Genomic DNA, 113,526 nt, shown 5'->3' with positions numbered 1-113,526 from the left:
TGGAAGCAAAGCCCGACGAGGCGGTCGGGTTCTACACCATCATCGCCGCCGCGACCGCGATCGGCTTCGGCCTTGGCTTCACCGGGATCGATTCCATCCACATGCTGGTCTGGAGCGCGGTGCTCAACGGCGTCGTCGCGGTGCCGATCATGGTGATGATGATGCTGATCGTCTCGAGCCGCGCGGTCATGGGCCGCTTCCGGGCGCGGTCATGGCTGATCGCGCTGGGCTGGCTCGGCACAGGGCTGATGGCATTGGCCGTGCTCGCGCTGCTCGGGTCGTCCTTGATCGGCTGACCACGGCGCGATGAGATCGGGATGAATCGAGATCGCGCTTTAGGTTGATGTTCGGGCATGATCTTTTTGGAGAATCGCTTCGCACTTTTCCGGATCACGCTTCAAAGCGGCGACAATGCCGCCGAGATCTGCGAGGCGATGATGAAGGCCGCGAACACGGCCGGCACGGCGATGAACCGCAGGAGCTGATCAATCGAAAGCATTGCCGTCGTCCCCCAAAGACAAAGCGCCCTCGCCCGCCGCGTCCCCTCGGGCGTCACGGCGATCCGTGGTTAGAGTAACAATCGCGGCTGGGGTGGGGCTTGCGACCGGGCCTGGAGCGAATTCGACGAAGGCTTTGGCTCGACGACGCCGCGGCCCCAAGTCCGCCCGCGCGAGCTACGGCGCCACGGGATTGACGGTCGGCGATGTCTTCGGCCCCGGCCGCGCCGGTTCGAGCGGCGATTTCGGTTCGGTCGGAAGCACCGAGGCGCCCGCGGCACGCGCAGCCTCGCCCGTGGTTGCGTACATCGCGACATGGGCCGGCTGAGTCTTGGCGCGGCTCCAGGGACCGTGGTCGACGATCAACATTGCAGCGATCGTCAAGCCGGCCACGATCAGCGCAATCACACCAGGATGGCGAAGCGCCGAGGACATGGAGTTTGCGAAACGATCCGTTGCCATCGGAACACCCGCTGGTTTCCTCTCGCAGGTTAATTCAAATTGGTCAGGTGAGTTCCCCCTCGCATTGGCAGTTCCGAGCTGCTGCGCGGAACTTGATCGGTCCCACGGGTTCACTTCTTCACATCCGGGCGTGCATCGCCGACGAACTTGTCCCGGTTCGGCATTCTGATGGCCGCCGGCGATTTGGCGTCAAGGATCGCGTCGCCTGAACAAGCGCGTTGAGGTTCAGGACATAGGCCGAAAGCGCATAGACATCATCGTCGCTCAGCGATTGCGGCGCATTCTGCGGCATCGCGGGGCGGATGTAGTCGAACAGCGTCGGCGCAGAGGGCCAGTAGCTGCCAACGGTTCGGACCGGCTTTGCAGTTCCGATCGTGCCCGTCGGCCGGCGAGCCGGTCACCAAGGCGCCCTCGCCTTTGTCGCAGTGACACGACGCACATTGCTGGGCGTACACCTACGCCCATGCGCGACCGAGCCGCTTCCCTTCGGCAGATTGCTGCCGTCGCGGCCGATGTCGATGTTCCAGCCTGCGATCGCGGTGGTCGTTGCCGGCCCCGTAGCCGGGGTTGCCGGAGCATTCGAGGAACTGGATGCGCCACTCCGATGGAAATCGTCTGAGATCGTCCATCGTGAACATCAGCGGCCGTTCGACGAGCCCGCGCAGGATCAGCCTGTGCGGCGCCGGATCGATGGTGGGGACGCCGCCGTGATGCCGCTCGTAGAACAGCCCGTTCGGCGTGATGATGCCGTCGAGCTCCTGCAGGGGCGTACGACTGGACGCAGAGATGTACTGCTCGAGAGTCTTCGAGATGTTTTTGACCACGCCTTTCTCGAACGGCGAGGGCGCGCCGTAAGGCTGGCTTCCCGTGGGGTCGCCCGGCGCCTTCATCCACTCAGGAAGGTTTGGCGGAAGATTGTCCGTCTCTGCGGCAGCAGCAGCGCCCGCGCCGAGAACGCCACCTCCGATCGCTGCCGAGCCGGCGGTCAGGAGACGGCGACGCGTGATGGCACGGGATCGTCGTCGGAATGCGTCGTACTGGTCATTGCGGGCCCTCGGCTGGCGCTGAGCCCGCATCAAACAGTCCGACTGCGGCATTTGCAATTCGCAGCCGTTTGAAGAGCAGGCGATTTCGATCGGAGCTGATCTAAATCCACCGGCCGCAGGAGCAGTTCCTTTCCTTGCGGCGCACAAGCACGAGTGGCGCCGGGTCACTCCCCCGGTGCAATCGCATTGCTCGGCGTCGGCCGATCGGTGATCTGCTGGCCGAACAAGCTGCCAATCAGCTCGACCGCGGTGCGCGCGGTCCGGCCACGCTCGTCGAGGAATGGGTTGAGCTCGACGATGTCGACCGATCCGACCGCTCCGGAATCGTGCAACAGCTCCATGATCAGATGCGCTTCGCGATAGGTCGCACCGCCCGGCACGGTGGTGCCGACACCCGGCGCTACGCAGGGGTCGAGGAAATCGACGTCGAAGCTGACATGGAGCACGCCATTGCTCGTCTTGACCCGCTCGATGACGCGTCGGATCAGCACGGCGACGCCGAACTCGTCGATTTGGCGCATGTCGACGATCCTGATGCGTCGCGCGCGCATCAATTCCTTTTCGAGCTTGTCGATCGAGCGCGCGCCGAACAGATCGAGCCTGTCGGGATCGATCGAGGCGCGCGGATCGTCGCCCAAGAGGCGGTCAAGGCCCGGCTCGCCGCAGAGGAATGCCGCCGACATGCCGTGCATGTTGGCAGTGATCGTCGTCTCCGGCGTGTTGTAGTCGGCATGCGCATCGAGCCAGAGCACGAACAGCTCGCGCCCGCGCTCCTGCCAGTGACGCGCCATCGCGTTGACCGAGCCCATCGACAAGGTGTGATCGCCGCCAAGGAAGATCGGCAACGCACCGGTTCGCGCGATCTCGTAGCCTCTGCGGCTCAGCACGCGCGTCCAGCGCTGGATCTCGCGGTAGTGATTCGCCTTCTCGGGCGGCCTGTCGGCGAGGTCGGAGATCTCGGCGACCGAGAGATCGCCGTAGTCGACGACGTCGAAGTCGAGACTTTCGAGCAGCGTCGCAAGGCCGGCCGTGCGCAACGCCGCCGGGCCCATCAAGGTGCCGCGCTGCGAGGCTCCCATGTCGATGGGCGCGCCGAGCAAGGCGATGCGCCGGGCTCGATCCATGGTCCGGTCGGTCACGGCAATCTCCCGGGTTCAGCGAGGCTGCACCAACCTAACAGAGATTCGCACCCGGCGTTTCCCGGGGATTTCGCAACGAGATATGCCTCCGGCCGGAACTAATTCCCGTGCGGCGCATTTCCACTGCAGGCCGGCACCCGCCGTTTAAAACCGGCGCCTGTCGCGGATAGCCAAAGGTCTTCGGGCCCGCTGTTCCAAAACGAGCGCTCGCGCGGATAGCCAAAGGTGCCGGCCTCAATCTTTCGATCAGGTTCGGAGATCGCGCGCTTGAGCACGGAAATACCGCAGCCCAGTCCTCAGCCCGGCATGGCCGAACGCGCCATCGACGTCGCAACCGACGTCTCGCAAACCATCGGCGAGGTCGCAGGTGGCCTGCACGCCGCCGTCGATCGTCTCACCCATGCAATCGATGAGGCGCGAAAGCCCGGCCGACCGCTCGCAACCATCGCGGCGATTACCCGCGAAGCGCCGTTGGCCAGCCTGTTCGTCGCCTTCCTGTTTGGCGTGGCGGTCGCCCGCCGGCGCTAGCGGCCGAGGCGTTTCAGGCGGCACTGACGACGTCGAGTTCAGCCGAGAGAAATTGTGTCTCGAACGCCGCGGCCGGCATCGACCGCCGAAGAAATAGCCCTGCCCTTCCTCGCATCCCATGCTGACCAGGAAGTCGGCCGCGGCGCGGTTCTCGATGCCTTCAGCGACGACCGTCAATCCGAGCTGCTTGCTAAGACCAATCGTCGATCCGACGATCGCAGCGTCGTCGGAATCGGCGAGCAGGTCGAGCACGAAGTACGGTCTATCTTGAGGCCGTCCAGCGAAACTTCTTCAGATAGCTCAGACTAGCGTAGCCGTACCGAAATCGTCGAACAAGATGCGCACCCCGAGCTGCTGAAGCGCTTGAACATGTCGATCACGCGGGCCTCGTCATGGAGCAGGATGTCTCCGGTGACCTCGAGTTCGAGCAGCGAGGGCGTGAGGCCCGTCGCTTCGAGCAGGTTCGCGACCGAATGTGCAGCGCATTCCGGCTCTGCCCCGAACGCGGCAAGGGCGGCTGCCTCGAGCGGTATGAACCGTCGCCGCCGCATGCCTTGATGCGGCCCTTTTGCGGCGCTTCTCACAGGCTTGCCTAAATTTAATCCCGTAACCTGCTCACGATCGCTCGATCCGGGGGGTCCCAATGACCATGTTCAGCCGAAAGTGATCGGGGACGGGACAATGAAGAGGGTGTTTGCAATCCTGGCGTTTCTTTGCGCCCTCGCCATCGGCCAATATTTCGTGGTCAGCCGGTTCGCGATCCGCCACGAGACTTTGGCCTTGTTCGACGCCTCCCGCCAGCGGCCGATCTCGGTCGAGATCGCTGTGCGGCGCGATTACGAAAACAAGGCCAATCTCGGCCTCTGGAAGCTCCCGCTTGCCATCATCAGCAACGGCAACACCGTCAAGGCCACCGAGTATTCCTTCCTTGCCAACGTGCTCGCCGCGCGCGGCTATCTCGTTGCCAGCATCCAGCAGGACCTGCCGAGCGACCCCCCGCTGATGACCCATGTCGGCCAGCAATATGTCGGGCGGCGCGAGGTCTATATGCGCTGCGAGGCCAACATCCTCTTCATGCTGGGCGAGCTGAAGCGGCGGCAGGAGAACGTCGACTACGACCACATCACCCTCGTCGGGCATTCCAACGGCGGCGACGTCTCCATGTATGTCGCCCACCAGCATCCGGAGCTGGTGTCGAAAGTGATCACACTCGACAATTTGCGGGTGCCCTTCGTGCTCAGCGACAATTTGAAGATATTGTCGTTCCGCTCCAAGGATCCGCACTTCCAGACCGATCCCGGCGTGCTGCCGACGCCGGAAGAGGCGAAGGCGCGCGGCATCGACATCGTCCATACCGGCGCACAGCACACCGAGATGAGCGATCGCGGCCCCGACACGGTCAAGGAGAAGATCCAGGCGACGCTCGACCGCTTCCTGCGCGACAGCGCCAGCAGCGCGCTCGCGCCGGCCGACACAAGAAGCCCGATGATCATGAATCCGGGCGACTATTAGCCGGAAATCCTTTGCGGCAGATCAAGGCCGGCCACGGCCGGCCACGCTAGGAAGGGCCTCATCATCCCGGAGAGGCACGTGTCGCACTCCATCGAAAGCCTTGATACGAAAAGCTTAGGTCTGCCCGCGACACGGACGCCGGTCTTCGCGCGGCATCTCTATCGCTCCGTCCGCAAGCTGCTGCGATCAATCATCGCTCGCATCGATCTCTCGCAATTTCCGGGGTCGTGCTGCGGCTGAGCGCGGCCGCAAGCCATGCATGGGGGTTACTGGGTGCGCCAGCATTTGAGACGAAGCTGCCTGATGCTTGTCATGGCCTCGAGCCTCGGTGCGTGCTCTGCCCTCGCCGCCGACGCCAGTCACGGCGCCGAGCTCGCCAAACGCTGGTGTGCGAGCTGCCACGTCGTGGGGAACGGGCAGGCCCAGGCTAGCGCCGACGTTCCCACCTTTGCGTCGGTTGCGCGCAGGCCGGACTTCAGTCCTGAGAGGCTCGCCTTCTTCCTCCTCGACCCGCATCCCAAGATGCCGAACTTTCCCTTGAGCAGGACCGAGGCCGGCGACATCGCGGCCTATATCGCATCACTGCGCCAGTAGCACACTGCGTAAGCGCGACGCATCCCACGAAATGCAAATCCCTGCCGGAGGACCGACAGGGATCAGCAGAAAGGATGACGGACGGCGAATGAGCCCATTCGGTGGCCCGTCATGGACCTGCATCAGCATCGAAATGCGGATCGCCGCGTCAGGCAAGACCAATTTGTGGGCACGCCCTGCGCGAGCAGGGAATCAGGACTTGCCCTTGTTGCCCGGTTGCATGAAGCTGCCGGTCATCTGGCGCATGTGATCTCCGGCGCTGGTGAACTGGCTGCGCAGGAAGTCGGACTGGATTCGCATGGCTTCCTGAAGGTCGGTGGCATGGACGAGCTTGCGCGCATGCTCGAAGGCCGACTTCATGTTCTGCTCGGTGAAGGCGAGCGCCTGCTTCGAGACTTCGGTGCCCGCGCCGGGAACCGACGTCATTGATTTGGTGGCAGCTTCAAAAAACATGCCGAAGGCCTTTTCGGCCTGGTCAATCGTCTTCTCGGCCAGGTCGCGCAGTTCGGCCGGAACTTCGAGCTTCGGTTCGATCATGGTCGCACTCCTCCCTTTTTCTTAGCTAGTTACCACACTTGCCGGATCGGCTGCCAGCGGCCAGGCCGGGGACAAACGACGCCCGGCGGTCCGGCTCCCGGCAGAAAACGAAGGACAAGGCGTAAGGCCGGCGCGCCGCCAGGCTCAGGACAGGGGGTGTTCGGGCAGGGTTTCTTCGGTGGCGAGGTCTTCGACGAGCTTGATGACCTCGAAGCGCTGTCGAGGCGCGAGCTTCAGAAACGCGCGGAGCAGGCGCAGGCTTTCGACGGTGCCGCTTGCAGGGGCGCCGAGCTTGAGGTGCAGTTCAGCCGCGAAATTGAGGTTTTTCATCTCGCACCTATGACAAGCATCGGCATTCGTGATCCAATATCGAGGCCCCAGTCTAGAACCGAACGCCATGAGCGGATGTCACGGTGACGATCAGTTCGCGGCCGGGTGGCCCCGGCGGGGTAACACGCTGAACGACGTATCCGCACGGTCGAGCTCAACCGAGCAGGTTGCAATTATGTCAAGGAACAACCCATCCGGCAAGTCCAGCCATCGGCAGAGCGATGCTTCGTCCGCATCGGACCACGGCAATTCCGGATAACAGGAATATCGATCCTCGTCACCCACCTGCGTCAAGAAGCAGCATCAATCAGGCACACAGTCTCGATCGGTGTCAATTGGCACAGCGTTTCTGATGTGAACGGGGATGAGCGAGGTCGGACTAAAGTTTCTTCAGAGTGTACACGTAATTGTTGAGTCCGACTTCGGCGGTTGTATCGTCAACGGAATGAACGTCGATCTCACAGAGCTGCATCTCGTCGAATGCAGTCTGGAAGATCATATCGTGGGTGTAGCAGGTTACCTTGTACCGCGGCTTCGCACAGGCAAAGGGACGGGGCCCCGATCTCTCTTTCGCCTTCAAGCCAACCGCCTTGCCCATCAGCCGCGTCCGCTCGGTGTCGTCGGGCTTGCGTTGTGGATCGGACCAAGGGCGAGCGGCGCCGTCGTGATTGTCCAGCTGCTCACCGCCCGTGAACCGCCATTCAGGATCGCGCGACAAAGCGGTTGCGAAACGGCCACGCAGATCACGGGCGCCATGGGCCGATGGACTGAAATCGATTTGGGCGCGCCTCAGCACCAAAGGACGACGGCATGCTTTCTCGCTGCGATCTCATCAAGGGCGCCGCGGTCGCGCTTTTCACCCTCTTGATACAAGGCGCGTGGGCGCAGGAGACCAGGATCAACCTGTTCAAGATCATCACCATCAAGGACGAGATCGTCATCGGATTGTCGGCGGAGGAGCTGCAAGCGCTCGGCGGCAATGATGCGAGCGCGGTTGCGCATGCGCTGGCGCAGAAGCGCGATCTCACCGTCTGGCAATACAACGTGCATCGCGGCCCGAGCGGCGAATTGCAGCAGGCGCCGACCGCCAAGATCGGGCTCCTGGCCAACGCCTCGCTCCGCGTCGAACCCTACACGACGCCTTACCAGATCGTGCCACACCCGTAAGCGACGGACCGGCACGCCTACGGCCGAAGACCGCAGGCGTGGCGTGATCATTTGCGGCGGTCTGCACGCTTCGTCCCCGCTTCCGTCGCAAAGCCGTAGATCAGAGCCAGCCGGTCCAGGCATTCGCGAAAGCGGCGCGCAAAATAGTCGTTCCAGCGCTGCGTACGGACGGCGCGACGCTCTCCGATCTGGTTCATGGTCAGGCCCAGCACCAGCACGTCGTGCACCAGCGCCGCGCCGTCGGTGCCGAGCTCGCGCTCAACCCGGTTCAGCCGCAGCACCGCCTGGCACTGGCTCTCGGTGAGGGGCTCGCGCGTGCTAGTGCCGTCGACATATTCGCGCGTCGTATCCACCGCCTGAGGCCCCCGCTCCGCCCTCTCCCAATCGTTCTGAAAGGCGCGTCCGCCGCGGTATTGCGCCTCGTCGATCTGATGGTGCGAGTGCAGCCGGCCAAGTGGATCGCTGCGGACCGAGCGGATGGCCATGATCTTCTCGCCGGGGTCGAGCGCGAATGGATTGTCGATCTCGACCTCGGCCACGTCGGCATTGAACGGCATGTCGCGCGAGCGCCGGTCATGGATCCCGGTCAATTTGTAGGATTTGTTGCGTCGGGCACGTACCACTCGGATGCTCCTTGCAAGATTGACGATTGGACCGGCGGGTGGCCGCCGCTTCAGGCGGCGAAAACCAGCCTCAGCACGGCGGCACCGGCTGCACGGGCGGGCCCGGCTCCGGACCGGCGCGTCAGGCGCGCATGCGGCGTGCAATAGCTGGAGCCTGGCTGGCGCGGATGTCCGCAGAAGGTGATCTCCTCCCCGTCCTTGTCGCCGCCATAGGGATAGCGGCAATCGCCGGACGCGAGTTCGGCGAAGGAGATCAGGCGCGGCCGGACACCGATGCAGCGCAGCTTGACCGGCGCGGCCGGCTTCATTGCGGATTTCGCCGGCAGAATCAGGTTCGGCAACGGGCGACGTGCCGAAACCAGACAGGTCTCGCCTGGCAAGGACGGCACGATCGGCGGACTGGTCACCCGTGCCGCGCCGGCAAGTCCGAGCCGCTTGACCCGGCCGGCCACGGCGTTGCGCGTGTAAGCCGTTCCAAACCTTGCGTTAATCTGTCTCCCGATCTCCGCATAGGATAGTCCCTTGAGAAAATAGTCGCGAAGCGCGTCGGAGTGCTCCGACGGCCAATGACCCGGTTCCATGCTGCTGTCCTGTGATGCGCCTTGTCCGGTCGAACGACCGGAAGCGGCACACACATTCCGGTATTCCGAAGAGAGAGTCAAGGGACAATTCTGATATTCATAATTGCATTTATTCCGAATTCCGGACTACAACAGGACAGTCGATGGGCAATCGAGGGAATCACCATGTTGGACGTTGCGATGATCGAGCGGGGGCTGGAGAAGACGGGCAAGAGCAAGGGCGGCCTGGCGGCGGCAATGGGCGTGCGGCCTGGCGCTGTGTCGGAGATCCTCGGCGGCGAGCGCCTGGTGAAGGCCTCCGAAATCATTCCGATCATGGAATATCTCGAGCTCAACCTCGCGCCGATCATGGGCCGCGTCGGCGCCGGCGCGGTGATCGAGCCGGACTATGAACAGGTTCCGCCCGAAGGGCTCGGCGACATCACGCTGCCCTTCCCCATCATGGAAGAGACGATCGCGTTCGAGATCGTGGGCGATTCGATGCTGCCCAAATACGAGAACGGTGACGTGATCGTGGTCTACAAGGACCAGCGCCATCCGCTGTCGAGCTTCTACGGCGAAGAAGCCGTGGTCCGGCTCAAGACCGGGGAACGCTATTTGAAGACCATCGAGCGGGGCAAATCGCCTTCGGTCGTCAATCTGACCAGCTTCAATGCCAAACCGATCGTCGGCGTGAAGCTCGACTGGGTGGGAGAAATCTGCCTCTCCATGCCCAAGGGCCAGCTCGAGCGGCTCCGCGCCAAATCGGCCCGCCCCCGCAAGAAAGGCAAGTAGGGCAGCCTATTTCTGATTTTTAGAAATAGCGCTTGACTTTATTCTGTTTTTCCGAAACACTCTGCCGCGCATCCGACAAGGAGCGCGGCAGGATGGCTTTATGCAGTATTTCGTCGTGATGATCGACTACGGAGGGCGCGGCCGCGAGGCGATCGTCGACCCCGAAATCACGCGGCGCGAGATCATCTCGCGCGTCGTCTCGGGTGAATACCAGAACATCTCGTTCATCCACGAGATCGAGGCGAACTCGGTCGAGGACGTCACCGAGGCCATTCTGACCGAGGCCGCCCTCCCCCGATCCCGCCCGAAGATGTCGATGTCCAGGCGAGCCGGCTCGATCGCGCCTGCGACCTGCGCAAGCACGAGCGGACGTGACGCAGGGATAGCGAGCCTGCGCCAGCGCCCGACGGGAGATCGATCACACCGTCAGCACCGTCGATCCGGTGGTCTTGCGCGCGGCGAGGTCGGCATGCGCCTTGGCCGCGTCCTTCAACGGATAGGTCTGGTGCACCTCGATCTTGACCGCGCCGGACTTCACGACGTCGAACAGCTCGTTCGCCATCGCCACGAGGTTCTCGCGTTTGGCGGCGTAGGTGAACAGCGTTGGCCGGGTAACGTAGAGCGAGCCCTTCTGGGCCAAAAGGCCGAGATTGAGCGGCTCGACCGCGCCGGAGGACTGACCGAACAGCGCGACGACACCGAGCGGCGCGAGACAGTCCAGCGACTTCAGGAACGTGTCCTTGCCCACGGAATCGTACACCACCGGCACCTTCTTCCCGCCGGTGATCTCGTCGACGCGCTTCACGAAATCCTCGCGCGTATAGATGATCACATGGTCACAGCCATGCGCCTTGGCGAGCTTCGCCTTCTCGTCATTGCTGACGGTGCCGATCACGCTCGCGCCGAGATGCTTGGCCCACTGGCTCAGGATCAGTCCGACGCCGCCGGCGGCGGCATGGAGCAGGATCGTGTCGCCCGCCTTCACCCGATAGGTCTGCCGGATCAGATATTGCGTCGTCAGCCCTTTCAGCATCATCGCCGCCGCGGTCTTGTCGTCGACGCCGTCAGGCAGCTTCAACAGGCGGTCGGCAGGGATCAGCCGGGCCTCGGAATAGGCGCCGAGCGGCGAGGCGCCATAGGCAACACGATCACCCGGCTTCAAATCGGTGACACCGGGTCCCACTTCCTCGACCACGCCGGCCGCCTCGCTGCCGAGCCCGCTCGGCAATTGCGCGGGATAGAGACCCGAACGGTTGTAGATGTCGACGAAGTTGAGACCGACCGCGGTGTGGCGAATGCGCGCTTCGCCCGGTCCAGGCTTGCCGACGCTGACCTCCTCCCAGACCAGGACTTCCGGACCGCCGGTCTTATGAAAGCGAATGGCATGGGTCATGGGCGTTGCTCCCTTATTGTTGAGGTGAAATCCGAACACCGGATCGGCCTGTGAAATAGGCATTTGGTCCGCCCGTTACAGTACAGAGCCGTAACAAGAATGTCACAGCGAACCACAAACGTCGGCCGTTCCGTCTATGTTCGAAAGAGTTGATGACGGCCTTCAGGCAACCGGCAGTAGCCTTCGCGCGGGGTTTGATGGGTCGCCTGCGAAGGAGAGCCGAGATGCCAGCTTATGTACAGCATCATCAGGATATCGAAATCGCGCCTGTGATTTGCCCGACGTGCATAGGGTTCCTGCCAATGTATGTCCGCGAGGTCGAGCCGCATTGGAGCCTTGCCAAGATCGACTTCGTCTATGAATGCGCCGATTGCGGCGCCGAGGTCAGACAGACCATCCGCAAGCACTGATCACGCGAACGGCGACCTACGTAACTATTTGCGTTTCGCGGAAAAAACGCCGTTCGCGCGGAGCTGATGTCTCCCAAACGAGGCTTGTTCTTTGCCGGGAACGCAGGCAGAACAAGCCTCCAACAGGACCTTTGGGAGCGCTATTTCGTGGCTGATCAGAAGGCCTCGACGTCGATCGAGGCAGTGGAGAGCGGCCTCGCCGCGCAGGGCTATATCGCGAGCCGGCAGATCGCGACCGCTGTCTATTTGTCGCAAAAGATCGAAAAGCCGATCCTGGTCGAGGGCCCCGCGGGCGTCGGCAAGACCGAGCTCGCCAAGGCGATTGCCGCCTGGCGCGGCATGAAGATGATCCGCCTGCAATGCTACGAGGGCCTCGACGAGGCCAAGGCGCTCTACGAGTGGAAATACGCCAAGCAGCTGCTCTACACCCAGATCCTCAAGGACAAGCTTGGCGAAGTGCTCGGCGGCGCGCAGACGCTGCACGCCGCACTCGACCAGTTGCACGATTTCGGTGACGTCTTCTTCTCCAAGGAATTCGTCGAGCCGCGCCCCCTGCTCCAGGCGCTGGAGCAGCCGGGCGGCTGCGTCCTGCTGATCGACGAGATCGACAAGTCGGATGCGGAGTTCGAGTCCTTGCTGCTGGAGATCCTCTCCGACTTCCAGGTCACGATCCCCGAGCTCGGCACGGTCTCCGCGATCACGCCGCCGACGGTGATCCTCACCTCCAACAGCGAGCGCGATCTCGGCGACGCGCTGAAGCGGCGCTGCCTGCATCTGCATATCGGCTTCCCGGAGCAAAGGCTCGAGGAACGCATCGTCGAGAGTCGCGTGCCCGGCATCTCGCAGGCGCTGCGCCGGCAGATGGTCGGCTTCATCCACGAGGTCCGCTCACTCGATCTGAAGAAGCTGCCCTCGGTCAGCGAGACCATCGACTGGGCGCGCGTGCTGGTGCTGCTTCAGGCGACCGAACTCGACAGCGAGATCGTCAAGGACACGCTCAACGTGCTCCTGAAGTATGAGGCCGACATCGAGGCCGCATCGCCGCAGGTGACGACCTTCATTGCCAAGGCGGCGCGGTCCAACGTCTTCGGTTGACGCCGATGCGCGAGAACCTTCATCGTTTCTTTCGGGCGGCGCGCGGCGTCGGCGTCCACGTCTCGCCTGCCGAAAGCATCGATGCGATGCGGGCGGTGTCGCAGGTCGGCTTTTCCGACCGCGCGATCCTGCGCGACGCGCTGCTGCTGACGCTTGCCAAATCGCAAGACGAGAAGCTGGCGCTCGGCGATTGTTTTGATCTGTTCTTCAGCCAGCCCGAGCCGCGGCAGGATCAGCCGGAGGCAGACGATAACGACGGCGCCTCACAGGACGCGGACCAATCTCACTCATCTGCCTCGGCGAGTGAAGCGGGCGAAGCTCAGCCTTCGGAAGGATTGGGCCCGCTGGCGCAGATGTTGCTGGCGCAGGACCGCAACGCGATCCAGGCTGCCATCGCAAGCGCTTCCGGTGCAGCCTCGCTGTCCGACATCCGCTACTCCACCCAGCGCGGCATCTTCTCCAGCCGCATCCTCGACGCCATGGGCCTGCAGCGCCTGCGCGACGATCTCGACGAACTCGCGGCGACCAATCCGTCGCTGGCCGAGCGTCTTCGCGCCGCGCTCGATGGCTTGCGCGAGGCGGTCCGCGACACGGTCTCGCAAGGCCTTGCCCTCTACGCCCGCGAGGAGGCCGAAAACCTGCGCAACGAAATCCTGCGCAACGCGCCGCTCGCCCGCATCGAGCGGCGCCAAGTCGCGGAGATGCGCGCCCTCATCCGCCAGATCGCGCGGCGCCTGCGCGAGCGATATTCGAAGCCGCGCAAGCGCCAGCGCCGCGGCCATCTCGACGTCCGCCGCACGCTGCGCCGCAACGCCGCCTGGGGCGGCGTGCCGTTCCTCACCGCATGGAAGCGCAAGCACCGCGACCGGCCGAAGATCGTTGCGCTCTGCGACGTTTCCGGCTCGGTCGCGCAGGTCTCCGATTTCTTCCTGCTCCTGATCCACTCGCTGCACGAGGTCGTGGACGACGTCCGCTCCTTCGCTTTCTCCTCGCACCTGATCGAGGTCAGCGGCGTCCTGGAACAGAAATCGCCGGAAGAGGCGATGGCGGAGATCATGTCCAATGTCGGCTTCGGCTCGTCCGACTACGGCTCTTCGCTGGTCGATTTCGAGAAAGATTTCATGAGCACGCTGACACCGCAGACCACGGTGATCGTGCTGGGCGACGCCCGTAGCAACAATCTCGATCCGCGCGCCGACATCCTGCGCCGCATATCCGAACGCTCGAAGCGGCTAGTCTGGCTCAATCCCGAGGGAAGGCTCGCCTGGGGCTTTGGCGATTCAGAGATGCCGCGCTACGCGACCTTTTGTACGGTCGTGCGTCAATGCGCCAGCGCGCAGCAACTCGAGCGCGCGGTGTCCGATATCGTGGCGACTTATCAGTAAGCCGAGAGGACGCGGCACAAATCAGCCTCGCGCAAGCTCCGCGTGAGAGGCGTTGCATTCCCGGAAGTGATAGGCGATTTCGTCGAGCGCGCGTTGCTCCCATTCCTGGGCTTGCGCGAGCCAGAAAACGCGGCGTTCCGAATCGAGCGCAGCGCGTTCCCGGCACAAGGATTCCTGACTGCGAATTGCCAGCAGCCTGTTCATGCACTCCACTCCTGCCGTGTGAAGCCATTCCTGCAAATTCAAGCTAACAGAGTCTCGAACCGGTCGTCTCGTAATTTCTGTGCATGCTGCGACGCAGAATGGGACAGCAGCAGTGCAGCGCAGTAGCTTGCGGCGCAACATCAAGCCTGGATCATCAATATGTGATTGCGACGAGGGACGATATTTGCGCCCACGCGATCTTAACCTTTGTGGCGCAACGAAGTGCCGCAATTCGTGAAGAGAAGTTCTAAACACTTCACCGAATTCCCGACTCATTGTCGTCGCATGGTCTTCATGCAGCGCCGCTAACAGGGGCGCGCGAACTGCACTATCGCTCGAGGCAATATGAACGACGATTTCGACTTCGATCTTTCACCGGACCAATGGGAAGCCCTGCGCACGCTTCGCAACCCGCTGTCGAACGGTCGCCTCTCCAAAGCCTATCTCGTCGAAAGCCTTGTCAAGCTCGGCCTCGTTGTCATGAATGAGGGCGTGCCGGCCATGACGCCCATAGGACGCAAGGTGCTGGTGCGCGGATCGTGCCGGCTGCTCGATCTCGTCGCGTGATGAGGTCGCCTGCTGCCGAGCAACCGCGCCATCGCCTGAAAAATAATCTTTAGCTCTGCACCGAAATCGGATTTGCTTCTTGCGACAAGATCCGCCGCGCAGCGACGCGGCGCCAGACAGCTAAGGGAGCTGATCATGAACGGGCTTGGCGGGCTGAACAAATCTCCCAACGGCGTGGTCATCGGGCTGGTGCAGTTGCAACTGCCAAATGTCGTGACCAAGGCCGATCTGGCCAAGCAGACCGAGCGCATCGTCTGGATGGTCGGCAAGGCGCGCCGCAATCTCTCCACGATGGATCTGGTGGTCTTCCCCGAATATTCGCTGCACGGCCTCTCGATGGATACCAATCCCGAGATCATGTGCCGCCTCGACGGGCCCGAGGTCGCGGCCTTCAAGCAGGCTTGCATCGACAACAATATCTGGGGCTGCTTCTCCATCATGGAGTTCAACCCGAATGGCAATCCCTACAATTCAGGTCTGATCATCGACGATCACGGCGAGATCAAGCTCTACTACCGAAAGCTCCATCCCTGGATTCCGGTCGAGCCATGGGAGCCCGGCGACATCGGCATTCCCGTGATCGAGGGGCCGAAAGGCGCCAGAATCGCGCTGATCATCTGCCATGACGGCATGCTCCCGGAGATGGCGAGGGAATGCGCCTACAAGGGCGCGGAGATCATGATCCGCACCGCCGGCTACACCGCGCCGATCCGCGAAGCCTGGCGCTTCACCAACCAGGCCAACTCATTCCAGAACCTGATGGTCACCGCCAATGTCTGTATGTGCGGCTCGGACGGCTCGTTCGATTCCATGGGCGAAGGCATGATCGTCAATTTCGACGGCACCGTGCTGGCGCACGGCACCACCGGGCGCGCCGACGAGATCATCACCGCCGAGGTGCGGCCCGACCTCGTGCGCGAGGCTCGCATCAATTGGGGCGTCGAGAACAACATCTACCAGCTCTGGCACCGCGGCTATGTCGCGGTGAAGGGCGGCGCGATGGACTGCCCCTACACCTTCATGCAGGATATGGTCGCGGGCACCTTCCGGTTGCCTTGGGAAGACCAGGTCAAGGTGACCGATGGCACGTCCTGCGGTTTCCCGGCACCGACGCGGATGTTCGGCAAAACGGCGAAAGCGGCAGAATAAGACCGCTTCCACCAGCGATCCGCGACATTCTGGCACGGTTGTTGCTCCTTTGTGACGTCCAAGTCGCGTCAAACCGGGGAGTTTCGCCCATGTCGACCATCACCGCGGCACCCACCGCCGAACCGAAGCCGCTCTACACCTCGCTGTTCGTCCAGGTCCTGGCCGCGCTGGTGCTCGGCGTCGTCCTGGGCATGGCCGCTCCGGACTTCGCCATCGGGCTTAAAATCCTCAGCGACGCCTTCCTGAAGCTGATCTCGATGATCGTGGCGCCGATCGTGTTCTGCGTCGTGGTGCACGGTATTGCCGGTGCCGGCGACCTCAAGAAGGTCGGTCGGGTCGGCGTCAAGGCGCTGGTCTATTTCGAGGTGATGACGACGGTCGCGCTCGTCGTCGGCCTGCTGCTCGCCTACATCTTCGGCCCCGGCCACGGCATGAACATCGATCCCTCGACGCTCGACGCCAAGGCGCTCAACACCTACGCCGACAACGCCCATAAGCTGTCCGGCGGCGGCATCGGCGCCTTCCTGATGAACGTGATCCCGACCACGTCCTTCGACGCGCTGTCGCGCAACGACGTGCTCCAGGTGCTGTTCTTCGCCGTGCTGTTCGGCGTCGGACTGGCGCTGGTCGGCGGCGAGAAGGGCGGGCTCGTCACCTCAATCATCGATGCCGCCTCCACCGTACTGTTCCGCGTCATGGGCCTGATTGTACGAGTCGCGCCGCTCGGCGTGCTCGGCGCGGTCGCCTACACCGTCGGTAAGTACGGCGTTGGCTCGCTGAAGCAGCTCGTATCACTGGTGATGCTGTTCTACGTCTCGGTGGGCATCTTCGTGCTGGGCGTGCTCGGTGGCGTCATGGCACTCGCCGGACTCAATATTCTCAAATTCCTCGCCTACCTGCGCGAGGAGCTCACCATCGTGCTCGCGACCGCCTCCTCCGACGCGGTGCTGCCGCAGATCATGAAGAAGCTGGAGCGGATGGGCGTGAAGGATTCGGTCGTCGGGCTCGTCATTCCGACCGGCTATTCCTTCAACCTCGACGCCTTCTCGATCTACCTCACACTCGCGGTCGTCTTCATCGCGCAGGCGACCAACACACCGCTGTCGTTCGGCGACCTGCTGCTGGTGCTCGGCGTCTCGTTGATCACGTCAAAGGGCGCGCATGGCGTGCCGGGCTCGGCGATCGTGATCCTGGCCGCGACGCTCAACGCGGTGCCGAGCATTCCCGCGATCGGCCTCGTGCTGGTGCTGTCGGTCGACTGGTTCATCGGCATGGCCCGCGCGCTCGGCAACCTCATCGGCAACTGCGTGGCGACGGTTGTCGTGGCCGCCTGGGAAGGCGACCTCGACCGCGCCAAGGCGGCCAAGGTGCTCGAGGGTGGCGAGGTCGTGGACGTGACCGCGGGATAGCGCCCTCGAGGCTCAGTCGTTCCACTGGAGGAGCGGCGCTCCATACGCCCTCCTCCAGACCGACAGGAAGCGCGGAAACCAGGAATGCGCCACGGCGCCCTTGTAGGCCCAGGTGCTGTACTTCAGTCCCTGCTCCGAGATCAGCTCCTGATAGCCGCCGTGAACCTCGGTCGCGGTGCGGATGTCCTTCAATATCCCTCGCGCGCAGGCGCGGTAGGTATCGCTTCCCGAAAATTCATCGAAGTCCAGCATGCGATCGGCGAACTCGACGTTGAACGTCGGCCAGGAGGAACGCCCCTGGTAGGCCGGCGCGGCGATCTTGTGGATCATCTTGCTGCGCGGATTATCCGCCGACACCAGGAAGTGAAACGTGCTGGGGACGCGGAAGCGCGGCTCGGCGATGATCAGATCCGTCGTCGCCGCGAACAGCGCGCGCTCGCTCGCATCGTTCATGTTCCAGAAGCCCCGATGCACGCCGACGAAATCCAGTGCAACCTGAGACACCGGCGTGCCCGCCGGGCTATCCAGGGAATGCCTGATATAGCCATTCTTGCCGAACAGACGGAGCAGGCCGCTCTTGTACTCTGCAAGATCGCGCCCGAGCAGCCGCTTCAGCTCGTTCTCCTCGACAATGCCGAGCTGCACGCCCCACACGAACGTCGTGTAAACGCAGGCATTGGTGACGAAACGCCGGCGCTCGGCGCGGGTATCTGTCGCCGCAGAGCGCGGCCCGCCGGCGTCGCAGAGCAAATATCTGGTGCCGTCGGCGTCGAGCGGTTCGAGCTCGCTTGCGAGCTTCAGCATCGCGCGCTTCAAATCGCTGCCGTACTCGGCCAACAGCAAGCGGCCGGCATGGGCGCATTGCGACATCGCCAGATAGGCCGAAGCCCGCTCCTCCGCGGAGATCATCTGCCGGAGACCGGCGAGAACGCCAAGCAGCGTATCCGACGGGCGCGAGAAATAGTTCACGCCGAGGTAGCGGCCACGCCCCGCCGGAACGATGGTCGTCGTCACGACGTCGGCGCGAACCGCCTCGAGCAGCAGGCGAATGCTCTTGTCGAGCAGCCGCGTCCGCCGCACCGCGTCCTGCGGATCCATGATGGTTTCAGGGTCGAGAACGTCCGGATAGAACCAGGCGAAATCGCGGGGATAATAAGCCGATGCGTGCGGTGCGCCGGTGACGAGGAAGGCCTCGGTCGCCGAAAAGGCGCTGTCCATCGAGTGTCGGTAAAGGTCTTCAATGGTCGACGACGAATGGGGTGATTGTCTCAGGAATCGATCACCGAGGAAATTGACCGCCTGAAGAGCGTTGGCGACGAAGGTCGCAGCCATGCCCTGGTAAAACCGGTTCTCCCGATGTGACGGAAAGGAAATATCGCTGTTCATCTGTGCAGGTCGGTGATGTCTCGTGACCCCCGTGACGGCGGTCGCCCATTTTACACATGTCCAATTCGTGTCTCTACCCGGTGACTTGCGGGCTTCATGACCGTCAGCTTGCGCCGGCGCGGTTTTGGTGCGGCCTGAAATTCTCGATCACCCTGAGCAGCACCCGCGCGCCGGCATCGGCATCGGCAAGCTCGACATGCTCGTCCGGATGATGGCTGATGCCGCCACGGCAGCGGACGAAGATCATGCCGACATCGGCGATGTCGATCATCGCCATGCCGTCGTGTCCCGCCCCGCTCGGCAGCTCGAACACGGCAAAGCCTTCCGCGGCGATCGCCTGCGCGATCTGGTCCTTGAGCCATGGCGCGCAAGGCGCGGTGCGGTTCTCGTGGGTGACGTCGAGCTGAAGCGTCAATTGCCGGCGCTTTGCAATCGCCTCGATCTGCCTGACGACATCGGCCACCGCGCGCTTGCGGTGCATGTCGGTCGGCGCGCGCATGTCGATGGTGAACGACACCTCGCCCGCAATGACGTTGGTCGCGCCGGGCCTCGCCTGGATGTAGCCGACGGTGCCGACCAGCCCGCCCTCGTCGGTTCGGCAAAACTCTTCGATCGCGCCGATGCATTCGGCGGCGCCCGCCAGCGCATCGCGCCGCAGCGCCATCGGCACCGTGCCGGCGTGTCCGGCCATGCCGGTCAGCCGCGCGGCAAGCCGTGTTGCCCCGGCAATTGCCGTGACCACGCCGACAGGCAGGCCTTGCGCTTCCAGCACCGGCCCCTGCTCGATGTGCAATTCGAGATAGGCCAGCAGCTCGCGCCGCGTCCGCGCCGCCTTGCCGATGTGCTCCGGATCGAGCCCGAACTGAACCAGCGCATCGCGCATCGAGACGCCGTCGCGGTCACGCGTGTTCAGAACGCTCTCGTCAAAGGTGCCTGCGACCGCGCGGCTGCCGAGCAGCGTGGAGGCAAAGCGCACACCTTCTTCATCGGCAAATCCGACCACCTCGATCGCGAACGGCAGCCGCTTGCCGCGGCGGTTGAGGTCGGCGACGCAGGCGATCGCGGTGATGACGCCGAGCGGGCCGTCCCATTTGCCTGCATCGCGCACGGTGTCATAATGCGAGCCGAGCATCAGGCTGGGCGCGCCCGGCCGCTCGCCTTCGTAGCGGCCGCAGACATTGCCGATCGCATCGAGATGCGCGCTCATGCCGGCCTCGCGCATCCAGCTCAAGAGGAGGTCCGCGGCGTTGCGCAGCTCCTTGCTGAGATAGATGCGGGTGAGCTTGTCGCCATCTTCCGAGATCGCGGCGAGCTGGTTGATGCGGCGGACGATCTCATTTCCGAGCGATGCGTCTTGAGCAGCGGTAGCAACCCCCATCTCGGTCGAGCTTTCCATCCTGAAGATCGCGCGCGGCGATCGTGACAACAATCGATACAAGTTCGGTGCCAGCGAAAATCACTCGGCGCGCCGTGGTTAGCATGAATGCGGCCGACCGGCAGACAGTCCAGCTCACATCGGCACATCGTGAGCGGGTTAATGCTGCTTAACTCCCTTGCATACAATGACGTTATGCTGCCTACAAATTAATCTGCCGATTTCCTCACCAGGATTCATCTTGGATGGATAACTAATACCTATCAATGTCTTACCACAAAATGCCCACTTCCTGACCTCTGGCACGAAGCTTGCGACACCCTCTCCCGGGCTTCGCCAGTCCGGCGCAGCCGCGAGATCGAAGGCGGGGCAGCCGCCAAGGGGAGCGAGCAATGGATTCTGGCAAGATTTCACGACGTCATGTGTTGCAGGGCGGCGCGGCCCTCACCCTCGGCGCTGCAGCGGGCCTTCGTCCGGCCTTCGCGGCCGAGACCACCATCGGCTTCATCTATGTCGGCTCGCGCGACGACTACGGCTACAATCAGGCGCACGCGCAGGGCGCCGCGGCGCTGAAGAAAATTCCAGGCCTCAAGGTCATCGAGGAAGAGAAGGTGCCTGAGACCGATGCGGTCGAGAAGACGATCGAATCCATGATCAATCTCGACGGCGCCACCCTGCTCTTTCCGACCTCGTTCGGTTACTACAATCCCCACATGATCAAGATGGCCACCAAGTACCCGAAGCTGCGCTTCGAGCACTGCGGAGGCCTCTGGAGCGACAAGGACCCGAAGAACGCCGGCAGCTATTTCGGCTATATCGACGAAGCGCAGTACATCTCGGGCATCGTCGCCGGCCTGACGTCGAAGAGCGGCAAGCTCGGCTTCGTCGCGGCCAAGCCGATCCCGCAAGTGCTGCGCAACATCAATGCCTTCGCGCTCGGCGCCAAGTCCGTCAATCCGAAGGCGACAACGCAGGTGATCTTCACCGGCGACTGGTCGATGCCGGTTAAGGAGGCCGAAGCCACCAACAGTCTGATCGACCAGGGCGTGGACGTGCTCACCTGTCACGTCGATGGGCCCAAGACCATGGTCGAGAACGCCGCACGCCGCGGCGCCTTCGTCTGCGGTTATCATACCAACCAGTCGGCGCTGGCATCCAAGGCCTATCTCACCGGCGCCGAGTGGAATTGGGAGGCGCTCTATCCGAAGTTCGTCCAGATGATCGCCTCCGGCGAAGGCATTCCGAACTTCTACCGCGGGGGCCTGAAGGAAGAGATCGTGAAGGTCTCGCCCTATGGCGAAGCGGTGTCGGCCGAGGCGCGCAAGGCGGCCGACGAGGCCAAGGCAAAATTCCTGTCTGCGGACGGCTTTGCCATCTTCAAGGGCGGCCTCGTCGACAATAAGGGCAAGACGGTCATCCCGGCAGGCACCGATCGTGGCCAGAAGGATCCTGAACTCGAGAAGATGGACTATCTGATCGAGGGCGTGATCGGAGCGACTTCGTGACCACCGAAGCCGCGGATTCCGCTGAAGCGGTCGGGGCAATCGCCCCGGCCGCCGATCCGGGCTTTCTCCAGCGCTACGGCGCCAGCATCGAATACGTGCTGATCCCGGCAGCGGCGCTGGCCGGCGCGCTCGTGGTGTTCGGCATCTTTGTGGCGATGTTCGGCAAGAACCCGCTCGATCTTTATTTCTACATGTATTACGGCGCGTTCGGCACCTGGTTCTCCTGGCAAAACACGCTGACGCGCGCGGCGCCCCTGATCCTCACCGCGCTCTGCACCGCACTGCCGGCGCAGCTCGGCATGGTCATCATCGGCGGTGAAGGCGCGCTTCTGATCGGCGCACTGTCGGCGACGAGCGCCGCGCTCGCGCTTCAGGGCATGCCGCCGCTCGTCGTGCAGATCGCCATGGTCCTCGCCGGTGTGATTGGCGGTGGTCTGTGGATCACGCTGTCAGGCGCACTGCGCCAGTATCGCGGCGTCAACGAAACCATCTCGAGCCTGTTGCTGGTCTACATCGCGCTCGCGATCCTCAATCATCTCGTTGAAGGCGCGATGCGCGATCCCGCCAGCCTCAACAAGCCGTCGACCCGCGAGATCGGCGCCGTCAACATGATCGGCACAATTCCCGGCACCGACGTGCATTGGGGCCTGGTCTTCGGCCTGATCGCCGCGATCGGCGCCTATGTCCTGATCTATCACACCGTGTTCGGCTTCGCCGCGCGCGTTGCAGGCGGCAACATCCGCGCCGCGAAGATTGTCGGCCTCGGCGTCAGCAAGCTGATCCTGACCATCTGCTTCCTCGCTGGCGGCGCGGCTGGCCTGGCCGGCATGGTCGAGGTCGCCGCCGTGCAGGGCCGCACCAACGCCAACCTCGCGGCCGGCTACGGCTTCACCGGTATTCTCGTCGCCTTTCTGGCGCGCCAGAATCCGCTCGCGATCGTTCCCGTAGCGATCCTGCTCGGCGGCATCAGCGCCAGCGGCGGCCTGCTGCAGCGCCGCCTTGGACTGCCCGACGCGTCCGTTCTGGTGCTCCAGGGCATCATCTTTGTCTTCGTCCTGGCCAGTGATGCGCTCTACGGCCGCATCGGATTCCTGAAAGGCAAGTCCTGATGGCAGACGGCTCGATCGGACTCTGGACCGTTCCGCTCGCCGTGCTCGGCGGCGCCATTCGCGTCTCGACGCCCTTCCTGTTCGTGAGCCTGGGGGAATGCATCACCGAGCGCTCCGGCCGCATCAATCTCGGCCTGGAGGGGACGCTGGTAATGGGCGCAATGAGCGCCTACGGCATCTCCTATCTCACGGGATCGCCGTGGCTCGGTGTGCTTGCCGCCGGCATCAGCGGCGCACTCCTCGGCGCGCTCCACGCCGGCATCTGCTCGTTGCCGCGCGTCAACGACGTTGCTGTCGGCATCGCCTTGATGCTGTTCGGCACCGGCCTTGCCTTCTACCTCGGTAAGCCGCTGATCGAGCCGACCGCGCCACGTCTGCCCGCGATCGATTTCGGCTGGTGGAGCGACATCCCGCAGGTCCGCGCCGCGCTGCGCGTCAACGTGCTGTTCCTGGTCGGCGTCGCGCTCGCATCAATCCTGTACTCGGCCTTCCGCACCACGCGCTGGGGTCTGCTCATCCGCACCGCCGGCGAAAGCTCGGATGCCGCACGCGCCATGGGTCATTCCGTGCTCTTGATCCGCCTGCGCGCCACCATGGTCGGCGGCTTCCTCGCTGGCATCGGCGGCTCCTTCCTGTCGCTGTTCTATCCCGGCAGCTGGAACGAGGGCCTGTCCTCCGGCCAGGGCATCACCGCGGTGGCGCTCGTGATCTTTGCGCGCTGGGACCCCCTGCTCTGCCTGTGGGCTTCGCTCGCCTTCGGCGGCGCCGCGGCGCTGGGACCGGCGCTGCAATCGGTCGGCGTCACCTCCGGCTATCACCTCTTCAACGCCGCGCCCTACGTCCTGACGCTGGCGATCATGATCATCACCTGCTCGCCGAAACGCACGCTGACCGGAGCCCCGGCCGAATTGTCGATCACTCGCTAGGAAGCGAAATCATGCCCGAGCGCTACATCAAGTCCGAGCCCTATGCGTGGCCCTACAACGGCGATCTCCGCCCCCAAAACACCGCGCTCATCATCATCGACATGCAGACCGATTTCTGCGGCGTCGGCGGCTATGTCGACAAGATGGGCTACGACCTATCGCTGACGCGGGCGCCGATCGAGCCCATCAAGAAGCTGCTCAGCGTCATGCGCAAGCAGGCCTTTCACATCATCCATACCCGCGAAGGTCATCGACCCGATCTCTCCGACCTTCCCGCCAACAAGCGCTGGCGCTCGCGCCAGATCGGCGCCGGCATCGGCGATCCCGGCCCCTGCGGCCGGATCCTGGTGCGCGGCGAGCCCGGCTGGGACATCATCGAGGAGCTCAGCCCGCTGCCGGGCGAGCCCATCATCGACAAGCCAGGCAAGGGCTCGTTCTGCGCCACCGATCTCGAATTGATCCTGCGCGTCCGCGGCATCGAGAACATCGTGCTCACAGGCATCACCACCGACGTCTGCGTTCACACCACCATGCGCGAGGCCAATGACCGCGGCTTCGAATGCGTGCTGCTGCACGATTGCTGCGGCGCGACCGACAAGAGCAATCACGACCACGCCCTGAAGATGATCAAGATGCAGGGCGGCGTGTTCGGCGCGGTCTCGACCTCCGACGCCTTCATCGGAGCGATTTCGTGATCATCGGCGAAACACCGTCTCCGGCGGGCGCCTTCGGCGTCGACGCCATCGCCATGACCATGCGCTTCGGCGACTTCCTGGCGCTGGACAATGTCGAATTGAAGGTGCGGCCCGGTTCGTTCCACGCCTTGCTCGGCGAGAACGGCGCCGGCAAGTCCACGCTCGTCAAATGCATCATGGGCTATTACCACGCGACCGAGGGCGACATCCTCGTCGGCGGCCGCGAGCAGGCGATCGCCAATCCGAAGGATGCCCATGCGCTCGGCCTTGGCATGGTCTACCAGCACTTTACGCTGGTGCCGGCGATGACGGTCGCCGAAAACCTCGTGCTGGCGCGCGACGATGTGCCGGCCGTGGTGAACTGGCCTAAGGAGATGAAAGAGCTCGAGACGTTTCTCGCCCGCATGCCCTTCAAAGTGCCGCTCTCAGCAAAGGTCTCCGACATCTCGGCCGGCGAGCGCCAGAAATGCGAGATCCTCAAACAGCTTTATCTGAAACGCCGCTTCCTGATCCTGGACGAGCCGACCTCGGTACTGACGCCGGGCGAGGCCGATGAGGTGCTCGGCATGCTCCGCGACATGGTGGTCAAGGGCGAGCTGACCATTTTGATGATCACGCACAAGTTCCGCGAGGTCATGGCCTTCGCCGACGACGTCACCATTCTCCGCCGCGGCAAGCTCGCCGGCGCCGGCAGGGTCTCGGAGCTGACGCCCGACGCAATGGCGCGCACGATGATTGGCGCCGAGGAGCTGACCGTGCAGCCGCCGCGGACCGGCAAAGCCGGCAAGGCACGGCTGGAGCTGGACAAGCTGCGCGCGCTCGATGATGCCGGCGCCGTCGCGGTACATGACGTCTCGCTCACCATCCGCGCCGGTGAGATCGTTGGCATCGCCGGGGTCTCCGGCAACGGCCAGCGCCAGCTTGTCGAGGTGCTAGCGGGACAGCGCGAAGCCGAGAGCGGCGTGGTCCGCATCGCCGGCGATGCCTACCACGCCAGCCGCGAGGAGATGCGGCGCCACAAGATGTCGCTCCTGCCCGAGGAGCCGCTGAAGAATGCCTGCGTCGGCGGCATGAGCGTTGCCGACAATATCGCCTTCCGCGAGTTCGACCGCGCGCCCTTCGCCAGCGGCGGCTGGTGGCTCAACCGCGGCGCCTTCCGGGACGACGCGAAGAAGAAGATCGGGCAGTACAAGATCAAGACCCGCACGCCGGAAACGCCGATCTCGGCGCTGTCGGGCGGCAACGTCCAACGCGCTGTGCTCGCGCGCGAGCTTGCGGGCGACGTCGAGGTGCTGATTGCGGCCAATCCCTGCTTCGGCCTCGATTTCGCGGCGGTGGCGCAAATCCACGCCGAGATCATGGCCGCGCGCAACCGCGGTGCGGCGGTGCTGCTGGTCAGCGAGGATCTCGACGAACTGCTCGAACTTTCCGATCGGCTGGTGGTGATGTTCCACGGCGAATTCGTGTATGAAGCGCGGACCAGCGAGGCGGATCTCACGGTGGTCGGTCGACACATGGCGGGACACTGACAGCATGAGCGGCGCAGCCGAACGCGACGAACAGTTTTTACGCCTGTCCTTCGCGGTCGCCCGCCGGTCCCTCACCCACGGCAATCATCCGTTCGGCTGCATCGTCGTCGATGCCGACGGCACGGTGCTGATCGAGACCGAAAACGGATACATGCCGGATCACGACGGCACCGCACATGCCGAGCGCCTCGCGGCGACGCAGGCCTGCCGCACGGTCAGCCGCGAGGTGCTGGCCAGGGCTACACTCTATTCCTCTGCTGAGCCCTGCGCGATGTGCGCGGGCGCGATCTACTGGGCCGGCATCGGCCGCGTTGTCTACGGCCTCAGCGAGCACCGTCTGCGCGGCGTCACCGGCAACCATCCGGAGAACCCGACGCTCGATTTGCCCTGCCGCGAGGTCTTTGCCAGAGGCCAGCGGGCGACGGAGGTCGTGGGACCGCTGCTGGAAGACGAGGCCGAAGCGCTGCACGACGGCGTCTGGACGAAGTAGCTATTTCAGCAACCTGTAACGTGGGCAAAGGCGCGCTCGCGCCGGTGCGCGCCATGAGCATGCATGGAAGCAGAAGTGGTGGGCACGCTTCGCTTTGACCACTCTACAGCAGCGGTTCTTTTCGCAACGCGAATGGCGGCGCGCATCGCTGCACGGCGCCATTCGATCTCGAAATCCCTTGATCGATCAGAACTTCACGGTAATGCCGGAGTAGAGCGAGGACTCGGTGCACGAGCCGGTGCTCACCCGCGCGCCACCAACCAGGGTGGTACAGGCAACCGCGTTGTTGTGGTCGAGGCCGAACTTGTTCTGCCAGTAGCGATAGGCGACCCAGACGTCGACGAAGTGCGAGTACTTCTCACCCCAGATCGCCTTCGAGGCATCCATGGTCAGGCGGATCGGCTCCGAGTTGAACTCGATTTTGGTGGGATAGACGCCGTTGGCAACGCTGGCCGGAAGCGGCTCGGTGTCCGTTCCCTTCTTGCCATACCAGCCGGCGCGGCCGCTGATCGAGAAGTACTGCATGTTCGGTGGCAGGAAGCCGAGGTCCATGTAGTAATTGGTCTCGACCGCCCAGGTCGGCTTGAACGAGGTGTTGCCGTCGGTGAGACACGGGGCCATCCAGCCCGCGCCGCACTGCGAGAAGGAGTTGTGGTTGGCGAACTCCCAATACACCAGAGGCGCCACGTTGAAGTAGCCCTTGTAGGGAAGGTCGAAGGCGAACTGCAGACCGGCGACGACGTCCCGCTTGGCGGCGCCGAAATACCGGTTCTCGGTGTTGGCATCCATGCCAACCTCGAACGAGATGTTGTGCAGCGGACCTTGCGTGAAGGCCTTGGTGTTGAAGAGCTCGTTCCAGCCGAAGGTGGAACGGAACAGGCCGTAGATCTCGGTCGCGCCGGCGCAGCTCGCCGGTGTGAATGCGAAGCCCGCCGCCGGCGAAACGATGCCGCCGGTTTGCGTGCAGGGACCGGCCGGATCGTTGTGGTCCGACTTGAACATCGAGATGGTGAAGAAGTTGGTGCCGTAGGCCCAGAGGTCGAAGTGGGTGAAGGAGTAGACCTGCTTGGTGGTCTTGGCGTTGATCACACCGTTGGTGTTGGTGAACGCGCCAGGCTGCGAGGCATTGAAGATGTAGGAGAAGGTGACGCGGTCGTCGATCACCAGGAAGAACGGAAGGTCCGGCGCCTTCTTGGCGGCCTTGACCGGCAGGTCCGCAGCCTGAGCCCAGCCACCGGTGGCGAGCGTAGCAAGTGACAGCACCGTTGCTGCAACTGCCCTAGAACGAAACGACATCCTGAATACCCCCAAGTTTGGACACGTAAAAATGAACGTCCCTCGGGTGCGACACTTGCGCCGATCTCCCGATGTGAGAAGCCTCAACTTTCTCCAGCGCATGCCGCTTGTTTCGGCAGCGGACAGCAATTCTCTGCGGGCTTCGGCGCTTGTCGTGCTTCGCCGCTGATTGCGGGCAGCTACGCACCGTCCAGGTCGCGGCACACATTCCTGCCTGATATTGTTAGGCATTGGCGAATTTCTGAAAATTGGAATACGCTTGGCCGCGACGGCTGCCGAGCCGGGCGGGCATTGCATACGCGTGCTGGCGCGAATTTGCGCATCTTCACATCACCCCTGCACAGCGGGTTCCGATTTGGCGTAGACCGTCACAAATTTGCAACAGGCTGCCTGCGGGCGCGGTCAGGAAGCCGATCGAAGGTGATCGAGGCCCCCGCGAGGCGGGCGACTCGCGAGACCAAACCGCCTGCCGAAGCGTTGAGCAAGGGATGACGCTTTTTCGCATCTTACGCAGCAGCGCAAACTAGCCCACAATTGAGGCACTCACCCATGCAAGCGCATCAGCGAATGTTGGATCCGACACCCACTAACCTGCATTCCAGCGAGACCCCGCTGCTCCAGACGATCGGGCTCACCAAGCGCTATGGCGATTTCCTCGCCAACGATTCCATCGACATCGACATCTGGCCCAAGGAAATCCACGCCCTGCTCGGCGAGAACGGCGCCGGCAAGTCGACGCTGGTCAAGGCGATCTACGGGCTGATCCAGCCCAGCGCCGGCGAAATTCGCTGGCAGGGCGAAAGACTCGTGCTGTCGGGACCCTCGGAAGCCCGCAGCCGCGGCATCGGCATGGTGTTCCAGCACTTCTCGCTGTTCGAGAACCTCACGGTCGCCGAGAACGTCGCGCTCGGCCTCGACGGCAAGGAATCCTTCAAGGACATGTCGGCGCGGCTGGAGCAGGTGTCGAAGACCTATGGGCTTCCACTCGATCCCAAACGCGAGGTCTGGCAACTCTCCGTCGGCGAACGCCAGCGCATCGAGATCGTCCGCGCGCTGATGCAGGATCCGAAATTCCTGATCCTGGACGAGCCCACCGCAGTGCTGACGCCCCAGGAGGCCGATCAGCTCTTTATCGTGCTTGAGCGGCTCAAGGCCGAAGGCCGCGCCATCCTCTACATCAGCCACAAGCTCGAGGAGGTGAAGCGGCTCTGCGATACCGCGACGATCCTGCGCGGCGGCAGGAAGGTCGAGACCTGCAATCCCCGACTCGAGACCGCCGCCTCGCTGGCGCGCATGATGGTCGGCGGCGAGATCAAGCAAGTGAAAGCGCCCCCGGGCCGGAAGACCACCGTGCCGCGGCTCGTCGTCAACGATCTCTCGCTTGCGCCGGGCGAAGCGCACGGCGTGCGGCTCGAACACATCTCGTTCGAGCTGAAGGGCGGTGAGATCCTCGGCATCGCCGGCGTCGCCGGCAACGGCCAGGATGAGCTGTTCGCTGCGCTCTCCGGCGAGCGCCTGTCGAAGGACCCCGGCACGGTCGTGATCGAGGGCATCGCCGCTGGTCACCTCTCGATTACCCAGCGCCGCAAGCTCGGCGCCGCCTTCGTGCCCGAAGAGCGGCTCGGCCATGGCACCGCGCCTCGCATGAAGCTGTCGGAGAACGCGCTCCTCACCGGGCACGCCGCCAGCGGCATGGTCCATCACGGCTTCATCGACACCGCTGCCACGCTGAACACCGTCGACCGCGCAACCGAGACGTTTGACGTCCGCAAAGCCAAGCGCGATCCCGAGGCCGCTTCCCTGTCCGGTGGTAACCTGCAAAAGTTCATCGTCGGACGCGAGATTCTGCGTAACCCGGCGGTGCTGGTGGTGAGTCAGCCGACCTGGGGTGTCGACGCCGGCGCCGCCGCCGTGATCCGCCAGGCGCTGCTCGATCTCGCAACAGCGGGCGCCGCCGTGCTCGTGACCAGCCAGGACCTCGACGAGCTCGCGGAGATCGCCGACCGCATCGCCGTGATGTTCCACGGCCGGCTTTCCGCGCCGCTCGCGACAAGCGAGGCGAGCCGCGAGAAGCTCGGCCTTCTCATGGGCGGCAGCAGCCTCGACCCGAAGGAGGCCGCGCATGCAGTTGGTGCTTGAGAAGCGCGCCGAACGTTCGAACACGATCGCGCTGGTGTCGCCGCTGATCGCGATCGGGCTGACCATCGCCACCATGGTCATCCTGTTCGCGATCCTCGGCAAGAATCCGCTGCTCGCCCTGCATGCCTATTTCATCGCGCCGCTCACCGACGGCTATTCGCTGCAGGAGATCGCGGTGAAGGCGACGCCGCTGGTGATGATCGCGATCGGGCTGTCGCTCTGCTATCTCGCCAATGCCTGGAATATCGGCGCCGAGGGTCAATTCCTGATCGGCGCGGTCGCGGGAAGCTGGATCGCCGTGAAGACGCAAGGCACCGACGCCGGCGCCTGGGTTTTGCCGGCGATGCTGGTGCTCGCGACCGCCGCGGGCGCGCTGTACGCGCTCATCCCGGCGATCTGCAAGGTGAAGTTCGGCGCCAGCGAGATCCTGACCAGCCTGATGCTGGTCTATGTCGCGGACCTCTTCCTCGATTATCTCGTGCGCGGCCCCTGGCGCGATCCGCACGGTTTCAATTTCCCGACCACGGCGGAGTTCGATCCCGTAGCAACCGTCCCGCTGCTGATCGAAGGCGGCCGCCTGCATCTCGGCTCGATCATCGCCCTGCTCGTCGTCGCCGCGGCGGCGGTGCTGCTGGGTCGCACCATCAAGGGCTTCGAGATCCGCGTGGTCGGCGCGGCGCCCCGCGCTGCACGGTTCGGTGGCTTCAATGCCAACCAGCTCGTCATCCTGACCTTCGCGGTCTCGGGCGCACTGGCAGGTCTTGCCGGCATCATCGAGGTTGCGGGGCCGGTCGGCCATCTCCAGCCGGGCATCTCGCCCGGCTACGGCTTTACCGCGATCATCGTCGCCTTCCTCGGCCGGCTGAACCCGCTTGGAATATTAATTGCAGGTCTTTTCCTCGCGCTGACTTTTATCGGCGGCGAGCAGGCACAGATCGCGATGAAGATCCCGTTGGATGTCACCAAGGTTTTCCAGGGTATTTTGCTGTTCTACGTGCTCGCCTGCGATTCCCTGATCCTCTACCGCTTCAAGCTGGTCTTCCCGAACCGACAGGTGGCCCGTGGAGCTGGTTGAAGCCATCATCCTCTCGGTGCTCGCCGCCTCGACACCGCTCCTGATCGCGGCGGCCGGCGAGCTCGTGACCGAGCGCTCCGGCGTGCTCAATCTCGGCGTCGAGGGCATGATGATCGTCGGCGCCGCCTGCGGCTTTGCCGGCGCGTGGTTGACCGGGTCGATTCTGGTCGGCGCGCTGTTCGGCATCATTGCGGGAACGCTGATGTCGCTGATCTTCGCGCTGATGGCGCTCGGGCTCGCAGTCAACCAGGTGGCGACGGGGTTGGCGTTGACCATCCTCGGCATCGGCCTCTCCGGCCTCATCGGCGCCGGCTTCGTCGGCGAGCGCATCACGCCGGCGGCGCACCTCGCTATTCCCGGTCTCACCGACATTCCGCTGATCGGCCGCGTACTGTTCGGCGAGGACGCCTTCGTCTATTTCTCCCTCGCGCTCATCGTCGGCGTCTGGTGGTTCCTGTACCGCACGCGGACGGGATTGATCCTGCGGGCGTGTGGCGACAACCATGTCTCCGCGCATGCGCTCGGCTATCCCGTGCTGCGGATCCGCACCCTCGCCGTGATGTTCGGCGGCGCCTGCGCGGGTCTTGCCGGCGCCTATCTGCCGCTCGCCTACACCCCGTTCTTCATTCCCGGCATGAGCGCGGGCCGCGGCTGGATCGCGCTGGCGCTGGTCGTGTTCTCGTCGTGGCGGCCGGGCCAGCTCGTCGTCGGCGCTTATCTGTTCGGCGCGGTGACGATCCTGCAACTGCACGCGCAAGGCTGGGGCGTCGGCATTCCCTCGCAGTTCATGTCGGCGCTGCCTTACCTTGCGACCGTCGTCGTCCTGGTTCTTCTGTCCCGCGCGCGCACCGGCGGCTCGACCGCGCCGGCTGCGCTCGGCACCGTGTTCGTGCCTGACCGCTGATGTTTTTCCGCGAGATGCGCGATGGGGCGCGCATGTTGCGGATCGTGGCTTTCCCCTGATGTTTGGAGATTGATGATGAGGAAATCACTTCTTGCGCTGGCTGCCGGGCTGTTGCTCGCCGGAAGCGTCAGCGCCGCCTCCGCCGCCGACAAGCTGAAAGTTGGCTTCATCTATCTGGGTCCAATCGGTGACTTGGGGTGGACCTACCAGCACGATCTGGCGCGCCAGGCGCTGGTGAAGGAGCTCGGCGACAAGATCGAGACCACTTATCTCGAAAATGTCCCAGAAGGTCCCGACGCCGAGCGCGCCATCGAGCAGCTCGTCCGCGCCGGCAACAAGCTGATCTTCACGACCTCGTTCGGCTACATGGACCCGACGCTGAAGGTCGCCAAGAAATATCCGAACGTGCATTTCGAGCACTGCTCGGGCTACAAGCGCGACAAGAACATGTCGACCTATTCGGCGCGCTGGTACCAGGGCCGCTACATCCAGGGCCAGGTCGCGGCCAAAATGTCGAAGACGGGCGTGCTCGGCTATATCGGCTCGTTCCCGATCCCGGAGGTCGTCTCGGGCATCAACTCGACGATGATTGGCGCACAGAGCATCAATCCGAATATCAAGGTCAAGATCATCTGGGTGAACTCCTGGTTCGACCCGGGCAAGGAGGCCGACGCGGCCAAGGCGCTGCTGGACCAGGGCGCTGACGTGATCATGCAGCACACGGACTCGCCGGCCCCGATGCAGGTCGCCAGCGAACGCGGCAAGCTCGCCTTCGGCCAGGATTCCGAGATGATCAAGTTCGGTCCCAAGACCCAGCTGACCTCGATCCTCGATACCTGGGGTCCCTACTACATCGAGCGCGTCAAGGCCGAGCTCGCCGGCACCTGGAAATCCGAGGACACCTGGGGCGGCCTCGACAGCCACATGTTCGCGATGGCGCCCTACACCAACATGCCTGACGACGTGAAAAAAATGGCCGAGGATGCCCAGGCCGCGATCACCGCGGGCAAGTTGCATCCCTTCAAGTGCCCGGTCGTTGGGCAGGACGGCAAGCCGATCGAGTGCAAAGGCGGCGATCATCTCGACGACGGCCAGATCCTCGGCATGAATTTCTACGTCAAGGGCATCGACGACAAGCTGCCGGGCAAGTAGCACGCTTCTTGCATTGACCAAATCACCTGCTCCTCCCGGAGGAGGTTCGGAAGGGGGTGGCCAGAAGCACCCGGCACTTGTGGTCGCCCCCTCCGTTTGTTCGGCCTCGATCATCCCGCCTGCATGGCCCGCGCCGCCGCGCTGTGACGGCGGATGAGATCGGCAACATCAAGGCCCGGGATCGCCCCGTCGACCACCGCCCATTTCCCCGCCACCATCACCCGGTCGGCGCGATGCGCTCCGCACAGCACCAGCGCGGCCAATGGATCGCCGTGGCCGGAGAAGCGCAGCTCGTCGAGCTTGAACAACGCGAGATCCGCGGCCTTGCCGATGGCAATCTCGCCGAGTTCCGGCCGGCCGACACAGGCTGCCGAACCCTTCGTGGCCCAGCGCAGCGCATCCTTGTGGCTGACCTTGCTCACGCCATAGCGGGCGCGCTGCAGCAGGAACGCCGCGCGCACCTCCTGCATCAGGTTCGATCCGTCGTTCGAGGCGGAGCCGTCGACGCCGAGTCCGATCTGGACACCGGCCTCCTCCATCTCGCAGACCGGACAACAGCCAGAGGCGAGAAGCTGGTTGCTGCACGCGCAGTGACTGATGGTGGTCTTCGCCTTGCCGAGCCGCTTCATCTCCGCGGCATCGAAAAAGATTCCATGGGCAAGCCAGGTGCGCGCATCGAGCCAGCCGCATTGCTCGAGATAGTCGAGCGGGCGGCAGCCATACATCTCCTGGCAGAACTTGTTCTCGTCCTCGGTCTCGGCGAGATGGGTGTGCAGGCGCACATCGAGCTTGCCCGCGAGATCGGCGGTCGCGCGCATCAGCGACGTCGTCACCGAGAACGGCGAGCATGGCGCCAGCGCGATCTGCACCATCGCATCGGCGCCGCGCTGGTGATGTTTTGCGACCACGCGGGCGCTGTCGGCAAGTATGGTGTCCTCATCCTGCACGACGCTGTCAGGCGGCAGGCCGCCGTCGCGTTGTGACAGGTTCATCGAGCCGCGCGTCAGCAGCACGCGCATACCGAGCCGCTTTGCGACGGCCACCTCGATATCGATGGCGTCTTCGAGTCCTGCCGGGAACACGTAATGATGATCCGTGGTGGTCGTGCAGCCCGACAGCAGCAATTCGGACATCGCCGCGGTGACGCCGAGCTCCAGCGCTTCCGACGTCAGCTTCGCCCACACCGGATAGAGCGCCTGCAGCCAGGGGAACAGCTCGCGGTCCATTGCTGCCGGCAGCGCGCGGGTCAGGGTCTGGTAGAAGTGGTGATGGGTGTTGATCAGGCCCGGCAGCACGACATGCTCGCCCGCATCGAACACCGCGACATCCGCCGTCGCAGGCACGCCGCCGGTCGGCACAAGCTCGGCGATCCGGCCATCCCTCACCACGACACCGCGCTCGGCACCGTCTCCGAGAATGGCGAGCGGATCCTTGATCCAGACCGGATTTGCGTCGCTCATGATCCCGCTTCTCCTCACATTCGCGCGACGGACACCCAATGCGGCCAAGTGCCCGAACGCCCTCCCGCCGTGACTTGTTTGTTGCGACTTGGCTCCGGTCTTGCAAGACTCATCCCACGATTCACCGGGCGAAAGCGCTGGCGCAGCCATGGATTTGAATACCATCACGACGGTCGCCCATCCACAAACGCGCGCGCAGCTGCCTGTCTGGACGGCTGGCGATGCCTGGCTTGCAGGCGGCACCTGGCTGTTCTCGGAGCCGCAGGTCCACCTACGCCGGCTGATCGATCTCACCGACCTGAAATGGCCAGCGCTGACGATCACGGACAGCCATCTCACCATCGCCGCCACATGTACCGTCGCGCAGCTCGATGGCCTCGCCTGCCCGCCCGACTGGCTCGCGGCGCCCCTGATCGGCCAGTGCTGCCGGGCCTTCCTCGCCTCGTTCAAGATCTGGAAAACGGCGACGGTCGGCGGCAATCTCTGCATGTCACTGCCGGCAGGTCCCATGATCTCACTCACCGCCGCGCTCGACGGCGTGTGCACCATCTGGAAGGCCGGCGGCGGCGAGCAGAAGATTGCCGTCGTCGACTTCGTCACCGGCAACCAGCGCAACCGCCTGACTCCGGGCGACCTGATCCGGCAGATCGATGTCCCGATCGCCGCGCTGAGGCGCCGCACGGCGTTTCGCCAGATCTCGCTCGCTCCGGTCGGCCGTTCGGCCGCGCTTCTGGTCGGCAGCCTTGATGTCGACGGCACGCTGACGCTGACGGTCACGGCATCGACGGTGCGGCCGATCCAGCTGTCGTTTCGCAAAGCCCCGGAGGCGAGCGCGCTTCGCGAGGTGATCGCGCAGCAGATCACGGACGATTTGTACCACACCGACATCCACGGCAAGCCGCTCTGGCGCAAGCACATGACGCTACGGCTTGCCGAGGAGATTCGCGCCGAACTCCTCGGGGCAATGCCGTCATGAGTGTCGAGGTCAACGGCAAGTCGTTTTCGGATCAGCCGCGCCCAGGTCAGTGCCTGCGGACGTTCCTGCGCGAGCTCGGCCATTTCGGCGTGAAAAAGGGCTGCGACGCCGGCGATTGCGGCGCCTGCACCGTGCTGCTCGACGGCGAGCCCGTGCATAGCTGCCTGATCCCGGCGTTCCGCGCCGAAGGCCACGCCGTCACCACGATCGAAGGTCTCGGCGGCGATCACGGCGCCCATCCGATGCAGCAAGCCTTCCTCGATGCGCAGGGCTTTCAATGCGGCTTCTGCACCGCCGGCATGATCCTGACCTGCGCCTCGCTGAACCAGGCGCAACGCACCGATCTCGGATCGGCGCTCAAGGGCAATATCTGCCGCTGCACCGGTTATCGGTCGATCGAGGACGCGCTGCTCGGCAAGCTCAATGTCGAGGAGAGCGTCGAGCCCGGCGCCCCGTTCGGCCGCAGCCTGCCGGCGCCCGCAGGCCCCGACGTGGTCCGCGGCAAGGCGCGCTACACGTTCGACACCGCCATCGAGGGCCTGCTGCACATCAAGCTGCTGCGCTCGCCGCATGCGCACGCCAGGATCGTCGCGCTCGACAAGTCGGAGGCGCTGCGCGTCCCCGGCGTGCACGCGGTGCTGACGCATGAGGATGCGCCCTCGGTCCTGATCTCGACCGCGCGGCACGAGAAGGACTGGATGGATCCCGAGGATACCCGCATCCTCGATAACGTCGTCCGCTTCATCGGGCAGAGGGTTGCAGCGGTCGTGGCCGAGAGCGAAGCCGCCGCCGAGGAGGCGTGCCGCCGCATCAACATCGATTACGACATCCTGCCGGCGCTGATCGATCCCGAGCAGGCGATGGTGCCGGGCGCGCCCGTTCTTCATCCCGACCGCACCAGCGCGAACCGCATCGCCGATCCCCAGCGTAACCTGGCAGCAGAGACGCATGGCGAGTTCGGCGATGTCGCCGCAGCACTTGCCACCTCTGCAGTCACCTATGAGGCCACTTTCCACAGTCACCGCGTGCAGCACGCGGCACTGGAGACCCATGGCGGCCTCGCCTGGCTTGATGCCGCAGGCGTGCTCAATGTCCGCACCTCGACGCAGGTGCCGTTCCTGACCCGGCGCGCGCTGTCCGACATCTTCCAGCTTCCCATGGATAAGGTCCGCGTGTTCTGCGAGCGCGTCGGCGGCGGCTTCGGCGGCAAGCAGGAGATGTTCGTCGAGGACATCCTTGCCCTCGCCGCGCTCAGGACGGGACGTCCGGTCAAGCTGGAGCTGACCCGCGAGGAGCAGTTCATCGCGACCTCGACACGGCATCCGATGCGGGTGCACATCAAGGCCGGCGCCGACGCCGACGGCAAGCTGACCGCACTGCAGCTCGAGGTGCTCTCCAATACCGGCGCCTACGGCAATCACGCCGGCCCGGTGATGTTCCACTCGCTGTCCGAGTCGATCGCCGTCTATAACTGCCCGAACAAGCGGGTCGACGGCTACGCCGTCTACACCAACACGGTGCCGGCGGGCGCGTTTCGCGGCTATGGGCTGCCACAGACGCAAATTGCCATCGAAGCCGCGATCGACGAATTGGCCAAGCAGCTCGGCATCAGCCCCTATGACATGCGCCGGCGCAACGTCGTCAAGCCGGGCGACCCCATGCTGTCGCCGCCGCCGTCCGAATTCCACGACGTGCTCTATGGCTCCTACGGGCTCGACCAGTGCCTCGACCTCGTCGAGCGCGCGATGCAGGCCGACGGTCCGCAGCCGGCGCTGTCGCCGGAATGGCTGATCGGTGACGGCGTGGCGCTGACCATGATCGACACGGTGCCGCCGGCCGGTCATATCGCCGATGCCATGATCGCGCTCAATGACGACGGCGGCTTCGATCTCACCGTCGGCACCGCCGAGTTCGGCAACGGCACCAGCACCGTGCACCGGCAGATCGCCGCGACTGTTCTCGCGACCACGGTGGACCGCATCCGTCTGCGCCAGTCCGACACCGCCCATGGTGGCCACGACACCGGCGCCTATGGCAGCGCCGGTACCTTCGTTGCGGGCAAGGCGACGCAGGCGTCCGCAACGCAGCTTGCGACCGAGCTGAAGGCGGCTGCCGCCAGTGCGTGGCTCTGCGACACCGCGGGCTGCACGCTCGCCGACGAGGCGGTCGTCAGTGGCGTGCGGCGGATGCCCTTCGCAGAGCTCGCGGCTTTCGCGCGCGAACGCGGCCGGCCGTTCGCCGCCACCGGCAATTCCGGCGGCACGCCGCGCTCGGTCGGCTTCAACGTGCAGGGCTTTCGCGTCGCCGTGAACAAGGGCACCGGCGAGCTCAAGATTCTCCGCAGCGTGCAGGCCGCGGACGCGGGCGTCGTCGCCAATCCCATGCAGTGCCGCGGGCAGGTCGAAGGCGGCGTCGCACAGGCGCTTGGCGCTGCGCTGTACGAGGAGATGGTGATCGACGCCGAGGGGCGCGTCACCAACCCGAAATTCCGCGACTACCACCTGCCGTCCTTTGCGGACGTACCGCGCACGGAAGTCTTCTTCGCGGAGACCTCGGACACGATCGGACCGCTGGGCGCGAAGTCGATGAGCGAGAGTCCGTATAATCCGGTCGCGGCTGCGCTCGGCAACGCCATTGCCAATGCCACCGGCATCCGCTTCACCGCGCCGCCGTTCAAGCCGGATCGGCTGTTTCCGGCGCTGCTCGATAAGTTTGGGGGCTTCGACCGGATTCGATAGCAGCGACCATGGCGACGCCATGCTGCCTCGCCTCGCCTGCGGGGAGAGGCGAAGAGCGTGCTTGCAATCAGCTCCCGCGATAGGTCGAGTAACTCCACGGCGTCACCAGCAGCGGCACGTGATAGTGGCCTTCGGGCTCGCTGATTGCGAACTGCAGCGGAATCTGATCGAGAAACGGCGGATCGGGCGTCTGCACGCCACGCTCAGCGTAATATTTTCCGACGCTGAATCTCAGCTCGTAGCGACCGATCGGCAGTGGCCGGCCGCCGATCAGCGGCTGGTCAGTGCGGCCATCCGCATTGGTCACCGCCCGCGCGATCACACGGTTGGCGCCGAGATTCGCAAGCTCAACGAGCTCGACTGCAATACCGGGCGCGGGCTTGCCGGCGTGATTGTCCAACACATGGGTCGAGAGCCGGCCGTGTACATTCAACTTGTCGTCGGCAATCACGAGCTGATCGAGCCGCAGCGCGGAGATGCGGCCGATCTCCTCGATCGCGCGCCGCGTCTCGGTTTTGGCAATGTTGCGCAGCCGCGTCTCGAAGTCGCGCAGGACGGAATCCTTGGTGTGACGGCGTACGCAAACGATGTAGGGGAAGCCGAATTTTTCACGGTAGGCGCTGTTGACGCGCTCGAACGCCGCGTATTCGGCATCCGACAGCCGGTCGAGGCCGGCGCTGTTCTGCTCGTCGGTCGATTCCGCCGTCAGGCCCGCAGCGCGCTGGGTCTTGTTGGCGAGATCTGGATGGGCGCGGATCAGCGCGAGCTGCACGTCAGGCTCGGCACTCTGGATCGCCGCCACGAGCGCGATGTGCAACTGGTTGATGCCCGCGAACGGCCGCTGCTCGGCAAGCTTCTCCGCGATCCACGGCGAGTATTCGACAACATTGGCGAGCGCGGCGACGAAGTCGGCCTGGCTGGCGGCATTGAGATCGGCGAGCGAGAGCTGCGGCATCGCGTTACCCGATCTCGAACGCAGCAGACGCGAGATGAGCATGCTTGTCGTGCCAATGCTGCGCGATCTGGAGCCGGGTCGGCACCCAGACGCGCTCGTGCTTGCCGATATAGTCCAGGAAGCGGATCAGGCCCGCGGCGCGGCCGGGACGTCCGGCGAGACGGCAGTGCAGCCCGACGGACATCATCTTTGGCGCAGTCTCGCCTTCGGCGTAGAGCACGTCGAAGGCGTCCTTCAAATAGGTGTAGAACTGCTCGCCTTCGGCAAACCCTTGCGGGTTGATGAAGCGCATGTCGTTGGCGTCCAACGTATAAGGAATGATGAGCTGCTTGCCCTTTGCGCCCTTGACCCAATAGGGCAGATCGTCGGCATAGGAGTCGCAGAGATAGAGGAAGCCGCCCTCCTCCATCAGCAGGCGGTTGGTGTTGATCGAGGAGCGGCCGGTGTACCAGCCGAGCGGCCGCGACCCGGTCACCTCGGTATGGACGCGGATCGACTCGCCGATCTCGGCGCGCTCCTGCGCCTCGGTCATGTCCTTGTGCTCGATCCATTTCAGGCTGTGGCTGGCGATGTCCCAGCGCGCCTCCTTCATCGCCGCGACAATCTCGGGATTGCGCCTCAGCGCGGTGGCGACGCCGAACACGGTGGTCGGCCAGTTCCGCTCATTGAATATCCGCCACAGCCGCCAGAAGCCGGCGCGCGCGCCGTATTCGAACATCGATTCGATGTTGGCGTGGCGCTGACCCGGCCAGGGCTGCGCGCCGAGCACGTCGGACAGGAATGCTTCCGAGGCGCGGTCGCCGTGCAGGATGTTGTTCTCGCCGCCTTCCTCGAAATTGACGACGAACTGCACCGCGACGCGCGCGTTGCCCGGCCATTGCGGGTGTGGCGGGTTGCGACCGTAGCCGCGGAGATCGCGCGGGTAGCGGGCGTCAGTCACTCAGACTTCCTCGAAGCGGATTGGCAGCGCGCCTTTCCACAGCACGCTCTTGCCGAGAGTCGCGAGATTCTCGAGGCCCGAGGTCAGCGTGATGAAATGGTTGCCGGCGAGCTGGCCCATCTTGCTGGCGAAATGCACGCCGCCATAGGCGAGCAGGATCTCAGTCTCGCTGATGCCGCCGGGATAGAGGATGATCTGGCCCGGCGCGGGATAGCTGGTGTGGTTCTCGTAGCCGACACCGAAATCGAGATCGCCGAGCGGCATCCACACGCCCTCGCCGCTCCAGCGCACATGGATGATGTGGCTTTCGAACGGCAGCGCCTTGCGGAATGCGGCGACCGTCTTGGGCGCCAATTGCTCCTCGAAGCGGGCGTCGAAGGTGAAGTCGCCAGCGCGGATAATGAGTTTGCTCATCTCATCTCTCTGGGTCGGGGCGATGGCCCCACGGGAATTTTCAAGCAAAGAGCATTCCATGGGCCGTCGCGCAAGTGGCGCGGACCTTCACCGGCGGTCGTAGGACCAGCCGAAGATGCCGCTCCGCCGCACCTCCGGCTCCGCCTCGGTGGCGGGCGGCGGCGCCTCCTTCGCTTCGGCCTGGGGCGGCGGCGCGGGCGCTGCCGGAAGGTTCTCGCATTTCATCGAGTAGACCAGTTTGCCGTCCGCCGTGCGCCCGATCGGAGCGCAGGGGTCCGGATGCGCAGCCGTGGCCTTCGGGGTCAATTTGACCTGCGCGGCCGCCGGTGAGGCCGTCAACAACAGGACCAGCAGATATCTCGACATCGTTGTCGCCTGGAAAGCCAATTCGGCCCATTGAACCGGATTGCGACGGGCGAGTCCACCGCGTTACGGGTGTGATTGCCGAATATTTAGCCGAGATGAAAGAATTTGCTCGCTCCAACGTGAACGCGACGCCGCTGATATTCGGAAAGGCGCATCGCCATGTCAGCGGCGACGACGAGCACACAAGACACCCCAGCCGGAGCGTCGTCACGGGAGAAACGACATGGAAAAATTCTTCGCCATTCTCGGCGGCGCCCTGATTGCCGCGGCCACCATCCAGGCCGCCGCGGCGAGCGACCGCCGCGACGTCCGCAAGGCGCAACCCGCCCCCGTCACCCATTCAGTGCGCGACTCCAATGCCGCAATGTGGCCGTCGCAGCCGACCACGCCCGACTGGTCGCGCTACGCCAATGGTGCGATGTCCGCACCGGCGGGACGGTGATGACAATATCAATTCCGTCATCCGCTGCGTAACGGCGAAGCCGTTATCGCTGGAGGTGCGTGGCATGGGACGCAACGTGTCCCATGCGGAGCCTAAGGATGTACGGCCGAATTGCAGCCGGGCCATCGCCCTCTAGTCTGCAGCGCTGCGCACGGCAGAGCGCGCGCCTCCAGGGTGACGGTGACAGATTGGCGCTCGTTGCACATGTTCAAACACGCCTTCGCATCCTCGCGGCTGATGTCGCCCGAGCTTTGCTTAACCTCTCCACCCTCGAATCCAAGAGGGCGCAGGGAAGGCCGCATAGGCGTTAAGTTTATTCTTGAGTGTTGGAATCACACGTGATTCCAAGGGGCATGGCAGACGAATCGCTTCTAAATGAGGACTGGACGAGAGTGGTTGCGCAGCTGGGTGGGGCTGAGCAGCTTGAGATAAGCGCGCGCCAGACGAAGGCTTTCGCGCGGCGGCGCCAAATTCCAGACGCGGTGGCGTTGCTTCGGCTGATGCTGGCCTATTGTTTAGGGGAAAGAGGATTGAGATCGACAGCTGCGTGGGCGGCTTCTGTTGGCCTTGCGGACCTCAGCAGCGTGGCGTTGTTCTATCGCCTGCGTCAATGTGGCGATTGGTTTGCAGTGCTGGTGGAGAGCTTGCTCGATGCGGCAGCGCCGAAGGCGAGCCGAGGCCGCCTGATCCGCATCGTCGATGCGACGACAGTACCTCAGGCCGGGCCGACTGCCCGCAGGAGCAGTGAGCTTTGGCGGCTTCATAGTGCATTTGATCTGCCAAGTGAGCGCTTTGGTCACTTCGAGCTAACGGATCAGCAAGAGGGCGAAACGTTTGACCGGATACCAGTAGTCAAGAACGAGATCCGCATTGCTGACCGCGCTTATCTGCAACCTGACCGCATCGCGGCTGTCCGCGCGGCTGGTGCCGACGTTCTGATCCGAGCAGGCTGGAAGAACGCGCGCTGGCTTGATGCCCAAGGCCTTCCATTCGATCTGATGGCCCAATTGCGTGCGGCAAAGGCACGCGGACTGATCGATCGGAGGATTTGGATCAAACGCAAGGACGGGGCGCCTCTGGCTATGCGTCTGGTTGCGGTCAAGAAGCCCACCGGTGCGGCCGCGGCTTCGCGTCGTAAAGCTCGGCGAGACGCACGAGACGAAAACCGCATCATCTCCAAAGGGACTCTGGAAGCCGCGGATTGGGTCATTCTGGTCACGTCGCTCGCACGGGACGAGTTCTCCGCCAAGGATGTGCTTGCACTCTATCGACTGCGATGGCGGATCGAACTTGGCTTCAAGCGACTGAAAAGCCTGATTGGTCTCAAGACACCGCCTGGAACTGATCAGCGTTCGGCGAAGCCCTACCTGCTGGCTCACCTCTTGATTATCCTGCTGCTCGAGCCGCTTGTCCGCGACTTCGAGGACTCTCCCCACTGGAAGCAGGCCGCCTGACGACACCTGGCGGTTGGCGTATCTTGCAACAACTCGTTGCATCCTTGCTGCAAGCAATCATTCCACAACCAACCATCCGCCGCTTGCGCCGCAGTAAGCGAGCGCTCGGGCGGCACCTGCGCGAGCCTCCCCGAAAACGTCAATATCAATCAATGCTTGCGCTACCTTAACGCCTATGGGGAAGGCCGGGTGCCGGCTGGCACCCACGGTCCACTGTGCGAAGAGTAGCGCGAAAGAACCGCACAGCAGCATACAGGTGAACCCCAACACACGGCCTTCCCTGCGCGATGGTTGGACGGCTTATGCCGTGCTCTCCCGGGAGCCGAGTTCGTTCTGGCCTCCCTCACCCTGACAGAAGTCGCCGGCAGCACGCCGGTTGACGCGACTGCCGCATGAGTTCGGCCCCCCGACAAAGACTTTTACTGGTCCTCGAGGACTTCCGCGACGGCGCGGCCTTCCGCGAGACCGACGAAGGCATCGACCATTCCACGCCGATCGATGACCTGCTCAGCGGGCAATATGACCGGGTGCTTCGTTTGGTCGCCTTCAACCCGGCCGAGGGCTGGTCGCGCGACGCGCCCGAAGACATCGCGCGCGAGCTCGAGCACCGCATCGCCTCCGATGGGCTTGAGATCTCTCCCGCGTTGAAGGATTTCGCGGAGAGACAGCTTGGCCGCGCGATCGGCGTTCAGCTGGCACTTCCGCTGCGACACGCAAACGCACACATCCGGCTATGAGCCGCGAGCTCACGCTCCCAAAGCTCGCACACGCGTCCTCCGGTCTCGTCTTCCAGCCCCGTTGAGGCGGAGCAACGCCTGAAGGAAGAAAGCCCCAGCCACGGAGCTCGCTGACAGCGAGACGAACCTGGTGCATCCAACCCGGAACGATGGTCCAAGGCGAGACTTGGCTCTGCATGCGTTTCCGACGCATGAGGCTCTCCGACGGATAGCCCGAGCGGCCCCAGCCCTGGGCCAACGTCCAGGCCTGGGGCCGTTTCATTACACAGGCCGCCAAGATCAGCCGCCTCTTGTTAGGCCTGGGCGTCTGAGAATCCGCAGCAGCCCGAGACGGCCGGGATCAGGCCTGGGAAAAACATGCAAACAATTCATGTTTGTTAATGCCGGAACAGCTAAGCGATGGGAGCGTGCGTTCACCGGGGCTGGCGTCTTTCATGTCGTATCAGTTTTAAAACCCGGTAGGGCCCTGTTCCCGAGCAGGGCCCTTACTTTGTCGACTCCCAACTCGGGCCGAGCAATGCCCAGCTATCCCCAATGACCGAGCCGGCCTCTTTGAAGCGAGCCATGGTGGCTGGTCCTAACAGGATGACCGTTAGATTAAATTTAGTACACTCTATCATTTGAGACTCCGGGAGTGAATCCCGGGCGGGACGCTATAAACCGGCGTGCCGCGTTGAGTATGGTGCGTCGGGCGGTCTCGGTGCGTCTCGGTCCTCCAGCCCCGGAGATGCCCGGGACCGTTCGTACCCGAAGAGGGGAATTCGGACATCGGATGTCGCCGGACCTCGCCCGGCTGCATGTTCAATGAAGCTGTCAGGTCCGCACCCAACTCCAGTTCAACTAGGCTTGCTGTCCAACCTTCGGGAATGGTCGCGAGCACTCGATCCACAGCAGCGCCTCGCTCCGTCGCTGCCAGCCAGCGCTGGTGTTCGCCGCTGTCGGTTCTGACCCGAACCAAATAAACCCGTTGCAGGCCGTATAAGTACCAAAACGGGCTTAGGTTTCTGTGAGGCCGCCTTAGTTCATCTTGCCGCGTAGGTTCCTGATGATCTCCCGCAGCTCCGCACCGTACTGCTCGATTAGCGCCGCGCCTTAATCAGCCAGGACGGCTTGGCTTCCTTATCCTCAATCTGTTTGTCGGGCCGGGCATGGCTCGATGGTCCGGCGCGGACGCATGCACCGCTTAAGATAAATCAAGCCTCCCGATCGTTGTGCATGGGGAACGGCTCGTGCGTCTTGCGACCTAGGAACGTGTCTGGCTTGGGCAACTTGAGCGCTTCAGCCGCTTGCGCCGTCATTTGCCGAATGCGAGCGCACTCTTCTGCGATCTCGGAAGCCAGTCCGTGTATTTGCTCGTGAGTAGCCGTGACGGCGCTCCCTTCGCTTTGCAGGCGGGAGCTCTCTCGGTCTCTCAGCCACCGACGCCTACGGGCAGAGCCTTGGGCGGTGATGAAGGGTAAACTACCTCAGGGCTGTTTGGTTCAAAACTGAGCTTATGGCTCAGGCGATTGCCAACCATCCGCCAAGAGCTTGTATTCGCGAGCCATTTCCAACAGCTCCAGCTTGGCCGCCGGGGTAGTTGTGACGGCTGCCTGATGGCGGCAGAGGGCCTCAAGCGACCGATAGGACTCGGATCGAGGATGCATCAGGAGCACCGTGGCCCTCGATGCGGTTCGCGTCCATCACTTGTGTTACAAAGTATACATTCGACGATGTGCGCCAGACCCAGCGGCCTTAGTCGTTCTCAGTCCTTGCTTGCTCGATCGCTCTTTCGAGCTCTGCGGCGAGGACCTTATAGTGAAAGACCACCCGCTCGAACGCCGCTCGCTTGATCTGCGACTTGGCCGTATCTCACTCACATTTTCGATCTGCTCGCGCAACGTGGCGAGATGTTCGAGCATGTCCTTCATGGCACGTTCCCCCTCGGGAACTAGCTTAGGGGCCAATCAGGACGCGGGCAAGTCAGTTCAACACTCGGAATCAAATAGGGAGGGGAGCGCTTACAGGAATAGCGGCTCCCGGCCACCTGGAGACACTTCTATGGGAGGGTCACAAGGGCCGGAGCCACCTTCCGCCTGAGCGCGGACAGGCATCCTGCACGAAAATCAGTGAGCAGCCGTTAAAACAGATCAAGTGATTCGCAATTGCCAGTCCCCCCTCTATTTCTAGGTAGACGATTGGAGGCGGCCGTGCTGGACATCGAAGGTCAGCTAACCACGTGTCGCGCTCGAATTTCGGAATGCGAAAAAAATTCGCGATCGAGCGATCGACCTTAAACAGCGTGAGCTGTTCGCGAAGCTTGCTGATCAGCACAAAGTGCGAGCTGCTGAGGCAGGAGACGTCACATTGAACGAGCTCCGCACCATCGCACTGCAAGCAATCCCGCAGGCGACGAAGATCATTCGTCAATAACAGGGGACGAGGACAACATGGCTCGTGTGCTGCTGGTGGAGGACGAAGCGCTCATCCGGATGATGGTAGCGGAGATGGTGACGGAGCTAGGTCACACAGTCGCTGCCGAAGCCGATGATGTATCAACAGCCCTTGAGCGCGCCCGGCGCGATGGGTTTGACGTCGCCATTCTGGACATGAAGCTAGGCTCCCGAGCGCGGAGCCCGTGGCCGACGCTCTCGCCCGCCGCAACATCCCCTTCGCGTTTGCAACCGGATACGGCAATGCTGGGCTGCCGGAAGCATTTCGAGACCGTCCGTACCTCACCAAGCCCTTCACGGCGGAAGTGCTCGAACAGTGCATTTCGAAGCTATTGTCGGCGAGATGACCCGGAACAGGGTGAGAGAAGCCGCGTTGCTCGTCCAAGATGCCCCGCTATTTTTTTCACGTCCGACATGGACAAAAGCATATTGATCACGAAGGTGAGGAGTTGCCCGACAAGCAGGCGGCTTGGAAGGAGGCCACGGTGATGGCCGGTCAGACCCTCCAAGGGCTAAACGGCAACTTGCACCCGGGGCGCGAATGGCGGATGGAAGTCACGGACGAATTTCAGAACGTCCTTTTCGTTTTGCATATTTATGCTGAGAAGCCACCGCAGCCATGAACTCCGAGACCGCAGCGAAGATATACCGTCCGAAAGCGGAAGAATGCCAACGAGCAGACATCCACCCTGATTGATGAGCGATCAAGCCAGGTCGACAGAAGTTCAGAGGTACGATCCGAGAATAGACCGGATGGCAAAGAAGGAGCCAGCCGCGGCAATAGCCGTCGCAGTTATGGCGACGGCGATTCTCCCAGTCTCGTCCAATCGCGCCTCGTACAGAAACTGAAGTCGTGGCGGCCCCAGCATCGGGCCGGGGGCATGATGATGCTGGGCCTCCGGACAGGCTCTTGCCTCGTGGGACTGAGGCCGTCACCGGCAACACAAGCGGATGTTGGTCGCTGGGTTCCTTGGATTGCTCCATATTCCCAGAAGTGTGCCCCCATCCACACACGACGAGTGGCGAAGAGAAAGCCTGGGGCTATGGCCAAGGCCGCCAGCGTGAACAACTGCCAGTTACCTGGCGCACAAACAAGTACGGCTCCAGGTTGGGCAACACTGGAGCCGCCATTTCCAATCTTCTGCCCACGGGTTGGGGACGCGGGGAGCAGAAGCGCACGGTAAACGCACCGCCCGAAAGGTTGGTTCCCACACACGTCAGCGTCGGCTCTAGAGGGCGCCAACTCATGCGACATTAATCAGTCGGCGCCGGCGCATCGTTTAGCAATTGAGACACAGCCGTGACGACCTGCGCAGGCGCGAATGGCCTGGTCAGAAGAAGGCTGTTGGGCACGCCACGCGACGCCCACTCGTCTGCAGCTGCGCCGGCCATGTAAACTACAGGAAGGTCGGCGAATAATTCTCTAGCGCGTTTTGCCACCTGCCAGCCCGTGTGTTCGTCCTGCAAATTGATGTCTGTCACAAGCGCGCGGTATTTATGATCGTCATCAAGCAGCGCTAGCGCCTCCTGGCCGGAGGCTACCACCTCCGTCTCGAAGCCCCCTCTGACAACGCCTCCTGGACCATTTTCCGCGGTGAAGTAATCGTCCTCGACGACCAATATCCGCAATGGAGTTTGCACGGCCCGCCCTCCAGCCACATCGTTGTGGCTGCGCGCTAAGTACAAAGTGCAGACAACGTTCCAAGCTGTCTTAGGGCATCCCTAGTCCGGGACGCTGGGAGAGTCAGCCTTTCTTTGTCGATACTGATGCACCTATCGCACATCAGGGCGCCGATCTGCCTCCGGCAGTTGGCGCTCTAGCCAATCGGCAATGACCTTGTACTCTCTTTGCATCTTTTCGAGTTCTTCTCTCGTTTCTTTGTGCTGTGTAAGCGCAGCCTGCTCTCGGCAAGTCCGCTCTAACGCGCGGTACATACGATGAGGCATTGTGACTTCCCCGTCACGAAGGATGCCGCAAGTAACACCTCATTCCGGGCTTGGGAAATTACCCATGTGAATTATCCGGAATTTTCCGGGCGGCCGTTTGGGCCTCTCGTGGAAAAGGCTCTTGTGTTTTCCTGCCGAGGAACGTGTCGGGAACAGGAAATCGAATGAGGATCTGTTCGGCTTCCCTGACGCTTTCACGTAAGAGCTCTAAAAGGCTGATGCAGAAGCCGTCAACTCGACTATCCAGCGAGCGTCATCCAAACCGCGACGGTTTGGCTTCTTTGTCTGGCAAATGTCGGAAGCGTATCCCAGTGAGGAGCTTTCCCTCGTCGACCGCACAAGGTTCGCGGTGATGCAACGAAGAGCTGGGCTAATTACCATGGAGCCACATCCAATAAGGACGAATACCGGAAGCGCCGGGATGCAAATCTGACGTGGCTATGCATTGTGCCGGTCAGTTATCCGATAGTGATGTTTGCTCTCCTATGGGTCATCGACGGATTCCGACGTCGCTAGCAAAATAGTGCCAGTCGGCGAAGCCACACATCAACTCCCGATTCCCGCGCAGTTGGCTATCCACATCCACGATGCGCAGTGTCTCGCTCACGATCCGAGCCACTAGGGATTGATTATTTGACTCTACCCCGCGCCGCGCTTCGATAACGGCATGCCTCGCCCTGTTCGCCGCCACACGCCCACACAAGCCGACGGCCGACCGTGCAAGATCACGTTCGGCGAGATGCGTGAGATGGGCTTGCGCGGCGTCTTGGTCTACTGCCATTGCGGGCACCACGTCGAGCTCAGCGCTGATCGCTGGCTGGACGAAGTGCGGCTATCCGACGTCGAGCCCGCGGTTCGTCTGCGCCCGCTGTGGCAACCGTGGCGCAGTGGTCAGGCCGGATTTGGAAAGCGGCAAGCCGCCGGAATTCGCGAGATCGCGTCCGTAAGGGGTTGCCGCGAGGCGGCCCGCCCGAATGAAACCGAAACCTTGCCCGCTTTCTCTCCCGAGATTCACATTCGTTAATGCAGCTACAAAGATGAATGCGCCTCCCTGCTAGATGCTGGGCAATTCGGGAGCATGCTTCATTGACCGACGAAGTTTCATCAAAGGGCCGATTTTTCATTCGAATGGGAGGCAAAGGTTGGATGGTCTACGATCGAGAACGCAAGGGTCCAGCACTGATCGGAACCGCATGGGCGGCCAATTTGACCAAGGAGCACGCTGAAGAAGTGCTACGTTTGCTTACTTCTTCGCCTCTGGATAAGCCGCTTTCTGCAACCGAAAGGGGCCCGCCAGCCTGATGCCCAGAGGGCCCTGCAAAAGGGCGGCCCCAACTGGGCAGCAGCTGGGGCCGTTGGGGTCTGCTCCGGTTTCAGGGGGCTCTTGGGGAAGCCGGAGCAGGAAAGAAGTTCGCCAGATTGCCACTTGTTCCCGACTCGTAAAGGCAGCGGGAGTCTTATCTTCGGCCCATGCGTATGGCGTACGAGCTGTGCCTAGCGACAGCCGGCAAGCAGGTCCCGAACGGGCCGGACTGGATTCATGAAGTGAAGCACGATGGCTACCGGATGCTAGTCATCCGGGAGAACAAACGCGTGCACCTCCTCTCGCGCAACGGCACTGACTGGACCACGCGCTATCCCTGGATTGCCGAGGCGGCGCTGAAGAACCGGCAGAAGCGCTTTGTGATCGATGGCGAGGTCGTGATCCTTGGAGTGGACGGCACCAGCGACTTTAACGCGCTGCACAGCCGGCAACACGACCACGAGGTGCAGCTCTGCGCCTTCGATGTCCTCGCGATGGGCGGAGACGACTTGCGGCCCGTCCCCCTCCACTTGCGCAAAGCAAATCTGGAGCGGCTACTGGCGCGGCGCCCGGACGGTATAACCGTGGCCCCGTTCGAGCGTGGCGAGATCGGGCCGCGGCCGCAACGCCAGCGATCACTTCATCCGCTGCGCGATCTGGCGAGTTGCTAGATATGCGCGAGCTCGGCGAGGTGATAGCCGGCCATGTGGCCGGCGATATCGCCCACGATAGCTCCCTTGATGCATCCTTTTGGCTTTCATGCGGTTCTCCGAGGTAGAATCCGTCGGATCAATCGTCGCAGGCCCGCCCATTCCCCGTCTTCGCAAGTCCGGAAATTGCTTCAGGAACGAGGCTCGGCCGCGCATCGTTATCGTATCGATCTTAACCGAAGAGGAGGATGACAATGGAAACGGAAAGGCGTGAAACAGGAACGCTGATTGGCAGCGACAAGGTCGAAGGCACCGCGGTGTACGGCGCCGGGGACCAGAAGATTGGCTCAATCGAGCGCGTGATGATCGACAAGGTGAGCGGCCAGGTCTCGTACGCAGTCCTCGGCTTCGGCGGCTTCTTAGGCATCGGCGACGACCACTATCCGCTACCATGGCAGTCCCTGAAGTACGACACGAACCTGGGCGGGTACCGGACCAACCTAAGTGCCGACAGGCTGCAGGGCGCGCCCCACTACGGCAATGATAACGAGTGGAATTGGGACGACCCGGGACGGGCGAGAGTGGTGAACGACTATTACGCTGGGTTCTAGGCGCCGCTGCTCCTTTCGGGCGAGGAGCCGCGGCCTGGGAACACGCAAGCGGAGCGGCCTCGACGTTTCTACGGAACACCGAGGCCGCGGACATTAGCGCGCCCGGAAATCGCCTGCCTCGGGTCGCACTGCCGCTGATAGAGCAGATCGAATGATTGAGCTTGATCCAGCCGCGACTACAGCAAAAGGCCCCGACGTATCGCACGAAAATCATCAAGCACGGTTACATTCACCGTCCCCTTCTCTTCGCGGATGAGTCCCGCGAAGGATGCGGGACCGTAAACGAAGCTTGCGGCCAGGAACTGAGACTATAAAGGGGAACAACACTGTGGCCTCCAAATTAAGCTCCCATGGGAGCTGTAAAGGACATCCGCAAGCAGGCTGAGGTGGCCGAAAAGGCAGCCGCACGCGCTGCTGATGCCTTTGTGGCAAATCAGATGAAGACTTTGGCCGAGGCATTCCGAGCCCAGGCAGATACGATGAAAAAGAACAAAAAGAAGAAGAAGAAATGAGCTTCACCGTCAAAGGCATGTGCAAGCACGGCGGGCTGGCGCACCGGAGGAAGACCGCCGAAGCGGCCCTCACGAAAGCCAAGGAGCTTGCTAAGATAGGCTGCTACGACGTTCATATCATCACCCCGGAAGGCCGGGACTACGCCTCGTCCGAGTTCGGAGACCTTCCACGATCGCCCGTCACGTGGCGACCCATTCAGAAAACCAACCGCCACCCGTGAGCTGGGCCTCGACAGTATTCGGGTCGACGCCAGGCAACGGTCGCGTGCGTCGATGGACTCTTCCTGCAACGTCCGCCGGATGCTTGGTGCACTCCCACTTGTCGGCTGAGCGAACGGCTCCCGCGAGCGGCAGCTCAACGAGCTGCGAGCGAACACGTCGACCGGCCATGCGCGGCCGAATCGCCACGGAGCGCCAGCTCAAGGAAGAGCCAGATGTCTAAAAGTGACCGTATGTCGCCGTCGTTCGTGGCCGCCGCTGCGCGGCGCAACACGGGGCTTGCCGTTTTCGCCGCTCAATAATTCGTTAAGCGGCGTCAAAGATATTCCGCGGCACAATCTGCTTAAGTACGTCAACCCCTCCTATCCACTTGGCCTTGGCGTTGATGACACGGCGCCCTCGCAAGTAGTTCGATGTCCGGCAGTAGACCGTGTTGCCGGTGTAATTCTCGTTGCGAAGATACGACCAATCATCTGAACATTCCACGGAACGCCGCGATGGTTGACAACGCCTCTCACGTTCAGCTCGCGGGCATGGCGGTTTTCGTTCCCGGCGACGAGCTTTCGAATATCCATCGCAGGATCGCGGTTTCATCGGGTGGCACGGCCCGCAGCAAGACCCTGTCAGTCTGCAACCCCTTTTGCTGGTCATATTCGAGAGATCCCCTTGCGTCGGTCAGCTCTCTGCGTAGCGCGAAACCGGGCCGACCCCCCACCCAATAGCCAAGCCCGGCGATCCTGCTCTGCCCCGCAAAAATTTTTGCCGACTGATTCCGGCTGTCCTCCGCTGCCATCAGGCGCTTCATGTTTTTCCAGAGGCCCGATATCGGGCTTCCGTCGTTCTCGAACACCTCGGCGCAATAGAGCACCTTCACACCACCCAGCTTGCAGATGAATTCGTAATATGCGTTCTCGTCTGTGTCCTGAAATCGACCCCAGCGACTGACGTCCCGCACCAACACAGTCCCGAAATCGGCGGCACCCGATTGAACGTCATGGATTAAACCGATCAGCCCCCGTCGGTTGTTGATCCTCATCCGCTGATGCCCTCGTCGATATATGTGCGCACGATCGTGAGCCGATGCTCGGCTGCGTAGCCGGCGATGACAGCCATCTGGCTTGCGATCGAATATTGCTGCCGATCCGTCGACATGCGGACGTACTGCGCAGCCCGGAGCACGCGCTCCCCGACGCCGGGGCAGCCTGCCACGCTGGACAGTGAGCCCTCTGCCGATGGAACGCTCCCGACCTGTGCAGCTGTCAGCCTAATCCAACCCGCCTGAAAACCAAGAGGCGTGAAGCTGCTCATCCCCGCCGAATCTCTCCTCGCCTACAATAGGAACGTCTTCGTTCCGGAGGCTTATCCGGGAATGGACGAGTCGGAGCTGGTTAAGCTGGAGGCGCGGCCATGAAGCACCACGCCATGACCAAATCGTTCGGTAATGGCGCCGGCCACGTTCGGCGCCAGCACAACAGCGCCGTGCTGCTGTTCAGCTGGCGCGGCAAGCCCGACGGATCGGCCCACTACGTCGAGCGCGTCAATCGCTATGCTCGCAATGGAGTGGAGTATCCCAGCCTTGCCGCCCTGCTCCGCGCCGTGGAGGCCGAGCACGCTCACCCCTCAGCCACCTCTTGAGTCTGTACATCGACGCCAACCGCGCACTGGAGCAGGCGATCACGGCGCTCAATGCCGCAGCCGCATGGCCGCGGCAGCGATTCGGTGCCGGCCTCAAGCTTGCGCCGCGCGCCGCTGGCTCAAGCTGCACGAAAGCGGCACCTATGTGAGGCTGCTGACGACGGAGAAGATCTGCTGACAAGATGATTGCGCGGTCAGCGGCTCTTGGGTGCGCCGCCGTTGGTCGTCGCAAAGTCGACGCTGCGGATTTCTGGCGAGCTGGACGCCGGCAGTCCGTAATCCTCCGCGCGCTTGGCGGCCAGTTTCCGATACGAGCCGGCCTATTGCAGTAGTTGCGCTCTCAATGCGGGCTCCGGTTCACTTGCGGCCAGTTCTTCAAACTTGACCGCTCTCTCCAAATATTCGGTCAATCGCTTCACGATACATCTCGCTCTCGTTTGATCGCACCAAGCGCGACCGAGGGGGCGGAGCACAGCCAACCAGTCGCTGATCTTCAAGGCCAATTCGGCTTGCCTGATCCGCTTCATCAAAAGCTCACGGACGTTCCCGGTAACGGCCAGTCCGTCTACCCCGACCTTCCACTCAATCGCACGCCGTACCGTGCGAACTCCTCGACGACGTCCGGCCTTGCGACTTGCACGTGCTGCCAACTCGGCGTCAATCTTGTCAATCTCGGCCTGATTGCCCGCAATGAAGGCAGCAAGCTCGTCGCGAGACATTTCAGAAAGCGATTTATGCTGCGAAGAGGTCTCCTTGCGTGACGAAGCTGGAAGCCGGGGTGACGACGGGAGCTGCGGGCCCGCGCCCTGATCACCACGTGTTCCCGCCGGAACAAGCGCATAGGCGGCCGCGTTCGCAACATCATGCTGACCTCCTGTGACTTCTGCGAGCGCGAAATTCCGTCGGGCGCGACGGTCTGCCCCTATTGCGGTCACGTGCAGAAGACCGGCACGGAATGGAGCAGCCAACACCGCTCGGTGCTGCTGGCGATCGTGCTTTCGGTCGGCGTGATGATCGCCTGGTCGACGCTGCGCGGGCCGCACTAACCCGGCGTGCGATCGCATCTGGCGGTGGCCATGCAGCATGGTCCCGCATCCCTTTATGGCGGGGTGGAGAAGCCCGGTATCTCGTGACCGCTCTACAACACCAGCAACAGTCCCGAAACCAGCAAGATGCTGAGAATAATTCGCCGGAACAGCGCGTCATCGACGCAGCGAAAAATGAGAATCCCGAGCGCTGTTCCGGCGAGGAGTGCGGGGATGCTGACTGCGAAGTCGATCAGGACCTTTGTCGACAGATCTCCTCGGATCAGCATGAGAACAAGTGCGAATATCTGCATGGCGGCGATGAAGGGTTGAACCATTCCGCGCTGCTCGGTTTTTGGCACCCCGTGGATGTCACACCATATGGTCGGTATTGCACCCGGCATTGCCGTCAACCCGCCGACAAACCCTCCGCCGAAGCCGATCAATGCATTACGCGCCGCATTCATCTGCAAGCGATGAGAAAGCACCGGCCTGAACAGCGTGTAGGCCGCATAGCAGGCAACGACAAAACCAAAGCTCTCCCTGAAGATCCGCGCGTCCGCAGCTTGCAGCAGCCACACGGCGATCGGAACGCCAAGCAATCCGCCGACGACCAGTCCCGAACTCTGTTTCCAGCGGATGCTTTTTCTTAGGGCCCAAAGACCGACGGCTTGCACGGTGATGCTGCAGGCCATCATCAGCGGCACCGCCTCCAGCGGTGGGAGGACGTGAAGGAGAATCGCGCCGGCCACAGCCGAGAAGGCAAAGCCCACAAGGCCCGAGACTAAAGCGCCGCAGAACGCAGCGACACTGAGCAGGCAGAACGACGCAACGTCGCCCATGAGCTAACCCTTTTGGCCGGTCGCATCCTGGAATGACGACTTGGAATGATCACTTGGAATGATGATTTGGCGATTAGTCCCCGGACGACAGTCCGGGCAGCTCGGGCACTGTCCCGGCATCGGTCTGGCGGGCCGGCGTCGACATGGTGGCTGCAAGGATGTGCAGAACGAGAAAGCAGATGGCGATCGTTGCCAGCAGCGCCGTCTCGCTCGGTGCCGGAATCCGAAAGTTGCGCTCGGTCGAGTGTTCACTGAGCGACATTGTCGTGTCCTCCAACATCTGGCGGAGAGGCAAACTGGACCAGCTGACGATACTGTCGAAGCGTGCGCTCTGCCTGTAGCCGTCGCGAATGGTGGAGCGCCTGAAGGAGTCGCCTCGACCAGCCATCTTGTCGAGAAGACCTCGAGGAGGCGGCAAAAGGGCTCGCTGAAAATAACGCATCGCTTCGGGTCGAAGCTCTGCCGTTGAATAGGGGTCCGGAGGATGCCGCGATCGACTGGAATATCCTGTGGAGCAGCAGCCCGTAGAACACACGCGTGAGACGCCGAGCCTTTTCTTCCAAGCGCATGACACGAACACCTTCCTGAATACGGCCGGAAGTATCGAGCGGGCGGCCACGCCACGCTTTAACGCGGGCTTAATTTGTTCTTATCGTTTTCTCGATTTTGAACGCCGCGCTTGATTTCGGGCCGGTGTACCGGTTGAATATCCGCCTCGCGCGCACCCCGAAGGCATTGTTTTGCTGTATCTATTTGACGATTTCGTCCTCGACACCGATCAGCGGGAGTTGCGCCGTGACGGACATCCGGTGCCGTTGCAGCCCCAGGTTTTCGACCTCCTCGAATATCTGATCCGCAACCGCGCCCGGGTGGTGACCAAGGACGATTTGATCAGCGCAATTTGGGGCGGACGCATCGTCTCGGAGTCTGCGCTCACCACCCGCATCAACGCAGTCCGTACGGGAATAGGCGATTCCGGCGAGGCGCAACGGCTGATCAAGACCTTACCGCGCAAAGGCGTCCGCTTCATTGGTACGGTGAGGGAAGCACAAAGGGAGGTCGAGAACGCGGTCGTACCTCTGAGGACTGAAACCTCCACCCTGGTGGTCGGCCGGACAGCCGCCTTCGCGATGATCGACCAGGTGACGCGCCACGTCTTGTCCGGCAAACGGCAGATGGTTTTTGTCACGGGAGAAGCCGGGATTGGCAAGACGGCCTTCATAGCCAGAGCGGTCGAGCAGTTGACGGAACAGGGCTTCGATCAGCTCTATGGGCGCTGCACTGAACGATTCGGGACGGACGAAGTCTTTCTTCCGCTGATCGATGCACTGGTGAACCGTTGTCGCGCAAACAGTCCGGAATTGATTTCGGCAATTCGCGTGCACGCCCTTACCTGGATACTGCAATTGCCGGGCGTCATCGACGCAACGGAACGCGCGACTTTCCAGGATGCAGTGTTCGGCGCGACGCGCGAGCGGATGCTGCGCGAATTTTGCGATCTTCTTGAAGCGCTGAGCACCGACCGCCCCTGGGTCCTTGTTCTCGAAGATCTGCATTGGAGCGACTTCGCGACGCTCGACTTGCTGTCCCGCTTCGCGCGCGGGAACGGTAGCGCGCGCGTGCTGGTCCTCTGCTCCTACCGCCCGGCCGACAGTTTCGCCGGCGGGCATCCCATCCCCCGCCTGCACCGGGATCTCGAGATTCACGGATACTGCAGCGAATTGCGCCTCGATCGATTGTCGCGTTCGGAGGTCGAGCATTACTTGGCATTGCGCTTCGGTGACGAGGAACTTGCCTCCAGCCTGTCAAAGCCCGTATTCGAGCGAACGCTGGGGCATCCCCTATTTGTTGCCTCGCTGCTCAAACACTTAATCGACCAGCAGTCGATCGTCGAAATGGACGACGGATGGCGCCTGTCCTCGCAGGCGGCATTTACTCAAGATCGCGTTCCGGACAGCCTCCTGAACATGATCGGCCACGAGCTCGATCGCCTCACCGATAACGAGCGGCGTCTCCTCGATGTCGCCAGCGTTGCCGGCGAGGAGTTTTCCGCGGCCCTCATTGCCACCGGCCTGTCCGAAGATGCGCTCGACGTTGAAAGGAACATCGAAGCAACGATCCGGAAGCATCAAATCCTCGTTCGTTCGGGTGTTTCCGAGTGGCCCGACGGAACATATTCGGGCTCCTACACCTTCCGTCACATTCTCTATCAGAACGTCATTTACCAATCTCTGCCCCCCGGGCCCCGCGCGCAAACGCACAAGCGCCTGGGCAAGAGGCTCGAGGAGGCTTATGCCGGCCGCACCGGCGATATAGCTCCCGCGCTCGCACTTCACTTCGAGCAGGGACGCGACTTTCCGAGCGCGTTGCGCTACCTCCGGGAGGCGGCAAAGAGCTCGACCAAGCGCCTTGGCCACGCAGAGGCCGCGAGCTATCTCAGCCGCGCGCTTGGCATACTCGATCGTTTCGATGCCGCCGACAAATTCTCTATCCGCATCGCGCTTCTGCGCGAGCGCAGCTGGGCTCTTCGCTCGTGCGGAGACCTCGCAGGCTCCATTCGTGATCTCCGCGACATGATCGCGTGCGCCGAACAAGCGAGCGACATCAAGCAGCAGCTCAACGGCCTCACGGCCGTAAGTAGCCTCTGCTTACGGGTGGATCGCCGCGCCTGCCTTGACGCTGCTGAAGATGTCCTGTCGCGAAGCCAGGCGCTCGCGGACGACACCTTCAAAGCCCTCGTTCAGGGCAGCAGCGCGAGCGTCAACCTGTTCCTCAACGGCTGGCGCAAACAGAATGCCGCCCTCTGCGACAGGGCGATCGAGCTGAGCGCGAACGCCACCAATTATGGCATCTTGATCAGGCGTAATGGAATATCCGGTATCGTTGACTGTTGGAGGTCACGGTACCAGGAGTGCCGCCGCGCCGCCACGGAAGGAAAACGGTTGGCGCGGTTGGCTGGCGACGTTTACACTTTCGTTCTGTTCAGCGTTCTTGAATCAATCGCGCTCATCCATCTGGGCGAATGGCGCGAATTGCGACGTGAGATCACGGCCGGCCTCGAACTGGCCGTCAGAAACGCGAACGGCCCCAGCAGCGCCTTGTGCCGGCTGACGCTTGCTTGGTTGCACGTCGAAGCGATGGACTTTGACGGAGCTCGGGAGCTCTGCGAGAGCGTTGACGACAGTCTGCTGGTCGGTGATCAGTCGACATACTTCCACAAACGGGCGGTCCTCGCGAAAGCCTATGTCGGCCTGAACGATTCGGCGGGAGCTCGCAGGCAATTTGACGATATTGAGCGCCGCCGGCATGAAGAAGGCATCGACATCGAATTTACCGCCGCGACGCAGGTGTATCATTGCCTCGGCGAATATTACTTGCAGGTTGAGGACTTTACGCAGGCTCAGAGCTGTGCACGGCAGCTCCACGACTATGTGGCTACCGCTCCAGATCTTAATCACCTGGCCCAGGCCCACGCACTGCTCGCACGTACTGCGCTTGCCCTCGGCGATTCAGCGGATGCTCAGTTGCACCTGTCCCGCGCACTCGAGATCGTCGACAGTGCCGACTTCCCGATTGCTTCCTGGCGGGTGTACCGCACGGCCGCCGAGATCTTTGCCAGGTGCGGAGACGTCGACAAGGCGGCGACACATCGCATGCGATTTGCCGAAACCATCCGAAGGCTCGCGCAAAATTTCGAACCCGAGGATCGGCTGCACAAGAGCTTGTTCGCTATGCTAGCAACGCGAACGGCGCACCTCGAAACGATGACCTCGCTGCCTTCACGGCCCGCTTAGCCGACTGGCTCGCCGAACGCGTTTGAGAATGACGTACTCAAGGTCGGCCAGCGGGTTGTGCGTGGCATTGGAAGTACCGCTAAATCGAACGTCGGCTCCGCATCCAAGGTGCACCATCCGCGACTGATGTCTCCCACGCCTGTGGCTCAATAGTTGCAGCCGGCCGCTCATAACGGTCTCGGTATCGGTTCGAATCCGGTGGCGCCCACCACCAGCTGGTGGTGGTGGTGGTGGTGTGCGGACACTTTGAGAACGACTCGGTTTCCGCTTTTAGAACGACTCGATTTCGCTTTGAGAACGACTCGATCCCAGATCATCCTGAAAGTATAGCGCGACAATCTGGGTGGGAAGCACTGTCACCCTGATTGCCGCGCGGCACTGAAAGAACTTGCGAATTTCGTCTCGGTTTTTTCCCCGGTTCTGGAGCTCGAAAAAAGCGAGGGTGGTCTATTCAGCCTTTTCCCGCGGCTTGCACATCCCGGCTCGCACTCAAAGACCTCCTGAGGAACAAGGCACCGCCGTGCGCGCCACCCTGCTGGGCTTGGTGTCGTGTCGCCTTGGGGTGGCTTTGGTTAGCGATGCAACACGTTGGCAATACCCGAAGGAAATAGTCCTACGTCAAGTCGCCGACTTGAACTTCTCGCTGATGTCTTATCTTGGAAGAAAAGCAATCCGTCGCCCTTGCTCCGCGAGTTTGTCGCTCAGGGCCGGACAGACGGCCAAACGGCTGATACCACCCTTTGAGGTGTGTAGGCGCCTGCTTAGTGCCGGGTGATCCAAAAGCACCTAGCATCTTTCAGGATCCGCCACGTAGATGGAGACCAGCAATTGACCAATTAGGGAAGCAGCGAAAAGGTCGGGTACTATGCACGTGCATTGTTGATAGGCTTTCACATGCGCCGCAATAAAACAAGGCAGGTCGTCACTGTTGCGCTGCAGCCCGTAGGAGTTGATGATGAGGTCGTTGTCGATCGTCTCTTGGAGGGGCTGAAAGATTATTCAATGAAAGTTGGATGCTGTACCTAAAATGATAGGCGGAGCTCATCACTTTCTCACCGCCACTTCCAGCGGATACGGCCGAGAGTCGAAATATACTTTCGTGGTTCGGCTGAAAGCTGAAGATGTGGGCCTTGTCGACGTGATCCGCGGTCCCGAAGCGTCGACATCATTCATTTGGCTCCTCCCATCATAGAGACGCATCAACGCCGAGACATCGGACGGGCTGCGTTGCGAGCCCTCGAACGGTTCGCTCGCAACCGCCTTGGTGCCTCTAAACTGAGGCTGGCAATCGTTGCGACCAATCCGGTTATGGGTTTCTGGCGTACCATGGGATTTCACGAAACGGGTGAGGTGCGTCCGTACAACGGCGAGCGCATATCCAGCACCGTGCACCTGATGGAGAAGCGAATCGGGCTCTGAAATGAGTTCCGCATCTGGCTTTGCTGCAACGGCTGCTAGTGCATGTGAGGAAACTCCCGACCGATCGCAGCCCCAAGCTGGGCCAGCTCGCTCGGTAAAATTTCGCTATGTACCAGTTGACAAAGCGCACCTGCGCCGTCCGCTTGCCCTCGACGCGCGGGTTTTGCAAATCACTGCCAACGACGATTTGCCAGGGAGCTTCAATGAACCGACTAGCTATCTGGAAGAAGCGGTGAGCAATTCCTTGCGTTCCATTTGCCAAACAGCCAAACACTCGCGCAAGGCCAGCGATTCCAGACAGGCCACCGTCATTCCTTGGCCATAGGCCTGGAGGCGATCGGCCCGCCGTCACGCGTTTTGAGCTTTTCTTCGTCAGTCTAAATGGGGAAATCGTCCGCCCTTAGCGGTCCTTGGTCATCTGTTGATCCCCACGATGCATTTGCCATCTCCGGAAAAAGCCGGCCGGCGAACCTGCGCCGACGGGCTGTTCTTACTTCTTAGTGTCACGCCCCTTCGACTTGGTGTCGTTCATCGTCGCCGAGGGGTTCGCGGACGTTGGGCTGCTCGAGGCGCCCTGGCCGGTGGTAGCCGCCGGAGAATCGCCGCCACCTCCGCCGGAGCCGGAACCTCCGCCCGCCCCACCTCCCGCACCCGCTCCGCCGCCAGCGCCAGCGCCACCACCCGCACCGCCTCCGCCTGCGCCTTGAGCGGACGCTGCCGCGATCGAGCCGAAGACCAGTGCCGCAGCCAAGGCAATCTTTGCAATCTTCATTGTTGCAGTCTCCTGTTGAACTTCGCTTGAAACTCGGTCTCCAGGTGAACGTTCCTCGCTCGATGAAGCCGGATCATCGCCCATGGCTATGGCCTAAGCGCCAATGTTATGAGGAAATGAGCGCCCATAGCAGAAAGATGCGCCATCGCTGTCGTGGCCATGAGGCTATTTGCCCCACCGTCGAGAGTGGGCCGGGCGCGGCCAAGAGTAGCGCGATGTCCGCAATCAGATCGGTCGGCCGATCTTAAAGCGGACGATGAATACGGCGCATTTCGGAGCGGTGTCCATTCGACCCGGTAGAAAGTCGCCCAGATTCCGGGATTGAGATGATGCTGCAAAAGGACCAGCACATTCGCAATCAAACCGGCAACGACTTCTCTCGATGCTTCAATCCTGACCCGTTGGACACCCAGACGTAAGGCTCGCTTGCTGACGCAAGGCAGAGGCTAGCCTCCAACGTGTTGAGCAACAACGGGCGGCGTTGAAGATTTTCCTGCTCGTTTGGCCCCTCACACGGGCTGGCTTAAATGCCTGCCGGGAGGCCCCGGGGCTGACCGGCGCCGTCTCCGTTTGAGCCGGTGTTCGAACTTAATCTGCGCTATTTGTCATTTCGTCCGTACGAAGAAAAATCTCAGCCCGACTGCGAGCGCGTGCGTCGAGTAGCGTGCGTGGCAGCCCCGGCTCGTCTCCTACCAGCCCCGGAGATGGGCTTGGGGTCCGTTCCGAGGCTCGGCGGGTCCAAGAAGCAGCGATTTCGCTCTGCCACACGGCTCTTCTATTTTGAATCGCCGCAATGATCGCTAATACGCTCTCGAAGCTAAACGTTGCCGGACATCAGCTCGGCTCGGCTCTTGACCTTTTCATCAAGGATCGCGATCCCGTTGCCGTTTGATGTCTCGCCTGCTGATCGATGCAACCGGTGCGGAGTTTCCCAGCCGCCAGACCAGCTGGGTAACTGATCGCGACAGGGCCGCTTGGCTGGGGCGCGCTGCCGACGGGACGAGCTGGTGAATCCGACCATAGGAACGATGGTCCAAGGCGAGACCTGGCTCTGCATGCGTTTCCGACGCATGAGGCTCTCCAACGGATAGCCCGAGCGGCCCCAGCCCTGGGCCAACGTCCAGGCCTGGGGTCGTTTCATTGCATAAACAGGTCCGCCAAGATCAGCCGCCTCTTGTTGCGCCTAGGCATCTGCGAACGGTCCAGGCTTTTGGGAGCGTTGGCTCGTACGTCCGCAAGCTCGTTCGAGCAGGCTTGGGCCGACTTTCAAGCCGACCGAGGTCAATCCTGGTCGCCGCAGACGTACTGGGTCGCACCAGTTGGACGCCCCCTGAACAACGCGTCTACGGCAGCGTCTTTCGGGCCGCCGCCACTTCTGCTTGTTAGGCCGCGAGCATCAGGCGCATCTCGTTGCGGCCGTGACGCATTACTCCGGGTGATCATGCTTCGCTGCATGCTTCATGCGAAGCGGCACATTGATCACCGTCAGCTCTTCATCCCCGAGTCGGAGCAGTCGTGAGCGCAGACGGGCCGCCCGATGCGTATGCAGAAGGTGCTGGTACCATCGATCCTTCACCACGTCTGGTATCAAGACTGCAATGCGCTTGCCCGGATGTTGGGTTTTGGTCTCGTTGATCAACTTGACCATGGGGATCTGCAGGTTTCGATACTCGGATTGCAGTATGACGAGTCGGGGCCGCGACATCCCCGCTCGGCTCAAAGGCTCTTCCAGTTGAGTCCGCCAGCGCTCCTCCAGTCTCCGCCGCTCTTCTTCCTGATCCGGTCCAGACAGCTTCAGAAGATGGATCGCTGTTACGTCCGGCGAGATGCTCATGGCGAACATGAGGGCGTTTTCGCTGAGCTTGGTCCAGCTCTCGAACGCGACCATGGCGATCGGTGCGCTCAACTTGCTTAGCTCAATGGGCGCTGCAGCACGAAGCTCGTCGAAAAGCTTATCGTAATAGCTTCGTATACCCTTGAGCAGAACGATGACGATCGGAAGCACCAGAATTGTAATCCAGGCCCCCTCCAGAAATTTAGCAGCCACGATGACGATCAAAGCTAGGCTGGTCGTGAGCGCGCCCGCCATGTTCAGGGCAAGATGGGCCTTGTTTTCGCTGTTTGAATGTCCGGCCGCTACGGTCCTGCGCCAGTGCCAAACCATTCCGACTTGGGAGATCGTGAACGTCAGGAAAGCGCCGATGGCGAAGAGCGGGATCAACCTGTCCGTAATCCCTCCGAATGCAATCAACAGAATTCCGGACGTCACGGCCAGGTAGAGGATCCCGACATCGAAGACCAGACGGCGGCCTGCGATGGCGAATGATTTCGGCAGAAAACCGTCTTCAGCGACAACCCGGCACAGGCGAGGGAAATCCACGAAGCTGGTGTTGGCCGAAAAGGCCAGCACGCAGAGCAGCGACCCGATCGTCGTGTAATAGAGAACGCCTTCCCCCACGACCGCGGCTGAGATCTGGGACAGGACGCTGCGATATCCATCATGTTCCTGAGACATCGCACCGATCCCGTAGGTGCGGGCGAGAAACGCGATCCCAAGCAGCAGCACACCCAGAATAACGACGACAGCAGTCAAGGTTCGATGCCCGTATTTCACCGCAGGCTCTCGAAAGGCCGTCATGCCGTTAGAGACGGCTTCGACGCCAGTCATGGCGGTGCAGCCGCTGGCGAATGCACGCAAGAGCAACCACAGCGTCGCCGCCTCGGTGGCCTCCCCCATTGCTGGCGGCGGCACGAGCGCTTGTGGATGACCGCCGGATGCGAATCCGCGATAGACACCTAGAATAAGAACGAAGCCGAAGCTCACAACGAAGAGGTAGGTTGGGAGCGCGAACACGCGGCCGGCATCCAAGGTGCCGCGCAGGTTGACCAAGGTGACTATGGCGAGGATCGACAAACAAAGAGGAAGGATGTACGGATGCAGCGCTGGCGCGGCGGATACCAAGGCGCCCACGCCCGCGGCAATCCCAACCGAGACGTTAAGGACATAATCCACCATCAGCGCAGCGGCGGCCAGGAGACTGGCGTTCGTACCGAGATTGTCTCTCGCGACGATGTACGCGCCCCCGTTACTGGGATAGGCGCGGATGGTCTGCCAGTATGACGCAAAAAGAATGGCCAAAAGGGCCACTATCGGCAACATGACCCAGCCAAGGTAGGATGTCGCACCTGCTCCCAGTGGAATCAGGATCGAGAGCGCGGCTTCGGGTCCGTATGCGGACGAGCCGAGCCCGTCCAGTCCCATCGCTGGCAGCCCTTCGAACGCCCCGATTTTCCGCTCGTTGAACTCGCGATTGGCTAACCGTCTGCCGAGAATAAAGTCGAGTACGCTCACAGAAGTATCCAGAAGTAAGAGACGAATCGACGGTCTCTCAAAAACGGCTGTCTTTGTTCTTTCGCCAGCCCCCGCCACATCGTCCTCCGGATCAGCTTCCTTCGATCGAAGCCCCCTACCCTGCTCGCCCGGTCGCAGGGATGTGGGGTCGCTCCTGGGCGGATGGTCTGCGAACCAATCTGATGCAGCGGTGAACGTTCCTCGTGTTGGCGAGGCTTGCGGACGGGGCCCAGGTGGCGGCCGCTTCGGAGCAGGGAGCTATCGCGATGGCTAGCTGATGAGCCCAGGCCCGCTTCTTGTACGCGCCCTGGCCTGCCACGGCTGGCTGCCGCTATGACGCGAGGACGTTCGCGCAAGGACTTAACGGGCAGCAAATCATTTCCGCCGTCGACGCCGGGTACGCCTGCGGTTGGCGAGCGCCTCGAAGGCAAGGTGCCAGCCAGCTACCAGACGCTGCTGCAGGACCTCATCAGTTCCTCCGCCAGGAACGATCCTAATAGAGTCGCTTTATTCGGGGACATCTCGGACCAGCCGTTTTCCGATACCCGGAGATGAACGAAGGACCAGTCTATGCGCATCCTTCTCATCGGGGGTACGGGACTGATCGGGTTGGCATTCCAGGCCAGGTTGTCGGCCGAAGGGCATGGATGCGTACTGGTGTCGCGTCATCCGGCAGTGGCATCCGATACGCACCACATTGCCCTCGATGTTGCCCGGACCACCGACGCTTCGAAACGCGGCGAATTGTTTTTTCCCATCAGGCGCCTCCAATGAGGTGATAAGCACAGGCCGTTGCCGTGGTTCCTCTTGCTGGAGCCCAGTGATCAGAACTTCCGCTCGACCATCTTGAGCCGCAGGGCTGAAATCGCTCCGGGATTGAGCCCTTTCGGGCACGCCCTCGCACAATTGAGAATGGTGTGGCATGAAAGATCGTCGAGCATCGCGAACACGCGCCAGGAGCTCCCTATTCGGTTTCTGGTCCTTTGGGACCGGCCCTCCGACAGGCCGGTTCGCGGGCGAGACATTCGCCCAGCTCATGCGCTTTATTGCCGCTATCCCTGCCTAGGAAGTGCAGATGTGACATTCGAAACGAGCGTGCGGGATTTGCGCCTGAGATCGAAACGGTGTCACCTCTTCCGCGAGGACAGCTAACGTCCTGGCCTGATTGAGGAGTGTTCCGATGCGCCTTCCAGTCCTTGCGATTCTCGTGAGCGGCGCAGTCTCCACCGCCACATCCGCGCAAGCGCAGACCTACGATCCCGCCTACCCGATCTGCCTCCAAATCTATACGGGCGGCTTCATGGATTACTATTTCGAGTGCGCCTACACCAATATGGCCCAGTGTCAGGCCTCCGCATCGGGCCGCGCGGCATCCTGCGTGGTCAATCCGTACTATGCCGGAAAAGGCGGAAAGCCCGCAGTGCGTCACAAGCGAACGCATCGTCAGTGACGACGCAATGCCGTCAGATCCCGGTGCGCGCCGCCTGCCGCCATGTGACGCAGATCCAAATCATTCGCTGTGACGGATTTGCCCAAGATCGTGACGCGGGTCGATGACGATGCCGCGCTCGATGCGCGATGACGCGACGCGCGCCAGCGTGGGCGGAGCACGATCGCGCTCCAAAGAGAACGGAGCTGGACCGTCGAAAGTGCCCCCCCTCCGCGCGGCCGAGTCCCCAAAAGGATCGCTCCCTTTGCGGGGTACGCGCGACCGCGCCGTGGGAGGATTTTTGCAGTTTTTGATGTCGCGCTTTCGTTTTGTACCAACTCGCACAGAACTTCGGCGCGGAGTGGCTTACGCAAGCCGTGATCTTCAGGGTTGGAACGCGGAGACCGACATAAGGTTTACTTTTTGCGTATCATCGCGCTGCGCTAACGGACGCGCGCTGCATTGGAGGCGCCGCATGAAAGTCATCGTTGATGAAACTAGCGAGGTCATCGCCATAGCAACGGATGATCATATTCTGCTCGGAGGCCACCATCGCCTGGCGGTGGCAGGAAGCATGGCCAAAAAATTATTCTGGCGAGATACCGGTGAACCTGTGAAGCTTGATCTCTTCTTCAAGCACCATCCGCATGGAAATTCCCGCCGTTCAGCCTGAGCCGTTCGCCTAGTACCCTTTGAGTGGGTGAAGAACGCGAAGCATCCGGCATATCGGCGCTTGCAGGTTCAGTTCTGAACCCGCATCCGGTTTGGCGGCCTATGGGAACCGCCAAAAGGCCACTAGACGCCTCAGATGCTTCCGGACTGGCCGGGATGCAGACGCGTCCCCGCCGTTAGAAGCGATTGAGGGCTCGCCGCCGTCCAACTCGGCAAGCCGCTCGACCAAGCCTTCCAGTCGCAACGGTAGCGGCTCTGCATCTTCCGCGAGGGCGCCACGAAGCCGCTCGCCAATCTCCTTGCGGATCGCTCGGCATTGCTCTGGGTCTGGGGAATGGTCAGAGGCGAAGTGGGTTGCAGGGACCTCGACCATGGCGGCCACCCTTGGCTTCGTGGGCTTCGTTGCCCGGCACTTCCGCGCTGCTGCGCTCACAACGCGCATCGGACTTGCTCAGGTCCTGCAAGACCAAATTTGTTGTCATAGGTAAATCCGCGTGGGCGTTGCGAGGCACAATCCCCGTCCGCACAATTCGGTAAAACAGACTGATCTTTCTTCTAGGAACCTACTCGGTTCGGTCCTATTGTTATTCGCCTCACCGGCCGAGGCACCGCCCGTAGGCGTCGGTGGTTGAGAGACCGATTGCGCTCCCGCCTGCACAATGAGGGGGATCGGATGCTGGCACACAGCGATATCAGCACTATCAGAGCTGGCTCTTCCGAGATCATGGAAATCTGCGCGCGTACGCGTGAGACAGTGGCAAACTCTCGGGAAATACTAAAGACGCCAGCGCCCGACACCTTCCTTCGCCAGCATTTACGCGATGCTTTCGCTGCCTGAGCGAGACGAGGATGACATGGCGGCCGTTGCCATCTTGCTCATTGCGAGTCGAGGAGCAGTGACATGGCTATTTACCGGCTACTACAAAACTCTGGCATGAGGCCGGAAGAGATTAGCTCGATCACCGCAGCTTACGAGCAAGCGCTGCATGCGCTCTGCGTGAAGGATCGCGACGACCCGCTAACGGAAATGATCGCCAAGAAGATCACCGCAAACCGATGTCGGTGACCCCGCAGAGATATCGGCTCTGGCGATCAAAGAACTATAGAAATGCGGTAAGCCGATCGCCCCCGCGAGTAAGCCCTGCCGAAGAATCAGCGCGATTTTCGCTTGCGACGTGTTTGTTTGCGGCCGAGCCGTTTGGCGTTGGCTGCCACCTTTCTTCGATACTGCGCAACAATCTTGTCACCGGATGCTCCAGCGATGAGGCTTTTACCGGCCTGCGCCGCCGAAAAGATTTTCTCGCTCACCATCAGTTGGGCTTCACGTTGAGCGGCTTTGCCGCCGCGCATCAGCTTCGCCATGCGCAGGCCGATCACGCGGTTGCTTTCCAGCCCGAGCATCATCCAGTTCCACCTGCGGCGATATCCCTAGCAAGCAATAGCCTCGGATCACATGAACAACCCCGGTGTGCGCGGGTCCAATCAAAGACGCGTGGCTTATCACGACGGCAATCGCCGCGGATCATTCTGGCGGTAACGCGCGCCCCCAGGAGCTAAGGGTTCCTTCACGTTGATCTAGGGAACACCCGAACTGGCAATAGCTCGGCCCTTTCGCGCTGAATATCAGACCGCTGCTGCTGGGAGCCAAACGGAGATGTCCGATGGGTGCGGCAGGTTTGCGCTTCGCGCAACTGAGACGATCGTCCCGTGTTCGAGCGGCCCTTGTCAGCCTGTTGGAAGAGCGGCCGTTTATCTGCCCTGCGGCAATGGCAGTTGTGGGCGCGAAGGCGCTTCATACCTGCGCTCACTCGCCGACGGCAAGCCGCTGAAATGCAAACTTCGCGGATTTGGCCGCGCCCCGTCTCGCCAACTGCCTCATGTTAGGCAGTTCGTTTCCGATCCTTCGCCGCCTCCAGCTCCCCCGTGGCGCGGTTATCATTTGTCCTTCCTGAATGTCCTGTCGGTCTCAAACATGAAAAGACCGTCGTTGCGGTCCTCATCGTAGAACCCGATGCGGTAGTATTCACGGTGATCGTGCTGCATCTTCTCACCGCCGCAGACGAACGTCGCGCGATACTCGACATCGCCCCGCGTCGGTCGCTGCGGCGACAGCCCAATGAGGCGGCACCCAAGCTCGCCCGCCTCATGCTGGAAGCCGCGCGCCGTGACGTGGATGCCGTCCTCGTCCTTCGTGCAGTGCTTCAGCCGGTGCCGCTCGCCGCACCATCGACCGTGAAACATCGAGGGCATTTCGACGGCACTGGCATCGGTCGCCACGAGCAGCAGTCCGCTCATAAGCATGATTTTCAATGAGCCTTTTTCCACGGCCTCTCCGTTCTTGTCCAGCTCCGTTCAGCTCGGCAGCGTGAACTTGGCAGCCAGACCGGCGATCACCGCCGCGATAAAGACCAGTCTCGATCCGGCTCATACGCCATCAGCGCCATCAGCCAATGTACCAACTCGATAGGAAACAAAATCCAAAATGCAAAATGACAAATATACACAAACGTCGCCGTCGCGCGTCCCTCGCGAGGGGGGCGTCGCTCGAAGGACCCGATGGCGCGCGCTCCGTCAGGTAACGCCTCTGTAGCTTATCAAGTACGCCCGTCGCTGGCCGGCATCAGCGATCTCAGGCTGCGTACTTATCCCGACTTTCCGAGTAGTCCGGCTCGCTGCTGTGACACTTGTTCGGCGTCCTCTCCGTGCCGCTGGAGAGCGTGGCCATGGCCGACAAGCGCGGTAGCATCACATCTATTACGCAGAGAAGTGCGGCTCCGAAGCAAACGAGCGCGCACGCGAGGTAGCGAACAAGGCGCCCAGGTGCTCAGGGACAATCCGCCGCCGGACAACTTTTTACGCCGCAAACGCATGAGCCGTTCCCGATGGACCTAGCAGGAGGGTGGCCAGTCGTGCCACCCCATACGTCGATTGCCATATCGCCAGACTGCCCTAGCCGGATGCATGTTGGGAGCTGGGCAGCTTGATGCTGGGGGCTGGGCCAGCATCATGCCCTTCGAACAGCTTTCTCTGCCCCAACTTTGCCCGCCAGCGAGTTGGGGCCGCTTTTTGGGACGAGGCGGTGCGACGTGCTTGGAATTAGTTCCAAGTTCCAATGCAAGCCGCTCGCACCGCCCCCATACATCGGATGCCATATCGCGAGAACGCCCGAGCCCGGTGCACGTTGGGCCATGGGCCAGTTAATCCCCATTGGCTGTCCCGGCGTAGTGACGGCCCCACCTCAGCCCCCCTGAGTGGGGCCGCTTTTTGCGAGACGAAAGCGTAGTGCCTCAACTCCGCCCGGCCGAGACGACATGCCAGATTTTCCCGGTGCAAGGACTGAACTTCTTACCTATTCGCGAAGCCCAGTGACACCAACCAAAGCCAGCCTTGCCAGGTTTTCCCTATGCTGGTTGCATCGACATTAACATGTGTGAAGCGTTTTCTCGGTGTGGTCCGCTTCAAAACATCGCGGCCGCGCCACCGTCATGCAAATGGACGATGACGATGTGCCCCTCGGTGTCCAGCGTCCGGCCAACTCGGCTTACTCAGCGCGAGGATGGTCTACTTTGACTGCGATCAGTTTCGATCGGACGCGAGGACGATCTTGAGCAATCGCTTCTTAGTGAGGAGCTACCGAATGGACAGGTTGCAGGCCAAGCGGCGCGGCAGCTCCCAAGGCTCGGACTTCCGGCCATTCATTTCGGTCGCGATACCAACCTTCCGCCGTCCAGACATGCTGCGCCGCGCGGTCGAAAGCGTGCTGCAGCAGGACTTCTCCGATTGGGAATTGGTTATAAGCGATGACGAAGGGCCGGCGGGCGAGAGTTGGCATATTTCGTGCGAGTATGCCCACAAGGAGCCGCGCATCCGAGTTATCGAAAATCGCAGAGGCCGTGGTCAGGTCGAGAACACGAACAACGCGATGCTTACGTGTCGCGGCCCCTGGATCAAATTGTTGCATGATGACGACTGGCTAGCGCCAGGAGCGCTCACAACTTTCGCGAAGCTTGCGAGGGCTTACCCAGCCGCAGCATTTATGACCTCCACATGCCATCTCGTTCAGGACAACGGCATAAGGTACCGACGAGGAGGCGAGATTTACTGTTATTCAAGTCAGCAGTGCCTAGCGGATCTCTATTTGGCGGGGAAGACCCGGTTGCTGCGGATGGTCCCTTCGACACTGCTGGTCAACGGCAAGGTCGTCAAAGCCGGCTGCCTGATGCGAAACTACCAGTCGATCAGATGGGGAGTGGACCAACTGTTCTTCGTTGATCTGGCCTGTCACGGCGACATGGTGGCGACAGACGATGGTCTTATCTTTTACGACATGACGGATCACGCAAGCATCACGGCTTCCGGATCGTTCACCCAAATTGACCAGGAGACATTTGATCTCAAGCGTCTCACCTGGAGCCTTTTGGAAGATAAGAGAGCGCTTCCCAATCCCGAAACGATCGTGCGTGCACTACGCGTTGCCGACTGCGCGGACGGATGGGCCGCCAACCAATCGTCGCAACTATCCGCGATGCAATTCAAATCCTTCGGCCCTCGGTTCTCAGAGCTGCCAACAGGACCATGCGAGCCTGGGCGCGCGCTCCGGGGATCATACTCGTGCTTTCTTGTGGAAACGCTCTGATCTGATGTGCTCTTCACCGAGACAACTCGGCTCGACCGGTGAAGCAGGTCCGGAAGTTCCCCCGCGAGCAAGGATCGCGCTGCGGTGCCTTTTAGCGTGTAAGCGTTCGCTCTCCCATCTTGAAGAGGCGTGAGACCCAACCAGGCGGCAAAGTCGCGGCCCTTGGCAAAGGTCTCGGCCGGCGGTGCTAGGGCGGCGATCGCAGTGGCGGAGATCGGGCCGATGCCAGGAATGGTCATCAGCTGCGCGATACCTCGTCCTCGCGAGCACGTCGCGCGATCTCCTTGTCAAGATCCACGATCTTGCCATTCAACTCGCCAGAAGGGCTAGCATCACACGAGCCGCTTCGGGAAGGGAGCTGGCCATCGCTTCTCCCTCGATGAGGTCGGCAAGCGTCGCCAAATGCGATGGACCCTTGGGCGCTATCCACCATATTCCGTGAGGTGTCCTCGGATCGCGTTCATGAGCTGAGTTCGCTGCCGCACCAACAGGTCCCGGGTTCGAAACACCAGACCCGCAGCCTGTTGCTCCCTCACTCTTCGCGGCAACGAACCGCATGCTCGGCCGCTGCGCAGCTTCGCAGATCGCCTCGGCATCGATCGCGTCGTTCTTTTGCCGCTTTACAAACGGTTTTACATAAGCGGATGGATCAGCCGAACCTGATGGCCAAGCTGCGTGAGCTGTCGGGCTCTGCCACATCAACTCGGCTGAGCTGCGAAGAAATCCAAGAGCTTTCCTCGGCTGATCCGTTTTGCTGAATACTGCCCGTCCTTTCCCGTCCGCTCCATGAACGTGGAAAACATGTTTGGCGATATCCAGACCGATTGCGCTAACCTGCAACACGGACGCCTCCCTTAAGTGGTGCTAAACACCTCCGCTTTGGCACATCGATGCCGTCGGCGGGGCGTCCACCCCATCATAAGTCCGAGCGTTCGCTTTTGGCGCAAATGAGGGACCAAGCAGGCAAGTCCAGGATACCTGATCGTGACCCTTAGCAGACCGCGCCTTGGCAGGAGCTGGACTGGGCGTGCTGTCGCGGGCCGCAGCTCAGTGTCCTGATTTTCCCGGCGCCATTAAAGTCCAAGACCGCCTGCACTACGTTTTCCCCGCTGACGTACGAGATCATTGCGCCACCGTGCGAGGGCTGAAGATTATCCAGCTCGGCAGCTGGGTTTTCCTGCAGATGGATAACCCAGTAGCCACGCAGGTTTTCTCTGCCGGAGATCGCCAATTGGTTACAATCGCAATAGATCACGGCATCTTCGGCGTACATTTCGAGTAGCGTTTCGATATCGCCCGCGCGGTAGGCATCCAGCCAATCGACGGCAGCGGCCATCGGGTCAAAAGACATAAAGTACCTCTTGCGCCAGAAACAGAGAGGCCGGGGTACCCAGCTGATCTCTTCGCCAATCGATCGCGAATTTTTTGATCTTCACTCGGCCAAGCCCATATGCCGAATGCCATAGGTCGGATACCGGCCCACCTTGGGCATTCTGGCATCGCCATTTTAGCAGGCATCTTGGTGACTGACCTTATGGAGGCTAGCAGTGGCGGGGCGTCCACAAGATGGCGTCGGCAGGCCCGTCACTTCTCCACCAGCTTGATTGTCGAGACGGGCCATTTGCCGGGATGGCCAGCCACGGAAAGACGCAAACCGTGCGCCTCGTCCAAATGTAATCCTCGACGGTCCCCGCCTTGCCGTCCGTGAGCACGACTGCCTTGCCGATCAATTCGGCCTCGGCTTTGTGATATTCCCGCAGGATGGCGGCGGCATGCGCTTTAGCTCGGGGCATTCCTGGGGCCTCGTCCTACAGCGACGGTGCAGATTGCAAACTGGTCAGATTGGGCCGCGTTCCGAACGAACAACTGAGCCACAGGCGCCCCGCGGCAACGCAGCACTTCGGCTACCCCGGGGGATTGCAAGGCAGTCGCGCGCCCGCCATTCAAATAGGGCCTAATAGGGCCCGGCGAGTTTCCGCAGGGCCGGTCTGCCACCTCGAAAAATCAAGAAAAAAATACTTATTTACAAGAGCTTATATCCATTTCCACAATCCCAAAAAACTGCTGGCGGAAAGGGCCACACGACTATCTTTCGGGCCTCGGTGAAATACCGTGAAATTAAGTAAGCACTTTCTGCTTAGGCTTGTTTCGGGCTGTTCCTTGCGTGTTCGCCAAATCGGGGCCGGGACCAAGCTCGAATTTCGGCCCTTTGGTCTCAGGCTTAGGAGCCGAAACCACATGGAGACTACCATTGCCGCCCCGCTGGCAAGCGGGGCAGCAAGAGCAGCGTCATCTTGACTGACCGCATGTGCGAGAAGCGGGTGACCGGGCGCACCAAAATCTACGAGCGTAAATGCGCCGGCCTTTACCTCAGCAACACCGCCGATCGCCACTTCCTCGTTCAAATTCACCGACCGGCAGACCAGCAAGCAAGGCACCGGTTGGCTGGGCGTCTACACCCCGAGACCTTCATCGTCGAGGACGCCCGCGGCAAGGTTTATGGTCTCAAGGGCATGGGAGCCAAGGCACTTGCCGAGACCTTCCGCGGCCAGAAGGCGAAGGCCGCGCAGAACTGCAAGACCGTCTCCGAGATCATCGAGGAGCGGATCGACTGGATGAAGACGCCCGTCCGCAGCCGGACGGCGAGCGGCGGCCCCGGCTGGAGGCGCGGGAGAAAACCGCCAGCCATCTGCGGCGCTTCTCTCGGTGCCCGGCTTGGCAAGAAACTGGCGCGAGAGGTCACCAAGAATGACATCGCGACGCTCTCGAAGGACATTGTCGCGGGCGAGTTTGGTAAGCCCTCGGTCAGCAATGGGCGGAACATGCGGAAGGTGGCCAGTGCTCTGTTCAATTGGGCGGCCGAGGCTGGCCGCGACTACGTCAGCGCGTCGCCTTGCTTGGGAGCCCGATCAATACTTTAATCGAGCTTCGACGGCGCCGTGTACTCTCCACGGGGGCCACCCATTTCGGCCGCGCGTAGGCAAATTCCTACAGCGATGCCCCCAACGTGCATTCCGACTATCGGGCGCTCATCGAGCGCAACACAGGCGCCGGAAGTGGTCGCCGTGATATGCTAAGGCATCCGCCCAACCGCGCGCCGGCTCGCAAAGAAAGATTGTGTCAGTGGAGCACGCCCTGGGGCTGATGGTTCTCTGACTGATCATCCAATTGAGCGCTCATCCGCTCCAATCGTTGCTCTAGCTGCTCATTAACAAGCATCAATGCCCTAAGCGCGCCGCGTACGTCACCGTCACAAGCGGCGACGACCTCGTCAATCTCGAGTTCGTATGCATCAAGAAGAGAACTGGTGTGTGGGCGTGACATGCGAACAACATACAAGCATAAAATCTTACTGGAGAAATAATTACGCAGCATCATCCCCGCTATTCACAGCGGGGCGGGCTTGCATCGGATCGTTTCTGGATTTGAATTTCGGCGGCAATTTTTACCGCGCTGCACATCAATTGGCCGTGCAGCATCCGAGGCATTGAGTAAGTGGCCGGGGGTAAAGATGTTTGAAATCTATTTCAATCGTAAACGTGATTTCCTCGTCTTAAGCAAAGGCTCTCCGATCCCGGCACTTGACCCATCGATCAAATGGCGGAAGAGCAAAAAAAGAGTTTCTAGGGTCAGCGACGAGATTAGATTGGCCGTTGAGAGACAAGGCTACTACGTTCGGCGCTTGCGGGACAGCAAGGTACGGACGAACTCAGTTTGAACACAAACCGCACTCTCAATACTTTATCACCGCGCTGTCGAGGCTTGCGATGTATGGATGCGCGCGCCTTGGGACGAGGCGAAGGCGCGGAACCGGCCGTGGCCGGATCACGGTCCGTTGAGGTTGGCAGGCTCACCCGGCTGTCCGATTGTTGCCTCAGCCCTCCATCAATCCCCAAAGTACGATCAAGTAATAGACCACAACCGCGACGACAACGTTGATCGCAACTATCAGCAAAACATCGATAGGTAAGATCGGTTTCCGTCTAGCCATCGCTGGGATCCTAGCCGGGCTGGGATACCCTGACTTCTCACAAATGATGGCCGATGCACGTTACTCCGCTACTGTTGCGTTAGCGCCGCAGGTAGTTCCATCGTATGAATAAAAGTCTGATCGCGGCGATCATCTGCAGTGGCTTTCCAAGCGGCTACGCCAAAGTAGGCAGTGAGCGCCAGAGCAACCGCGACCAAAACAGAATTGAACTGCGTCATCGATCGGCCCCTCCTTCTCTACAGAGAAGCACCTTCGATTTGAGCGCGCACGACTGAAAGCTGCAAATGTCGAACTTTGCGCGTGCAATCCACAGGGAAGAGATCAACACACGCATAGTCCTCGGCCCACCGAGCGGAACATCTCAATACTGAGATCGTAAAAGCAGCTCCGGCCGTGTAACGCAGCTCACTGCAGCCAATCCTTGTAGAGGGTGATGCCGATCATGATCAGCGAGCCGATTACGACCGCCACTGGGCAGATAAACGGCAGCTCTTCCAGCACGCCAATAGCGACCGCCCGGACGCGGAGCGTTCGCTTCATATGCGCAAAGCGCCAGCCTGCGACACCCATCGGACGACTCCGTTTGGCCCCCAGCAGCAGCGGCCTCACTCTTCAGCGCGAAGCGATCTTCGGCTATTGCCCGTTAGGATGTATCCCTAGATTAAGGTGAAGGAACCCTTGTAAGTCGTCCGCTTTGTGCTCGGAAGGGACGTTGATGCTGCCAGGCTGCATGTCGGCCTTGGGCCCATAACCCGCCGCGAGCAGTTGCAGCAAGGCGAACTTATTCGGTCAACTCGTCGGCGATGAGCAGCCTATCCGGCACGGCGAGGCCGAGTGCCTTGGCAGCGGTCAGATCGAAAGTTGACGACCGGATTGGTTGGTGAGCAGCTCTTCCTTGCGTAAGCTCACGTTGCGCCACTTGGAGCCGCTGCGTGAGGTAGCCGGTGCGGGCGAACAGCACGTGGTAGAATGTTCTTCGCTGAGCAGGTCATGCCCTGCTCGTGCCAATTCGTGTGATGAAATCGTGGACGGCATCGAAGACTGGCTGCGGCTGTTCTAGCAGCATGAAATGCCCGGCTTGCGGAATGTCGACGACCGTAACCCGGTTTCCCAAGGTCTTGCGAAGCGCATGGCCATTACCGGGTGGCGCCGCGTCGTCATCGAGCCCTTGGACCACAAGCATCGGCGCGGTTCCACCAGTCCACCAGTGTTCCAGCGGTGTCTGGCGGCTCGTCGCGATCTGCGCGATATGCACCTGCGGCCAGCACTCGACGGGCTGCAGCACATTGGGATCCGATGCCGGCGACAGCCACCGCGCGCCGAGCGCCGCGCACTCTGGTCCCCTACGTCTTGCCTCGCCGGCATTACGAAAGGCCGTGCCGAGGGGCGTAGCCAATGCGATCAGCCCGCCGGCCGCGAGCAGGATCAGGCTGCGAACCAATTCCGGACGATCGGCCGCCAGGCAGCGGGCTACCCTGTTGCCGAAGGCATGACCGAGGATGTGGGCCGGAGCACAGCCGAGCATCTCGATCACGCCGGCCACATCGGCGGCGAGATCTTGCAGCGAGACGCCATCGAGGGGTCCGGTGCTGCTTCCGACGCCGCGCATGTTGACGGCAATAATCTGCAGCCCGCCGGCAGCCAATCGGCGGGCAAGGGGATCGAAGTAACCAGTGCTGCATTCGCCAACAGGACCAGCGCTTCTCCTGATCCGTGCAAGGTACATTCGAGCTCCGCCTCCCCAACCTTGATCATTTGATTTCGCATCATAGTCCCTCGCTCAGCGCAGGGCCGTTCTCTCTACGGCAACGCTCTCAGACGTGACTGGTGCCGTCTACCGGACAAAACAGAAGCTTTGCGGCGCAACCATTACGAGCCGCGCAGGTCTCATCAGGGCGATAACCGGAAGTCAGTCGGCTACTCGATCACCTCGTCAGCGCGGGCGCGATCACGCTCGAAAGTGCGAGACCGAGTGCTTTCGCCGTCTTGAGATTGACAGCGAGTTCGGACTGCGTCGGCGGCTCAATCGGCAAGTCAGGCTGACATCACGACAAAACCGGCGCGTGGGAAATGCACACAGACCTCTCCGGCCGCGGGATCGCTGCGTCGGATGACGATCTCATGGACGCCCGAGGTGACCAACTCGCCGACGACCGGGTCGCGTCCGGTGTCATCCGGCGTGACGGTCACTGTCTGACCAGGTTTCCAGCCGGTCGGCTCTCGTGGATCGGGAATTTCGCTGGCGATCGACGTAGCGTCCTTCGCCGCGTTGAGCGCTTTTTTCGAGGTCATTGGGCTCGGCCTGCCGTGGCCGATTGCGGCAATTCGCTCCGTCCAATTCAGCAGGCTCGGAAAGCCGTCGAGCGGCGCCGCCAACGGTCCGAAGTTTTGCTGCAAGAACCAAACCGGATGGTAGGCGGCGAGATCGGCAAGGCTAGGGGCAGAGCCCTGCAGGAATGAGCGCCCGTCAGTCAGCATTTGATTCAGCCAATCCAAATGTGCGCGCAACTGATCGAGCGAGTTCGGTATTGCCGCCTTCATCGCGGCGGGATCGATATTTCGGCCGGAGAACTTGGCCCGGTCTTCGAGAAATCCCTTGGGCAACGCGTCGGGTCTCTTCGCGAACACGATGCTCGCAGCCGGGCTGAACGTTGTCTTCTCGGCCCACCAGGCAAGCGCATCGGCCGCGCCGTGGCCGGCGGGATAAAAGCTCGGGTTAGGATGCCGGCGCTCGAGTTCGCGCATGATCAACTGGCTGTCGCAATATATGTCTGCGCCGATCTGCAACACGGGCGTCTTTCGGTAGCCTCCGGTCAGCGCCGTCAGGTCGGGTTTTGGCATGGTGACGGGGATTACCACCGATCCCCAGGCCAAACCTTTCAGACCAAGACCGAGCCGAACTTTCTCCGAATAGGGAGAGATCTCGTAGTGATGCAGGATAATATCGGTCATCGAGACGGCCCTCGGCCACGGTTCCGCCCCTACAAGAGCGCCCCTACAAGAGAATGAATGATCGTGCTTAACTCGGGCCCAACCCGAGGCGTAGACTGCTTGTTCCTATTGTTCCAACAATGCTGGCGACCAGCGCTGTTGCCAGCGCCGGACCGACGCCAGGGATCGCGCCCGGCCGCTTGCTCGTCGTGTTTGATCGATGCCAGGCGATGATGCGGCGGTCGAACTCCAGGATCTGGGCCTTTCAGCGCGCGCTGACCGCCAAGAGCAGCAAGGCACATCCGGCAACCTCCGGGACTCGGCCTTCGGCTTTATCGGCGACGACTTCCAGCAGCTGCTCGACGCCTCGCCGCCCAACAGGGGCGACAATCCCGAACTCGGCTAGATAGGCGCGGATGGAGTTGATGATCGCGGTCTGCTGGCGGATGAAGAGTTGGCGCGCTCGGTGAAGCATCAGACAGCTCTGTTGCTCGACTGTCTTGGTCGGCACGAACCGCATGTTGGGCCTCGTCACCGCTTCACAGATCGCCTCCGCGTCCCTAGCGTCGTTCTTGACGTAGGGCTTCACATATGCCGGAGGCATCAATCGCACCGTATGTCCCAACGCCTGCAATTCACGGAACCAATGGTGCGATGATGCGCAAGCTCCGATCCCCACCAGGCATGGCGGCAATTTCTGGAAAAATGTTCAAGACGTGGCTGCGCCTCAACTGACGGCGTACGACCGCCTGGCCGGCTGCATCAACGCCGTGCACTTGGAAGACCGACTTCGCAATATCAAGGCCAATCGTCGAAATTGACTGCATAGGCCGCTCCTCCGAATCGCGGGAGCCTTAAAACGGCACCCACTCTTTGGCACTCCCGTGCCGGTGGAGGAGCCGTCCACAGCATCAGATGCGGACGTGCAAGTTGGCCGCGTTATCCGCAAGCCTCCTCGACTTTTGTAGGATTGAACGAAAGCGTCTCGCGCGCTGTCAATGCGCTCGCGGTTCGATCTCCCCCGGGGCCCTCACCCGCTCTCGCCCGTGGCAGTAGCGGACACCAGCGAAGTTAAAGCTTGTGGTAAGTAACGTGCGCCGTCGCAAACGGGATGCCAGCACGGCCAGCACGGCCGCGGACTATGCAAGCTCGTTCATCGATTCCATAAAACCAATCGTCGAAGTTTAACTTGAGCGATTTGCCCTCCCCTTGCGGTGTATCGCGCGTGTATTTCCAATGGAATGCGCAACCGGCTTGCTCCCCAATGGCTTCACCTTCCAGTCGGTTTTCCAGGCCCGTGTACTTGCCTTCCTCGCCCTTTCGGATCGTCCAATGCAGAGTGTCGCTATGACCATCGTCAAATGTATATGCCTCGATGAAAAGCACTGTATCAGTGTCCGCATCTAGTTCGCCGTGACCAGCAATCGTTGCGCGCTTCAGTAGTCCACCAACTAGACTTTCGAGCACTGCCCAACCTTCTAACCGCCCGATGAAAAAACGTTCAGGAAGAAACAGCGGCGTTGTCCCTCTAAAAGCATCGATCGCCATAGTTAAAACCCTTCGAAATGCATCGCGTAAACCAAATCTCCTTTCTTCGATTGGTTCCTACTTGGTTCTCCGGCACACGCTCCGCTCAGAGCGCTCAACCATCAACAGCCACCGCCATTTCATATACGATCGGAACTTAATACCGCTGGCAATCGGTTCACTGTTGATGCCGGGTCTACAGGGGTCACCGGCATAGCCCACTTTCGGCAAGCCCGGCGTTGCGCTGCCCCCTTCTTGTCTTGAAAGTTCGCGACTTCGGGCAGATACTTGAATCAAGTCCTTAGCCATCATCATTCCGAGGAAGACGATCATGGCGATCCAAATCGTGATGGACAGCACCGGTGACACCCGCCATTTTTTCAATCCAGACGACGCACGAGAACTCGCGAGGGCGGAGCGGCGGTTTTACGAACTGACCGACGCCGGCTTCACCGCGGCGGTCCGGACGGGTCCGGGTCAAGTATCGCAAATGCGATCGTTTGACCCAAACGCGGAAGAAGCCGTCTTCTTCCCTAGGCTCGTCGGCGGGTGATCGGCCCGCGCCATGTTGGGCTTCAGATCATCTCCCCGACATGAACGTCGGCGGGCGAGAGCCATTCGGGCTCTCTTCTTCAGACACGGCGCCGAGAGAACTCCGGAGGGCCGCTCGCTGCAGCTGTTGCGGACGTGGCTATCGCCGGCCCAACGTGCACAGTTCGCGGGAAAGGGCTATTTCGAGGTCATCGGTGGCGACACTGGCAGGCAATATCGGATCTACGCGGGCGCGTCGACCAACGTCTGCGAGATCGACGAAAAGGGCCGCCCGACGCGCGGCCTGTGTTTCACGCCGCGAGGCAATCTGCCGGTCGGAGATGTTATGCTTTCCCAAAAGATTGCGCTGGAGTGCTGCGAGAACCGCGCGTTGGAGGTAGCCAGAAGGTTCGCACCGACGGGTTTCATGTTTCGGCGCAGCCGGCTCCTTGGTTGAGCCGCCGCGGTCCTTCGTTTGGGCATCGGGAAAGTTGTGCCGTATTTGAGATTCAGGGCGTGCCGAATGGATCCGGACACCTCTCTGCAAGGTCCGCATGAAGACAGCAACTAAGCTGAAAATTCGAGGGTACGTCGCTGCCAGTGTAGATCTTTAGCCTGCCTTCTCCGTCGAGACGCTCCGACGTGGTCCCGACGGAGAATGAGATGCAGGTTGCAAACGACGGCTCGAACAGGATCTTGCCCGGCCCCAGGACTGGCCGAGGCATGAGACGCAGTTCGAATTCTGCGTTTCGGCGGCGCGTAGACCGACGGCCCCCCGTTCGGTCGAACGAAGGATCAGTCCCTCCCATTGGCGAAGCCAAACCAGGCGAATGGGAGTGCGAGGACGCAGAGCGCCGCCATAGGATAGAACGCCGCCCCGGCAAAAGAACCATACAGTTCACCGGACAAAAAGGTTATTACTGCCGTTAGCAACCCGGAGCCAAACGCATAGAGAGATTGAGCAGTTGCGGCCACGGTTGCTGCGACCAGCGTCGCCATCATTCGCATGCAAGCGAGATGAAGCAGAGCGAACGTTAGTCCGTGCAACGGCTGTATCAGCGAGAGCAGCAATAGCGAAGTGGTCACGCCTGCTACGGACCAGCGGACGATACCGGCCGCAGCTGCCAAGATAGCCGCGCCACGCACGCCAAACCTATCCAGGAGCGCTGGACCGACCAGCATGAACACCAACACTTCAGCAACCACCGCTTCTGACCATAGAAAGCTAATCGCCGAGGTGCTGATGTCCGCATCGCTCCACCTGATCACTGCAAATGCATCGTGCACGGCATGACTGCCATAGATCAAAGCTGATGCGATGATCATGATGCGAAACTGCGACACGCTGATTAGTGCTTTCATCTCTGACACAATAAAGGACGGCGATGTCTGCGATCTGGATTGCTCAGCTAGCAATGCAGTGGCGCCAGCGGTGGCGATCAGGAAGGCAGCGTTCACCCAGATAACAGGGGTGAGATCGGCTGGGCTCACGAGTTGTCCGGCCATCAGTGTTCCCAGAACGAAAGCCGCGGAGGCAGCTCCCCGTATCCACCCGTACTCAAATGGCCTTCCCGCGAACCGAGGCCTCCTTGTATTGACCGACAACGCGTCGGCGATAGAGGTGGTGGGGGCAAGAGCGGCAGCCTGAACCAACGCGACAAGAAGCAAGAACCAGAACTTATCTGCCCAAAGCAATGCGACCGCTGCTGCGGCCGCCACGGCAGCACAGCCCGCGAGCACGAGGCGCAATGACCCGATCCGATCCGCCAGCATAGCGACCAACGGTCCGAAAACGAGCCGCGTCAGCATTGCGGCAGCCAGGATCAGACCGATCTGCTGAGACGCCAAAGCTCGCGTTTCGAAGAATTTTGGCCAGAACGGAGATGCGGCGCCGAACGCCGCGTAGAGGGCGACGTAAAGGACTATATAGGCGATTGGTTCGGGAATGCGCACAGGGTCCTTATAGGTTGCTTTATAGCCTGCATGGCGTGCGAACGCTGGTGCCATAGCGCAAGTCAGATCGGAGCACTGGCTCCGAAAGCAAAGTTTGGTCGCACAGACCAGTCGGTCCTGGTCCGACAGTACTCAGACCGGCCGGGCCTAACAATCCGATGAACCCCGCCGCGGCATCACTGTAGTGGACGAGCTCAAATCCAGATTGGGGCGCAGCCTTTCGGACTGTTTCTTTCTCCTGGTGACCCGACGGTCGGTCCTATGATGTCGAGCTTTTTCAAGTCGGAAACAAGCTGCTTGAAAAAGCCAATGCGCATTTGAGTCACCGCGTCCTCGCCACCGACCCCGTTCATCACGTTTCCGGTAATCATCCCACCGGGATGTGCGCGACAGGATCAATAGCTATCGCGGTAAACACTAGCGGAACTTCAGGAACGGATTTCTCGAATGCCTCGACCATGCCGCGAGCAAGACCGATCACAGATCGTACCGACCTCGACTTGCAAGGTCTACAATCGTTCCAAGCGGATGAAGGAGAAGCACGCGGTGCTGGATGGCGTCGCGGCCGAGCTGAGGCGGATCGTCGGCAAGCCACTGCCTGCGATGCCTGCTAAAACGAATCTGCATCTGGTCGCCTGCCCCTCAGCATAGATTCATGGGGCAGATAGCGCGGCAACGGATCGACCGGGCTGTGGCCGATGCAGCCTGTTCAGAGAAATTCGATAATCGGCCGCGCCTCAGCTTGACGGCGAAGCGGCCGCTTCACTGAGGCCTCCGACGGTGCCAAAGCGAACGACACAGAATTGTGGCGACTCACTAGTTCCGCCACGAGGAACGATTGCATCAGCCGCGCTTTATTCGTCCGCATCTTCAGAGCTTGATCAGCGGTTTGCGCTCTGCGCAGCCAACCGAAGGACCCGTTTATGCGCATCCTTCTCGTTGGGGGCACGGGCCTCATTGGATCGGCAATCCACGCGCGGCTGTCCGCCGAAGGGCACGAATGCGTACTGGTGTCTCGCCATCCAGCGGCACCTGATAGGCACCACATCGCGCTTGACGTCGCTCGGGCTACCGATGCTACGAAATGGAACGGAGTTCTTGCCGGCGTCGATGCCGTCGTCAACGCGTCGGGTGCTCTGCAGGGCCAGAACATGCAAGCACTTCATGTCGCCGGGAGCGCGACGCTTTACGCGGCCTGTGAAAGCGCGGGAATCCGCCGCGTGATCGTGTTCTCGGCCATCGGCAGCAATCGCGACGCCCGTAGCGATTTTTCTCGAACCAAGTACGACGGCGAAGCGGTCTTGATGGCGAGGAACCTCGATTGGGTCGTGCTGCGGCCTTCTGTCGTGGTGGGCCGGCCGGCCTATGGTGGCAGCGCGCTGTTGCGAGGGCTGGCATCCCTTCCGATTCTACCGGTCATGCCGGACACCGCAGCTATCCAACCGGTGCATCTCGACGACGTGGTCGAGACGGTGATGTTCTTCCTGCGACCGGGCGCTCCCGCCCGCGTCGCGCTTGATCTGCCCGGTCCAGAACGGATTGCCTTCAGCGATGCGGTCGCGCTGTTTCGCTCCTGGCTGCGTTGGAGGCCGGCTTACCGCCTTCACCTGCCAACTTGGGTGGCTTCGGCTGCTTATCGCGCGGGTGATGTTGCGCAGATGTTGGGTTGGGCAACACCCATCAACTCGACCGCGCAGGCGGAAATGCGGCGCGGCGCGACCGGCGATGCTGAGCCCTGGCGTCAGATCACCGGCGTAAGGCCGCGCGACATCGAAGCCGCACTCGTTCGCGAACCCGCCTCGGTGCAGGAACGCTGGTTTGCACGGCTATATGTGCTCAAGCCGCTGATTTTCGTTGTTTTCGGCCTGTTCTGGATCGTCACGGGCATCATCTCGCTCGGTCCGGGCTGGGAATTTGGAATGTCGTTGCTGCGTGAAGGCCGGCTGCGAGAAAATATCGCGGCTCTCACCGTCATCGCCGGCGCGCTCGCCGACATCGTCATTGGCCTTGGAATTCTTTGGCGGCCTCTGAGCCGCTATGGGCTATGGGCAGCACTGATCATCTCGCTCACCTATGCCGTCATCGGTACGGCGCTGGTGCCGCGGCTGTGGGCCGATCCGCTTGGGCCGATGCTGAAGATCTGGCCGGTCATCATGCTCAATCTCGTAGCCATGGCGATTCGAGAGGATCGCTGATGTTCTATTTCTTCATGAAGATGGTGCACATCATCGGTGCTGCGGTCCTGCTCGGCACGGGTGCCGGCATCGCGTTCTTCATGCTGGTGGCTCATGTTCGCGGCGACCCGCGCGAGATCGCGGGGGTCGCGCGGACGGTCGTGCTGGCTGATTTCCTGTTCACGGCGAGTGCGGTCATCCTACAGCCGATCACGGGCACATGGCTCGCTTGGTCGAGTGGGTATTCCCTTGGCGATGGATGGATTGCGGCGTCCATCACACTCTATATGGTGACCGGCGCCTTCTGGCTGCCGGTGGTGTGGATGCAAATGCGAATGCGGGACCTTGCGATTCGCGCGATCGAGACCGACGGCAAGTTGCCTGCTGAATATTACCGTCTCTTCCGGTCGTGGTTCGTCTTCGGATTTCCGGCGTTCGCAGCCGTCCTGGCCATCTTTTGGCTGATGATCGCGCGCCCAGCTATTCCGTACTGGGACTAACATGACGCGATCAACATCACGCCGACGAGGGATATCATCGCGGGGTCGTGAAGGTAAAGCTGCCGAAGAAAGGCCTGCCACGCGATCCGTGGTTGACACGCGAATAGCCGCTAGATTGCTCTGGATCTGTTGGCGGGCTCGAGAGACCCAAATCGTGCATCGTGGTCCCATGAAGGGCCAGAAGGTCCAGACGGACAAGCGCCCGTTGCGCCATCTCACGCGCTTCATCATTATCGGCCTATACCGCGGAACGCGTGCAGGTGCGATCGCATCGGCCCCACCAGTTGCAGCCATTGGCCGGTCACAGCTTCGCCACAGAAACGGCGCGACCTAACGAAAACGAACATCCTCAAGATGCCTGTAGATTTTGAACGACCTGAAGCGTCTTTCTGGCGCTCATAAGGGTCTGGTTGCAGGTCGCAGGGCCAACCAACGAATTCATTGGGATCTCAGAGCCCTTGTTCAATCGAATGGATCACCGCACCAGAAACTATCGCTCGATTCAGGCCTCCATGAGCTTCGGCCTGAATGAGACCACTGCCGAACTTCCTGGGAGACCAGCCTGGCTCTGCAATCGCAGCAAAGACGAGCTCGGCGTACAAAACGTCAACTTGATCGCGATTTGGCGAACTGCTCGATCAACACTCCCTGTCATTCACGCGAGTCGCAACAGAATTGGTTTGGCGGTTTCCCGCAGAAGCTGTGAGCGCTGCGTTGGTTGGCGAGACGAAAAATCCTGTAGTTCAGCACATACCAGCCGCGCTCGTCCCGCGCGAGCAGAGCCGGTTCTTTGTCAGCCATTTGGGAACAGTCGAGGAGATATATCTAGCGCATCCGCGGCATGCTGACGGACCGGGTTCCGCGGGACGCGGGGACGTGTTGGCAAACTATATCCTGAAGGACGGGTGATCATCTGTCCAAGACCCTTCTCGCTCGGCTTGCGCCGTTGGAAGCGAGCGCCCATGCCTCCGCGGCAGAGATCGGCGCCACGACGGCGGCCGCCCAGCAGCAGCTCAGGGCCGCGAGGAGCACGAGCTTGTGAGGCGGCTGCGCCAGGCGGATCCCGCGGCGGTTTCGGCCGGAACGCAGGAGACGCTGGACTGGCTGCATGAGGGGCGCGTCCTCACCTTACGGCTGCCCGGGAACAACTTTCCACCATTTGCGTTCTGTGGGACGCTTCACCTGCGAACGGACGCCTGCAAAGGGTCCAGCAACGCAGAGGCGGCGAGCTCGTACCCATCTTGCTCTTGGAGGATATGGATATGAGACCCATTACAACTCTTCTCCGGCAATCGAGCCTGGCACTCATCCGCGTGGTCCGCGCAGTCCGTCGGCAAACAGTCGAACTGTTCGGCGGGCCTGGCGCTGATACGGGCCGTTATTTCGCGCAAGCGAAAGCCGATTTGACGAAGTTGTTTTCGAAGTTGCATAGCAAGCTCAGATCCCTTGTCAGCAAGGTGGCCGCTAATAAGGCGGCCAGTTCTTCGTAAGCTTTGCACGTGCAATTCGGAAACAGCGATCGTCATGTCCTGAGCGAGCCGATCGTATCGACGATCGCTCGACCGAGCAGCCTTGCTTGATTCAGCACCCTTTGCAAATTTCCGGGATGATCTGCTCGGCCTCAACGGCGTGCCTGGCGCCTGTGTTTCCGCGAAAGCGGGATATCAGAGCTCAGAATGAAGAGGCGCGAGGACTTGGTCGAGTGCCCGCCGACACCTGCCTGCCGCGGATTGTCTGATCCCCAGGCATGAGTTGTCGCGAAGGACAGCTAAGAGAACACCGCGCACCTTCGTTCTCCCAGGTCCATTTGCGAGTGGATTCGCAAATACAGCTGGAAGTCGAATGCTATATTTTCAACGCCAAGCTTCCTGTCTCGAACGAACCGATTCTGGTGGTCGCGAGCTCATGACCGCTTGAATGCCGGATCATCCAGCGCTCTTCCGAACGCGGCGATCATTGCCGCCGCGCCGTGGTCTCCGCGATCATCAAGGACGTGATGAAGCAGCTCTGCACGCTGCCGGAATGTGGGCAGAAGCGACGAATCGCGTTCGCACAGAACTCCTGCGATGCAGAGAGTGAGGGCTTCCGCACCCATTTTGATCTGAGCCAATGAGTCTGCAGTCATACGTGTTCCTCCCGTTGATTCGCCTGAGGCGAGAGGCCGCAAGGGGGCTTACGGCGGTGCAAAAGCGATAGTCCGCTCATTTATACCAAATGTTCTCCTACCAGCCTCGGCAGCATTAGCACCTGGCTCTTGAAAGTGCCAAAGACCAACCCAGATCAAAGTACAGAGGGGCGACCGTGATGCCTTCCTCGCCCCGCCAACAACTACCGTGGGGTTCAAACATGATCATGGGATTTGCTGATCCGTTCGACACGCTACTCAACCTTCAACGCTCCCTCGAAGCGAACCTCGCCAGCGACTGGCTCCAAGATTTAACCGCCAGCCGCGGCCCCTTCCCGCCAATCAACGTTTTTCAACAGGGCGACGACATCCTGGCTATCGTCGAACTGGCGGGTGTTAAGAAGGATGACCTGCAAATTCAGGCCAAGGAAAATTCGATACGCATCTTCGGCAGGAAAACGGTCGAGTACCCCGGGGAAGTGAGCCTACACCGGAAGGAACGCGTCTCTGGCGAGTTCGACCGGACGCTGTCATTCCCCGGTACAAATCGAGCCCGATGGAATCAAAGCCGAGTATCGGGATGGCATCTTGGCGCTATTCCTTCCACGTGCGGAAAGCGATAAGCCGCGCACCATCAAGATCACCTGAACCGCAATGACCATCCCTCACTCGCCCAAGTCTGCAGAAAGGCGTTCTAGGAGGCACAACATGGCTTCGAAAAGGGAACTACAGGTGGCACAAAAGCGCGAGCTGGAGAAGAAGGAAGAGACCACTGTCCCAGCCCGCATATTCGTGCCGAATGCTGACATTTATGAGACGAAGGACGGGCTCAACGTAGTCCTCGAAATGCCCGGAGTCGAAAAGAACAGTGTCGACATCCGGGTCGAGGACGATGTGCTCAAGGTTGACGGGAAGCTTGACTTCTCCAAGTACCAGGGCCTGCAGCCACTCTATACCGAATACAATGTCGGCCACTTTTCTAGGAGCTTCCGGCTTTCAAACAAGATCGACCAAGGCAAGATCGCTGCTGATCTCCAGGACGGCGTGCTGTCGCTTATGCTGCCGTTCGCCGAGAAAGCCAAGCCGCGCTCTATTCAGGTGAATTGAGGGCAGACCACGGAGCGGCCGCGCGCCGGTGCCTTCTGCCAGCGGCGCGCGGCAGATGCTGAGCCTCATGTAATTCACGGATACTCCTTCGCCGCGGGTATTGACGATGCGGAACTCGATCCGCTTTTTCTACGGCACGTCTGCGTTCCGCAAACCATGCCTTGCTCAATCTCCACGGCACAACGGGCTGCGTCCGCTACGCTGCCGAACCCGGCCAGCAGTCCGTGCCCGTGTTCTTGCCGTGTGCTCAGCGATCTTGGAGTAGACGACAGAGCGCAGATGGTCCCGGAGTTGGGTGTGTATTCCCTCTTCGTCCATGCCCATCAGCCGGCTGTATCCGGCAACGTCCGCTGCCAAGATGGCCGCAAGCCTTCGTTCTACTCGTTTGGTACTCAAGGCTGCCCTCCGGTACAGGCTGGGAGCAGTTTACGCCTTTGGCTGAAATGATCATAGGGACCTTCGGACCGCGAATGGTCCCTGCCACGACGGTCGCCCTTGCTGTCTGCCCATCGGCCCAATCTATTCCGGGGCTTGTCTTGAAGCGGCTCGATCAGCCGTACCAGGGTGGCCGGGCAGAAGCACTGGATCAAGATCAAGAACCGGCAGCATCCCGCGATCGAGCGGGACTATAAATCCAAATCCCAGAGAGTGTCAGACAAAACCGGATCGCCGGTGAGTACCCCAAACTGTTTGGAGCCGTTCGCGGGCAAGCGCCATCTGTTTCATTTCAAAATTGCAATTAAATTTGTGCGGCATCGCTCATCGAATGATGGTTAGCTTGTAATCAGTCCGGGCGGAGACGTTTGATCCCGATCGATTTTTGGCCCGGCGCCTTGCACTAAAAAAGACCGCTCTTTGGGCGGTCTTTTTGTCGCTTTCTTTGTACAGACCCCGGCGAGCAACAGCCCGCCGCGGCTCATGTCGGATCGTTGAGATCAGATACATCCGCCGATCGCTCAACGATCCGACCGGACCTCGCAATCCCGCCACTCGATCATGAGCACCGTTTGACAAACGCACGGCATTGGCGTGACCGCTTCCGGCAAACGTATTGACGGACGACGGCTGACGCTCGCGCCAATCTTTGCGATGCCTATGCTCAATCGCGAGCGCCTTCTGCGTCTCTACGTCCAGATAATCCGATCAATCGCGACGCGTCCAGCGTGCGCTCGATCCGCAAGACCCTAGACAGCACCGTCAGGACATCACCATACGGCTGTCGCGCGCCATGGAAAACTGCCCCCTCGGCGTCATGAGGAATTGCCCCCTCCTTGGATAGCCGAGGAGAGAGTGAATGAAAGAGGAACGAATCGCGGAAAGCTCGTCGTGGATTGATCCACGGGGGCAGGTGATGAAGACGCCGGATGACGTGGCGGAGATGTTGCGCCTGAGGGCGTGCGGGTGGGGTCTGAAGCGGATTGCGCGGCAGCTGGGCTGCAGTCATCACACGGTGAAGGGCTACGTGGCGGCGGGCGGTGTGAAGCCGTTCAAGTCGCCTGAGCGGGCGAAGCGGCTCGACGGCCTTGAAGGTTGGCTGCGCGAGCGGTTCATCAGGCATCGGGGCAATGCGGATGTGGTGCGCCAGGACCTGTTGGCCGAGAAAGACGTGGCGGTCAGCCGGCGAACCCTACAACGGGCCGTGCAGCCGTATCGCCAGGCGCTGAAGGCGGAGGCGCTGGCGACGACGCGGTTCGAGACGCCGCCGGGCCGGCAGCTGCAGATCGACTTCGGCGAGCGTCTGGTCGAGATCAGCGGGGCGAAGATAAAAGCGTTCGTGTTCGTGGCGACGCTCGGACATTCGCGGCGGCTCCATGTGCGTGCGTTCCGGGCTGAGAAGCAGGAGCATTGGTTTGCCGGGCTCGAGAGCACATTCACGACCCTCGGCGGTGTGCCTGAGGAAGTGCTGATGGACAATCCACGCGCGCTGGTGGTGCGCCACGACGCAGTGAGCCGGTCGGTCCAATTTAACGACAAGCTCATCGCGTTCGCGAAGCATTGGGGCTTCCGTCCTCGCGCCTGCGCGCCGTATCGGGCGCGGACGAAGGGCAAGACGGAGAATGGCGTCGGTTACGTGAAGAAGAACGCGATCGCGGGGCATTCCTTCGCGAGCTGGGAGGCATTCGAGGCGCATCTGGCCGGGTGGGAGCGTGAGGTGGCGAACGTGCGAATCCACGGCACGACCGGCGAGGCGCCGATTGCTCGCTTTGCGCGTGACGAGGCCCACCGGTTGAAGCCGCTTAGCGGGCAACCGTCGTTCGGATCGTTGCGTGAACTGACCCGCGTCGTCGGCCATGATTGTGCCGTCGAGATCGACACGAACAGCTACTCAGTGCCGTGGCGCCTGATTGGCGAGCGCGTGGCGGTAACGATCGCGGCCGGGGAAGTGCGGATCCGCCATGGATTGCACCAGGTTGCGATCCACAAGCAATCGGATGGACGCCGGCTGCGGATCATCGACACCGCCCATCTCGATGGTGTTGCTGGTCACAGCGGCGCGGTCCGCCGGGCTGAGATCGCGGCGGCGGTGCTGGGGCCGTCCTCACCGCCGTCGTTGTTGCGCCCTCTTGCCGAATACGAAGCCGTGGTCGGAGGAAGCTTCTGATGGCGCGGGCAAAGAAGATAATGGAAGCAACGACCGATCCGCTCGATGCCATGCTGGCGCGACTGCAGCTCTCCGGTATCCGCGATCAGCTCGACAGCCTGCTCGACGAGGCGGCGCGCGCGAACCTGTCGGCGCGTGAGACGCTGATCCTGCTGTGCGAGCGCGAGATCGCACGCAAGGACCATCGCCGCATAGAGATGGCGCTGAAGCTCGCACACTTCCCGGCGGTGAAGGAGCTTGCTGGCTTCGACTTCGAGGCGCAGCCGTCAATTGATCCAAAGCAGATCCGTGATCTTGCCGCATCACGTTGGATAGCCAACGGAGAAAACGTGCTGCTGCTCGGCCCGCCAGGCGTAGGTAAGACGCACTTGTCGATCGCGCTCGGGCGAGAGGCGATCCTGGCCGGATACACGGTACAGTTCACCACGGCGACGACGCTGGTCGCTGGCCTTGCCAAGGCGCACGGCGAGCGACGCCTAGACGAGAAACTTCTCGCGCTGTCGAAGCCAAAGCTGCTCATCGTCGACGAACTCGGCTACCTGCCTCTGGAACCTGACGCGGCCCATCTGTTCTTCCAACTAGTCAGCCGGCGATACGAAACCGGCGCGATGCTGATCACGTCGAACCGCAGCGTTGCCGAATGGGGTACGGTGTTCGCCGATCCCGTGGTCGCCACCGCGATCCTTGACCGGCTCCTGCATCACAGCCACGTGCTGACGATCCGCGGCGACAGCTACCGGCTCCGCGCCAAGCGCAAAAGCGGCCTTATCAAGACGCCGACCGCCGGTGACGGCCCTCCGGTCGGCTCCGCCTCCCTCCGGCCCGTCACCGGCGGAAACAACCTTCAACCGAGATCATAATCCCGATGGTGGGGGCAGTTCTTCGTGACGCAAAGGGGGCAGTTCCGGATGGCGTTTGACAACGGCATGAGCAAATCACGCGCGGCACCTTCGCAGGTGGGCAAGGAACGTCTCGATCGCTTCCCTCGCTTTTGCAAAACAGCAGGGCCAATTCGCGCCTGGCGGAGATCGTCAGCCGGCACCGCCGGCTCGCCGTCCAGCAACATGCACTCAGCGGCTCGACCCGCCATCAGTTCGATGACCTGAGTATGGCGTTCCCCAACGCCTTCGACTGGTGGCGCTCGAGCATTTTTTCGCGTCGCCAAGCGCCGCTTCGGCAGCCGCACGGCGGCTGCTCAAAGCAGTGGGCGCGCGCACCCAGCGAGCCTCGCTTTCGAGTTTTTTCATGTGTGATTTTCGTCGGAAGAATGCTGCCATGCTGTCAAGCCTACGGAGAGCAGAGCGTTTTGCGAAGGCTTGATCTGTGGCGTGCACCAACAGGGTGACTGACCCTTACCGATTGCTATGGCGCGCCCCAAAAATATGGCCGCCTTCTTCCGACACCCGTTCTGGAGGTGTAAGGTTCTGTCGCTGCTTTTGAGCTGCCTTAGGGCACGTGCCGAAGTCCCGATTAATTTAGCGGCAGCGCCAGAGCCACCGGCGGGCACTGAGCCTCAGACCAATTGCCTTTTTGGTCGGTTCTACTGCACTCGATGTGTCGTGTGCGCTCGCACACGCGCGTTTTCAGAGGAGATTTCAATGACAAAGCGGTTCGTAGTTACGGTCATGTATTCCGCTCTCTGCTTGATCAGCGCAACCGGATTTGCGCAGGCCGAAACGATCGGGCGATTTGAATGCAACGTTCTCGGCGCGGTAAGTCAGGATGCCATTGGCGACAAGGATGGGCACCTGATCCGGAGTGTCCAATATTCTTGCCTAGGTGTGGAGGGCCTGCTGAAAGGCGCACTGTACTCAGGGTCTTCGACCAGTGAGTGGGATGGCGCTCAAGGGACGTACTTTACTGGCGGCGGAATTGTCCGGGCGGCCGGAGGGCTGGCGGTTACCCAACTCACCCAGGGTACAGGGACCGTTATGATGAAGGATGGCAAGCCGGCCGGGGTGGAAAGCTCCGGAAAAGGGGTGTTCAAGTTCGCTTCGGGCACACTCGCCGCGCTCTCGGGAAAGGCCGACAGGTGGGAGGCCAAACCAACGGGCTTTAATCGATTCACTCTCGAATTGATGCCTGACAACGAACCGGGCGCTGTCGGCATGAGCCGACAATAGCATGCATAGCGAAATGATGGCCCCCAAGGCCATCGGAACGCTCTTGTCTTGAGTGTGAGGTCCAGACCGTCATCTCAAGACCGGCGCGCTATGCTAGGCGGCATCTGATGGCGTTTTCGGACCCATTGGGTGCCGCTCGCTCTGGCACCGTGCGCGCGGCGTCATACAGCTCGTTGTAGCCGCTATAGGCATCGGCCTTGAGGATACCGGAAAAGCTTTGAATATGCCGTGTGGGATGCTCCTGCCGCCGGTCGCGCTAGGTGCAGATGTGCCCCTTAGGCGGACAATTCGACCTGAGCGACGGCAGGCGTCACAAACGCCGCTAACCCCACGTAGACACTCCGAGCTTTGTAATTCATGGCGCCATTCACTCCTCCGGTGGATATTTGGCTATTCACCCGAGAATCGTCGTGTCCGTCACTTCGCCATGGCTGCCAGCTCGGCAGCCGTATTGGCGGAACTCGGCTCGCATCAATACGGCCGTGACTGCGCATGAATGAGTCCACGCCTAGTCAATCGAAAGCACCCCGACCACGGCGCGTCCAACACCGAGCAGCGCCGGATTGATTTTGGTTTGTAGCAGGATCAGCAGGACGGCGCCGGCGATTGCGGCGGTTTCAACACCGAAGATCGCACCTTTCGCCATGGTGAAGCATTCCCGCCGGGAGGAGCCCGATCGAGACGGGTGCAAGCCACTGTTGAATGGATGTCCGTCACGGCCATTTCTCGAGCTTTATCCACCATCGGCCGACCAAGAGCGTGAGCGGCGCCGTCGGTCCGAAAAACGCGATCAGCACGAGGATCGAGCCCAGTGGGCCGCCCACCCAGCCCCCATGGGAAGATCATCATCATGTTGGGACCGGGCGCCAACGGCCCCACGCTGTAGAAATGGACCAACTGGGGGAAGGTCAGCCACTGGTGGACACCGACGGTCAAGGTCTTCATTTCAGGGAATGCCGCGATGCCCCCGCTAACGGTCAGCAGCGACAGATAGGCGAATACCCGAACCAGTGCAGGTAGCTCGTTCATTGCGCTGTCCCCACTTATTCGTGCTGAGGGGCCTCGGCTGTTAACAGTTGGTTTAGTTCCGGGCCGGATCATTGGGAACCACAAGGGACCCGAGCATGCAACTGCATCATGCCAATACCTTGGAAAGGATCAAAGCAGCCGCGGATCACGACGGTTGTCAGATTGCGTCGTGGCCCGTCACTCTCGATCGATGGGATTTCTCGACGTCCAATCGAGATGAGGTCTTGGCGCTGCTTCGGCAAAGCGATCATTCAAAACCTATTTTTTGGCTCGTTTTAGTCGCCTTGGCTGGCGGCTTGGGATTGGGGTGGGCTGGGGCTTGGTACGGTCCTGCAACTATCTCGGCTTTCAACCCAATTCCCCATGTAGAAACGGCTTCGCGCCGCATGCCGGAGGCAAAGCGAACTGCAAAAGTCGAAAAGGCCCGAAAGATAGCATCAGCATCAGGCTCGCGGATCCCACTTGCTTTAGGTCAACCCTCGACGGGCAGCCCGAGTCTTGCTCCGAAGCCCCTGGCCAAAGCGTCGAGTGCGGCGCAATCGGCGGAAGCTTCGAATGCAGCTTCTTCGGTTATTGACGCGGACATGTCTGTGACGGGATCGCTTGGGTCTGCGGGGCCGCTCCTGTCAGTCCCCGAGACAAGGCCGGCGACTATCGAGGGGTGGGCTGTGCTCGACGTGCGCGGCGGAACGGCGGTGCTCGAAGGGCCAGACGGGGTTCGAATGGCAGCACGGGGAGACGTGGTCGCCGGCATCGGGCGGATCGACTCTATCGTGCGTTGGGGCAATCGCTGGATAGTTGCAACAGCTCGTGGATTGATCTCGACGCCCTGAGCGTAACGCTTGCGGTGCCCGGAGTGCATCAACGAAGTCGTGCCGTTCACAACTGCCGCGAGTTTCGCTCGATGGTTGAGGCAGTTCAGCGCCCCGGTGTGGGAGTCCACGAATTCCAGCCTGCTAGCCGCCCATGGTGGCCAACGAGCTCTGCCGCCAAGCCGACGTTTTCACCGACCTCGACGAATCTCAAAGCTAAGATCGCTGGCACCGACGAGGATGGCGCTAACGTCCGTATCAGGTCCTGGGCACCGTGGAAGGATGTTCGGGGAGCGCTGAGAGCCATTTGCCCAGTTCGAAGTCCAGGAGCCGATCTACCATCTCAATCGGTATAAGCGCCTCGTCGCTCCGTTTCCGCAGTCTCGTTTGAGGCCAAGCAACGCCGTGCTCGTTCGATCTGTGCGTCGGTAGCGCCGTGATTACGGGCGTACATCTCCGCCACTGACGCCGAATATTTCGCGACGTAGTATCTGACCTCGCTGCAAGAGATGCGCCCCGTGGGTCTGTGGTGTCGCGAAGCGAAGGCTTCGGATCCTAAGGGAATCAGCAATAACACAACAGTGACCCCCGTCCGCACGATCATCCTCGCCGTCCCCTATATTCTGTTCGGCTTGTAGAGAGAGCAGGCCTGAATCGCGCAAACGACGCAAATTAACAATCGTGCGCGGGTGCAAAGTGCTGTGAGACTGTTGCTCCAATGCCGCGGTGCTGGACATGAGGTGTCCGTAAAGCGAACGGATGCGCTCTAACAATGTCGAAGGAGCAAGGTCGATCGTCGCCTTGGAACGGCCAGCCTTACTATGACCGCCGAAGAACTCTCCTTCTAAGGGCGCCGTAGTAATGCGGCTTGCCTTTGGCCATCCTTCTCGCCTGAGCGGCTTGCGGGCGGCGCCGTCGGGGCTCAGGAACATGTGGCAGTTTGGTGTCGTAACGCCGCCAGCGCAGATCGCGCTGCTTCGACGTTCGTGCAACTGCGGTTGCGACGGTGCCATCCACCGCCCGCGAGCACCACAACGTGCGCGATTGAGGAAGGCCGCCGATCCGAGTGGAAAGCTAAATCGAACGAAGGCGTGCCGCCGAATGTTAGCTGGGGAGCATCACCAGCAATGGATGCAACTAGACTTGCCCCAGCCACGAGTCAGCCGCGGCCGCCGTCCTTCTGGCGCAAGCGGGTCACATGGTGCAACAGCACGTCGCCGCGCGCGAGGTGGCCGTCCACCGCGTCGATCGGCTTGCGACGCACCAACGATGTAGGCGGCCGCGATCGTCTTACGGTATTCCGGCGTCGCCGCATGCGCGGCGCCCGCCCAGAAGCTCGACACGACGAAGAACAGGAGTTCTCGCATTGAGACAACCGTCAGTTGGACGGCTACGGCCGTGAAATTTGCAACTTTAACTCGGTCGAGAATCCCATCAAGGCCTCCTGGTTTGAAATTCGTCACTTGCTCTTGTCTAACAACAGCCCATTTTGGTCGTTGCCCCTCCAGCCAACTGGCACCGGCAAGTTGAAGGCGGGTGCCCTAGAACAACTGACTCATGCACCGCAGCAAACGCAGCCATCATTCGATCACCGCATCGGCGCGGCCAAGCAATGGCAGGGGCACTGTGATACCGAGCGCTTTGGGGGCCTTGAGATTTAATAGCAACTGCACTTTCGTGCGCTGCTGCACCGGCAGGTCGGCCGGCTTTTCGCCTTTCAGAATGCGAGCGGTGTAAACGCCAGCCAGCTGATAGGCGTCGGTATGGCTCCCGCCATAGCTCATGAGGCCACCGGCTGCGACGAACTCGTGGCTGTCGTAAATCGCCGGCATGGCATGCCGTGCAGCGAGCCGTGCAAGGTCCTCGCTATAACTTGTGAAAAGCGTGTCTTCGCCGATCACAAGACCCCTGTGCGGTAAGCCCCCGGTGGAGGCCGCCTTCCCGGATTGCGCTTGAGGGTGAGATGGTTTGCTCATTAATTCGCAAGCAAATGAGCAAACGTGACGACGGTTACGGTTCTGTCCGGTCCTGAGCGGCGACGGCGATGGACGAGTGCCGAGAAGCTTCGGATCGTGGAGGAGAGTCTGGCGCCTGGGGCCAGTGTTGTCGAGGTTGCTCGGCGACATGACGTTCACCGCAATCTGGTTACGGCTTGGCGGCGGCAGGCGCGGACCGGCGTCCTCGCTTGCGGGCCCGAGCCGATGCAGCGGCAGGATGGCGAAGTCCGTTTTGCGGCAGTCTCCATTGCGCCAGACCGGCAATCGTTGACGGCGCCCTCCGGAAGCTGCGGTGCGATCGAGATTGAGTTCGCGGCCGGGGCTCGGATGCGGATCACGGGCGCGGTTGACGCGGCGACGCTGAGCGCAGTCGTGGCGGCGCTGACTGATGGACGGCCACGATGATTCCATTGCCTGCCGGCGTGCGGGTATGGCTCGCGACCGGCCATACCGACATGCGGAAGGGCTTTCCATCGCTGGCGTTGCAGGTTCAGGAGATCCTTCATCGCGACCCGCTGGGCGGCCACCTGTTTTGCTTCCGCGGTCGCCGCGGCAACCTTTTGAAGGTGATCTGGCATGACGGCCAGGGCGCCTGTCTGTTCACAAAGCGCCTGGAGCGGGGGCGCTTCATCTGGCCGAGCCCGGCGGAGGGTGTGGTGACGATCTCGTCGGCGCAGCTTGGTTATCTCTTGTCCGGGATCGACTGGCGGCACCCACAAGAGACGTGGCGGCCGACATCGGTCGGATGAGGCTTTGAACTTGCGGATCGTGGTGGATGTGATTCCATCATCCTCGTGACCACATCTGAATCGCTCCCCACCGATCTTGCCGCCGCGCATGCGATGATCCTGGCGGAGCGCGCCGCGCGGCTGGAAGCGGAGGCGGTTGCGGCGAACGCAAAAGCGGAAGCGGCCAATGCGAAGGCGGCCGAGGCACTGATCAGTTACCTCAAGCTCGAGATCGAGAAGCTGCGTCGCCAGATTTACGGCAGCCGCTCGGAGCGCAAGGCACGGCTTCTGGAGCAGATGGAGCTTGAGCTCGAAGAGCTGGAAGCAACCGCAACCGAAGACGAGCTGGCAGCCGAGAGGGCGGCAGCCAAGGCGCAGACGGTACAATCCTTCCAGCGCAAGCGGCCGTCGCGCAAACCGTTCCCCGACCATTTGCCGCGCGAGCGTGTCGTAGTCGCCACACCGCAGAGCTGCCCTTGCTGCGGCTCATCGAAGCTATCAAAGCTGGGCGAAGATATCACCGAGACGCTGGAGGTCATTCCCCGGCAGTGGAAGGTGATCCAGACGGTGCGCGAAAAGTTCTCATGCCGGGACTGCGAGACGATCACCCAGCCGCCAGCCCCCTTCCACGTGACGCCGCGCGGCTTTGCCGGGCCGAACCTGCTGGCCATGATCCTGTTCGAGAAGTTCGGCCAGCATCAGCCCTTGAACCGGCAGAGCGAGCGCTACGCCCGGGAGGGCATCGATCTGAGCCTGTCGACATTGGCCGATCAGGTCGGCGCCTGTGCGGCGGCCCTGCAGCCGCTTTATCGGCTGATCGAGCGTCACGTCCTCTCCGCCGAGCGGCTGCATGGCGATGACACCACGGTGCCGATCCTGGCCAAGGGCCAGACGGTCAAGGGACATATCTGGACCTACGTTCGCGATGATCGACCGTTTGGCGGGCGGGCGCCGCCGGGTGCGCTCTACTACGCCTCGCGCGACCGACGGCAGGAGCATCCCACACGGCATCTCCAAAGCTTCTCCGGTATCCTGCAGGCCGACGCCTATAGCGGCTACAACGAGCTGTATGACGCCTCCCGCGCGCAGGGACCGATCACGTCCGCACTCTGTTGGGCCCACGCCCGGCGGCAGTTCTTCGAGCTGGCGGACATCGCGGCCAACGCGAGGCGCGACAGGAATGCCGCAGCGATCTCGCCGATTGCCCTGGAGGCGGTCAAGCGCATCGATGCGCTGTTCGATATTGAGCGCGGCATCAACGGCCAAAGCGCCGAACAGCGTCTGCGCATGCGCAAGGAGCAAAGCGCTCCGCCTTTGACGGCATTGGAAGCATGGCTGCGCGAGCAGCGCGCCCGGCTGTCGAACTCGTCTGCAGTTGCCAAGCCAATCGACTACATGCTGCGCCGCTGGGACCGGTTTGCTCGCTTCATCGATGACGGGCGGATCTGCCTGACAAACAATGCGGCGGAGCGCGCGCTGCGCGGCTTTGCCCTGGGCCGCAAGTCCTGGCTGTTTGCCGGCTCGGAACGCGGCGCTGACCGCGCCGCCATCATGGCGACGCTGATCATGACGGCAAAGCTCAACGACATCGATCCGCAAGCCTGGCTCGCCGATGTGCTCGCTCGCATCAACGATCACAACGTTCAACGTCTCGATCAACTGCTGCCCTGGAACTGGAAAGCTGCGCTCACCGCATCGCCGCAGCTGATCTGATCATCGCCGATCAGTTAACCCGCGTGTACCGATAGTACGGCTTGATCGACCAATTGACGAACCGTCCCTTGGACTCCGCTGCAAGGAGGTTCTTGAACACCTTCGCCGGGACAGCCTGGTAATCGTAGGTCGAACCGCGGATATAACGTATGCGCAACATCCGCCGCTTCAGGTCATACCCTGCAGCCTCAATGCTCGACGATTGCACCCGACGCAGCCGCATGGCCTTCACACCTCGCCGCATCCAGCCAATATGGCGATCCGGCCAAGCCTCGTCCATCCGTCAGCTGGTTCCCGCTCGCCTCAGCCGCGGTCTTCACCGGACGGGCACCCTGTGCGCAACTCCGAAAGCTTTGCAAAGACGCCATCGAAGTCCCGTTTGCTGCTCGCATTCAGGACACGTAGCTCCAGCTGTCGGGCGACATGGAAAACTGCGGGGTTAAATCCGGACGTCGCTTGACACCAGCCCAAGGCTCGGGGCTGCGGCTTGCAAGTCACTGATTTGCGGCTCGGCGAGAACGGGATTGGACGGGTTTATGAGAAGCGCCATGGTCGTGGCCACAGGAAGAAGCTGGTGCAGTAATTCCAGCCGCTTGGGGGTGACCTCCAGCGCCAATAGGGTCACGCCTGTAACATTGCCGTCGGGCCGGTTCAGGCTCGCGACGAGCCCGAGCTGAATTGGATTACCGGCAATTGAAAAGACGATCGGAATGCTTGTCGTTGCGGCCTTAGCCGCGACTGCAGCCGCCGTGTTGGTGGCGGCAATCACCGTCACCTGACGACAGCACCAATTCGCTTGCAAGTGCCGGCAGCCGCTCGTTTTGATGATCCGCAAAGCGATATTCGATTGCGATATTCTGACCTTCAACAAAGCCCGACTCTTTCAGACCTTGCCGGAAAGCCGCAAGGAGCTGCGGGACTTCATTGGCTCCCCTGCCGTTGAGAACCCAATCACGGGCAGGGCCTTCTGCTGCGCGCGTGCCCCGTGCGGCCACGCAACGACAGTCCCCGCAAGAACCCTGATGAATTCTCGGCGCCGCATTTGTTCCCTCCGAGGACCAATGGGATGGGCGAGCACCGACTTGACTTAGCACCCCGGCGGGCCATTCCCAGTGACCCGACCCTTCTGACGGAATCGACCCGGCAGGCAATCGACGATTAACTTCGGGTTACGGGCAAGAAGTCAGGAGAGTACCTGTTCACTGGCCGGCGGCTAAGCGGACATATGACGACCCGCCAGTATGCCCGCCTCCTATCCCGCTGGCTCGCCGACATCGGATTGGACCCGCATCTGTTCGGGACGCATTCCCTTCGGCGGACCAAGGCGACCTTGATCTATCGCCGAACCGGCAACCTGCGAGCCGTACAGCTCCTTCTGGGGCATACCAAGATCGAGAGCACCGTTCGATATCTCGGCATCGACGTCGACGACGCCCTGGCAATAGCAGCACAAGTCGCCGTCTGATTTCGGGGGCAGAGCCGACGCGCCCTGCGCTGCCCTCACAGACGGCTCCGGGCACATGAGCTGACTTGCGAGAAGTGGCGGACGTTCGTTGCCGCGGGGCGATGAAAACGGGCCTGGCCCCGGCAGCGTTCGGAGGGCCGCCAGCGGACAGGTCGCATCGCTTAGGCATCGTTGCGTGGTCGAGGACGAAATTCGCGATGATCAGCAGCTCAAAGACACGCAGATTCTTTGCATGGTGCGGGATCGCAAAGTCACGCGAGCAAATGATGGTGTGACCTGCTTTTGGCGTTTATCTCGCCCGCGCGTTCGGCCTTAGATGCGACAATGGCGCCCAACACGTTGGCAAGGGACGCGTCGGACATAAGTTAACGTCTTAACTTTGCTGCCTTTTTCGAATTGACCAAGCTACGGACAATCGTTCAATGCACGCCGGTGGGTGGGCGCAATGCATTTTGAACCGCTGATCGACGAAATTTACGAAGCCGCTGTTGTCCCGGACCGCTGGATTGCCGTCCTTGATCGGCTGGCGCATTTGGCGGAAGCCGAAGGCACATTGTTGTTTGCTGCAGCACCGGGCGAGCCGCGTTGGCTGTCCTCTGAGAGAATCCGTTCGCGCATCGAGGCTTGGGTCGAAGGACCATTTTACCAGAACAACCCGCGCGGTCAGCGACTAGTTCCGCTCAAGGAACCACGCTTCCTCACTGACCTCGACGCATTTACCATCGAAGAACTCGACCGCGAGCCGTTCTATACCAGCTTTTTGCGACCGAACGGACTTGGCTGGTGCGTCGGCACAGCCATCCATTCGCCTGCCGGCGACACGCTGGTGTTCTCGATCGAGAAAGCCCATGTGAAGGGACCTGTCCCGCGCGCAATTGCGGAAAAGCTCGATCCCTTGCGGCCGCATCTGGCTCGTGCTGCAGTGCTATCTGCGCGATTTGGACTCGAGCGAGCGCGCATCACTGTTGGAGGCCTCGAATTGATAGGCCTCCCCGCGGCGATCCTTGCCCAGGGCGGACGAGTCGTAGCAGCCAACGAGGCCTTGCTGGCCTATGGTTCTGAAATCAAGATCGGTGCTGGTGAACGGCTGGCGTTCACAAATCCAAGAGCTCACGCAGTGTTCGCGAATGCTTGCGCGAATCGTCCATTGGCATCAGGCGTCTCAATACCGGTTACGCAAGGCGCCAAGCGTACCGCGTTCGTCGCTCACGTCTTACCGCTGCGAGGGAAGGGACGGGATATCTTTTCCAGTGCAGAATTGCTGCTCTACATCACGCCCATCATTCCGCAGGTAGGGCCGCCGCCGGAGATCCTTCAGGCGCTTTTCGACCTTACGCCGGCAGAGGCAAGGGTGGCGGCGCATCTCGCGGAGGGGCGATCGGTGCAGGCGATTGCCGACAGGTTGTCGATCCAGCCCAATACTGTTCGTGTCCAGTTGAAGTCGGTGTTCTCCAAGACGGGCACCAGTCGCCAGGCCGAGCTCGTTAGCCTTTTGCGAATGCCTCCGGCGACTTAGTCCCAGTGCAAGCCCAAGCCAAGCGATAACTCAGGTCCACAAGTCGACAAGTGGCCCCGGGACGATGCCATGAGTCGACCACTTGTTTGCCAGCAGGCAGGATCCAGGCGTTTACCCTAAGTCCGTCTGCGAACAGCTTAATTTTTCAACCTAGTCCAAATGGGTAAAGCTTTTGGAATTTGCTCTTCATAGCTTTTGAAAAAAGCTTCGCAAAGCGTGGCTAGAAGTTGCAGGGGGGCAAGGGTCATTCCAGCAGACTTCTATTAGTGAGCGTTGTCGCCGCGGTCGTTTTGACCAGTTCCTCGCGGCGGTGATTTATCGTGACCTGATTTTCAATGGTGAGTCGAGGCATGGCTAAGCATAATGCGATTATTGGGAATCCCACGTCCACAAACGTTAGCGAAGATACAAGCAATCCTTGGCTCGTCGCATCGGGGACGATCTCAATATTCGATCCGGATCCTGGTCAGGCCTTCTTCAATACGACCGTTGTCTCGTCGAATAGCAATCTCGGATCGCTCACGCTTTCCGCGAACGGAAGCTATACCTATTCGGTCGCCGACAGCGCAGTGCAGTACCTCGGCGCCGGACAAACCAAGATTGACACCTTCACGGTGACATCGTTCGACGGCACCCAGAAACAGATCTCCTTCACCATCCAAGGCGTCAACGACGCCGCCGTGATCGGAACGCCGACCGTGGCGGACGTCACCGAAGACGCCTCCAACCCGCTGCTTATCGCGGTCGGAACGATCTCGATTTCGGATCCGGATCAGGGGCAGTCGGCCTTCCGTCCGGCCGTCCTGACTGGCGCCGGCGATCTCGGCGTCCTCGCGCTCTCGTCCAACGGTAGCTACGTCTACGCGGTCGCCGACAGCGCGGTGCAGTATCTCGGGGCCGGCCAGACCAGGGTCGATACTTTCACGGTCACCTCGCTCGACGGCACCCAGAAGCAGGTGTCCTTCACTATCCATGGCGTCAACGACGCCGCCGTAATCGGCGCGCCGACCGTGGCCGACGTCACCGAGGACGCCGCACCCACGACGTTGACGGCTTCCGGCACTATCTCGATCTCCGACGCGGACCAGCACCAGTCCTTCTTCAAGACGACCGTCGCTTCCGCCGCCGGCAACCTCGGCAACCTGACGCTCGCGGCCAACGGCGCCTACGCCTACTCGGTGGCGGATTCCGCCGTGCAGTATCTCGGACAGGGCCAGACCAAGGTCGACACCTTCACGGTGACCTCGGCCGACGGCACCACGAAGCAGGTCGCCTTCACCATCCACGGCGTCAACGACGCCGCTGTGATCGGAACGCCCACCGTCCACGACGTCGCCTCCGATCCGGCCAAGACGACGCTGACGGCCGCGGGATCGATCTCGATCTCCGACGCCGATCAGGGCCAGTCCGTGTTCAAGACCGGCGTGATCTCGGCCGCGGGGGATTCGGGACACCTCGTCCTGGCCGCCGACGGAACCTATACCTATTCGGTCGCCGAAAGCGTCGCGCTCGGACTCGGAGTCGGCCAGATCAAGGTCGATACCTTCACCGTCACCTCGCTCGACGGCACCACGAAGCAGGTCGCCTTCACCATCCACGGACCGAGCGCCAATCATCCAGCCACGATCGGAGACCCGACCGTCTCCACCGTGACCGAGGACGCCGATCCGACGACGCTGACCGCGGTCGGCACCATTCCGATCACCGATCCGGACGCCGGCCAGGCGGCATTCCAGACGACCGTGATGTCGGGCCAGGGCAATCTCGGCTCGCTCGTCCTGCAGAGCAACGGAAGCTACACCTACTCCGTCGCCGACAGCGCCGTGCAGTACCTCGGCCAAGGTCAGACTAAAGTCGACACTTTCACGGTGACCTCGCTGGACGGCACCACGAAGGTCGTCTCCTTCACCATCCAGGGCGTCAACGACGCCGCCGTGATCGGAACGCCCACCGTCCACGACGTCACCGAAGAGGCCAATCCGACGACGCTGACCGCGGTCGGCACGATCTCGATTTCCGATGCGGATCAGAATCAGTCTTCGTTCCAGACCTCGGTCGCTCCGGCTACCGGCAACCTCGGAACACTGACGCTCGCCGCCAACGGTGCCTACACCTACTCGGTCGCGGACTCCGCCGTGCAATATCTCGGCGCCAACGACACGAAGGTCGACACCTTCACGGTGACGTCGCTCGACGGGACCACGAAGGTGGTCTCCTTCGCCATCCACGGTGCGAACGACGCAGCGACGATCGGAAGTCCCTTGGTCCACGACGTCACCGAAGACGCGAACGTGTCGCAATCGGGCAATCTGACGGCATCCGGTCAATTGACGGTCGTCGATCCCGACCAGAACCAGTCGTCGTTCCAGACCACCGTCGCCCCCGCATCCGGAAATCTCGGCACGCTGAACCTGGCGGCCGACGGAACCTACACCTATTCGGTGGCGAACTCGGCCGTGCAATATCTCGGCGCCAACGACACCAAGGTTGACACCTTCACCGTCGCCTCGGCCGACGGCACGACCAAAGACATCTCGTTCACGATCGATGGGGCGAACGACGCGGCCTGGATCGGGGATCCGGTCGTCCACGACGTGATCGACGCTGCATCGGCGACCACTTTGACGGCGAGCGGGATGCTTCACGTGGCCGATCCGGACCAGAACCAGAGTTCGTTCCAGACCGCGGTGACCTCGGCCGCCGGAGATCTCGGTGCGCTGTCGCTCGCGAGCGACGGCAGCTACGTCTATTCGGTCCCCGAAGCGGCAGCGCGCCATCTGGGCGACGGCGAGACGAAGGTCGATACCTTCACGGTGACCTCCCTGGACGGCACCCAGAAGCAGGTCTCCTTCACCATCCACGGAACGCAGGATGCTCCGGCCCTGACTACGGCCGATGCCGCGGGCGCGGACGATGCCGCCTCGATCCCACTGTCGATCCAGCTCGCGGCCGTCGACGACGTCGGCACGCTCGGCCCGGTGATCATCACGGGCGTCCCCTCCGGGTACGTGCTGAACAACGGCGCCACGCAGTTCGACGGCTACTGGAGCGTCGATCCGGCCAAGCTCGCCGGCCTCGCCCTGATTCCGCAGGCGGATGCCAAGGCCGGGACCATCGAGCTCACGGTGACGGCCTCGTCGATCGAGAACGGACATCAGGCGCAGTCGACGGCGCACATCGAGGTCGTCGTCGCGCCCGCCGCGGACGAGCACGCGGGCCGCATCATCGACGGCTACATCGCCGGCGCCACCGTGTTCGCCGACGCCAACGGCAACGGCATCCTCGATCCGGGCGAGGTCAGCACGACCACGGCGGCCGACGGCAGCTTCACCCTGCACGGTGGCAGCGGGCCGCTGGTGATGACCGGCGGCATCGACATCTCGACGGGACTGGCCTTCAAGGGGACGTTGTCCGCGCCCGAAGGCTCGACCGTGGTGACGCCGCTGACGACCTTGGTCCAGACGCTGGTCTCCAGCGGAGCGACCGTCACCGACGCGACGGCGCATGTGGCGCAGGCGTTCAACATCGACACGACCAAGATCGACCTCACGACCTACGATCCGGTTCCGTCCGCCGTAACGGGCGACGACGCCGCCACGGCGGTGCTTTCGGCCGCCGTCCAGGTGCAGAGCACGGTCGCGCAGCTGACCGCGGCCGGCGTGTCGACGGACGCGGCCGTGACCGCTCTCGCGGGCGCGGTTTCCACGGCGCCCGCGACGGGCATCGACCTGACCGACCAAGGCACGGTCCAGACCATCGTCGGCGCTTCCGGCCTGACCGGAGCCGCCGCGGACATCGTCGCCCAGACGGTCCAGGTGTCCAACAAGACGATCCAGTCGGCGAGCGACGTCACGACCATCGCCCAGGCCGCCGTGGTGGCGCAGGGCGGCGCGGCGACGGCGATCGCGAGCGCGGCCTCGACCGGATTTTCCGATACCACCTCGCTGCAGCAGACCTACGCCGACCAGACCTACGTCCAGCAGCAGGCCTCCCAGGCGACCGTCGGCGCGGTCGGCGGCGCCGTGCTTGGAACGCTCGGCAATGACGTGCTGACGGGCACGGCGGGGGCCGATTCCATCGACGGACTCGACGGCAACGACCACATCAGTGGCGGCGCCGGCAACGACATCCTGTTCGGCAGCGCCGGCAACGACGTGCTCGACGGCGGCGCCGGCAACGACATCCTCGACGGCGGCACCGGATACGACGTGGCGACCTACGCGGCGGCGACCGCCGGCATCGTGCTTGATCTTGCCGCCGGCACCGTGACCGGCGACGACTCGGTCGGCACCGACACGCTGCGCTCGATCGAGGTGGTGCAAGGCTCCAACTTCGACGACGTTCTGACCGCGACCGGTTTCGGCCTTCACAGCGTCAACGCCGGCAGCCCCAGCCTGATGGGGCCGACCAACAACACGCTAGAAGGCATGGGCGGCGACGACGTCATCACCGGCAGCGGGCGCACCACGGTGTCCTACTTCCATGCCTCGGCCGGCGTTACCGTCAACCTGTCCAGCGGATCGACCAACGGCGGCGCGTTCGGCACCGACGCCGGCGACGTGGCCAATGTCGGCCACGACACGCTGGTCAACGTCAACTGGGTGCGCGGCTCCGAGTTCGCCGATGTCCTGAACGGCGGGGCCGGCAACGACGTCTTCATCGGCGGCGGCGGCAACGACCAGATCAACGGCGGCGCCGGCTTCGATCTCGTCAGCTACGCGCCGACGCTCTACGACACCGCCACCTCCGGCATCTCGGTCGCGATGGCGGCCGGCACCGTGACCGGCGACGCCTCGATCGGCACGGACACGCTGCGCTCGATCGAATCGGTGCGCGGCACCAACTTCGCCGACCATTACGACGCGACCGGCTACGGGCTCGCGGGCGCGGCCAACGTCGGCAACAACGGCACCTTCAACGAATTCGAGGGCATGGGCGGCAACGATGTCATCGTCGGCAACGGCAACACCCGAATCCTTTACTGGAACGCGGCCGCCGCCGTCACGGTCGACGTCGCGGCCGGCACGGCGGACGGAGACGGCTCCGTCGGGCACGACACCTTCTCCGGCGTGATCCAGGTTCGCGGCTCCAGCTTCGACGACACCCTGCTCGGCAGCAACAACCCCAACGGCACCACCGAGGTGTTCGACGGCTGGACCGGCAACGACTTCATCGACGGCCGCGGCGGCTTCGACCAGGCGGCCTACAATAGCAACAATCCGCTGACGGCCTCCGGCATCTCGGTCGCCATGGCGGCCGGCACCGTGACCGGCGACGCCTCGATCGGCACCGACACGATCCGCTCCATCGAGCAGATCTCCGGCACCAACTTCGCCGACGTCTACGACGCCACCGGATTCGGGCAGGCCGGTGCCGCCAACGTCGGCAATTTCGGCGCCTTCAACTCCTTCATCGGCAACGGCGGCAACGACACCATCATCGGCAACGGCAACACGCAGATCCACTACGGCACCGCCACGGCGGGCGTCACGGTGACCTTCACCGGCGTCGGTTCCGGAACGGCGGACGGCGATGCCTCGGTCGGTCACGACACCTTCACCGGCGTCAACAACGTCTTCGGCTCGAACTTCGCCGACACCATCGTCGGTAGCGGCGCCAACGAGAACTTCTCGGGCGGGGCCGGCAACGATCACATTTCGGGCGGCGGTGGCAACGACGTCATCACCGGCGGAGCCGGCAGCGACGTCATCGACGGCGGCACCGGCGGCGACGTCGCGATCTATTCCGGACCGCGGTCGGCCTACAACGTCACGACCAACCCGGACGGCTCGATCCAGGTGGCGGACACGGTCGTGGGCCGCGACGGCACCGATACCTTGACCAACGTCGAGGTCCTGCAGTTCAGCGACCAGGCGGCGCTGACTGGCTCCGGCTCGGCAACCCAGCCGGTGGACATCTCCGGGGTCTTCCTCAACGGCAACATCAAGCTGGTCGGCACGGGCGGGAACGACTTCCTCGCCGTCGACCAGACGATCTTCTCGCACCCGATCGATCTCGGAGCCGGCAACGACACGGTCCAGGTCAAGGGGCAGTTCGTCTCGCTCAATCTCCTCAACGTCGAGAACGTGACCGGCGACGCGGGCGACAATTTCGTCGGCCTGGCCGTCGACGCCAACGGCCTGAACGTCGATCTTGGCGGCGGCAACGACACGCTCAGCCTCGCCCTCGGCGTCAACTCGGTCGCGCTATCGAACGTCGAGAACGTCAATTCGACCGATTTCGGCGGCCCGGCGTTCAACGACACGCTGATGCTGCTGAACGACGTCACGGGCGTCACAGTCAACCTCGGACAGGGAGTCAATACGCTCGACCTGGCCGCCGGCTCCAACGCCTTCGCCAACCTCTTCAGCGTCGACAACGTCAACGGTACGGACTCGGCCGACAGCCTCACCGTCTCGGGAGGGTTGTTCGCGTCGAACAACGACATGTCGATCGACCTCGGAGTCGGCGACGACACGCTCACCATCGGCTCGCCGTTCGCGAGCTTCGCCCTGAACAACGTCGAGCACCTCGTGGCGACCGCGCCGGCCGCCTTCATGGCGCTCACGAACGATCAGAACGGTCTGGACGTCCATGGCGCGGGCGACACCGGCCTCCAGATCGCGAACGGGATCAACGCCCTGTCCCTGAGCGGCGTCACGAACATCGGCACCAGCGACCTCGTGGGCGGCAGCACGGTCTCCGACGACACGCTGACGCTGCTGAACGACGTCTCCGGGCTGACCGTCAATCTCCAGGGCGGCACCAACACCCTCGACCTGGCGGCGGGAACCAACTCGATCTCCGCCTTCAACGTCCAGCACATCGTCGGCACCGCCTCGGACGACGTCCTGACCATGCTCAACGACGCCGGCGGCGACACCATTGATCTCGGCGCCGGGAACGACACGCTCAATCTCGCCGGCTTCACCGGCGGCGTCACGGTCGCCAACGTCGAGCACGTCAACGGCAGCGCCCAGACCGACTTCATCACGGACGCGACCGTCATCGGCACAGCGACCATCACAGGCGGCGGCGGAGCCGACTTCATCACCCTGGGCGCCGCGACGGACATCGTCCGCTACACGGACGCGTCCGAATCCTCGGTCGCGACGGGCATCGACACCGTCGCGAACTTCGACGCCACGAAGGACCAGATCCTGCTGGACGGCGTGACCGGTCTGGCCGGTCAGGTCCACTTCATGGCGTCGGGCACGCTCGACGGATCGGCGGCCGCTCCCAAGGCCGAAGCCATCCTCGCCGACGTCGGCGGCCAGACCCAGTTGCAGATCGACGTGAACGGCGACGGGACCATCGGCACGGGCGACATCGTCGTCGTCATGAACGGCCTCGCCGGCGCCCTGAGCGACGCCAACTTCCGGGCCGTCATGCCGAACCACGCCCCGACCGATATCCTGATCTCGAACGCCTCGGTCGCCGAAAGCAGCCCGGCGAACACCGTGGTCGGGACCTTGTCGGACATGGACCCGGACGCGGGCGACACCGCCGCCTTCGCGCTGACCAACGACGCCGGAGGTCTGTTCGCCATCGCCGGCGGCAACCTCGTGACCACTGCTCCGCTCGACTTCGAGCAGGCGGCCTCCCACACCGTCACCGTGCAGGTGACGGACTCGGCCGGCGCCACGTTCAGCAAGGATATCCAGATCGGCGTGACCAACGTCAACGAGACGCCGACCGATATCGCACTGACGAACGCGTCGGTTCCGGAAAACGCCCCCGGCGGAACGGTGGTGGGCAACCTCTCGGCGATCGATCCCGACGCGGGCGACACCGCCACCTATGCGCTGATCGACGACGCCGGGGGACTGTTCACCCTGGTCGCGAATATGCTCGTCACCACCGCCCCGCTGGACTACGAGCAGGCGGCCTCCCACCAGATCACGGTGCGGGCGACCGACGCCGGCGGCCTCTCGTTCGACAAGACCTTCGCCATCGCCACCACGAACGTCAACGAGGCGCCGACGGCCGTGCTGCTGTCCAATGCCTCGGTCGCCGAAAACAACGCCGCCGGCACCGTCGTCGGAGCCCTGTCGGCGGCCGATCCGGACGCGAGCGACACCGCGAGCTTCACGCTGACGAACGACGCCGGAGGTCTGTTCGCCATCGCGGGCGGCAATCTCGTCACGACCGCGCCGCTCGACTTCGAGCAGGCGGCCTCTCACCAGGTGACGGTGCGGGCCACCGACGCCGGCGGGCTGTTCCGCGAGACGACGTTCACCATCGCGACGACCAACGTCGACGAGGCGCCGACCGACATTTCGTTGTCCAGCGCCGCCGTGCCGCAGGGCGCAGCGGTCGGCACCGTCGTTGGCGCCCTCTCGGCGGTCGATCCGGACGCGGGCGATCACTCGACGTTCAGCCTCGTCGACAACGCCGGAGGCCAGTTCGGCGTCGATGCCGGCGGCAACCTCATCGTCGCCGGATCGCTGACCGCGGGCGCCGAGCAGATCGTCGTCAGGGCCACCGATTCCGGCGGTCTGACCTTCGACAAGACGCTGACGGTCACCGTCAATTCCGGCGCCCTCGTCGTGGGAACCGCGGGTCCCGACACGCTGGCCGGAACGGCCGGCGACGACACCATCCAGGGCCTGGCGGGCAACGACAGGCTCCAGGGGTTCGCCGGCAACGACGTTCTCGACGGCGGCCAGGGTCTCGACCGCGCCATCTACACCGACGCCACGTCCGGCATCGCGGTCAACATGGCCGCCGGGACCGTGACCGGCGGCTCCGGATCGGACGCGCTGATCAACGTCGAGGGCGTCGTCGGCAGCGACTTCGCCGACACCTACGACTCCACCGGTTTCGCCGGCGATACCGGCGTCGCCGGCACCAACATCGGCTTCAACGAGTTCGAGGGGCGCGGCGGCAACGACACCATCATCAGTGCGGTCAACAGCCAGGGCGCTCTGATGACCAGGATCTCGTACATCGGCGCCGCGGCGGCCGTCACGGTGGACCTGTCGCTCGGCACCGCCCACGGCACGGCGGCCGGGGACGCCGCTAACGTCGGCACCGACACGCTGGTCGGCCACGGCTTCGCCGGCGTCGTCGGGTCGAACTACGACGACGCGCTGGTCGGCAGCAACAACGGCGCCGGCACGGTCGAGATCTTCGCCGGAATGGGGGGCAACGACCTCATCAACGGCGGCGGCGGGTTCGATCGGGCCGACTACTCGCAGGATCCGAGCACGGCGTCCGGCATCACGGTCAACATGGCCGCCGGCACCGTGGTCGGCGACGCCACTGTCGGTAGCGACACGCTGCGCTCGGTCGAGTCCGTCCGCGGCACGAAGTTCGCCGATACCTACGTCGCCACCGGATTCTCCGGCGCCAGCACGAACGCCGGGTCCAACGGCACGTTCAACGAGTTCAACGGCGGCGGCGGCAACGACACCATCACCGGCAACGGCAACACGCGCCTGGCGTACGTCAATGCCACCGGCGGCGTGACCGTGGACATGCAGACTGGCGCGACGCCGGGCACCGGAACCGCGACCGGCGACGCATCGACGGGCACGGACACCTTCAGCGGCGTCAACGCCGTCCAGGGCTCGATGTTCGACGACGTCATCCGCGGCAGCAACAGCACCGCCACGACCGAGACCTTCTACGGCGGCGGCGGCAACGATCTGATCGACGGCCGCGGCGGCTTCGATCTCGTCACCTACAACAACAGTTACTTCGCGACCGGAGCGGTCACCGTCGACATGGGCGCCGGCACGGCCACCGGAGACGCCTCGGTCGGCAACGACACCCTGCGCTCGATCGAGGCCATCCAGGGCACCGTCTTCGCCGACCACTACGACGCGAGCACGTTCGGCACGGGAACCGCCCTCAACCTCGGCAGCAACGGGACCTTCAACCAGTTCGAAGGTCTCGGCGGCAACGACACTGTCGTCGGCAACGGCAACACCCGGATGATCTACTCCAGCGCCACCGGAGGGGTGACCGTCCATATGGCGGCCGGTACGACCGACGGCGACGCATCGGTCGGCCACGACGCCTTCACGGGCGTCAACAGCGCGACCGGCAGCCAGTTCGCCGATATCTACGACGCGACCGGCTTCGCCGGAGGGGTCGGCGCGTTCGGCTTCGGCAACTTCAACCTGTTCGAAGGCCTCGGCGGCAACGACACCATCACCGGCAACGGCAACACCCGCATCGCCTACTCGCAGGCCGCGAACGGCGTCACGGTCGACCTGTCGCTCGGCACGGCGCACAGCACGGGCACGGGCAGCAGCGACGCGGGCATCGGCACCGACACCATCACGGGCGGCGTCAACTCCGTCCAGGGCTCGAATTCCGCCGACACCCTGATCGGCGGCAACGGCGACGAACAGTTCTTCGGCGGCGGCGGCAACGACACCGTCAGTTCCGGCGCCGGCAACGACCAGATCTCGGGCCAGGCCGGCAACGACACCATCGACGGCGGCGCCGGCACCGACATGGCCGTCTACACCGGACCGAAGTCCGCCTACACGATCACGATGCTCGCCGGTGGACAGCTCCAGGTCGCGGACCCCACGGCGTCCAGGGACGGCACCGACACGCTGACCAACGTCGAGCTCCTGCAGTTCAGCGACCAGACCGACATGCTCGTGTCGGGAACGGCGGCAAGCCCGGTCGACATCTCGAACATGGGGTTCACCCCGAACTCGTCGGTGATCGGAACGTCGGGAGACGACTATCTGGCGGTCGGCGGCAGCATCTTCGGCCACACCATCGACCTCGGTGCCGGCAACGACACCGTCGAGGTCAAGGGGCTGTACGTCTCGCTCAACCTCGTCAACGTAGAGAACGTGACTGGCGACGGCGGCGACAACGGCGTCGGCCTGGTCGTCGACGCCAACGGCCTGAACGTCGACCTCGGCGCCGGGAATGACAACCTGACGCTGGCGGGCGGCGTCAATTCGCTCAGCCTGTCCAACGTCGAGAACGTCAGCACCAACGACTTCACGGGCGCGGCGGTCGACGACACGCTGACGCTGCTGAACGACGTCTCGGGCCTCACGGTCAACCTCGCCCAGGGCACCAACACCTTGAACCTGGCGGCCGGAGCGAACGATCTGACGTGGATCTTCAACGTCCTGCACGTCAACGGGACGGCGTCCGACGACGTCCTGACGATCGACAACGGCGCCTACGCGCAGGACAACAACCCGGTCATCGACCTCGGAGCGGGCGACAACACGCTGGTGATCGGCTCCCCGGGCATGTCCCTGACCGCCCTGAACATCCAGCACATCGACGGCACCGCCGCGAACGACTTCATCACGCTCAACAACCAGGTGTCCGGCGTCGATGTCACCCTCGGCGGAGGCTCATCCTTCATCCAACTCGCTGCGGGAACCAACTCGGTCTCGCTCCACGGCGCCGCGAACGTCATCAGCAGCGACTTCTTCGGGTCCTCGGCCGCGTCGGTGGACGACACGCTGACGCTGCTGAACGACGTCTCCGGGCTTTCGGTCAACCTGCAGCAGGGCAACAACACGCTCGACCTGGCGGCCGGCATCAACTCGCTCGACAACCTGTTCAACGTTCAGCATGTCGACGGAAGCGCAATGGAGGACGTCCTGACGGTCACGCAGCAGTCTTCCGGCACCGCCTTCGACATGCTGGACGGCAACGACACGATCAATTTCGGCGCCCAGGCCAACGGGGTGACGGTCGCCAACGCCGAGACCGTCAACGGCAGCACCGGCAACGATCAGATCGCCATCGCCAACCCGACCGGCCAGACGACGGTGACCGGCGGGCTCGGGGCGGACATGATCACGGCCGGCGCGGCCGCCGACCACTTCAATTTCGTCTCGGCGGCCGATTCGGCCGTCGGCACCGGCGACCAGATCGTCAACTTCGACGCCACCAGGGACACCTTCGACTTCTCCGGCATGACCGGAGGTCCGAACGGACTGACGGGTCCGATCCACTTCGTCGGCACCGACGCCTTCGACGGGACGGCGGGC

The 113,526-nt window shown here is 62.2% G+C and carries 103 protein-coding genes and 11 pseudogenes (2 of these 114 only partly in view); 63 read left to right on the top strand and 51 right to left on the bottom strand.

Annotated features, from left to right (window positions below; genetic code table 11):
- On the top strand, positions 1-296 hold the end of the coding sequence (locus tag ACVWY3_RS02195; RefSeq protein ID WP_456836988.1) for an NRAMP family divalent metal transporter. The gene continues 991 nt to the left of window position 1, outside the view; 296 of the gene's 1,287 nt are visible here — the last part of the coding sequence; its start codon lies beyond the left edge, outside the window; its stop codon occupies positions 294-296.
- A 378-nt stretch (positions 297-674) separates the two neighbouring features.
- Here ACVWY3_RS02195 and ACVWY3_RS02190 read toward each other — a convergent pair whose 3' ends face one another.
- From ACVWY3_RS02190 to rocF, 4 genes and pseudogenes are all read right to left on the bottom strand, one after another.
- The gene (locus tag ACVWY3_RS02190) at positions 675-959 is read right to left on the bottom strand and encodes a hypothetical protein (RefSeq protein ID WP_456836987.1); all 285 of its coding nucleotides are present in this window, start codon (positions 957-959) and stop codon (positions 675-677) included.
- Positions 960-1,069: 110 nt separating this feature from the next.
- A pseudogene (locus ACVWY3_RS02185) lies at positions 1,070-1,581 on the bottom strand (c-type cytochrome).
- Positions 1,517-2,004, bottom strand: a pseudogene (locus tag ACVWY3_RS02180) (molybdopterin-dependent oxidoreductase); the annotation flags it as partial. The pseudogenes ACVWY3_RS02180 and ACVWY3_RS02185, both read right to left, overlap by 65 nt.
- 165 nt (positions 2,005-2,169) lie before the next feature.
- A complete protein-coding gene (gene rocF, locus ACVWY3_RS02175; protein WP_456836986.1) occupies positions 2,170-3,144 on the bottom strand; it encodes an arginase in 975 nt (324 codons plus the stop codon).
- Positions 3,145-3,411: 267 nt separating this feature from the next.
- Between rocF and ACVWY3_RS02170 the strand changes: the two genes are divergently transcribed.
- Positions 3,412-3,672 carry a hypothetical protein gene (locus tag ACVWY3_RS02170; RefSeq protein ID WP_456836985.1) on the top strand — a complete coding sequence of 87 codons (261 nt, stop codon included), beginning with the start codon at positions 3,412-3,414 and terminating at the stop codon, positions 3,670-3,672.
- Positions 3,673-3,685: 13 nt separating this feature from the next.
- Here the strand turns inward: ACVWY3_RS02170 and ACVWY3_RS02165 are convergent.
- Positions 3,686-4,151, bottom strand: a pseudogene (locus tag ACVWY3_RS02165) (EAL domain-containing protein); the annotation flags it as partial.
- A gap of 202 nt (positions 4,152-4,353) precedes the next feature.
- Here ACVWY3_RS02165 and ACVWY3_RS02160 point away from each other — a divergent pair.
- Together ACVWY3_RS02160 and ACVWY3_RS02155 are read left to right on the top strand one after the other, a co-directional pair.
- Complete coding sequence (locus ACVWY3_RS02160; protein WP_456836984.1) at positions 4,354-5,184, top strand: alpha/beta fold hydrolase; 831 nt, start codon at positions 4,354-4,356, stop codon at positions 5,182-5,184.
- Positions 5,185-5,457: 273 nt separating this feature from the next.
- Complete coding sequence (locus tag ACVWY3_RS02155) at positions 5,458-5,778, top strand: c-type cytochrome (RefSeq protein ID WP_456836983.1); 321 nt, start codon at positions 5,458-5,460, stop codon at positions 5,776-5,778.
- A gap of 192 nt (positions 5,779-5,970) precedes the next feature.
- Here the strand turns inward: ACVWY3_RS02155 and ACVWY3_RS02150 are convergent, their stop codons facing one another.
- The 3 genes from ACVWY3_RS02150 to ACVWY3_RS02140 all read right to left on the bottom strand — a co-directional run bounded on the left by ACVWY3_RS02150 (position 5,971) and on the right by ACVWY3_RS02140 (position 7,441).
- A complete protein-coding gene (locus ACVWY3_RS02150; RefSeq protein WP_456836982.1) occupies positions 5,971-6,315 on the bottom strand; it encodes a phasin in 345 nt (114 codons plus the stop codon).
- 144 nt (positions 6,316-6,459) lie between these two features.
- Positions 6,460-6,645, bottom strand: coding sequence for a hypothetical protein (locus ACVWY3_RS02145; protein ID WP_007612798.1), 186 nt, complete (start codon positions 6,643-6,645; stop codon positions 6,460-6,462).
- 379 nt (positions 6,646-7,024) lie between these two features.
- Positions 7,025-7,441 carry a hypothetical protein gene (locus ACVWY3_RS02140; RefSeq protein ID WP_456843264.1) on the bottom strand — a complete coding sequence of 139 codons (417 nt, stop codon included), beginning with the start codon at positions 7,439-7,441 and terminating at the stop codon, positions 7,025-7,027.
- 14 nt (positions 7,442-7,455) lie between these two features.
- Here ACVWY3_RS02140 and ACVWY3_RS02135 point away from each other — a divergent pair, with 14 nt between their 5' ends.
- Entirely contained in the window at positions 7,456-7,812 is a 357-nt protein-coding gene (locus ACVWY3_RS02135; protein ID WP_456836981.1) for a hypothetical protein, read from the top strand.
- 47 nt (positions 7,813-7,859) lie between these two features.
- Here the strand turns inward: ACVWY3_RS02135 and ACVWY3_RS02130 are convergent, their stop codons facing one another.
- Both ACVWY3_RS02130 and ACVWY3_RS02125 read right to left on the bottom strand, forming a co-directional pair.
- Positions 7,860-8,435, bottom strand: a complete 576-nt coding sequence (locus tag ACVWY3_RS02130; RefSeq protein ID WP_456836980.1) for a hypothetical protein — start codon at positions 8,433-8,435, stop codon at positions 7,860-7,862.
- 50 nt (positions 8,436-8,485) lie between these two features.
- Positions 8,486-9,016, bottom strand: coding sequence for a GcrA family cell cycle regulator (locus ACVWY3_RS02125; RefSeq protein ID WP_456836979.1), 531 nt, complete (start codon positions 9,014-9,016; stop codon positions 8,486-8,488).
- 165 nt (positions 9,017-9,181) lie between these two features.
- Between ACVWY3_RS02125 and ACVWY3_RS02120 the strand changes: the two genes are divergently transcribed.
- Positions 9,182-9,790 (top strand): S24 family peptidase, encoded by a 609-nt coding sequence (locus tag ACVWY3_RS02120; protein ID WP_456836978.1) that lies wholly within the window; start codon positions 9,182-9,184, stop codon positions 9,788-9,790.
- Between the two features lie 100 nt (positions 9,791-9,890).
- Positions 9,891-10,165 (top strand): annotated as a pseudogene (locus ACVWY3_RS02115) (hypothetical protein).
- Positions 10,166-10,208: 43 nt separating this feature from the next.
- On the opposite strand, the gene ACVWY3_RS02110 reads toward ACVWY3_RS02115, so the two are convergent.
- Positions 10,209-11,183: a quinone oxidoreductase family protein gene (locus ACVWY3_RS02110; RefSeq protein ID WP_456836977.1), complete on the bottom strand. Its 975-nt coding sequence runs from the start codon at positions 11,181-11,183 to the stop codon at positions 10,209-10,211.
- A gap of 224 nt (positions 11,184-11,407) precedes the next feature.
- Here ACVWY3_RS02110 and ACVWY3_RS02105 point away from each other — a divergent pair, with 224 nt between their 5' ends.
- The 3 genes from ACVWY3_RS02105 to ACVWY3_RS02095 all read left to right on the top strand — a co-directional run bounded on the left by ACVWY3_RS02105 (position 11,408) and on the right by ACVWY3_RS02095 (position 14,073).
- Entirely contained in the window at positions 11,408-11,593 is a 186-nt protein-coding gene (locus ACVWY3_RS02105) for a hypothetical protein (RefSeq protein WP_456836976.1), read from the top strand.
- Between the two features lie 147 nt (positions 11,594-11,740).
- Positions 11,741-12,688, top strand: a complete 948-nt coding sequence (locus ACVWY3_RS02100) for an AAA family ATPase (RefSeq protein WP_456836975.1) — start codon at positions 11,741-11,743, stop codon at positions 12,686-12,688.
- A 5-nt stretch (positions 12,689-12,693) separates the two neighbouring features.
- Positions 12,694-14,073 (top strand): vWA domain-containing protein, encoded by a 1,380-nt coding sequence (locus ACVWY3_RS02095; RefSeq protein ID WP_456836974.1) that lies wholly within the window; start codon positions 12,694-12,696, stop codon positions 14,071-14,073.
- Positions 14,074-14,094: 21 nt separating this feature from the next.
- Here ACVWY3_RS02095 and ACVWY3_RS02090 read toward each other — a convergent pair whose 3' ends face one another.
- Complete coding sequence (locus ACVWY3_RS02090; protein ID WP_456836973.1) at positions 14,095-14,277, bottom strand: hypothetical protein; 183 nt, start codon at positions 14,275-14,277, stop codon at positions 14,095-14,097.
- Positions 14,278-14,622: 345 nt separating this feature from the next.
- Here ACVWY3_RS02090 and ACVWY3_RS02085 point away from each other — a divergent pair, with 345 nt between their 5' ends.
- From ACVWY3_RS02085 to ACVWY3_RS02075, 3 genes are all read left to right on the top strand, one after another.
- Positions 14,623-14,844, top strand: a complete 222-nt coding sequence (locus ACVWY3_RS02085) for a hypothetical protein (RefSeq protein ID WP_456836972.1) — start codon at positions 14,623-14,625, stop codon at positions 14,842-14,844.
- 135 nt (positions 14,845-14,979) lie between these two features.
- On the top strand, positions 14,980-15,993 hold the full coding sequence (locus ACVWY3_RS02080) for a formamidase (protein ID WP_456836971.1): 1,014 nt from the start codon (positions 14,980-14,982) through the stop codon (positions 15,991-15,993).
- Positions 15,994-16,082: 89 nt separating this feature from the next.
- Positions 16,083-17,402, top strand: coding sequence for a dicarboxylate/amino acid:cation symporter (locus tag ACVWY3_RS02075; RefSeq protein ID WP_456836970.1), 1,320 nt, complete (start codon positions 16,083-16,085; stop codon positions 17,400-17,402).
- 12 nt (positions 17,403-17,414) lie between these two features.
- On the opposite strand, the gene ACVWY3_RS02070 is transcribed toward ACVWY3_RS02075, so the two are convergent.
- A complete protein-coding gene (locus tag ACVWY3_RS02070) occupies positions 17,415-18,788 on the bottom strand; it encodes a hypothetical protein (protein WP_456836969.1) in 1,374 nt (457 codons plus the stop codon).
- A gap of 103 nt (positions 18,789-18,891) precedes the next feature.
- Entirely contained in the window at positions 18,892-20,184 is a 1,293-nt protein-coding gene (locus tag ACVWY3_RS02065) for an allantoate amidohydrolase (protein ID WP_456836968.1), read from the bottom strand.
- A 371-nt stretch (positions 20,185-20,555) separates the two neighbouring features.
- Between ACVWY3_RS02065 and ACVWY3_RS02060 the strand changes: the two genes are divergently transcribed.
- The 6 genes from ACVWY3_RS02060 to ACVWY3_RS02035 are packed head-to-tail and all read left to right on the top strand — an operon-like array spanning position 20,556 to position 26,417.
- Positions 20,556-21,668: a BMP family ABC transporter substrate-binding protein gene (locus ACVWY3_RS02060; RefSeq protein ID WP_456836967.1), complete on the top strand. Its 1,113-nt coding sequence runs from the start codon at positions 20,556-20,558 to the stop codon at positions 21,666-21,668.
- Complete coding sequence (locus tag ACVWY3_RS02055; protein WP_456836966.1) at positions 21,665-22,777, top strand: ABC transporter permease; 1,113 nt, start codon at positions 21,665-21,667, stop codon at positions 22,775-22,777. The genes ACVWY3_RS02060 and ACVWY3_RS02055 overlap by 4 nt, the downstream gene beginning before the upstream one ends.
- Positions 22,777-23,703, top strand: coding sequence for an ABC transporter permease (locus tag ACVWY3_RS02050; protein WP_456836965.1), 927 nt, complete (start codon positions 22,777-22,779; stop codon positions 23,701-23,703). The genes ACVWY3_RS02055 and ACVWY3_RS02050 overlap by 1 nt, the downstream gene beginning before the upstream one ends.
- An 11-nt stretch (positions 23,704-23,714) precedes the next feature.
- Positions 23,715-24,398, top strand: a complete 684-nt coding sequence (gene biuH, locus ACVWY3_RS02045; RefSeq protein ID WP_456836964.1) for a biuret amidohydrolase — start codon at positions 23,715-23,717, stop codon at positions 24,396-24,398.
- The gene (locus tag ACVWY3_RS02040) at positions 24,395-25,927 is read left to right on the top strand and encodes an ABC transporter ATP-binding protein (RefSeq protein ID WP_456836963.1); all 1,533 of its coding nucleotides are present in this window, start codon (positions 24,395-24,397) and stop codon (positions 25,925-25,927) included. The genes biuH and ACVWY3_RS02040 overlap by 4 nt, the downstream gene beginning before the upstream one ends.
- 4 nt (positions 25,928-25,931) lie before the next feature.
- The gene (locus ACVWY3_RS02035) at positions 25,932-26,417 is read left to right on the top strand and encodes a nucleoside deaminase (RefSeq protein ID WP_456836962.1); all 486 of its coding nucleotides are present in this window, start codon (positions 25,932-25,934) and stop codon (positions 26,415-26,417) included.
- Positions 26,418-26,603: 186 nt separating this feature from the next.
- Here the strand turns inward: ACVWY3_RS02035 and ACVWY3_RS02030 are convergent, their stop codons facing one another.
- Positions 26,604-27,713 (bottom strand): hypothetical protein, encoded by a 1,110-nt coding sequence (locus tag ACVWY3_RS02030; RefSeq protein ID WP_456836961.1) that lies wholly within the window; start codon positions 27,711-27,713, stop codon positions 26,604-26,606.
- Positions 27,714-28,280: 567 nt separating this feature from the next.
- Here ACVWY3_RS02030 and ACVWY3_RS02025 point away from each other — a divergent pair.
- From ACVWY3_RS02025 to ACVWY3_RS02010, 4 genes are all read left to right on the top strand, one after another.
- Positions 28,281-29,852, top strand: coding sequence for an ABC transporter ATP-binding protein (locus ACVWY3_RS02025; RefSeq protein WP_456836960.1), 1,572 nt, complete (start codon positions 28,281-28,283; stop codon positions 29,850-29,852).
- Positions 29,836-30,927, top strand: a complete 1,092-nt coding sequence (locus tag ACVWY3_RS02020; RefSeq protein ID WP_456836959.1) for an ABC transporter permease — start codon at positions 29,836-29,838, stop codon at positions 30,925-30,927. Before ACVWY3_RS02025 ends, ACVWY3_RS02020 begins: the two co-directional genes overlap by 17 nt.
- Positions 30,914-31,831 carry an ABC transporter permease gene (locus ACVWY3_RS02015; protein ID WP_456836958.1) on the top strand — a complete coding sequence of 306 codons (918 nt, stop codon included), beginning with the start codon at positions 30,914-30,916 and terminating at the stop codon, positions 31,829-31,831. Before ACVWY3_RS02020 ends, ACVWY3_RS02015 begins: the two co-directional genes overlap by 14 nt.
- Positions 31,832-31,906: 75 nt before the next feature.
- On the top strand, positions 31,907-32,983 hold the full coding sequence (locus ACVWY3_RS02010) for a BMP family ABC transporter substrate-binding protein (RefSeq protein ID WP_456836957.1): 1,077 nt from the start codon (positions 31,907-31,909) through the stop codon (positions 32,981-32,983).
- A 110-nt stretch (positions 32,984-33,093) separates the two neighbouring features.
- Here ACVWY3_RS02010 and ACVWY3_RS02005 read toward each other — a convergent pair whose 3' ends face one another.
- On the bottom strand, positions 33,094-34,443 hold the full coding sequence (locus ACVWY3_RS02005; protein ID WP_456836956.1) for an 8-oxoguanine deaminase: 1,350 nt from the start codon (positions 34,441-34,443) through the stop codon (positions 33,094-33,096).
- Between the two features lie 148 nt (positions 34,444-34,591).
- Between ACVWY3_RS02005 and ACVWY3_RS02000 the strand changes: the two genes are divergently transcribed.
- Together ACVWY3_RS02000 and ACVWY3_RS01995 are read left to right on the top strand one after the other, a co-directional pair.
- Positions 34,592-35,419 carry an FAD binding domain-containing protein gene (locus ACVWY3_RS02000; RefSeq protein ID WP_456836955.1) on the top strand — a complete coding sequence of 276 codons (828 nt, stop codon included), beginning with the start codon at positions 34,592-34,594 and terminating at the stop codon, positions 35,417-35,419.
- Positions 35,416-38,157 carry a molybdopterin-dependent oxidoreductase gene (locus tag ACVWY3_RS01995; RefSeq protein WP_456836954.1) on the top strand — a complete coding sequence of 914 codons (2,742 nt, stop codon included), beginning with the start codon at positions 35,416-35,418 and terminating at the stop codon, positions 38,155-38,157. The genes ACVWY3_RS02000 and ACVWY3_RS01995 overlap by 4 nt, the downstream gene beginning before the upstream one ends.
- Positions 38,158-38,224: 67 nt before the next feature.
- Here the strand turns inward: ACVWY3_RS01995 and uraD are convergent, their stop codons facing one another.
- The 4 genes from uraD to ACVWY3_RS01975 form a co-directional block, all read right to left on the bottom strand.
- On the bottom strand, positions 38,225-39,112 hold the full coding sequence (uraD, locus tag ACVWY3_RS01990) for a 2-oxo-4-hydroxy-4-carboxy-5-ureidoimidazoline decarboxylase (protein ID WP_456836953.1): 888 nt from the start codon (positions 39,110-39,112) through the stop codon (positions 38,225-38,227).
- Positions 39,113-39,116: 4 nt separating this feature from the next.
- Entirely contained in the window at positions 39,117-40,052 is a 936-nt protein-coding gene (gene puuE / locus ACVWY3_RS01985) for an allantoinase PuuE (protein WP_456836952.1), read from the bottom strand.
- On the bottom strand, positions 40,053-40,466 hold the full coding sequence (locus ACVWY3_RS01980; protein WP_456836951.1) for a DUF3830 family protein: 414 nt from the start codon (positions 40,464-40,466) through the stop codon (positions 40,053-40,055).
- 87 nt (positions 40,467-40,553) lie between these two features.
- On the bottom strand, positions 40,554-40,832 hold the full coding sequence (locus ACVWY3_RS01975; RefSeq protein WP_456836950.1) for a hypothetical protein: 279 nt from the start codon (positions 40,830-40,832) through the stop codon (positions 40,554-40,556).
- Between the two features lie 223 nt (positions 40,833-41,055).
- Between ACVWY3_RS01975 and ACVWY3_RS01970 the strand changes: the two genes are divergently transcribed.
- The 5 genes from ACVWY3_RS01970 (at position 41,056) to ACVWY3_RS01950 (ending at position 46,520) form a co-directional block, all read left to right on the top strand.
- Positions 41,056-41,274, top strand: coding sequence for a hypothetical protein (locus ACVWY3_RS01970; RefSeq protein ID WP_456836949.1), 219 nt, complete (start codon positions 41,056-41,058; stop codon positions 41,272-41,274).
- A gap of 353 nt (positions 41,275-41,627) precedes the next feature.
- Positions 41,628-42,728, top strand: a complete 1,101-nt coding sequence (locus ACVWY3_RS01965; protein ID WP_456836948.1) for an IS4 family transposase — start codon at positions 41,628-41,630, stop codon at positions 42,726-42,728.
- A 392-nt stretch (positions 42,729-43,120) separates the two neighbouring features.
- Positions 43,121-43,465: a hypothetical protein gene (locus ACVWY3_RS01960; protein WP_456836947.1), complete on the top strand. Its 345-nt coding sequence runs from the start codon at positions 43,121-43,123 to the stop codon at positions 43,463-43,465.
- 2,429 nt (positions 43,466-45,894) lie between these two features.
- Positions 45,895-46,386 carry a response regulator gene (locus ACVWY3_RS01955; RefSeq protein ID WP_456836946.1) on the top strand — a complete coding sequence of 164 codons (492 nt, stop codon included), beginning with the start codon at positions 45,895-45,897 and terminating at the stop codon, positions 46,384-46,386.
- A complete protein-coding gene (locus ACVWY3_RS01950) occupies positions 46,284-46,520 on the top strand; it encodes a DUF6894 family protein (RefSeq protein ID WP_456836945.1) in 237 nt (78 codons plus the stop codon). The genes ACVWY3_RS01955 and ACVWY3_RS01950 overlap by 103 nt, the downstream gene beginning before the upstream one ends.
- Before the next feature lie 631 nt (positions 46,521-47,151).
- On the opposite strand, the gene ACVWY3_RS01945 is transcribed toward ACVWY3_RS01950, so the two are convergent.
- Positions 47,152-47,538: a response regulator gene (locus ACVWY3_RS01945; RefSeq protein ID WP_456836944.1), complete on the bottom strand. Its 387-nt coding sequence runs from the start codon at positions 47,536-47,538 to the stop codon at positions 47,152-47,154.
- Between the two features lie 973 nt (positions 47,539-48,511).
- Here ACVWY3_RS01945 and ACVWY3_RS01940 point away from each other — a divergent pair.
- The 6 genes from ACVWY3_RS01940 (at position 48,512) to ACVWY3_RS01915 (ending at position 51,141) form a co-directional block, all read left to right on the top strand.
- On the top strand, positions 48,512-48,868 hold the full coding sequence (locus ACVWY3_RS01940; RefSeq protein WP_456836943.1) for a hypothetical protein: 357 nt from the start codon (positions 48,512-48,514) through the stop codon (positions 48,866-48,868).
- Positions 48,869-48,930: 62 nt separating this feature from the next.
- Positions 48,931-49,146: a hypothetical protein gene (locus ACVWY3_RS01935; RefSeq protein WP_456836942.1), complete on the top strand. Its 216-nt coding sequence runs from the start codon at positions 48,931-48,933 to the stop codon at positions 49,144-49,146.
- A gap of 168 nt (positions 49,147-49,314) precedes the next feature.
- Positions 49,315-49,818, top strand: coding sequence for an ATP-dependent DNA ligase (locus ACVWY3_RS01930; RefSeq protein ID WP_456836941.1), 504 nt, complete (start codon positions 49,315-49,317; stop codon positions 49,816-49,818).
- 233 nt (positions 49,819-50,051) lie between these two features.
- Positions 50,052-50,408, top strand: a complete 357-nt coding sequence (locus tag ACVWY3_RS01925) for a PRC-barrel domain-containing protein (RefSeq protein ID WP_130370878.1) — start codon at positions 50,052-50,054, stop codon at positions 50,406-50,408.
- A gap of 350 nt (positions 50,409-50,758) precedes the next feature.
- On the top strand, positions 50,759-50,920 hold the full coding sequence (locus ACVWY3_RS01920; protein ID WP_456836940.1) for a hypothetical protein: 162 nt from the start codon (positions 50,759-50,761) through the stop codon (positions 50,918-50,920).
- The gene (locus ACVWY3_RS01915; RefSeq protein ID WP_456836939.1) at positions 50,917-51,141 is read left to right on the top strand and encodes a hypothetical protein; all 225 of its coding nucleotides are present in this window, start codon (positions 50,917-50,919) and stop codon (positions 51,139-51,141) included. The genes ACVWY3_RS01920 and ACVWY3_RS01915 overlap by 4 nt, the downstream gene beginning before the upstream one ends.
- Positions 51,142-51,659: 518 nt before the next feature.
- Here ACVWY3_RS01915 and ACVWY3_RS01910 read toward each other — a convergent pair.
- A complete protein-coding gene (locus ACVWY3_RS01910) occupies positions 51,660-52,175 on the bottom strand; it encodes a recombinase family protein (RefSeq protein ID WP_456836938.1) in 516 nt (171 codons plus the stop codon).
- Positions 52,172-52,447 carry a recombinase family protein gene (locus ACVWY3_RS01905; protein WP_456836937.1) on the bottom strand — a complete coding sequence of 92 codons (276 nt, stop codon included), beginning with the start codon at positions 52,445-52,447 and terminating at the stop codon, positions 52,172-52,174. The genes ACVWY3_RS01910 and ACVWY3_RS01905 overlap by 4 nt, the downstream gene beginning before the upstream one ends.
- Positions 52,448-52,546: 99 nt before the next feature.
- On the opposite strand from ACVWY3_RS01905, the gene ACVWY3_RS01900 reads away from it, so the two are divergent.
- Positions 52,547-52,774, top strand: a complete 228-nt coding sequence (locus ACVWY3_RS01900) for a hypothetical protein (RefSeq protein WP_456836936.1) — start codon at positions 52,547-52,549, stop codon at positions 52,772-52,774.
- 320 nt (positions 52,775-53,094) lie between these two features.
- On the opposite strand, the gene ACVWY3_RS01895 is transcribed toward ACVWY3_RS01900, so the two are convergent.
- Positions 53,095-53,493: a hypothetical protein gene (locus tag ACVWY3_RS01895; protein WP_456836935.1), complete on the bottom strand. Its 399-nt coding sequence runs from the start codon at positions 53,491-53,493 to the stop codon at positions 53,095-53,097.
- A gap of 144 nt (positions 53,494-53,637) precedes the next feature.
- Here ACVWY3_RS01895 and ACVWY3_RS01890 point away from each other — a divergent pair, with 144 nt between their 5' ends.
- The gene (locus ACVWY3_RS01890; RefSeq protein WP_456836934.1) at positions 53,638-53,820 is read left to right on the top strand and encodes a hypothetical protein; all 183 of its coding nucleotides are present in this window, start codon (positions 53,638-53,640) and stop codon (positions 53,818-53,820) included.
- Positions 53,821-53,912: 92 nt separating this feature from the next.
- On the opposite strand, the gene ACVWY3_RS01885 is transcribed toward ACVWY3_RS01890, so the two are convergent.
- Positions 53,913-54,641, bottom strand: a complete 729-nt coding sequence (locus ACVWY3_RS01885) for a sulfite exporter TauE/SafE family protein (RefSeq protein WP_456836933.1) — start codon at positions 54,639-54,641, stop codon at positions 53,913-53,915.
- Positions 54,642-54,714: 73 nt separating this feature from the next.
- Positions 54,715-54,903, bottom strand: a complete 189-nt coding sequence (locus ACVWY3_RS01880) for a hypothetical protein (RefSeq protein ID WP_456836932.1) — start codon at positions 54,901-54,903, stop codon at positions 54,715-54,717.
- A gap of 478 nt (positions 54,904-55,381) precedes the next feature.
- Between ACVWY3_RS01880 and ACVWY3_RS01875 the strand changes: the two genes are divergently transcribed.
- Both ACVWY3_RS01875 and ACVWY3_RS01870 read left to right on the top strand, forming a co-directional pair.
- Complete coding sequence (locus tag ACVWY3_RS01875; RefSeq protein ID WP_456836931.1) at positions 55,382-58,435, top strand: AAA family ATPase; 3,054 nt, start codon at positions 55,382-55,384, stop codon at positions 58,433-58,435.
- Positions 58,436-59,608: 1,173 nt separating this feature from the next.
- Positions 59,609-59,854, top strand: a complete 246-nt coding sequence (locus ACVWY3_RS01870; RefSeq protein WP_456836930.1) for a GNAT family N-acetyltransferase — start codon at positions 59,609-59,611, stop codon at positions 59,852-59,854.
- Positions 59,855-62,052: 2,198 nt separating this feature from the next.
- Here ACVWY3_RS01870 and ACVWY3_RS01865 read toward each other — a convergent pair.
- Together ACVWY3_RS01865 and ACVWY3_RS01860 are read right to left on the bottom strand one after the other, a co-directional pair.
- Positions 62,053-63,978: an APC family permease gene (locus tag ACVWY3_RS01865; RefSeq protein ID WP_456836929.1), complete on the bottom strand. Its 1,926-nt coding sequence runs from the start codon at positions 63,976-63,978 to the stop codon at positions 62,053-62,055.
- Between the two features lie 824 nt (positions 63,979-64,802).
- Positions 64,803-64,904, bottom strand: a pseudogene (locus ACVWY3_RS01860) (succinate dehydrogenase iron-sulfur subunit); the annotation flags it as partial.
- A 254-nt stretch (positions 64,905-65,158) separates the two neighbouring features.
- Here ACVWY3_RS01860 and ACVWY3_RS01855 point away from each other — a divergent pair.
- The 3 genes from ACVWY3_RS01855 to ACVWY3_RS01845 all read left to right on the top strand — a co-directional run bounded on the left by ACVWY3_RS01855 (position 65,159) and on the right by ACVWY3_RS01845 (position 67,145).
- Entirely contained in the window at positions 65,159-65,428 is a 270-nt protein-coding gene (locus ACVWY3_RS01855; protein WP_456836928.1) for a DUF3551 domain-containing protein, read from the top strand.
- A gap of 454 nt (positions 65,429-65,882) precedes the next feature.
- Positions 65,883-66,080, top strand: coding sequence for a hypothetical protein (locus ACVWY3_RS01850; RefSeq protein WP_456836927.1), 198 nt, complete (start codon positions 65,883-65,885; stop codon positions 66,078-66,080).
- Between the two features lie 900 nt (positions 66,081-66,980).
- A complete protein-coding gene (locus ACVWY3_RS01845; protein ID WP_456836926.1) occupies positions 66,981-67,145 on the top strand; it encodes a hypothetical protein in 165 nt (54 codons plus the stop codon).
- An 86-nt stretch (positions 67,146-67,231) separates the two neighbouring features.
- Here the strand turns inward: ACVWY3_RS01845 and ACVWY3_RS01840 are convergent, their stop codons facing one another.
- Both ACVWY3_RS01840 and ACVWY3_RS01835 read right to left on the bottom strand, forming a co-directional pair.
- Positions 67,232-67,483, bottom strand: coding sequence for a hypothetical protein (locus ACVWY3_RS01840; RefSeq protein ID WP_456836925.1), 252 nt, complete (start codon positions 67,481-67,483; stop codon positions 67,232-67,234).
- 531 nt (positions 67,484-68,014) lie between these two features.
- Positions 68,015-68,389 carry a hypothetical protein gene (locus tag ACVWY3_RS01835; RefSeq protein ID WP_456836924.1) on the bottom strand — a complete coding sequence of 125 codons (375 nt, stop codon included), beginning with the start codon at positions 68,387-68,389 and terminating at the stop codon, positions 68,015-68,017.
- Positions 68,390-69,716: 1,327 nt separating this feature from the next.
- Between ACVWY3_RS01835 and ACVWY3_RS01830 the strand changes: the two genes are divergently transcribed.
- The gene (locus tag ACVWY3_RS01830; protein ID WP_456836923.1) at positions 69,717-70,715 is read left to right on the top strand and encodes a glycosyltransferase family 2 protein; all 999 of its coding nucleotides are present in this window, start codon (positions 69,717-69,719) and stop codon (positions 70,713-70,715) included.
- Positions 70,716-70,894: 179 nt separating this feature from the next.
- On the opposite strand, the pseudogene ACVWY3_RS01825 reads toward ACVWY3_RS01830, so the two are convergent.
- The 4 genes and pseudogenes from ACVWY3_RS01825 to ACVWY3_RS01810 all read right to left on the bottom strand — a co-directional run.
- A pseudogene (locus ACVWY3_RS01825) lies at positions 70,895-70,954 on the bottom strand (hypothetical protein); the annotation flags it as partial.
- Positions 70,955-71,024: 70 nt separating this feature from the next.
- Entirely contained in the window at positions 71,025-71,558 is a 534-nt protein-coding gene (locus tag ACVWY3_RS01820; RefSeq protein ID WP_456836922.1) for a hypothetical protein, read from the bottom strand.
- A 148-nt stretch (positions 71,559-71,706) separates the two neighbouring features.
- Positions 71,707-72,066 (bottom strand): nuclear transport factor 2 family protein, encoded by a 360-nt coding sequence (locus ACVWY3_RS01815; RefSeq protein ID WP_456836921.1) that lies wholly within the window; start codon positions 72,064-72,066, stop codon positions 71,707-71,709.
- A gap of 233 nt (positions 72,067-72,299) precedes the next feature.
- Positions 72,300-72,508, bottom strand: a pseudogene (locus ACVWY3_RS01810) (PRC-barrel domain containing protein).
- Between the two features lie 528 nt (positions 72,509-73,036).
- Here ACVWY3_RS01810 and ACVWY3_RS01805 point away from each other — a divergent pair.
- Positions 73,037-73,636, top strand: a complete 600-nt coding sequence (locus ACVWY3_RS01805) for a hypothetical protein (RefSeq protein ID WP_456836920.1) — start codon at positions 73,037-73,039, stop codon at positions 73,634-73,636.
- A 199-nt stretch (positions 73,637-73,835) separates the two neighbouring features.
- Here the strand turns inward: ACVWY3_RS01805 and ACVWY3_RS01800 are convergent, their stop codons facing one another.
- From ACVWY3_RS01800 to ACVWY3_RS01765, 8 genes are all read right to left on the bottom strand, one after another.
- Positions 73,836-74,093 (bottom strand): hypothetical protein, encoded by a 258-nt coding sequence (locus ACVWY3_RS01800; protein ID WP_456836919.1) that lies wholly within the window; start codon positions 74,091-74,093, stop codon positions 73,836-73,838.
- Positions 74,094-74,774: 681 nt separating this feature from the next.
- Positions 74,775-74,924, bottom strand: a complete 150-nt coding sequence (locus tag ACVWY3_RS01795) for a hypothetical protein (RefSeq protein WP_456836918.1) — start codon at positions 74,922-74,924, stop codon at positions 74,775-74,777.
- A 187-nt stretch (positions 74,925-75,111) separates the two neighbouring features.
- Positions 75,112-75,276: a hypothetical protein gene (locus ACVWY3_RS01790; protein WP_456836917.1), complete on the bottom strand. Its 165-nt coding sequence runs from the start codon at positions 75,274-75,276 to the stop codon at positions 75,112-75,114.
- Positions 75,277-75,694: 418 nt separating this feature from the next.
- Positions 75,695-76,432, bottom strand: coding sequence for an alpha/beta fold hydrolase (locus ACVWY3_RS01785; RefSeq protein WP_456836916.1), 738 nt, complete (start codon positions 76,430-76,432; stop codon positions 75,695-75,697).
- Positions 76,433-76,740: 308 nt separating this feature from the next.
- On the bottom strand, positions 76,741-77,658 hold the full coding sequence (locus ACVWY3_RS01780) for a glutathione S-transferase family protein (protein WP_456836915.1): 918 nt from the start codon (positions 77,656-77,658) through the stop codon (positions 76,741-76,743).
- Between the two features lie 244 nt (positions 77,659-77,902).
- Positions 77,903-78,316, bottom strand: coding sequence for an IS110 family transposase (locus tag ACVWY3_RS01775; RefSeq protein ID WP_456843263.1), 414 nt, complete (start codon positions 78,314-78,316; stop codon positions 77,903-77,905).
- On the bottom strand, positions 78,273-78,464 hold the full coding sequence (locus tag ACVWY3_RS01770) for a hypothetical protein (RefSeq protein ID WP_456843570.1): 192 nt from the start codon (positions 78,462-78,464) through the stop codon (positions 78,273-78,275). Before ACVWY3_RS01770 ends, ACVWY3_RS01775 begins: the two co-directional genes overlap by 44 nt.
- A 244-nt stretch (positions 78,465-78,708) precedes the next feature.
- Entirely contained in the window at positions 78,709-79,185 is a 477-nt protein-coding gene (locus ACVWY3_RS01765; RefSeq protein WP_456836914.1) for a DUF3833 family protein, read from the bottom strand.
- A gap of 310 nt (positions 79,186-79,495) precedes the next feature.
- On the opposite strand from ACVWY3_RS01765, the gene ACVWY3_RS01760 reads away from it, so the two are divergent.
- Positions 79,496-79,717: a hypothetical protein gene (locus ACVWY3_RS01760; protein WP_456836913.1), complete on the top strand. Its 222-nt coding sequence runs from the start codon at positions 79,496-79,498 to the stop codon at positions 79,715-79,717.
- 12 nt (positions 79,718-79,729) lie between these two features.
- A complete protein-coding gene (locus ACVWY3_RS01755) occupies positions 79,730-80,152 on the top strand; it encodes a hypothetical protein (RefSeq protein ID WP_456836912.1) in 423 nt (140 codons plus the stop codon).
- A gap of 338 nt (positions 80,153-80,490) precedes the next feature.
- Here ACVWY3_RS01755 and ACVWY3_RS01750 read toward each other — a convergent pair whose 3' ends face one another.
- Together ACVWY3_RS01750 and ACVWY3_RS01745 are read right to left on the bottom strand one after the other, a co-directional pair.
- Positions 80,491-81,702, bottom strand: coding sequence for an MFS transporter (locus ACVWY3_RS01750; RefSeq protein WP_456836911.1), 1,212 nt, complete (start codon positions 81,700-81,702; stop codon positions 80,491-80,493).
- Positions 81,703-81,842: 140 nt separating this feature from the next.
- Positions 81,843-82,001, bottom strand: a complete 159-nt coding sequence (locus tag ACVWY3_RS01745) for a hypothetical protein (protein ID WP_456836910.1) — start codon at positions 81,999-82,001, stop codon at positions 81,843-81,845.
- 570 nt (positions 82,002-82,571) lie between these two features.
- Between ACVWY3_RS01745 and ACVWY3_RS01740 the strand changes: the two genes are divergently transcribed.
- Together ACVWY3_RS01740 and ACVWY3_RS01735 are read left to right on the top strand one after the other, a co-directional pair.
- Positions 82,572-83,843, top strand: coding sequence for an SDR family oxidoreductase (locus ACVWY3_RS01740; RefSeq protein ID WP_456836909.1), 1,272 nt, complete (start codon positions 82,572-82,574; stop codon positions 83,841-83,843).
- The gene (locus tag ACVWY3_RS01735) at positions 83,843-84,322 is read left to right on the top strand and encodes a DUF2269 family protein (protein ID WP_456836908.1); all 480 of its coding nucleotides are present in this window, start codon (positions 83,843-83,845) and stop codon (positions 84,320-84,322) included. The genes ACVWY3_RS01740 and ACVWY3_RS01735 overlap by 1 nt, the downstream gene beginning before the upstream one ends.
- A 1,903-nt stretch (positions 84,323-86,225) precedes the next feature.
- Here the strand turns inward: ACVWY3_RS01735 and ACVWY3_RS01730 are convergent.
- On the bottom strand, positions 86,226-86,447 hold the full coding sequence (locus ACVWY3_RS01730) for a hypothetical protein (protein WP_456836907.1): 222 nt from the start codon (positions 86,445-86,447) through the stop codon (positions 86,226-86,228).
- Positions 86,448-86,626: 179 nt separating this feature from the next.
- Between ACVWY3_RS01730 and ACVWY3_RS01725 the strand changes: the two are divergent.
- From ACVWY3_RS01725 to ACVWY3_RS01700, 6 genes and pseudogenes are all read left to right on the top strand, one after another.
- Positions 86,627-86,974 (top strand): annotated as a pseudogene (locus tag ACVWY3_RS01725) (Hsp20/alpha crystallin family protein); the annotation flags it as partial.
- Between the two features lie 61 nt (positions 86,975-87,035).
- A complete protein-coding gene (locus tag ACVWY3_RS01720) occupies positions 87,036-87,095 on the top strand; it encodes a hypothetical protein (protein ID WP_456843262.1) in 60 nt (19 codons plus the stop codon).
- Between the two features lie 60 nt (positions 87,096-87,155).
- A complete protein-coding gene (locus ACVWY3_RS01715) occupies positions 87,156-87,554 on the top strand; it encodes an Hsp20/alpha crystallin family protein (RefSeq protein ID WP_456836906.1) in 399 nt (132 codons plus the stop codon).
- Positions 87,555-88,848: 1,294 nt separating this feature from the next.
- Positions 88,849-90,156 (top strand): IS21 family transposase, encoded by a 1,308-nt coding sequence (gene istA, locus ACVWY3_RS01710; RefSeq protein WP_456836905.1) that lies wholly within the window; start codon positions 88,849-88,851, stop codon positions 90,154-90,156.
- Positions 90,156-91,016 (top strand): IS21-like element helper ATPase IstB, encoded by an 861-nt coding sequence (istB, locus tag ACVWY3_RS01705; protein ID WP_456836904.1) that lies wholly within the window; start codon positions 90,156-90,158, stop codon positions 91,014-91,016. The genes istA and istB overlap by 1 nt, the downstream gene beginning before the upstream one ends.
- A gap of 738 nt (positions 91,017-91,754) precedes the next feature.
- Complete coding sequence (locus ACVWY3_RS01700; protein WP_456836903.1) at positions 91,755-92,279, top strand: hypothetical protein; 525 nt, start codon at positions 91,755-91,757, stop codon at positions 92,277-92,279.
- An 88-nt stretch (positions 92,280-92,367) separates the two neighbouring features.
- Here ACVWY3_RS01700 and ACVWY3_RS01695 read toward each other — a convergent pair.
- The 3 genes and pseudogenes from ACVWY3_RS01695 to ACVWY3_RS01685 all read right to left on the bottom strand — a co-directional run.
- Positions 92,368-92,520, bottom strand: a pseudogene (locus ACVWY3_RS01695) (hypothetical protein); the annotation flags it as partial.
- 267 nt (positions 92,521-92,787) lie between these two features.
- On the bottom strand, positions 92,788-92,925 hold the full coding sequence (locus tag ACVWY3_RS01690) for a hypothetical protein (protein WP_456843569.1): 138 nt from the start codon (positions 92,923-92,925) through the stop codon (positions 92,788-92,790).
- Positions 92,865-93,308 (bottom strand): chromate transporter, encoded by a 444-nt coding sequence (locus ACVWY3_RS01685; RefSeq protein WP_456836902.1) that lies wholly within the window; start codon positions 93,306-93,308, stop codon positions 92,865-92,867. The genes ACVWY3_RS01690 and ACVWY3_RS01685 overlap by 61 nt, the downstream gene beginning before the upstream one ends.
- A gap of 95 nt (positions 93,309-93,403) precedes the next feature.
- Here ACVWY3_RS01685 and ACVWY3_RS01680 point away from each other — a divergent pair, with 95 nt between their 5' ends.
- Both ACVWY3_RS01680 and ACVWY3_RS01675 read left to right on the top strand, forming a co-directional pair.
- Positions 93,404-94,141, top strand: a complete 738-nt coding sequence (locus ACVWY3_RS01680; RefSeq protein ID WP_456843568.1) for a hypothetical protein — start codon at positions 93,404-93,406, stop codon at positions 94,139-94,141.
- A gap of 59 nt (positions 94,142-94,200) precedes the next feature.
- Positions 94,201-94,337, top strand: a pseudogene (locus ACVWY3_RS01675) (NYN domain-containing protein); the annotation flags it as partial.
- A 1,363-nt stretch (positions 94,338-95,700) separates the two neighbouring features.
- Here the strand turns inward: ACVWY3_RS01675 and ACVWY3_RS01670 are convergent.
- Complete coding sequence (locus ACVWY3_RS01670; RefSeq protein WP_456836901.1) at positions 95,701-96,096, bottom strand: ABC transporter substrate binding protein; 396 nt, start codon at positions 96,094-96,096, stop codon at positions 95,701-95,703.
- Between the two features lie 24 nt (positions 96,097-96,120).
- Here ACVWY3_RS01670 and tnpA point away from each other — a divergent pair, with 24 nt between their 5' ends.
- The 3 genes from tnpA (at position 96,121) to tnpC (ending at position 98,558) form a co-directional block, all read left to right on the top strand.
- Positions 96,121-96,522 carry an IS66-like element accessory protein TnpA gene (gene tnpA / locus ACVWY3_RS01665; protein ID WP_129146458.1) on the top strand — a complete coding sequence of 134 codons (402 nt, stop codon included), beginning with the start codon at positions 96,121-96,123 and terminating at the stop codon, positions 96,520-96,522.
- Positions 96,519-96,866 carry an IS66 family insertion sequence element accessory protein TnpB gene (tnpB, locus tag ACVWY3_RS01660; protein ID WP_027520144.1) on the top strand — a complete coding sequence of 116 codons (348 nt, stop codon included), beginning with the start codon at positions 96,519-96,521 and terminating at the stop codon, positions 96,864-96,866. The genes tnpA and tnpB overlap by 4 nt, the downstream gene beginning before the upstream one ends.
- Positions 96,867-96,959: 93 nt before the next feature.
- Complete coding sequence (tnpC, locus tag ACVWY3_RS01655; RefSeq protein WP_456843261.1) at positions 96,960-98,558, top strand: IS66 family transposase; 1,599 nt, start codon at positions 96,960-96,962, stop codon at positions 98,556-98,558.
- A gap of 10 nt (positions 98,559-98,568) precedes the next feature.
- On the opposite strand, the gene ACVWY3_RS01650 is transcribed toward tnpC, so the two are convergent.
- Positions 98,569-98,838, bottom strand: a complete 270-nt coding sequence (locus tag ACVWY3_RS01650; protein ID WP_456836900.1) for a KTSC domain-containing protein — start codon at positions 98,836-98,838, stop codon at positions 98,569-98,571.
- Positions 98,839-98,997: 159 nt separating this feature from the next.
- Positions 98,998-99,429: an ABC transporter substrate binding protein gene (locus ACVWY3_RS01645; protein WP_456836899.1), complete on the bottom strand. Its 432-nt coding sequence runs from the start codon at positions 99,427-99,429 to the stop codon at positions 98,998-99,000.
- A gap of 318 nt (positions 99,430-99,747) precedes the next feature.
- Between ACVWY3_RS01645 and ACVWY3_RS01640 the strand changes: the two are divergent.
- From ACVWY3_RS01640 to ACVWY3_RS01630, 3 genes and pseudogenes are all read left to right on the top strand, one after another.
- Positions 99,748-100,023: pseudogene (locus ACVWY3_RS01640) on the top strand (tyrosine-type recombinase/integrase); the annotation flags it as partial.
- Positions 100,024-100,468: 445 nt separating this feature from the next.
- On the top strand, positions 100,469-101,539 hold the full coding sequence (locus tag ACVWY3_RS01635; protein ID WP_456836898.1) for a helix-turn-helix transcriptional regulator: 1,071 nt from the start codon (positions 100,469-100,471) through the stop codon (positions 101,537-101,539).
- A 335-nt stretch (positions 101,540-101,874) separates the two neighbouring features.
- A protein-coding gene (locus tag ACVWY3_RS01630; RefSeq protein ID WP_456836897.1) for a beta strand repeat-containing protein crosses the window boundary here: on the top strand, positions 101,875-113,526 show its 5' portion. It continues 156 nt past the right edge of the window; only the first 11,652 of its 11,808 coding nucleotides appear in the window; the start codon lies at positions 101,875-101,877; the stop codon falls past the right edge of the window.

The sequence above is a fragment of the Bradyrhizobium sp. USDA 4486 genome (assembly GCF_054057995.1).
The sequence above is the reverse complement of the archived record's forward strand: the minus strand, read 5'-3'. Positions and strand labels throughout refer to the sequence as shown.

Excerpts from the sequence above, each read along its gene's own strand:
- ACVWY3_RS01750 (WP_456836911.1), bottom strand. The coding sequence starts at position 81,702 with ATGGCACCAGCGTTCGCACGCCATGCAGGCTATAAAGCAACCTATAAG.
- ACVWY3_RS01635 (WP_456836898.1), top strand. The coding sequence starts at position 100,469 with ATGCATTTTGAACCGCTGATCGACGAAATTTACGAAGCCGCTGTTGTC.
- ACVWY3_RS02085 (WP_456836972.1), top strand. The coding sequence starts at position 14,623 with ATGAACGACGATTTCGACTTCGATCTTTCACCGGACCAATGGGAAGCC.
- ACVWY3_RS02120 (WP_456836978.1), top strand. The coding sequence starts at position 9,182 with ATGTTGGACGTTGCGATGATCGAGCGGGGGCTGGAGAAGACGGGCAAG.
- ACVWY3_RS01760 (WP_456836913.1), top strand. The coding sequence starts at position 79,496 with ATGGCGATCCAAATCGTGATGGACAGCACCGGTGACACCCGCCATTTT.
- ACVWY3_RS01690 (WP_456843569.1), bottom strand. The coding sequence starts at position 92,925 with ATGGCGAAAGGTGCGATCTTCGGTGTTGAAACCGCCGCAATCGCCGGC.
- ACVWY3_RS01845 (WP_456836926.1), top strand. The coding sequence starts at position 66,981 with ATGGCTATTTACCGGCTACTACAAAACTCTGGCATGAGGCCGGAAGAG.
- ACVWY3_RS02110 (WP_456836977.1), bottom strand. The coding sequence starts at position 11,183 with ATGACCCATGCCATTCGCTTTCATAAGACCGGCGGTCCGGAAGTCCTG.
- tnpB (WP_027520144.1), top strand. The coding sequence starts at position 96,519 with ATGATTCCATTGCCTGCCGGCGTGCGGGTATGGCTCGCGACCGGCCAT.
- ACVWY3_RS02065 (WP_456836968.1), bottom strand. The coding sequence starts at position 20,184 with ATGGAAAGCTCGACCGAGATGGGGGTTGCTACCGCTGCTCAAGACGCA.
- ACVWY3_RS01930 (WP_456836941.1), top strand. The coding sequence starts at position 49,315 with ATGCGTATGGCGTACGAGCTGTGCCTAGCGACAGCCGGCAAGCAGGTC.
- ACVWY3_RS01885 (WP_456836933.1), bottom strand. The coding sequence starts at position 54,641 with ATGGGCGACGTTGCGTCGTTCTGCCTGCTCAGTGTCGCTGCGTTCTGC.
- ACVWY3_RS02025 (WP_456836960.1), top strand. The coding sequence starts at position 28,281 with ATGTTGGATCCGACACCCACTAACCTGCATTCCAGCGAGACCCCGCTG.
- ACVWY3_RS01735 (WP_456836908.1), top strand. The coding sequence starts at position 83,843 with ATGTTCTATTTCTTCATGAAGATGGTGCACATCATCGGTGCTGCGGTC.
- ACVWY3_RS01965 (WP_456836948.1), top strand. The coding sequence starts at position 41,628 with ATGGCAGACGAATCGCTTCTAAATGAGGACTGGACGAGAGTGGTTGCG.
- ACVWY3_RS01895 (WP_456836935.1), bottom strand. The coding sequence starts at position 53,493 with ATGTCTCGCGACGAGCTTGCTGCCTTCATTGCGGGCAATCAGGCCGAG.
- ACVWY3_RS02010 (WP_456836957.1), top strand. The coding sequence starts at position 31,907 with ATGAGGAAATCACTTCTTGCGCTGGCTGCCGGGCTGTTGCTCGCCGGA.
- ACVWY3_RS01970 (WP_456836949.1), top strand. The coding sequence starts at position 41,056 with ATGGAAAAATTCTTCGCCATTCTCGGCGGCGCCCTGATTGCCGCGGCC.
- ACVWY3_RS01905 (WP_456836937.1), bottom strand. The coding sequence starts at position 52,447 with ATGAGCAGCTTCACGCCTCTTGGTTTTCAGGCGGGTTGGATTAGGCTG.
- ACVWY3_RS02020 (WP_456836959.1), top strand. The coding sequence starts at position 29,836 with ATGCAGTTGGTGCTTGAGAAGCGCGCCGAACGTTCGAACACGATCGCG.
- istB (WP_456836904.1), top strand. The coding sequence starts at position 90,156 with ATGGCGCGGGCAAAGAAGATAATGGAAGCAACGACCGATCCGCTCGAT.
- ACVWY3_RS01910 (WP_456836938.1), bottom strand. The coding sequence starts at position 52,175 with ATGAGGATCAACAACCGACGGGGGCTGATCGGTTTAATCCATGACGTT.
- ACVWY3_RS01900 (WP_456836936.1), top strand. The coding sequence starts at position 52,547 with ATGAAGCACCACGCCATGACCAAATCGTTCGGTAATGGCGCCGGCCAC.
- biuH (WP_456836964.1), top strand. The coding sequence starts at position 23,715 with ATGCCCGAGCGCTACATCAAGTCCGAGCCCTATGCGTGGCCCTACAAC.
- ACVWY3_RS01770 (WP_456843570.1), bottom strand. The coding sequence starts at position 78,464 with ATGCAGTCAATTTCGACGATTGGCCTTGATATTGCGAAGTCGGTCTTC.
- ACVWY3_RS02035 (WP_456836962.1), top strand. The coding sequence starts at position 25,932 with ATGAGCGGCGCAGCCGAACGCGACGAACAGTTTTTACGCCTGTCCTTC.
- ACVWY3_RS02000 (WP_456836955.1), top strand. The coding sequence starts at position 34,592 with ATGGATTTGAATACCATCACGACGGTCGCCCATCCACAAACGCGCGCG.
- ACVWY3_RS01925 (WP_130370878.1), top strand. The coding sequence starts at position 50,052 with ATGGAAACGGAAAGGCGTGAAACAGGAACGCTGATTGGCAGCGACAAG.
- ACVWY3_RS01785 (WP_456836916.1), bottom strand. The coding sequence starts at position 76,432 with ATGTACCTTGCACGGATCAGGAGAAGCGCTGGTCCTGTTGGCGAATGC.
- istA (WP_456836905.1), top strand. The coding sequence starts at position 88,849 with ATGAAAGAGGAACGAATCGCGGAAAGCTCGTCGTGGATTGATCCACGG.
- ACVWY3_RS01880 (WP_456836932.1), bottom strand. The coding sequence starts at position 54,903 with ATGTCGCTCAGTGAACACTCGACCGAGCGCAACTTTCGGATTCCGGCA.
- ACVWY3_RS01920 (WP_456836940.1), top strand. The coding sequence starts at position 50,759 with ATGGGAGCTGTAAAGGACATCCGCAAGCAGGCTGAGGTGGCCGAAAAG.
- ACVWY3_RS01950 (WP_456836945.1), top strand. The coding sequence starts at position 46,284 with ATGCCCCGCTATTTTTTTCACGTCCGACATGGACAAAAGCATATTGAT.
- ACVWY3_RS01685 (WP_456836902.1), bottom strand. The coding sequence starts at position 93,308 with ATGAACGAGCTACCTGCACTGGTTCGGGTATTCGCCTATCTGTCGCTG.
- ACVWY3_RS02095 (WP_456836974.1), top strand. The coding sequence starts at position 12,694 with ATGCGCGAGAACCTTCATCGTTTCTTTCGGGCGGCGCGCGGCGTCGGC.
- ACVWY3_RS02060 (WP_456836967.1), top strand. The coding sequence starts at position 20,556 with ATGGATTCTGGCAAGATTTCACGACGTCATGTGTTGCAGGGCGGCGCG.
- ACVWY3_RS01730 (WP_456836907.1), bottom strand. The coding sequence starts at position 86,447 with ATGACTGCAGACTCATTGGCTCAGATCAAAATGGGTGCGGAAGCCCTC.
- ACVWY3_RS01830 (WP_456836923.1), top strand. The coding sequence starts at position 69,717 with ATGGACAGGTTGCAGGCCAAGCGGCGCGGCAGCTCCCAAGGCTCGGAC.
- ACVWY3_RS02030 (WP_456836961.1), bottom strand. The coding sequence starts at position 27,713 with ATGTCGTTTCGTTCTAGGGCAGTTGCAGCAACGGTGCTGTCACTTGCT.
- ACVWY3_RS02080 (WP_456836971.1), top strand. The coding sequence starts at position 14,980 with ATGAACGGGCTTGGCGGGCTGAACAAATCTCCCAACGGCGTGGTCATC.
- ACVWY3_RS01960 (WP_456836947.1), top strand. The coding sequence starts at position 43,121 with ATGAGTTCGGCCCCCCGACAAAGACTTTTACTGGTCCTCGAGGACTTC.
- ACVWY3_RS02075 (WP_456836970.1), top strand. The coding sequence starts at position 16,083 with ATGTCGACCATCACCGCGGCACCCACCGCCGAACCGAAGCCGCTCTAC.
- ACVWY3_RS01815 (WP_456836921.1), bottom strand. The coding sequence starts at position 72,066 with ATGTCTTTTGACCCGATGGCCGCTGCCGTCGATTGGCTGGATGCCTAC.
- ACVWY3_RS02190 (WP_456836987.1), bottom strand. The coding sequence starts at position 959 with ATGGCAACGGATCGTTTCGCAAACTCCATGTCCTCGGCGCTTCGCCAT.
- ACVWY3_RS02070 (WP_456836969.1), bottom strand. The coding sequence starts at position 18,788 with ATGAACAGCGATATTTCCTTTCCGTCACATCGGGAGAACCGGTTTTAC.
- ACVWY3_RS01755 (WP_456836912.1), top strand. The coding sequence starts at position 79,730 with ATGTTGGGCTTCAGATCATCTCCCCGACATGAACGTCGGCGGGCGAGA.
- ACVWY3_RS01855 (WP_456836928.1), top strand. The coding sequence starts at position 65,159 with ATGCGCCTTCCAGTCCTTGCGATTCTCGTGAGCGGCGCAGTCTCCACC.
- ACVWY3_RS02160 (WP_456836984.1), top strand. The coding sequence starts at position 4,354 with ATGAAGAGGGTGTTTGCAATCCTGGCGTTTCTTTGCGCCCTCGCCATC.
- ACVWY3_RS01915 (WP_456836939.1), top strand. The coding sequence starts at position 50,917 with ATGAGCTTCACCGTCAAAGGCATGTGCAAGCACGGCGGGCTGGCGCAC.
- ACVWY3_RS01840 (WP_456836925.1), bottom strand. The coding sequence starts at position 67,483 with ATGATGCTCGGGCTGGAAAGCAACCGCGTGATCGGCCTGCGCATGGCG.
- ACVWY3_RS02150 (WP_456836982.1), bottom strand. The coding sequence starts at position 6,315 with ATGATCGAACCGAAGCTCGAAGTTCCGGCCGAACTGCGCGACCTGGCC.
- ACVWY3_RS01740 (WP_456836909.1), top strand. The coding sequence starts at position 82,572 with ATGCGCATCCTTCTCGTTGGGGGCACGGGCCTCATTGGATCGGCAATC.
- ACVWY3_RS02145 (WP_007612798.1), bottom strand. The coding sequence starts at position 6,645 with ATGAAAAACCTCAATTTCGCGGCTGAACTGCACCTCAAGCTCGGCGCC.
- tnpC (WP_456843261.1), top strand. The coding sequence starts at position 96,960 with ATGATCCTGGCGGAGCGCGCCGCGCGGCTGGAAGCGGAGGCGGTTGCG.
- ACVWY3_RS01980 (WP_456836951.1), bottom strand. The coding sequence starts at position 40,466 with ATGAGCAAACTCATTATCCGCGCTGGCGACTTCACCTTCGACGCCCGC.
- uraD (WP_456836953.1), bottom strand. The coding sequence starts at position 39,112 with ATGCCGCAGCTCTCGCTCGCCGATCTCAATGCCGCCAGCCAGGCCGAC.
- ACVWY3_RS02090 (WP_456836973.1), bottom strand. The coding sequence starts at position 14,277 with ATGAACAGGCTGCTGGCAATTCGCAGTCAGGAATCCTTGTGCCGGGAA.
- ACVWY3_RS01765 (WP_456836914.1), bottom strand. The coding sequence starts at position 79,185 with ATGGCGATCGATGCTTTTAGAGGGACAACGCCGCTGTTTCTTCCTGAA.
- ACVWY3_RS01745 (WP_456836910.1), bottom strand. The coding sequence starts at position 82,001 with ATGAACGGGGTCGGTGGCGAGGACGCGGTGACTCAAATGCGCATTGGC.
- ACVWY3_RS01800 (WP_456836919.1), bottom strand. The coding sequence starts at position 74,093 with ATGATGCTGCGTAATTATTTCTCCAGTAAGATTTTATGCTTGTATGTT.
- ACVWY3_RS01975 (WP_456836950.1), bottom strand. The coding sequence starts at position 40,832 with ATGTCGAGATATCTGCTGGTCCTGTTGTTGACGGCCTCACCGGCGGCC.
- ACVWY3_RS01680 (WP_456843568.1), top strand. The coding sequence starts at position 93,404 with ATGCAACTGCATCATGCCAATACCTTGGAAAGGATCAAAGCAGCCGCG.
- ACVWY3_RS01940 (WP_456836943.1), top strand. The coding sequence starts at position 48,512 with ATGCCTCGCCCTGTTCGCCGCCACACGCCCACACAAGCCGACGGCCGA.
- ACVWY3_RS01790 (WP_456836917.1), bottom strand. The coding sequence starts at position 75,276 with ATGGGTGTCGCAGGCTGGCGCTTTGCGCATATGAAGCGAACGCTCCGC.
- ACVWY3_RS01700 (WP_456836903.1), top strand. The coding sequence starts at position 91,755 with ATGACAAAGCGGTTCGTAGTTACGGTCATGTATTCCGCTCTCTGCTTG.
- ACVWY3_RS01890 (WP_456836934.1), top strand. The coding sequence starts at position 53,638 with ATGCTGACCTCCTGTGACTTCTGCGAGCGCGAAATTCCGTCGGGCGCG.
- ACVWY3_RS02050 (WP_456836965.1), top strand. The coding sequence starts at position 22,777 with ATGGCAGACGGCTCGATCGGACTCTGGACCGTTCCGCTCGCCGTGCTC.
- ACVWY3_RS01955 (WP_456836946.1), top strand. The coding sequence starts at position 45,895 with ATGGCTCGTGTGCTGCTGGTGGAGGACGAAGCGCTCATCCGGATGATG.
- ACVWY3_RS01715 (WP_456836906.1), top strand. The coding sequence starts at position 87,156 with ATGGCTTCGAAAAGGGAACTACAGGTGGCACAAAAGCGCGAGCTGGAG.
- ACVWY3_RS01995 (WP_456836954.1), top strand. The coding sequence starts at position 35,416 with ATGAGTGTCGAGGTCAACGGCAAGTCGTTTTCGGATCAGCCGCGCCCA.
- ACVWY3_RS02005 (WP_456836956.1), bottom strand. The coding sequence starts at position 34,443 with ATGAGCGACGCAAATCCGGTCTGGATCAAGGATCCGCTCGCCATTCTC.
- ACVWY3_RS01795 (WP_456836918.1), bottom strand. The coding sequence starts at position 74,924 with ATGACGCAGTTCAATTCTGTTTTGGTCGCGGTTGCTCTGGCGCTCACT.
- ACVWY3_RS01850 (WP_456836927.1), top strand. The coding sequence starts at position 65,883 with ATGAAAGTCATCGTTGATGAAACTAGCGAGGTCATCGCCATAGCAACG.
- ACVWY3_RS01670 (WP_456836901.1), bottom strand. The coding sequence starts at position 96,096 with ATGAGCAAACCATCTCACCCTCAAGCGCAATCCGGGAAGGCGGCCTCC.
- ACVWY3_RS01650 (WP_456836900.1), bottom strand. The coding sequence starts at position 98,838 with ATGGACGAGGCTTGGCCGGATCGCCATATTGGCTGGATGCGGCGAGGT.
- ACVWY3_RS02125 (WP_456836979.1), bottom strand. The coding sequence starts at position 9,016 with ATGGAACCGGGTCATTGGCCGTCGGAGCACTCCGACGCGCTTCGCGAC.
- ACVWY3_RS02105 (WP_456836976.1), top strand. The coding sequence starts at position 11,408 with ATGCCAGCTTATGTACAGCATCATCAGGATATCGAAATCGCGCCTGTG.
- ACVWY3_RS02135 (WP_456836981.1), top strand. The coding sequence starts at position 7,456 with ATGCTTTCTCGCTGCGATCTCATCAAGGGCGCCGCGGTCGCGCTTTTC.
- ACVWY3_RS01780 (WP_456836915.1), bottom strand. The coding sequence starts at position 77,658 with ATGACCGATATTATCCTGCATCACTACGAGATCTCTCCCTATTCGGAG.